Genomic DNA, 113,277 nt, shown 5'->3' on the forward strand with positions numbered 1-113,277 from the left:
ACCGGCAAAGGAAACTTTTTGCTGACTCTCTCCATGCTTCCCTCACCATAGCCGAAGTGCAAGACTATCTCGAGCAGTTGGGCTGGGGCGGAGATAATGGATCAAACTTTGCTCCCCGACTTTACCAATCTTCCGATCGCCATTGGACAGTGGAGAAGGCATTCCAAAATTAGACGGTGACACCACGGCGGGGATCTGACCAAGGGACCCAGGTTTCCACTGATTTGCGTTAAAATTCTCGTAAGTTTCTCCCACTGGGGATTTTTCTCTCGACCTGCATATGCTACTTTTTCTGGCCCATCTTTCGGCCCATCCGGCACCAACCTCCCACCAGTATTTCCCAAGACAGGCACCCTAAGGCTTTATTTCGCCCCGTTCTGTCCCCCCACTGCTATCTAGGAGCTTGCCCATGCTACACCGGAAAATCTATCAACTTTGTACCGATGGCCACGAGGTCAGTCTTTACCTAAGGGACCAACAAAGGTGGGTGGAAAATGCCAAAATTCTGACATTGGAGGGGGATTTAGTGACTTTCCGCTACGAGACGGAAGAGGAAGATGAGGTCTGTGCCTGGGAAGAAATGGTGCGCCTGGAAAGTATCGGCTCCGTTAACCGCAAGTTGGCTTCCGTTTCCCGCCTTGGTCATGAACTATTAATTTCCGAAGATTGTCCAGAAGCGGAACAGTTGCTGGCCCGATCGCCAAAGTTTCATCAGGAAGAGGAAGAGGAAGACTGCGACTAGACTGGAACAAGTTAAGATAAATTCCCCCACTTTTCCCGGCCCCACTATGACCGAAAATATTGTCCGCGAAACCACCAAAAAGAAGGAAAGCCCTCCGGAAAACACTTGGCTAGAATTGGGCAAAACCATGGTCACCGCGGTTATTCTGGCGATCGGTATTCGGACTTTTGTGGCCGAAGCTCGTTACATTCCCTCCTCCTCCATGGAGCCCACCCTCCAAATTAACGATCGCCTGATCATTGAAAAGATCAGTTACCGATTGCGGGACCCCGAGCGGGGGGAAATTGTAGTGTTTAACCCCACCGACGCCCTCAAGGAAAAAAATTTCCACGATGCCTTCATCAAGCGCATCATCGGCTTACCGGGGGACGAGGTTAGGGTTTCCCAGGGTAACGTTTACGTCAACGGAGAAATGCTGGACGAAGACTATATTGCCGCCCCCCCCAGCTACGAGTACGGCCCGGTGAAAGTGCCTGAAGATCAATATTTAGTGCTAGGGGATAACCGCAACAACAGCTACGATTCCCATTACTGGGGTTTTGTCCCTCGGGAAAAATTACTCGGCCGTGCCTTTGTCCGTTTTTGGCCCGTACCCCGTGTGGGTCTGCTCACGGATGATCCAGGACAGGAGCCATTGGAGATTAGCCCCCAAGCATCGGAGAGTCCGGCTGTTGCTCCCCAGGCCGTGCCCCAGGGCCGTTAGATTAGGATTAACCACCACCGTGCGGAGAGAATCAGATAATTATGACTATCCCCACCGTTGTCAAAACCGTTCAAACCTCTGCTCCCCAAACCTTTGACCAATTTTTGAAGCAGTGCCCCGAGGAAGGCCGCTTTGAATGGGTCAATGGAGAGATTATTGCAATGGTAAACACCCGCGAACACATCGACATTGCTGCCTTTCTCACCAAAATGCTTGATCGGGAAGTGGATCGGCTGGATCTCAATTACGTTGTCCGTCAAGAGGTTTATATTCGCACTCCGGTGACAAAGAAGAAAACCACAACCTACGGCCGCATACCCGATATTAGTGTAATTGATCGGGACCAATGGCGATCAAATCGTGGCACTTTGGGTGCTTTAACCGAGCCGATTCAGTTGGCAGTGGAAGTGGTTTCCAGTAATTGGGAAACGGATTATTTCGATAAATTGGACGAATATCAACGCCTTGGGATCAAAGAATACTGGATTGTTGACTATCTGGCGATCGGCAGTCGGGATATTTTGGGGGAACCCAAGCAACCCACCGTTTCCATTTATACCCTCAATGCCGAAGGGGTTTACGATTGCCAAGCTTTTCAGGGGCAAGAAACTCTAATATCCCCTACGTTTTCGGAACTGGCGCTAACCCCGGAGCAGATTTTCAACCCTTGATATAGACAATAGTGATTCGAAGAAGAAAAGGGGAATGTAGCTGATAATACAGAGACTTTCCCATTGGTTTCTGCTAGTTTTGGACAGGGGATAGAATGGGCAAAAACCTCTGTTTTTTTTAACTCTAACTATCAGGAAACCATTTAGGAGCATTCTTTGACAATGCAAGATTTTTTGAGTAATACGGTGGCATTGTCGCGGCTACAATTTGCCGTTACTGCCATTTTTCATATGCTCTGGCCGGTATTAACCACCGGTATGGGTATTTATTTAGTAATTATCGAAGGATTATGGCTCAAAACTCGTAATTTAGACTATTATCACCATGCTCGATTTTGGGCTCGGCTCTACGTTTTGAATTTTGGTATTGGGGTAGCCACCGGTTTACCCATGGCATTTCAATTTGGTCTCAACTGGGCCCCTTTTTCGGAATCCGTAGGGGATTTTTTCGGCACAGTGCTTGGGTTTGAGAGCACCATGGCCTTTATGCTCGAAGCTAGCTTTTTGGGCATTATGCTATTTGGTTGGGACCGAGTTCCCCCATTAATTCATTACCTTGCCACTATTTTGGTGGCCATTGGAGCCAATCTTTCCACCTTTTGGATTCTCTCAGCCAATTCCTGGTTACAAACCCCCGCCGGAGGCATTTTTGTTGACGGAAAATTTGTGGTGCAGGACTATTTTGCGGCGATCGCTAATCCGTTTATGGTCAACAGTTTCTTGCATATGTTTTTTGCCACCCTAGAAACCTCTATGTTTGTTATTGGGGGTATCAGTGCTTGGTGTATTCTCACCGGTCGTCAACCGCAATTTTTTGCCCGCTCTTTGCAGGTAATTTTAGTGGTGGTGATGGCGGTGGCCCCTCTGCAAATTTTCATTGGTCACCTAAGCGCAGAGCAGGTATCTGTCCACCAACCGGCTAAATTAGCGGCCATGGAAGCTCTGTGGGAAACGGTACCAGCCCAAACCCCAGCGGCTTGGAGTGTGGTAGCTCTACCCAATGATCAGGCCGAAAAAAATGATTGGGAACTGAGCATTCCCGGAGCATTGAGCTATATTTTGGAACTCAAACCCCAACTGGATAAACCCATTCAGGGCCTGAAGCAATGGGCCCCGGTTGATCGCCCCCGCATGGTGGGTTTAATTTACTATTCTTTCCGGATTATGGTGGCCATTGGACTATTCTTTGCGGCCTTGATGGCTATAACAGTAGTGCAATGGATACGGGGTAAACTGAGCCCAGAAACCATCAGCCAACAAAAATGGTTATTGCGGGCCTGGGTCTTCGCCGCCCCGTTGGGTTATTTAGCGGTGGAAACAGGTTGGATTGTCCGTTGCGTAGGCCGGCAACCCTGGATCGTTTATGGAGAAATGCGTACAGCGGAATCCGCTTCCAATTTGCCCCCCGGTGAAATTCTCTTTTCCTTAACGGGGCTGAGCGCAATGTACATTGTCTTTTTAATTGCCACTCTTTACTTTGGCAGTCGCATTATCCGCAACGGCCCCGACCTGAATTTGCCTGCTCCCCGGGGTTCGGAAGCTTCCCTTTGGGGCAATGTTACCAAGCACGCCACTGACCGCCGCCCCGCTGACATTGCTGAAGTTGTCGAAATTAAGGAGTAGGAACCATGGGGCCTTTAGAACCGCTACAACATTTTTTACCCCAGGTGTGGTTTTTCATTTTGGGGCTTTTCCTTTTTCTTTATGTCCTACTGGACGGCTTTGATCTGGGGGTGGGTATTTTATCCCTCACCGCTTCCACGGAGGAACGCCGCAGTATTCTCATGACCAGTTTGGGTAACGTTTGGGATGCCAACGAAACCTGGCTGGTTTTGATGGGGGGATCATTATTTGGCGCTTTTCCCCTGGCCTACGCCACCATTTTGAATGCCCTTTATTTACCCGCTGTAGTTATGGTGGTGGGTTTAATTCTCCGGGCTGTCTCGTTTGAGTTTCGGGAAAATGCCCATCGCAAATTGGTTTGGAATATTGCCTTTGGAGTAGGTAGTTTCCTGGCCGCATTGGGTCAAGGTTTTGCCCTCGGCAGTGTGTTTGAAGGCATTACCGTCGATGCCCAGGGACATTTTGCAGGCACCATGTGGGATTGGTTCACCTGGCGATCGGTCATTGTTGCCCTCACCCTCATCCAGGGCTATGTGCTGATCGGCTCCACCTATCTAATTTTGAAAACCGAAGGGGAATTGCAAAAAACCTACTTCAAAACGGCGACGATCGCCACTTGGACCACGTTAGCGGGGGCAGTGTTCATTACCGTTAGCACCCCAGCTTTTTCGGAAGAGGCCAGGGCCCAATTGTTTACCGCTCCGTTGGTGTATGTTTTTGCCGCCATTCCTTTACTGGGATTAGGGCTAATTGGGTTATTGTTGCGGAGTCTGTACCTGTGGGAAGAAAATACCCCTATTATCTGGACGTTTTTAGTCTTTTCCCTTTCCTTCATCGGTTTGGGCTTCATTATTTTTCCCAATATCATTCCCCCCAGTGTCACCATCTATGAAGCGGCGGCGGCCCCCAGTTCCCTGGTGTTTATGCTGACCTTCATCGGTTTTCTGATCCCCATTTTGCTGTTCTACAACATCTACAATTACCTGGTTTTTCGGGGAAAAATTGTCACCGACTAAGGAATTCGTTGCAATAAACAGCGGTATACCGGACGTTGCAAGTTAAAACAGGCAATTTCCCTTTCCGTGGGCACCCCCAGGGGATTTTCCTCCAGCCAGGGGGTTGCATGGGTGAACACAAAACTGCCATTTTCAGCAAAACGATCTTTCAGATCTTGGGCTACGGGTTCCACATCGGATTGGAGCAAAACTTCCCCTCCCGGAGGCAAAGCGTTGGCGATCGCCATGACCAGTTCCGGTTGCGCCACCCGGCGTTTATTGTGCCGTTGCTTAAACCAGGGGTCGGGAAATTGGATGCTGACCCGTTGCAGGGTGGGGGGCAAAGCGCAGAAGAATTTTTCTGGCTCCACGTTGATGTTGCCAAAGAGATAATGGAGATTTTTAAACCCCAGGCGATCGCCGGTTTCGTTGGCTTCCAACACCAGGGGTTGACGGATTTCCACCCCCAAAAAATTCCAATCGGGGTATTGCTGGGCCATTTTGAGGGGAAAGCGACCCCGGGCACAGCCAATGTCTAAATGTAATGGTCGGTAAACATTGTCGTAAACGGTGACCCAATCGGGACAGGCCAGCACCTGCCGATATTTTTCACTGAGGGGATTAACGTGTTGGCGGATGCGGACTCTAGCCAAGGAAATTTAGCCCAATACAACTGTGAGATCTAGTTTATTTTCTAATATTTTCCTCGGTTTTGAGATCTATTTCCTGCCGGTGCCACCAGTGCCAACAGTCCTGGGCGATCGCCCAATCTTCTTCCGTATGGATAATCACCACATTCACCGGGGAGTCGGGGGTAGAAATGACAGTATCCCTTGGCGATCGGTCGTTTAACTCTGGATCAAGTTTTAAACCTAAAAATTCAAACCCTTGGCAAACATCCGCCCGCACAGTGGTAGCATTTTCCCCCACCCCAGCGGTAAAAACTAACGTATCCAAACCTTCGAGGGAAGCGACCATTGCCCCCAAACAACGACGAAAACGATGGATATACATGGCATAGGCTAATTGGGCCTGGGCATTACCTTGGGCTTTGGCTTGCAAAATGGCGCGTAAATCCGCCGATCGCCCGGAAACTCCCAATAAACCGGATTTTTTATTTAAGGTGGTGTTGATTTCCGCTGGGGTTAAACCCTGGGTTTCTTGCAGAAATAGCACAATGGCTGGGTCAATGGAACCGCTGCGGGCCCCCATCATCAGTCCTTCTAGGGGAGTGAATCCCATGGTGGTATCGATGCTGACCCCATTTTTAATCGCCGTTAGGGAAGCTCCGTTGCCGATGTGACAGGTAATTAGTTTTAAATCCGCCAAGGGTTTACCTAAAATCTCCGCTGTTTTTTGGGCGCAATATTTATGGCTAGTGCCGTGGAATCCGTAGCGACGGATGCCCAAATTAGTCCAGGCTTGGGGAATGGCATATTCGGCGGCGGGGGCGGGAATGGTGCGGTGAAAAGCGGTGTCAAACACAGCAATCTGAGGCACTTCCCCCAACAGTGCGCTGATTGCTTCAATGCCCTCTAGGTGAGCAGGATTATGGGCTGGAGCCAGGGGAATTAAGTCTGCAATGGCCTGTTGCACTGCCGGAGTAATCAAAGTGGCTTCGGCATGATCCGTTCCTCCATGGACCACTCGATGGCCCACCAGGTCAATCTCTGCCAAACTTTTCAACACTGCATCATCCCCCGTTACCAGGGTGTCCAACATTCGGGCTATACCTTGTTGGCGATCGCCAGTTTCCAGAATGATCACTTGTTTTTGGCCAGCAGTTTCCACCGTTAACCGCCCCTGATTTGCCAACACCGTCCAATCAATGAAAGCCTCCCATAAGGGCTCCGGTATCGTCTCCGGTAGGTGATCGCCAGGAAGGTCATAGAGACAACTTTTTTGGCTACTGGAACCGGCGTTGAGAATCAGAAATTTCACGGCAATGCAGTTTGAAAGAGTTGTTTCACCTTTTGCCAAGCATCGGCGGCCGCTTCCGCGTTATAGCTGGCCCTTTGGTCACAGAAAAAGCCATGGTCCGCACCGGGGTAACGGAAGATTTTATGGTTCACCTGATACTTAGTCAGAGCTTGTTCGATCTGCTCCGTATCCGCCATGGGAATGCTGGCATCTTCCAAACCAAAGAAGGCGTATAAAGTACCCTGGATTTTATCGGTATAGGCAATGGGCGGTTCCGCTGACCCTGGGGCCCAATGGGGAATGCCCGCACCATAAAAGGATGCTGTGGCTTTGACTGTGGGTAAACTAGCCCCTAAATAGACGATCCAGCCGCCAAAACAAAAGCCAATTAATCCGACTCCGCCGGGTTTAGCACTGGGTAAACTCAACCCATAGGCAATGGTGGCTTCCAGGTCACTGAAAATTTCTGCGCTATTGGTTTGATCTTTGAGTTTTTTGCCCGCTTCAATGCTCTCTGGGGTGTAACCAGTTTCAAAGCCTGGAGCTTGGCGTTGGTAAATGGCCGGGGCGATCGCCACGTAACCTTCTTTAGCAATGCGTTCTGTCACGTCCCGGATATGGCTATTAACCCCGAAAATTTCTTGAAGCACAATCACTACAGGATATTGACCCACGGCCACTGGCTCGGCCAAATAGCCCGCAATTTGTAAATCTTGGTTAGGGATGGTGACCAGGGTGGTCTTGATATCAACAGTCATACACTACCCGGAAATAATAACTTCTAGCCTATCTCAGAATTTGTTTGGCCATCCCTATTTTTTCTCTTGACTCTTCTGACTTTGAAAAATTTTGTGGGTTTATCACCATAGACAGAGGTGTAAATGGGAATTTAAATTTCCTTGTCCGATGGACCTTTGCGTCTATTGCAGGGGGGACAAAGTAATTGTAAATTCTTCTCATCCACTGCTAAATGGGGATGGGTTTTAATTGGTTTAATATGATCTACTTCAAAATATTCTGGTTCTTGGTGGACAAAATCACAATTAGGATTGGCACACCGATATTTTTGCTTTTTGTGTTGTTCTCTCTTCCAAGTTTTACCGTCTTGGGAACTTCTCCATAAATTGAACTGATGGCGTGGAGAATAGTATTGATTAATACGTGCCACCCTGTCGTCAAGATTTGCTAAACCAGCCATGACTCTAGATTTAGCCATTCTGTATTGATAGTATAATTCCCGAAAATCATTTTTTTCCATAACGACCTTTTATTTCCTGGGATCTTCTTTCTAACTTAGCTATTTTTCTATTTATCTGGCTTGATTTGGCCATGATTTTTTGTGCTAAATTACCAATTTCTGAAATGTCATCACTTCCAAATTCCCCTTGGACTAAATTATCTAGGGTTGGCACCAAGATGTTTTTGACCTTTTTAAGGGAGTCTATTGTATTTTGTTTGATTCTCTTTTTGTTGAGGTAGTTATCTATGGACACAATAATTTCTTGGACGTTATAAGCATTGGCTCTTTTGATTTTTGTGATAGGGGTAAGTTGAGTAACAATTTGTTTGGTTACATATCTAGTTAACCCGAGATCAACCAACTGCTTTTGTGTTATTAATTCCATTTTTATCATCCTCATATGCTGAAATCATTGCTTCAACCCAGGGCTCAGGCTTTAAGCCTATATTTCTAGCAATACCATATAGTTTGACAATGAACTCCATCAGTAAACCTTCTTGGGCTTTAACTTCTTCTTTAAGATTAGAGATTTCTTCCACATGGTTTTGCTGGATTTCTTGAATTTCTTTTTTCCTTTTCGTCACCTCAGCTTTCTGGACCGCTTGTTTTCTTTGTCTATCCAATAAAACTTCCCCAGCAAAATCAGCTAATACAAGGGAAATAATGGCAATATCTTTATCTGTAATATCTTCTATGCCGTACTCGTGTCTGTAGTATTCTAAAGTGGATTGAAGATTGGAAAAATCAACATTTAGCTCCTGGTAGGCTCTTTTCGCGTCAGCCTTCGTCCATCCAAGCTTAGTGGCAAATTCAATTGCCTCATTTTTGTTCATAATCCCTCTCCCCTGAGTAATAGTTGTGACCTACAAGTTTACCCATTCCCTAGTTTAAACTAAAGTCGTTCCTTTTTCATAATCCCTCTGCCGACAATGGACGTAACATAAGAAACAATTGAACGATCTTTCCCACTGCTCAATCCGAGGTTAAAAGCATCAACCGCCGGGGATCTAGATGTACCAACCAAGGCTGGGGACAATGACGCAGGATTTCCCATTTTTCTTTGAAGACCTCCGCCTGCACATGGTAGTCGTCGGCATCAATGGCGGGAGTCCCCAACTTCAAATAGACCGTCATGCGATGGGGAGTTTCACTGGTCCAGGCCACCCAACCGGGAAAGACGTTAGTGGGGGATGGGTGTTGAGCAGAAGAATTCAAGAACTTAATTTGATGGGCCCGAATACCAATGTGGGTTTGCTGGGGATAAACGGGTTCCGTTGTTTGAAGAGTGCAATTCCATTCTAGGGCCCGGACTGTATGGCGATCGATGACTTGAATGGGAGAATAATTTTTGCAACCCGTTAGTTGGGCAATGCTTAGGGTACCAGGGCGATCGAAAATGGCTTGTTTGTTGCCCGCTGCCACCACTTGCCCTTGGCTGAGTACCAGTAATTGCTGGCAGAGTCGATAGGTTTCTTCCAAATTATGGCTAACGAACAGGGTGAATCCTTGATAACCGGAGAGGATTTTGAGCAATTGTTTTTCTAATTCATGGCGCAGATGGGTATCTAGGGCAGAAAAGGGCTCATCTAGTAACAAAATATTTGGTTCAGAAGCTAAGGCCCGGGCCAAAGCGACCCGCTGTTGTTGGCCACCGGATAGTTGATGGGGATAACGATCGCCCATGGCCTCCATTTGCACTAACCTCAGTTGTTCCTGGACCCGGGGTGATCGCCGTTGGGGAGGCAGGTGTCCCAGGGCAAAGGCAATATTCTCGGCCACTGTGAGATGGGGGAATAAGGCATAGTTTTGTGATACTAGGCCGACTTTACGCTCACGACTGGGTACATTAATACCCTGGTCAGAGTCAAATAAGGTGCGGCCGTTGAGGATAATCTTGCCCTGGGTGGGGGTTTCCAAGCCAGCAATACAACGGAGCGTCATACTTTTCCCGGAACCCGATGCCCCCAACAATCCCACCGTTTCCCCTTGGGCCATGAACGTTACATCTAAATTGAATTGTCCTAACTGTTTCTGAATATTTACCTGAATAGCCGGCTCGGCTTTGTCTGCATCTGACCAGGGAAGGGGATGACTTTTCCATCCAGTGCTTTGGGGGGCGATCGTTAAATACCCCGCCGATGGATTTCCTTGGGGCAGTTGACTCCGGGTTTTGCTCCCGTGCTGGCCCTGGACCACATTGACAGCCATGATGGCAGACAGGGAAATGACTAAAATAATGCCAACCCATAGCCAGGCCTGATCCATAGCCCCCGCTTCCACGGCAAAGTAGATGGCCATGGGGATGGTTTGGGTTTGTCCGGGAATATTGCCCGCCAGCATCAAAGTAGCGCCAAATTCCCCCAGGGAACGCGCAAAGGCTAGGGTTGTACCCGCTAAAAGGCCGGGCATGGAAAGGGGCAGTAAAACCCGCCAAAAAATGTATTTTTTAGAAGCTCCTAGGGTTTGGGCCACCTGTAGAAGATGGGGGTCCACCTGCTCAAATGCCCCCAATGCGGTTTTGTACATCAAGGGAAAGGAAACAACAGTGGCGGTAATTACAGCGGCGTACCAGGTGAAGACGATGGTGACATCGAACTGGGCCATAATTTTTCCCAGCGGGGAATTTTTACCCAACAATAACAACAGCAAAAAGCCAACTACGGTGGGGGGAAGAATTAAAGGGGCGATGAAAATGCTATCTATTACCGATTTCCACGGACTCCGATCGCCTAACATCCAATGGGCCGCCGCAATGCCAAGCAGGAAGGTGACCATGGTGGCCAAGCTTGCAGTTTTGAGGGAAATCCAAAGGGGAGTTAGGTCGGTGACCATGATGGGAGGATATAGGGCAATTTCACGGATGGCCTTATTCGCTTGGACTAAAACCATATTGACTAAAAACGTTCTGGGCCGCCTTACTAGTAAGAAATTTGCTATAGATCTGGGCCGCTTCTGGGTGGACGCTGGCAGCCATGACGGCGATCGGATAAACGATGGGAGTGTGTAAATCAGCCGGGGCCGTGGTCACCGTGGTTACCTGAGCAGAAATTTGGGCATCGGTGGCGTAAACAATCCCAGCATCGGCATTGCCACTCTCAACGGTGCTTAAAACATTCCTCACTGAGTTGCCATAGACAAATTTGGGCTTTAACTGGGGCAAAATACCTAGATTGGTGAACACTTCCACCCCATACTGTCCGGCGGGAACACTGCGGGGTTCTCCCAGGGAAATGCGCTTAACGGCAGGATCGGTTAGTTGCCGAAATTCTCTGATTTTTAAGGTGGAGTCCTGGGGCACAACCAACACCAGGCTATTGCTGAGTAAATTACGACGGGTATCCTTGAGGATTAAATTTTTGCCCTGCAAAGCATCCATATGTTTAGGGGCGGCGGAAATAAACAGGTCAACGGTGGCCCCCTGCTCAATTTGCCGTTGCAGTGTGCCAGAAGCGGCAAAGTTATAGTTCACCTCAATGGTGGGGTGGGCTGATGCAAAAGTGGGATCTAAGGCTTCCATGGCAGTTTGCAAACTGGCCGCCGCTGAAACGGTCAGCCTAATTGTTTCCGTCGTTGCTGGGGCAGAAGTTTCCAGATCAGGAGATGAGGAATTTAGTTGGTAAAGCGCTCCAAGCATTAATAGGACCACCGGGGCCAGTAGCCAAAACGAAGCCAGTTTCCTCGGTTGCATACTTAAAATAATTAAACTTTGGCGATCGCCTGCCAGAGTTCTTGTCGCAAAGGCTGGAGGTTATTGTCCAAGGCTGGGGCGAGGATGGGGGAGGGAAACATAAACGGAAACCAGGTTACGAGGGGGAGATTCTCCGTCACTTGGTAAAAGTCGCTGGGGTTGGGGCCGTCAATGTGGCGCAGATTAACCCCAAAGCCTAATCTTTGGCGACGGTACTGGAGTATGGGAGCGTAATCCCTGAGCCAAGTGTAAAAGTCCGGTGCTTCCCGCAGGGAACCTAGGGTTTGTTGCAGTAACGGTTCCGGCATGGGCGTTTCACTGACCTGGAACCAAGCTTGATTAATCAATTCCTGGGCTTGGGCTGGATTTTGCCAAGCCTGTACCACTTTGGCCGCCGGCTCGGACAACAGGGGAAAATATTCTTCAATGCGCTCTGGATTTTTGCTCAATGCCAGTAAAGCCTGACTCTGGCGATCGCCAACTTGGGTTAACTCCCCCTCCGCCTGGGGAAATTGTCCTAACCACCAATAAATTCCTCCCTGAATTTTTCGCAGTAGGGTTTGAAAATCAGCATCAGCTTGGTTTTCCTGCCGTAGTTGGTGCAGGGTTGACTGTATTTTTTCAATTAACGGAGGGTAGAGTCGAGCAAAATTGGGACCTCGCCAAAGGGGATTCGTGATAAAGAGGGGGTCCCGCAAACACTCCAAACTAAAGGCCGTGATGGCTAAGTCCAACTTTTGTTGCACCAACAGGCTCAGCCCTAAGCCAAAAAATACGCCCCGTTTAGCCGGCACCAGCTGACTTGCGGTGGCAAAGGCTTGACTTGCTTGGCTGGGATTTTGCCCCAGTGCCAACCAGCCCAAATTGTTATGGGTAAATTCCTGGTGGGGAGAAACTTCCCCACTCCGTTCAAAGGCGGCGATCGCCTTAGTGACCAATTCCTGGCGTTGTTGGGGATCTGCCGTGGTCAAAGCAATATTGCCCAAATTCCAGCCCAACTGGGTGGGGTAATAGGCTTCCCAGGGGGCCAGATTTTCCGCTTGGGAAAGGTAATCGGTGAAAGCCGGTATGTTCTTTGCGGCTAAAGCTCGGAAGGCTGTTTCCGATAATTGCCAAGCCCGCAAAATGGGAAATAACCAAATGGCGATCGCCAACAGTAAAGCAATGCCAGCAAAGAACAATGGCCGGGCAAAACGATGGGGTTTGGGAATTTCCTGTTGAGGCGGCCAAAGTTGCAGTAAACAGGCGAGATAAATAACAATAACGCCGCTGATGCAAATATTATCTAGTTGATAGTCCGTTAAACTGGTTACTCCGTAGGCTAATAGGGCACTGGTGAGGGTCCAAATTAGAATTTTTCTTAACTGATTATCCTTATCGACACTTTTAACTTGGATATCCCCAACGGTTTTGCTTATTTTTAAACTACAAATCAATTGCCAAATTAAACCAGTGGTTAACAGTGAAGGAATTAAGATGCCCCAAATTCCCAATTCCGCAAATAGTTGGGCTGGGGTGGAGTGCAATTGGTAAATAAATTCCGATTCCCGTCCCGCCCATGCTGGCCGATAAAGTTGGTATTGCAGAGGTACATTCCCCAAACCAATGCCAGTCCAAGGATGGGCTGAACCCATGCGCCAACCAATCTCAAAATTGATTAAACGATAGGCAAACTGCCCCGACCCTTGCCCCTCCATAATGCCAGTAAAACTGCTGAGCAAACGGTCATTGGTGCCAATGAAAAATCCCACCATGGCGATCGCCACACCGCCTAGGCCCAAACACCATGGCCAGGGTAATTGACGGAGCAGAGCAATGCCGATAATAGCAAGGAATAATAAAGTGGCTAGACCCAACAATCCTCCCCGGGAACTGGTGGTGTAAAAATCAATTAAGCCCAGTAATAAACCAGTGGCCCAAAACCAACGTTTTTTGCCTTCATTCAACCAGGTTAAAACACTCAACAAAGGCAAAATTAAGACCAAATAGCCCGCCACATAATTTTGGTGACCAATGGGAGCCCAATTCTGCAATTCCAACACCCCAAAGCTAAAGGTTTTGCTAACGCCCATTTCCCTGGCGATCGCCGCCGTTTGCCAGAAAGGAATTAGGGTTTGGGTCAACCACAGCAAGAGGCTAATAATGATAAAGGTAAAGCCTAAATAGCCTTGAAAAGTCAATACTTTGTTAATGGTTACCAGGGGTTTGGGTTGAACTTTTAGCCAGCTTCTTAGGCCATATAAACCGGCCAGAAAAGCCAAAAATATCCAGCCATACCAACGGGACTGTTGGGGAAAATCCGCCGCCAAAACATTGATAATTACGGTGATCGCCGCCCCCAATCCTAACCAATCAGCCCCCATGCCCAGGGGAACTAGACGTTTGTTTTGCCCCATTTGCCACAGGTACCAGAGAACTATCAACCCCAGCCAAGTCTGCCAAATAAATACCCATGGCCAACCCACCATCAAGCTATTGCCGTTGGGCAACAGGGTAAACAAGGCATACAGTAGGGCGGTCAGTAACCCTAGCAATCGTCCTGGATTACTAACGGGGGCCGCTGGGGAAGGAGAACTAACAACAGGGGAAGGAGCATCGGCGGCCATGGAAAGCAAAACTCAGAGGAAAACACCTTTCCCATTTTGCCCTCTTCTTAGAAAAAAACCGCCCCGGAGGACGGTAATCAGATTTTCGTGTGTGAGGAGGAAATCGCGTCGAGTTCTGCTTATTTCTTGACCTCACTGTATCTACGATTCTAAACCAAAATTTAGGGCCCTCAACTCACCCGATTGAGTGAATCGTGGCGATCGCCTGGGGGCCATGGCCACTGCCGGATCGATGGTTCAACCGAGATCAGCAAGTTGTGGGAAGCCTGTTTCAAAAGTGTTCAACCTCCATCTTAACCCTTAATTTTTTCTTTTCTTGGGCTTCGGATATCGCCGTCTGCACCGCATCGAGGAGTCCTGTTTGGGGGGAGCGCTCCCCAATGCCTATGTCCACCGTAATCTTGCCTTGCTCAAAGCCTAAGGCTAACCTTTCCCGAATAAAATCCGCCTGGCTGATATGGCACTCAATGCAAAGGATGGCAAATTCCCTTTCCCCAATGCGGGCACAGAAGTCGTCTTGGCGACAAATGGTTTTGATAATTTTGGCAGACCGTTGCACAATCAAGTCATTAATGGGCTCTTTTGCCTGGGGCTTCGCCGCTTCCACATTAACGATAATTACACTCACTGGGAAGCCAAATTTCTGGCAACGAATCTCCTCGCTGCCCAACAACTTTTCCCAACCGGAGCGGCTATAAAACCCAGTGGTTCCATCCTGTTCCCTCAGAAGTTGTTGATACTCTTCCCGTCGGGAAGTTATTTCTGCTTTGAGGAAAAAATCTAGGATGGTACTCAGCAATTGGGCGATGAGCTCCACCAAAGGCAACTCGTCCACCAGGCTGTCGGGCTGAACTTCGGGATCAATGGCACAGAGGGTACCAAACAGGGAACCGTTGCCATAGGTAATGGGCACCCCCACATAGGCGCCAATGTCCACCTGTTGACCAATGGGGGCATCGCGATAGGCCTCGATCAAATTTGATTGGGGGGCAATGTTGGGCCCTTCTCCCCTCACCATGCGGGAGCAAAACGAATCGGCCCAATGGAACACATCCCCCTGTTTGACTCCGTAGCCATTATCCTTAGCCTGGAGCACGATCCAATCGTCCATTTCTGTACGGGTAATCATCCACAGGGACAATCCCATCCGTTGGTGGAGATAGGTCAATGCCGCCTGGGCCGCACTATCAAAATCAGCAAAGGAGTTGGTGGTGAACATTGGTTGGTCAGCGCCCTAGGATTGGTCAGCGTGTTCTGATGATCTGGGAAGTTTGAATATTTAAATATTCGTTTAAAATAGTCCGCAATATTTATCCCCGACCTCTATTCTATCCATGGGGGCCAAAAAAAACCTCCCCACAGGAAGGTTGATCGCCCCAGCGGGCCAGGTTGGGATGGCCTACAGATCGCCGCCCCGAAAAGCCAAAACAAAAACAACTGCCGGGCCGGCAATGACGATGAGGCCAAGGAAAGTTAACTGAAAAATAGGTTCTAAATTGAGGGCGGCTAATAATTCCATAATTTCTCCTGTTAAAAATTGCTGGCTAGACTCAAGGCAAGCAAAGATAATAAAACCAATGTCTATAATAGCTGGGTTGGTTTCGTCCCCAGGACTTGCCGTTACAAAAATACATAAAGTTATGTAAAGAAAGGAGTCTGCCCATGGCAACTTGGTATTGTATGGAGGGGTGTGGCGCCTGTTGTAATCTCACCCCGGAAGATCGGCCGGATTTAGACCAATATCTCACCCCGGAGGAATTAAACCTTTACCTCAGTTTGGTGGGGGAAGATGGTTGGTGCATTAATTACAACCATGGCGATCGCCTCTGTGAAATTTATCCAGACCGACCTAGTTTTTGTCGGGTAAAACCAGATAATTTTGCCCGTATGTTTGCCGTTGCTCCGGCGGAGTTTGATGAGTTTGCTCACCATTGTTGCGAAGAACAAATAGAGGGGGTTTATGGTCCCCGGAGCCTAGAGCTAAAGCGCTATCAAAAAGGATTAGCTAAGGTGGCCAGTGCCCCGGCATAGATTGGAGTAGCAAGGAAAAACCAAGACTCACCCTGGTTGGGAACAGTTTTTTCTCAATATTTCAAACAATTGTGTTAATGCAAATATACCAAGCGATCATCAGCCGTCACCCTGGGGGGCTTGGAGGGTGGTTTTGCTGACCATGCGGGTCTTTTTCCGATCGCCTTCAGACAAATCTTCCCCGGATTGAAGTCTGGTGGCATTGGTTTGTAGAATAGTAGCTCCGTTTTTGTCCCCCATTTGCAGAGCGGTTTTGGCGGCGGTTTGGAGCATGGTGGCCGCCCCTTGGCGATCGCCGGCTTTGAGTTTGGTTTCGGCAATCTGGGTCTGACGATATTTAGCCAGGGTGAGAATGGATTCCTGGACCTGGGCATCGGTGCTGGGTTGGTACTGGGTTTGTACCTGAATGGTCAAGGGCAACGGGTCGGAAAGTAGATTAGTTTGTCCTGATGCAGGATCGTCGTAGCGGATTTTTACTTGGCCGATGACGTGGCGGCCCGGGGGCAATTGGTCTAGGTAAAGGTTGAGTAGTAAGACCCTTTCCTGGTCGGTCATCAAATCCCCCAGACGCACTTCCCAGGTTTGCCCTTGGCTTTGTACGGTTAAATCCATGGTTTCTGGGGAGACCTGGGCCACGGGTTTGACGGTGGCGAGATGGGCTTGGGGCGCTAATTCCAGCAGGAGATGGCCATTGGTTAGTCCCACACTGCTCATGCGTTGGAACAGTTGACGAAAGGTATGCAATGCTTCGTTGGGATTTTCGATATAGCTCAAACTGCCCTGGGCCGATGCGGCGATCGCTTCCAATACGTCCTGGTTCCAATGGTCGCCAAAACCAAGGGTATGGACTGTTAATTTATAGTCCGATGCGACGGTGCCCAATTTCAGACAACGGTCATTATCCCCATGCTCATTTTCCCCATCGGTAAGCAGAAAAATGTGGGAAACCCGGTCTTCCTTACCTTTAGCTGCTTCCTGAATACCCAGTTTTAGCCCCTCATCAATGGCGGTGCCCCCTTCCGCTTTTAACTTTTCAATTGCTTTGGCGATCGCCGCTCCGTTCCGCACCTGTTGATTTTCAATGACAATTTTGGCCCGATGGTCGAAGGCAATGACCGCAAGACGATCCTCTTCCCCCAGGCGATCGATTAACCCCAAGGCCGCACTTTTGACCGTTTCCAGGGGTTGGCCATCCATGGAACCGCTGTGGTCTAATACCAAGCACAAATTCAGGGGCAACCGGCGATCATGGTCGTCCGCTTTGGCCGCCACAGCTATCCGCAACTGCCGCTGACTGGTGGGGGCCCCAGCATCCAAATTCTGGTCACTTAACAGCAAGGAAAGGTCGATACGCATGGGGAGCAACTGAAACTTTTCCCTTTAGCTTACTGCAAGATTTTTGGCTCTGGGATGTTCTCCTGATGGGCAAACCGCCAGTCTAATCATCCATTTGCCAGGGTTCCCGGAGGTTGTTGGCATCGAAAATTTTCTTCGGTCGCAGTACCAACACCACCTGGGCTAAGATCTCCCTTTCCGGCTCCGTTTCGCACCATTGAATGCCCACACTTTCCCCTTGGCTGAGCAGAAAATAACTGCCATCATTCCAAGTTTTTTTGCTGCGATCCACCACCACTAAAACCTGTTCATCCTTACGGGCTAGGGATTCCGACACTTCCCCCGCTTGGCAGAAAATAGCCACCGGATCTTCGGCGGTCAAAATTGCTTGCCACTGAGGCACCGGCACCACCGCTCCATTTCCTTGGTAATGCACCATCCCAAAGGGTTCTTGTTGCTCCAAAGGCTGAACTATTTGCACTTCTTCGGGCTGGAGGGGAAAAGTTCCCGCCACTGGAATGAGTCGGGCCGCTTCCTGGTCTTCCTCAAGGCGAAACACCGGCACCAGGGGAGCTTTACGGCTGGGCTGGGCAGTTAAATCGCTGAGTAATTTTTCGATCGCCTGCCGGGCGCTGGGGGAATGGGCAAATTTCAATCCTTTAACAATTAAACGGGTTCTTTCTGGTAAGTTCTTTTTTTGCCGGGCCAATTTCCAACACTGATAGGCCAATGCGTCCCCGGGATGGTCAGTAAAACCTTCCGGCAGTTGAGACAGGTAACCAAATTCCTGAAATGCTTTGGCCAATTCCTTTGCTTCATCGGCGGCCAAGTTTTTCTGTTGGGCCTCCACTGCGGCGATCGCCCGTTGTTGGTGGTTAAGGATGCGTAGCTCGTAGAGCACATCGCTTTTGGGGCCACGGAAATAGGCCAATATCGCTTCATCGGTACCTTGTTTGACCAGACTTTCATAGACCTGGCTGGCCACAATGACCAAATTTTGTTGCACTTTTTGGAAGCCGGACTGCTCAAAAATTTCCTCGGCACCGTAACCGGACTTCTGCAATTGCTGACATTTTTTCCCCCAATCCACCCAGGTCCCCTCTTTATGCAACAGGGAACGGATCAGTTCAGCGGCTTCGGTGGCGCTCAAAGTCGGATTGGATTCAGGGGAATGGGTCATTTTTAGCTAAAAATCTGGGCAGTTAAATTAGTCTACTTTCATTATCCGGCGTACCAGGAACGTTAAACCTATACATAAAACTTAACATTGTGCTGGATGGAAACCCTGACCATAGCCGGGGAGAGAATCTCTCCAGACCTAAAAAATAAATTTATAATTTACAAATTTTTATAGTCTTTTTGAGTTACTATAATTTCTAAACTTATGAATACTCGTTTGAATTAGTTCGGGGCATGGATGTGCATGATTTTTCCCCTCAGCTTTCCTTGTAAATTACAAAAAACTATTTTTGATGCTAACAAGATCCCCAATCAACTAACCTTCACACTCAATTAGTACAATGTCCGATTCATCTCTTAAACAAGCTTTATCCAATCTTCCACCAATGGCCTACGAAGCTGACATAGTAGGGCGTCTGATTATTCCAGAAATGATGGCCAAGTGGAACTTTTCCTATTCAGATGGCGAAGTTGTACAACAATATAAAGTTGGTAATGGCTTACAATTTGTTGATGTTGCAGGCAGAAAAAATTACGGCGAAGATATTTTTTCTCACACATTGAACGAAGCGGAAATAATTGTTGAAATTAAACGTAACACAGTAGATTTAAGTTCAAACAGTAAAAGTTACCTAGCGGCTGTGGCCCAACTCAAGAGATATTTGGACCCCAGTGCAACCAACTGTAAAAAAGTAAAGTGGGGAATAATAACGAATGGTAGGCATATTCAACTTTTTCGTCGTCACGGTAGAACAGTTTATCCCTTCACAACTAACATCGAATTAACGCCGGACAATATTGATCAAACAGTTAACCTAATCGGTCAATATATGAAAACTAACCGTCGAGCTTTAACGGTTGCTTTATACAATAATAAAGGGGGAGTAGGGAAAACAACGACGGCTATTAATTTAGCAGGAACTCTTTGCATTCCTGAGCCTGAAGGTTATGCAAAAAGAGTTTTATTGGTTGACTTTGATCCAAATCAAAAAGATTTGACTGATTTGCTCAAAATAGAACCAAGTAAAATAAGACTATCTGAATATTTTGAAGATTTCAAGAATGACAAGATCAATAAACAAAACATTATTTCCAAATATAAAATTAAACTGAAAAACTCAAAGTTTTATAACTGTTTTGATGTTCTCCCTGCTGACGATAGTTTTTTAGGTAAAGCTTCCCATGAATTACTCAAGCAGAAAAAAGGCATCTTGAGAAGCATAATTTCTCAGTTTGTCGACGATTACGATTACATTATCATTGATGCTCCGCCAGGAGATAATTACTTTACTAGGGAAGCTATTGTCGCCGCTGATGTGATTTTAATGCCATCAAAACATAACAGCATTAGCTCTTTTAAAAATGCCGCAATGGCCATAAGACAAATTTTGCCCCAATTGGGCAGTGAAAGAAGAGCATTTAATCCAGAATTAGCCGATCCGACACCATTATCTATCTTTTTCAACGGTGAAAATATAACGGAGGCATCTAAAAAGCAAGCTCAACAAGCAATTCAGGAGATAATCGAAATGGTTAAATTGGAAGACCAAATTGATTTAACCAGTTTTTTCTTCCCTAAATTAACTGATGCCCAGGAAGATAAAACAATTTTTACGATTCCTAACTATGCTTATATTTCATCCATAGCATTTTCCTATCGCCCTGCTGTCTTTACCAGCAAAGTTGCTCGCAGTCATTACAAACAATTAATTGAGGAGTACTTTATCTAATGAAACAGGAAATTGGCGCCTTACTGCATCTTGATATTGACGAAATTGAACCACTTTTTCCAACGAAAGCCCATCAATTTTTAGTTGCAAAAGCGGCAGAATCAATTAATCTTTGTGGGGGAAGAAATTGGATTCCTTTAGTTGTTAAGCAAACGGGAGAAAGTAGCTTTGTCGCCGTTGCCAATATTTTTACTTTAGCGGCGGTGAGGGAAGCAGGGTTAAGAAAGATTTGGTGCATTGTTGCTAACAACAATGAGTTTGTACAGCAATCGTCTCAGCTTTTAACCAAGGAAATTGTCCCCAAAGTAAACTTAACAACAGCGAGTAGGGATGAAATTAAGCTTGCCCTTGACTATTTAGTTAATCGTCCTATCAATCCTTTATCTGGTGTAAAAGTTGCCCTTGCACTAGATAAAATAGCCAATGCTGACCGTCAATATTGGCAAGAAAATCTTAAGGATATCGTTGCCCTTAAATGCGGCATAACTAATGGCAAAAAATTGGATATTTTCAAAGAGGTTTTTTACACTATTCCTGAAATTCGTGTTATCTCTAATGAAGAAACAGAATCGCCAGATGATTTAAGAACATTAACTACAGCCCAACTCAAAAAAATCGCAAGGGAGAGAGGATATTCTGGTTACTCGAAGATGAAAAAAGCCGAGTTACTGATTTTATTAGCCGATATCAACGGGTCATAAATTATGAATTCTAATCTAATTCTTCTATCTTTACTCTTTCAGATAAATCGCAGTCTACTGTAGAGATTGAAGTTGCGATTTATTGTTGCGAATTAACTCCACTAAACCCGACCAAGTCATAAAGTCTGCTTCATCGTTCAAAATTCCGAGGGAAAATTGTTCATAGAATAGCTCCGATGACATTTGATATTTTCTTTCAAACTCATCTAGTTCAATTCTCAAATTCAAAATCACCCGTTGCATTTCTTGAATCTGGTAATTAATGATGCTTTGAGCAAATCTTTCATTGTCAATACCACTGCTGAGAATGGTCTTAAGCTTTTGCTCCGTATCCGGCTGTAACGAGAGTTTAATGTCCAGCATCGTCCTTTAATTTCTAGGAGTTAATTTAGTATTTTAAATTGTTAAATTGCGATATTCTGCCAATATTGCCAGGCGGCGTAGCTGAGGGTGACAACCCCCGTTAAAATTGCCGTTTCATCTGCTTCAAAGCGGGGATGGTGCAAAGGATGATTCACTTGGCGATCGCCAAAACCGGTGCCTAGGCGAAACATAGCTCCGGGGGCGTGTTCTAGGTACAAAGCAAAATCTTCTGCCCCTAGGGATGGTTCGGGGATAATTTGTAAGGCTTCGTCTCCCCAGGCATCCCGCACGGAATTTTCTAACAATTTATTTAGCTGGGCATCGTTCTGTACTGAAGGCACTCCTCGACGATAATTGACTTCGTACTTAGCACCATAGGTTTGACACACACTGCCTACAATACCTTCAATCCATTGGGGCAGTTGGGCGTGGGTATCGGGGTGGAGCGACCGCACTGTGCCGGCCATGCGGACTTGGTCGGCAATCACATTGGGGGCTCGGCCACCACTAATTTGCCCCAGGGAAAGCACCATGGGCCGCAGGGGATTTTGGGTACGACTAATGGCCTGTTGCAAGGCTGTGATTACTTGGGCCGCAATCCAAATGGCGTCGATCGCCTCGTGGGGCCTAGCGCCGTGCCCCGATTCCCCTTGGATAAAAATTTCCAGATCATCCGCCGCCGCGGTCAACGCACCGTAACGAATGCCTACCTGCTGGGCGGGAATGGAAGGAAAAACATGGACCCCCAAAATATGACTAACCCCCTTCATGGCCCCATCTTGAATCATCCAACTAGCCCCCTGGGCAATTTCCTCCGCCGGTTGAAACAAAAAACGGACATCCCCCGGTAACTTATCGGTCATTTGGGACAGCACCATGGCCGTACCTAAACCCAAAGTGGTGTGAATATCGTGGCCACAGGCGTGCATTACTCCCAGATGGCGAGAAGCAAAGGGGAGATTGACCATTTCCTGGATGGGTAAAGCGTCCATATCGGTGCGGATAGCCAACAGTCGGGAATCGATCCCTTGGCCTGGTAATTGTCCCAGCACCCCCGTTTTACCGATCGCCTCTTCGACGTGGAGGCCACAGGAGGACAGCACCCCCGCCACATAGGCTGCCGTTTGATATTCTTGGCCGCTTAACTCTGGATGGGCATGGAGATGGCGACGGATTTCCACCAGCCGGGGCAGTAGGGTTTGGGCTAAGTTTTTTAGCTCCGCCAGGGTAGCATCGGTTTGTTGGGGGGCAGAGGATAGCAAGGTAGGGAAGGAAAAATGTTAGTGGTGTTTTTTAGTGTAGAGCACAGCCTTGGGGGAAGTTAATCAAGCTAGCCGTTACCCAGGAAGTTCTTGGCCGCAGTAAGTAGGTAAATGGGATTAAGGGGATCAAGCCGGGTCAGTTCAGCGAATTTAACGCTCTGGCTAATTTGCACCTGTTGCAGTTTCACCTGCCATGATTGTTGTTTAAACCAGCCCAGGGCCAAGCCCAAATGTTCCAAACTGGCGATCGCCATCACCACTAAACCATCCTGTCCTAGACGTTCCCCACAGGTCTGCAGAATAGGCATTAATTGCCCACCGTTGCCACCAATGAAAATTCGGTCTGGGGTAGGTAAATCCGCTAAAACCTCCGGGGCTGGGCCGGCCATTAAAGTTACATTTTCCGCCTGGAATCGTTGGCAATTTTGTTCGATTAATTGTTGGCCCGCGCTGGTTTTTTCAATGGCAAAAACTTTTCCCTGGGGACAAAGCCGAGCGGACTCGATCGCCACTGACCCCGTACCGGCCCCAATGTCCCAAATAATGTGTTGGGGTTGCAGAGCTAAGGCGGCCAGAATTTGCACCCGGATCGCCTGTTTGGTAATCATGCCAGGGCGGTCTTTGAAGCTGGCAAAATAATGGTCCGCAATGCCAAAAATGGGTAATTTTTTTAGATCAATGGGGGCATTTTCCAGCTTTTGCTTAACTAGCACAACCACATTGAGGGAAGCAAAATCCGTTGCGGTTAGTGTCGCTAAAGATAGTAAATCAAAGGATTGAATCCGTTCATTTTCCGCCCCTAAATTTTCACAAACCCAAGCTTGGTAAGTTGCGGTTGACCCCAAGGATAAACATAAATCGGCGATCGCCCCCGGATGATTTTGACCATCGGTGAGAACGGCTAATTTTTCTGCCCCTTTTTGCAAAGCTTGCTTAAGCAAATCGTTGGATCGGCCGTGGGCACTGATGATGGTTGCATCTTGCCAAGGAATTTTTAAGCGGTTAAAGGCTAACTGAATGGAACTAACATGGGGATGGAATTTTAATTGTTCCGGGGCAAATTTTTCTAGTAGCAACCGTCCCAACCCAAAGTAAAGGGGATCACCGGAAGCTAAAACGACAATGATTTCCCCTGAATCTAAAGTCTGGTGAATTTGCTTGATTTTATTTAAATCCGCTGAAAAATCCTTAATTACTAAACTTTTTTTGTCATGCTGCGGGAAATAACTTAAATGGCGATCGCCGCCGGCCAATATTTTTGCTTGGTCGATTAATTCCAGCATTGAAGCAGTTAAACCGTTGGCACCATCCAGGCCAATGCCCACTACATGGATCATTTAACCAAAACTCCAGCTAATTTTGGCGACTTTAAATCTCGTTCCCCCAGATTTGGGGACAGGGGAACTCCTCAAACCGTAGCGGTTAATTCTTCCTTACGGGAAGCCCTTAACTGGCCACAGGCCGCATCCGCTTGTACTCCCCGGGAATAACGCACACTGACCGCAATGCGATGGTCACTCAAAACCTGGGCAAACTGATTTATTTGCGCTTCCGTCGGCCGCTGATAATCCACTTCAGAAATGGGATTGTAGGGAATTAAATTGACATGGGTTTGAAAGCCCCGCAACTTTTGGGCCAACTCTTCTGCATGGACTGGTTGGTCATTAACCCCCGCCAACAGAACATACTCAAACGTCACCCGTCGCCCCGTAGTTTCCACATAGGCTCGACAGTCCGCCAACAATTGTTCCAAAGGATAATGCTTTGCACTGGGGATTAACGATTGTCGCAAAGTTTGATTAGGAGCATGGAGACTAACCGCAAACGTCACCTGCAAATGGCGATCGGCTAGTTGGCGAATTTTCCCCGGCAACCCCACTGTGGAAATGGTCAACGCCCGCTGGCCAATGCCCACTACTTGATTAAGACACTCCACCGCCTTCACCACCTGGGGCAAATTTAACAGCGGTTCCCCCATGCCCATGAAAACCACATTGCTCACCCGTTCCTGAAATTCCTCCTGCACCGTCAGCACTTGGTCCACAATTTCATAACTCTGTAAATTACGGATGAAACCCCCCTTCCCCGTGGCACAGAAATTACAATCCATGGCACAGCCCACCTGGGATGAAACACACACAGTCAAACGCTTACTGCTGGGGATACCCACCGTTTCAATGATCAAACCGTCGGCTAAGCGGAGCAGATATTTTCTGGTCTGATCCGGGGCGACCGCACAGTGGTCAATGACCGATCGCCCGATGGGATAATGGACATTTTTTTCCCGCCACACCTTCGGCAAATCCGTCATGGCAGTTAAGGAACGGGCTCCTTTTTGGTACAGCCATTGGTGAATTTGCTTACCCCGATAGGCCGGTTGGCCAGTGGTTTGCACCCAGTCGGTTAATTCCGGCAGGGAAAGGGAAAGCAGGGGAGCAGGGGAAGGGGCCATGGCGATAAGCGAAAAGAAGCATCTACCGCCAGTCTAAGTCAGATTCCCCATCAACTACAAAAAAATTTGCCACGACTGTTGACAGAAAAATCTTTCTTTGGCATATTGATAAAAGTCTGAAATTTGCGGGTATAGCTCAGTGGTAGAGCGCAACCTTGCCAAGGTTGATGTCGCGCGTTCGAATCGCGTTACCCGCTTCGTAAATAAAAGTTGCTCAAACTGGCTAAAAAAACTAGCAGCGGTCAAATTTGAGTTGTCTGAGTAGGAACGGCCAGGCGGTGTTGTTACTACCTCCAGTTGCGCCATTGACCTCAAAGGTTTTGCCCCCAGCTTCCGCCCATTGCAAACTGTCCACGCACAATTTGGCGATCGCCCACCGACTCACTTGGCCCCGGAGATTATCCCCCTGGGCAAATTGCAAGATTTCTGGATTTTCTGACTCCGTTAAGGCGCAGGGCCGAACGATGGTGTAGGTTAAGCCACTACCTCGGATGGCATCTTCCCCCCGTAACTTCCAGGTCAAAATGCCTCCCAATTGTTCATTGAGGCGCACAGCCGGCGGTTCCTCTGCTAAATTGAGCCCCGGGCGACCGGGACGGGTTACCCCTGCGGAACTAACGTGGATAAACTGAGGTGTGAGGGGATTGGCATAGGTTTTGATGGATTCAATTTCCAAGCCAAATATGCCCGGAGAAAAGCTGGGATTTAGCCCACCATCGTACTCAAATTTGCTGTGCATTAACTGCAAAGCTGACACCTGGGCAGGGTTGAATGGGCCTTTTTCTGGCACTGTTTTGGCCCGAAAGACGGGAATTAATTGTCGGAAGGGAATACACACTGTTTGGGGACGATTATTAAATGTGTCGAAGGAGTAACAGTAGCTCAGCCCATCCCATTCGTTTTGACTGCGGATAATGAATTTATAGCGTTTGCCGTCCCCTTGGATGCGGAGTTGGATGCCCTCAGCGGAGGAAAGATCCAAAGCCGGTTCAAAATTTGCCGATCGCACCGAAGCAAAGCCCCCATTATTAGCGGTGGAAACTTCCCCGGTGAATAAAGCCCGATCGCCAGTGAGTCGCCATTGGCTAGCACTAACACCCCCCATCACTCCATCATCAACGGAATACCAAGCTAAACGGGGAGCATCGGTCTGACGAAAATCCATCAGGGTGTTTTCCTTGGGCTGAATATGCTCTTTGACCACCGCCAGTAAGTTTTTGATGCCTTCATACTCCACTTGCTCCGGCACGTCTACCACTTCCGGTAAGTAAAACTTCAGCCCTTGATAATACTTTTCCCGTTCGGGGGTGTCCCCTTCCACTGGTTGAACTTTGGTGCCACTACAACAGATCACCGCCGTTACCCGGCCCATCAACGCTGGAGTCAGACTTTCTTTGATGGTCAAATCACCGCCAAAAAATTCCAGGCGATCGGGCAATGGACCGTCAAACCAGGTTTGAAAAATTTTTTGGGCCCTGGGCACATCCCGCACCAACACCCTCACTTCTTGGCCCCCATCAACGAGCAATTTAACTACCCGTTTACCCACTCCACCAGTGGCTCCCACAACTAAAATCACAGTATTTTTCCTTGGTTAAGAGCAATGTTTCTAATCCAATTGTTGCCCGTCTTCCCATGCTAGGCAAAGGGCTGTGCTTAATTATGGTTTTTGCATCAGTCGGTCTAACCTTTCCTGGACTGCCAATTTAATTGGATATTGAGTAAAAAGAGACTAGTTGACATCCATCCCGTAGCTAAAGCCAGAGGATTCCTAGGAAGCAAACAGATTTAATTGGATAGCTTTTCGGTGGGTTGACACTTCACAGGATGCCGTTACCGAAGTAGTCTGATGCCTTCTTCCATGTCCGTTTATAGTTTTGCTTCATTGGCATTCTCCGTCAGCCTGGAGTATTGACAAAAAAAGGACCCACAGTCCACCACCGGGGGAACCATGGGCATAATCTTAAGGTGTTGAATCGAAAAACCGGAGAATTTTAGGAGTCCAACGGTCAGCATTGCCCAGTATTGATACCCGGTAGGGTCCAAAAACCAGTTTGCCAATGGAGATGGATTTAGATTGCTAGGAATGTTTGGGACCTAGGCCAATTTTGGGGGCATAGACGGCTCGATCGCCAAGTTCATCTTCAATGCGGAGTAAACGATTATATTTAGCAACCCGTTCAGAGCGGCAGAGGGAACCGGTTTTAATTTGTCCTACCCTGGTGGCCACGGCCAAGTCGGCGATCGTGGTATCTTCCGTTTCACCGGAGCGATGGGAAATGACAGAACGGTAACTATGGCGAGTGGCGAGGGAAATGGTTTCCAAAGTTTCGCTCAAAGTACCGATTTGATTGAGTTTAATCAAAATGGCGTTGGCTACCCCCAGGTCAATGGATTTTTGCAGACGCACCGGATTGGTCACCATCAAATCATCCCCCACCAATTGGGTTTGGGTACCAAGGGAAGCTGTTAACGCTTTCCAGCTTTCCCAGTCATCTTCATGCAAACCGTCTTCAATGGAAACAATGGGATATTGGCTCACCAGCTTGGCTTGGTAATCGATGAATTCCTGGGGCGAATGAACGCCACCGTCGTACTCATACTGGCCATTTTTGAAAAATTCACTGGCGGCAATGTCCATGGCTAAGGCAATTTGACTGCCGGGTTTGTAACCAGCTTGTTCGATCGCCTCGATGAGAATATCCAAAGCTTCCTGGTTAGATTTCAAATTGGGGGCATAACCCCCTTCATCCCCCACCCCACCGGAGAGTAGTTTCCGTTCCTTGAGCACTTTACCTAGGACAGCGAACACTTCCGCCCCCCAGCGCAGGGCTTCTTTAAAGGTTTCCGCCCCCACCGGCATAATCATGAATTCCTGAAAATCGACGTTATTGTCCGCATGGGCTCCACCGTTGATCACGTTCATCATTGGTACAGGTAAAACATTGGCCAATGGCCCCCCCAGATAGCGGTAGAGGGGAATGGCTAGCTCAACGGCAGCGGCTTTGGCATTGGCTAGGGAAACCGCGAGAATGGCATTGGCTCCCAATTCTTTTTTGTTGTCCGTGCCGTCCCGGTCAATCATGGCTTGATCCACTGCTAACTGATCGAAGGCATCTAGGCCTTCCACCACCGGAGCAATTTTTTCCATCACGTTACGCACTGCTTTTTCTACCCCTTTCCCGTCGTAGCGTTTGGGGTCACCGTCCCGCAATTCATGGGCTTCAAAACTGCCTGTGGAAGCACCACTGGGCACCTGGGCAATGCCGTGGGCCCCACTTTCCAACCGGACTTCCGCTTCAATGGTGGGGCGACCCCTGGAGTCTAAAATTTCCCGGGCGGCGATTTCTTCAATGGTGGCGGGGACTTTACTTAACATCGGTGTGTAATGCTCCAAACACAGTTGACAGCCCTAATTATAGGGGCATCCCCCTCCCCCTCTTTGGTATTTCTGGGATGGATACTTTGGGGAAAGTTGTGGTGCTCTGACCTGGGCTGGCAAAGTTATAGTCCTAATTCGCCCATTTGATCCAGGGCTTCGAGGTAACCAAGGCGATCGCCACGGTTGAGATAGGCCTGGGCCGCAAACAATAAATCCTGGCGAGAATTGTCCAGTTGCCCTGCCTGGAAATGGGCTAAACCCCTGTTGTAAATGGCATTGATGTAATCCGGTCGGAGTATTAACACCCGGTTATAGTCAGCGATCGCCTGGCCATACTGCTCCAGTTGGAAATAACTATTGGCCCGGTTGTAATAGGCTTTGTAACGGTTGGGGTCATAGGTGATGGCCTGGGTGAAGTCCCGAATTGCTTCTTGGTGTTCCTGCCGTTGGCTATAGAGATTACCCCGGTTGATGTAGGGGGGGATATAGTACCGATCCAGGGCAATACTGCGGCCGTAGTCGGCGATCGCCTGGTCCACATTGCCAAGTCGCTCCCAAGCTAACCCCCGATTATAGTGGGTTTCCGGTGAGTCAGGACTGAGGGCCAACACCGCCGAAAATAATTCCACTGCTTTGGCATAATTACCCGCTTCTCCCGCTTTCACCCCCTGGGCAAAAATGGCCTCCGGTGCCTGGGTCGATTCCAAAACCACTATTTCCTGGGTTACCCCAGGCCGGTCTAAGGCTAAATTGATTCCTAGGGCGATCGCCAAAGCTAAAAGAGTATTGAACAATACAGCCCCAGGAATGATCGAAAAATTTCTTCTAAGATTGGGAAAAATATCCTTAGCTGAATAGCACCGAAAAGTAGTTCCCATAATCGCCATGAAAATCGCTTTCTTTAGTAGTAAAGCCTACGATCGCCAGTTTTTTGAGCGGGCTAACCACCACCATGGGCGGGAAATGCTCTTTTTCGATGCCCAGCTCAACCTCGACACCGCCATTCTAGCGGAGGATTGTCCCGTTGTTTGTCTCTTTGTCAATGACCAAGCCCCGGCCCCAGTGTTGGAAAAATTAGCCGCCCAGGGCACCACCTTAATCGCCCTCCGTAGTGCCGGTTATAACAATGTGGACCTGAAAACAGCGGCGGCTTTGGGTTTAAAAGTGGTCCATGTCCCGTCCTATTCTCCCCATGCGGTGGCGGAACATACGGTGGGATTAATTCTTGCTCTGAACAGAAAGTTATACCGAGCATATAACCGAGTTAGGGACGATAACTTTTCCCTAGAAGGCTTATTAGGGTTTGATCTCCATGGTTCCACCGTGGGCATAATTGGCACGGGAAAAATTGGTTTAGCCTTTGCCAAGATTATGAATGGTTTTGGCTGTCATTTATTGGGCTATGATGCTTTCCCCAATGAAAATTTTACTGCCATTGGCCAGGCTATTTATGTGCCTTTGAATGAACTTTTAGCCCAATCGGATATTATTTCCCTCCACTGTCCCCTATTGCCGGAAACCCACTATTTAATTAATTCCAGTACCATTGCCCGAATGAAGCCAGGGGTGATGTTAATCAACACTAGCCGGGGTCATTTAATTGATACCCAAGCAGTTATTCAGGGCATTAAATCCCATCAAATTGGCTTTTTGGGCATTGATGTTTACGAAGAAGAGGAAGCACTTTTTTTCACTGACCACTCTGATACCATTATTCAAGATGATACGTTTCAGTTGCTGCAGTCTTTTCCTAATGTTATGATCACTGCCCACCAGGGATTTTTTACCCATAATGCCCTGGAGACCATCGCCGAAACTACGTTGGCAAATATCGCTGAGTTTGAGCAAAATCAACCTTTAACCTATGAAGTTATCTGTCCTCATTAGAATTGTAACTACCTTTTTAACTTCCCAAGGCAAATTTGTGAGCGTTGGACTGGACTGAATTTTACACTAGTGCTAGACAAATTTGAGAAACTTGCTTGAAGGATTTAATTTAAGAAGGAAAAAGTTGATATTTTTACATTCTCTCAACTAGATAAAAAAGAAGGATTTTTGATATTGTGGAACAAGAAATACCTTTTAAAGTTGAAAGTGACGCAGGACAGATATTAATCTATAATAACAACAGCTAACGGAAGACCGGTCACAAAAACCTATGATCTGGTGGCCATGCCGTTCGCCTTCAATGTACATCTCCCCCAGCTTTATTGTCCATGGCATCAATTCTGACCCAACTTAATGATCGCTTTGCCCAAGCTTTGAAGGGTCAGTTTGCACCGGAAATCTCCCTACCAACCCCTTTGGTGGTGACTGCTTCCAACCCCAAATTTGGCGATTTTCAATGTAACATTGCCCTGCCCTTGGCCAAACAATTGAGTCAACAGCCCATGGCGATCGCCATGGAGATTGTAGATAAAGTTGATTTAACTGGGATATGTGCACCGCCTACCATTGCTGGCCCCGGTTTTATTAATCTCCACCTACTTCCTGATTATTTGTCGGAGCAATTAATTAAATTGCAACAGGATGAACAGTTGGGGGTGCCCCAGGTTCAAACCCAAGGGCGGGTAGTGGTGGATTTCTCTAGCCCTAATATTGCCAAAGAAATGCATGTGGGTCATCTCCGCTCCACCATTATTGGTGACTGTTTAGCCAGGGTATTAGAATTCCGTGGCTATGATGTTCTCCGCCTCAACCATGTGGGGGATTGGGGCACCCAGTTTGGTATGTTAATTACCTATTTAAAAGAGGTTTATCCAGAAGCGTTGGTGACCGCTGATGCCTTAGATATTGGCGATTTGGTTACTTTCTATAAGCAAGCTAAACAGCGCTTTGATCAAGATGATCAGTTTCGGGAAACTTCTCGTCAGGCGGTGGTAAGTCTCCAGGCTGGAGAAGAAGAAAGTATTAAGGCTTGGCAACTGCTTTGTGAACAATCCCGGCGAGAGTTTCAACAGATTTATGATTGGTTAGATATTGCTATTGAGGAGAGGGGAGAATCTTTTTATAATTCCTTTTTGCCTGGAGTAGTGACCCTATTGCAAGAAAAAGGTTTGCTAGTGGAAGACAATGGGGCCCAGTGTGTTTTCCTTGATGGCTTTACCAATAAAGACGGCGATCGCCTGCCATTAATTGTGCAAAAATCCGATGGAGGTTATAACTATGCCACCACTGATTTAGCAGCTTTGAATTATCGCTTAAACACCGATGGTGCGGAGAAAATTATTTATGTTACTGATGCGGGACAAGCTAATCATTTTGCTCAATTTTTCCAAGTAGCCAAAAAGGCCGGTATCCTCACCGATCCAAGTCAAGTGGTCCATGTGCCGTTTGGTTTGGTGAAAGGAGAAGATGGAAAAAAACTGAAAACTAGGGCTGGGGACACCATTCGTTTAAAGGATCTGTTGAAGGAAGCAGTGGCCAGGGCAAGGCAAGACCTCGAAACCCGTCTAACAGCGGAGGAACGTCAAGAAACATTTGAATTTAAGGAAGAAGTGGCCCAAAGGGTTGGTATTGGAGCGGTGAAATATGCCGACCTTAGCCAAAATCGCACCAGTGACTATGTTTTTAGTTTTGATAAAATGCTAGCTCTCCAAGGCAATACGGCCCCCTATATGCTCTACGCCTACGCCCGTATTCAAAGTATTAGCCGGGAAGGGAACATTGATTTTGCCCAGATGGACAGCGGTGAAATTATGTTAACCGAACCAACGGAGTTAGTTTTAGCTAAAAGCCTTTTACAATTTGCCGACGTAATTGAAACGGTAGAAACCAGTTTATTGCCCAATCGTCTTTGTGATTATCTTTATGAACTGAGTAAGGTTTTTAACCGCTTTTATGAAAATTGCCCCGTATTAAAAGCAGGTGAACCCCAACGTAGCTCCCGTTTATTGCTCTGTGATCTCACTGCCAGAACTTTAAAACTAGGTCTGTCTTTATTGGGCATTCCAGTTTTAGATAGGATGTAAATATAAGCAAATATGATTCGCATTTATTTCCCACGATAATTTTGTTAGAATGAATTGTGTAGGTAAAAATATTTTAATCATTTTGGCTTAATAATTATGAATATCAATTATCCTTTTGCCCAAGAATTAATTAAAGACTCCCAAGGAAAGATTGAAAAAGTTGTAATTGATTTTGATGATTATCAAAAAATACTGGAAAACTTTGAAGATAATCAATTGCTAGCTTTAATGAATAAAGTTAAAGATGAAATTCCTTTAAGCCATTCTGAGGCTTTAGAAGCATTAGAACATTAATTTTGATGGATGTTCAGTATTTACCCAGTTTTATCAAAGACTTAAAAAAGCTAAAAAGTTCTCCCCAATATGAACTAATTAAAAGCTTGGTCTTGGAAAAAATCCCTCAGCTTGAGCAAATTCAGGGTATTTCTAATGTCAAAAAACTCAAAGGAGAAGAAAATGCTTATCCAATACGCCTAGGTGACTACAGAATTGGCTTTTATATTCAAAGTGAAACTATCGTTTTGGCAAGGGTTGTCCATCGTCGGGAATTTTATCTTTACTTTCCATGAATAATAATTCTTTGACTGATTTAGACCAAACCTTAGATGTTATTGGGGCCATTCAAGAAGATTTAAACTATCAACAAGCTCAAGCTAGTTTGACAGCGATCGTTGAGCAAATTGATCTCAATACCAATGAAAAACAGGGATTAGAGCAGGAAATTAACCATCTCTGTGCCATGCTAGAAAATTTGAATCAAGGGGTGGTGCAAATTGCAGCCTTTGGTTTAGTTGGTCGTGGCAAATCATCCCTTCTTAATGCTCTGCTGGGCGAAGAGGTTTTTACCACCGGGCCAGTCCATGGCATTACCCAAACCCAACAATCAGCTCCTTGGCAATTAACCCAAGCCGACGGATTATCTACAGTTACTATTGCTGGCTGGGGCAACGTCCAACTGCAATTAATCGATACACCAGGCATTGATGAAGTGAAAGGACAGGAGCGGGAACAATTGGCGATCGCCGTGGCGCAACAGGTAGATTTAATTTTATTTGTTATTGCGGGGGACCTGTCCCAGGTGGAGTTCCAAGCTTTATCCCAACTGCGGGCGGTGGGTAAACCGATGGTGTTGGTATTTAATAAAATTGACCAGTATCCGGCGGTTGATCGTCAATTAATTTATGAAAAAATCCGTGATGAACGGGTTAGAGAGTTACTATCTCCAGAAGAAATTGTTTTAGTCTCCGCCAGTCCTTTAATCACAGAGCTAAGACCAAACTCTGAAGGAAAATTACAACGGTATCAATATCGGGGAAGGGCTGATGTTGATGATTTACGCCTAAAAATTGTGGATGTACTCCAACGGGAGGGGAAATCTTTAGTTGCCCTTAATACCTTGCTTTGCGCGGACAATTTAAACGATAAATTAGTGCAACAGAAAATGCGTTTACGGGATGCCGAAGCTAATAGCGTGATTCAAAAAGCAGTGCTGGTGAAGGCAGCGGCCATTGCCCTCAATCCTGTAACGGTGTTGGACCTGTTCAGTGGTGCGGTGGTGGATGTGGCCCTGATTATTTCCCTCTCCAAACTGTATGGTTTACCCATGACCCAAACGGCGGCGATCGCCTTGTTACAGAAAATTGGCGTGAGTATGGGGGGGATCACCGCCAGCGAATTTTTAGCGGGATTGGGTCTAAGTTCCCTCAAGGGCCTACTGGGTTTAACAGTGCCCTTAACCGGCGGTTTGGCCCTGGCTCCCTACATTTCTGTGGCCCTTACCCAAGCTAGCGTGGCTGGAGTTTCTACTTTGGCGATCGGCCAAGTGACCAAAACCTATCTGGCCAACGGCGCTGCCTGGGGTGAAAATGGTCCCCGCACTGTGGTCCGGGATATTCTTAACTCTTTGGATCACAATTCCATCATGGCCCGTATTAAACAGGAACTCCAAGGAAAATTAACCCCCGAAAATATTGTCTCTTCCTCACCATAGCCGTAGTCAGAGAAGGAAAACGGAGAAAATAATCACCCCGAACCTTGATAGACTGGGGTGTTAGGAGGGTTATGAATGCTTTTAGGGTTTTGCTTTGCCCGCGGTTGTTGTTGCTTCACAATCCAACTGCCTGACTAAAAACTTTAGTTCTAACATTTTCATTTTCACCACAATTTCCCCTGCGTATGATTTCCACTGAAATGTCTCGCCCTGCCACCGGAAGCACATTGATCAAAACCCCGGCTTCCTCCTCCCCCAACCAGAATCTTTTGCCTTTGACCGCCGTGGTAAATGATAGTGGCGAACTAGAAATTGGCGGTTGCAGTGTGCCAGCCCTAGTGGAACAGTTTGGTTCTCCCCTCTACATTTTGGATGAAACGACTCTGCGACAAGCGGCCCAGCAATATCGTCAATCTTTCCGAACCCATTACCCCGGCCCTAGCCAGGTCATCTATGCCTCCAAAGCCTGGAGTTGTTTGGCCGTAGTGGCGATCGCCGCCCAGGAAGGGTTAGGATTTGACGTGGTATCCGGCGGAGAATTATTCACCACGGTGGAAGCCCTTAAGCAATTGGGGTGGAATGACTCTGATATTGCCGACAAAATTTATTTCCATGGCAATAATAAATCGGTGCAGGAACTCCAAGAGGCGATCGCCGTTAATTGCACCATCATTGTGGATAACTGGCTGGAACTGCAAACCTTGACCAAATTGGCCGCCAATTCAGGGGCGCCAGTACGGATCATGTTGCGCCTCACCCCCGGCATCGAATGCCATACCCATGAGTACATTAAAACGGGTCACCTGGACAGTAAATTTGGCTTCGACCCCAATCAACTAGAAGCGGTTTTCACCTACATAGCCCAACAGCCCCAACTCCATTGTCTGGGGCTCCATGCCCACATCGGCTCCCAAATTTTTGAGCGGCAACCCCACCAGGATTTAGGAGAGGTATTGGTACAATGGTTCGGCAAAGGTTTGACCTATGGCTTGCCCTTGACGGAACTGAATATTGGCGGTGGCTTGGGCATTTGCTACACCGAAAGTGACGATCCCCCCAGCATTGAAGAATGGGCTAAAGCAGCGGCACTCTCTGTGGCCAAAGCCTGTGATAGTCACAATCTGCCCTATCCGAAATTAATTGCTGAGCCGGGACGCTCCCTAGTGGGTTCCGCCTGCGTAACCGCCTATCGAGTGGGGGGGCGCAAAGTGGTGCCGGATATCCGCACCTATATTGCCGTTGATGGCGGTATGTCCGACAATCCCCGTCCCATTACCTACCAGTCGGTGTATCGGGTCGCCCTAGCCAACCGCATGAACGACCAATTAACTGAAACTGTCACCGTTGCTGGGAAACATTGTGAGTCCGGCGATATTCTCGTTAGGGATGTGGCCCTGCCCGCCGTAGAGCCAGGGGATGTGCTAGTAGTTGCCGCCACCGGTGCCTACAACTACAGTATGGCCTCTAACTACAATCGCCTAGGTCGCCCCGCCGCCGTACTTGTCCACCAAGGGCAAGCAAACTTGATTCTGCAACGGGAAACCTACACTGACTTGCTACGCCAGGATTGTCTGCCCAGCCGATTACTGTCCTAAAACTCCATCTTTCCCCACCTTAACGACCATCTCCCCTTACCCATGTCGGGCTTTCCCCCGGATTTTGCCTCCCTGCTTCCCCTATTCCATGGCGCCATTGATCTCGGTTTAGTCATCGGTTTGTTTTACCTACTAAGCCGGGTCTTTGGTGAAAATCAAACCCTATGGATTATGCGGGGGATGTTGGTGTTGATGGTGGCCCAAGTGGTGAGCGATCGCCTCAACTTGGAGCTGTTGAAATTTGTGCTGGAAAAATTTGTTCTCGGCACAGCGGTGGCCCTAGCGGTGATCTTCCAGGCGGAAATAAGACGATTTTTAGAACTTCTGGGGCAGGGAAGATTTTTAGAATTATTGCGGCGGCGTAGTTCTAGCCCCCCCAGCACCGATGCCATTGATGAAATTGTTGATGCGGTCAAAGAACTGTCTCAAAATCGCATTGGCGCTCTAATGGTAATGGAGGCCCAGGGCATTTTGGACAGCCGTATTTTTCTCAACCGAGGAGTGGCCATTGACAGTAAATTGTCCAAGGAACTATTGCAAACTATTTTTCAGCCCAAAACCTTGCTTCATGACGGCGCCATTTTCATTCGGGGCTCTCGATTAGTATCCGCCGGGGTAATTTTGCCCCTCTCAGAGCGCAGTGCTTCCAGGCAATTGGGCACTAGGCACAGGGCTGCCATGGGCATCACCGAAAAAAGTGAAAACTGTCTTTGCATTGTGGTTTCTGAGGAAACTGGCTCCATTACCCTGGCCCGGGGGGGAAATCTCAACCGTCCCCTCACTAGCAGTAAACTAAAGGAATTGCTGGAAACTGAATACGCTCCCCCTACGGAGAGGGAGTCCGTTACCCCCCAACTCAGCCGCCTGAGCCGTAGCCTGAGTAACCAAAGTTGGGGAATACTCAAACGTTTACTTTGGCTGCCTTCCTCAACTGCCCAAAACGACAAAAAATGACTATTAAACCTGTCATCTTAGAAACATTACCGCCGGACTTAGACCGGCAACGGTTACCCCAACATGTGGCGGTCATCATGGATGGGAATGGCCGCTGGGCAAAGCAGAGGGGTATGCCACGGATTATGGGGCATCAACGGGGGGTGGACTCCTTAAAGAATTTGTTGCGTTGCTGTGATGACTGGGGAATCTCCGCTCTGACGGCCTATGCGTTTTCCACTGAAAATTGGGGGCGCCCTTTGGAAGAAGTGGAATTTTTAATGACCCTGTTTGAACGGGTGCTACGGCGGGAATTGAAAGAAATGATGGCGGAAAATGTCCGCATTCGTTTTGTAGGCAATCTCACCTCTTTGCCCCATTCCCTCCAGGACGAAATTGCCCGCTCCATGGAGGACACAAAAAACAATACTGGTATTCGCTTCACCGTGGCCACTAACTATGGCGGCCGCCAGGAAATTGTCCATGTCTGTCAGGCGATCGCCAGGGAAGTACAAGCGGGGGACTTAGACCCAGAGGCCATCGACGAAGGAATGGTGGAAAAATATCTCTACACAGAAGGTTTATCCCATCCCGATCTGCTTATCCGCACCAGTGGGGAGTTAAGGATCAGTAACTTTTTGCTCTGGCAAATGGCCTACGCAGAAATTTATGTTACCTCGACCCTCTGGCCAGACTTTGATCGCCAGGCCTTTCATTTAGCATTGCGGGACTATCAACAACGCCATCGCCGCTTTGGCAAGGTTTAGAATTACTACGTAGAAATTGAATTTGTCTTGGTTTACCTTTCAATTAGCACGATTAAAGTCCCCGAGTTTAAACAAATTTTAAACAGCCTGCGATAAAATCAACTAGTTTTCTTGAGCCTTTGCTATGCCCCAAACCCAACCCGGCATTGAGGATTTTCTCCTGCGCCAACTGCGTCATCCCCAAGAAGAAGAGGAAGAAGAAGATTATTTTGACTACTTTTATGACGAGCCGGGTAGTGAACCGGGTACCCTCAGCATTGAACCCGATGCTCCCCCTTCCCGCATTGTGTTGGTGGACTATAGTCCCAGCCACGCTGTGCGTAAATCCGATATTAGTCCCAATGCCCTGAGGCCTTATTTGGGAACAAACACCGTTTCCTGGATGGATATTGAAGGTCTAGGCAGTGAAGAAGTTCTCAAAGAAGTGGGGGAAATTTTCAAATTACACCCCCTACTTTTAGAAGATATTGTTAACGTCCCTCAGCGGGCCAAGGTTGAAGATTATAACGATCATGTGATGGTTATTGCCCATCGGGTACGGCCTAATCGAGAAGAAGATGGTTTTGAAAGCGAACAGGTAAGTTTTGTGTTGGGCAAGCGCTACCTTTTAACTTTTCAAGAAGGACACATTATTGACTGTTTTAATCCTTTACGGGAGCGAATTCGCACCAACCAAGGCAAAGTCTGCCAACAAGGAGCAGATTACCTTTGCTACCTGTTAATTGATATGTTAATTGACGAATACTTTCCTCTGTTGGAAGACTATGAGGAACGCATTGAAGCCCTAGAAGACACCATTATTCGTAATCCCAACAGTTCATTAATGGAAGAAATTTACCATATTCGCCGGGAGTTATTAGCCCTGAGACGGCTAATTTGGCCCCTGCGCCATGTGATGAATGTACTTCTACGGGATACCACCAATTCCATCGTTACAGCGGACGTGAGAATTTATTTTCGAGACTGCTACGACCACATTATTCAGGTATTAGATATTATCGAAGCTTATCGGGAATTGGCCTCTAGCTTGATGGAGGTTTATATGACTGCTATGAGCAATAAAATGAACGAAGTAATGAAGTTTTTAACTGTGATTTCGACTATTTTTATTCCCCTGACTTTTATCGCCGGGGTTTATGGCATGAACTTCAAAGAAATGCCAGAATTAGAAAGTCCCTGGGGTTATTACATTACCTGGATGATAATGATTTTAATTGCCGGTGGTTCCCTTTATTTCTTCTGGCGCAAAGGCTGGCTTAGCCCATCTTATGACTTGGGGGAAAAGTAGCTTGGTAACTATCGACCATACCTTGATTATTTAAGGAAATTTTGGAGTATTGTCAAAAGGTATTTAAGCGGGTCGTTGCTCAATAATATCTTTTGCTTAATCCTTCGTCTAATTGTTGTTATGGTCATTTCTAGTAAGACTGAGGCGATCAAATTCACCGAAAAGCCTGTCAATAAAGACCTTAGAGGCTATTTATAAAGTTTTGTGAAAGATGGAAGGAGTAAAAAGAGTGAAAATTAGAGGTAAGAGCAGAAATAGGAAAAGAGTATGAGTAACAAAAGAAGCTACGAAAAAGACCTGAATGACAGAGAATGGGAAATCCTGGAACCAATGATTCCGCCAGCCAAACCTGGAGGACATCCGAGAACAACGGATATGCGGGCGGTGTGCAACGGCATTTACCACCAGCTCAAAATGGGTTGCCAATGGGCAATGTTACCCAGAGAGTTTCCTCCCAGCAGCACAGTCTACAGCTATAGCTACTAAAGCAATGCCGTACCCAGAGGGGCAAGAGTATGGAACCAACAGCCCTAGCAGCAGATAGCCAATCGGTGAAAACCACCGAAAAAGGGGGAGGTGTACGGTTTTGATGGAGGAAAAAAGGTGAAGGGAAGAAAGCGCCACTTAATCGTTGATAGCCTAGGCTTAGTCTTAAAGGTCATAGTGACTGAAGCCAACGCTAGTGAACGCATTGTCGCCGCTTATGCTCTGATGAGTTTGCTCGAAGAGGGAAGCCAATTACTTCGGTCCGTCAAGACTTTGTTAGTAGACCAAGGATATAGAGGTGAAACTTTTGCCTTGGCCATTTGACTGTTGATTCAGGCCAAAGTTGAGGTCATTAGTCGTTCAGGGAAATCCTTTTTAGTTTTACCTAGACGCTGGGTTGTGGAGAGGACCTTTGGTTGATTGAACTGGTATCGACGTTTGAGTAAGGATTATGAGCATTTGGTAGAAATGAGCGAAGCCGCCATTTATGCTGTTATGACTCGCATTATGCTTCGTCGTCTTTCTTCCTCTTCTCCTTCTTTCACTTTATAAATGGACTCTTAGTCGAATCCGGTAAGTTTACGGAACTTGATATTGAAAATTTGGTGAAAGAAGTGCGGGATTTGTCGAAGCGATAAAGAGATCGCCTTTTAAGTAGCTTGCGGTTGATTGTCCATCATTTACTGAAGTGAGATTATCAGCCCGATCGCCGATCCCGTAGTTGGCAAGGAACAATAGAGCGAGAAAGGGCAAATATTAATTTTATCCCCAGTCTGGAAAGTCAGTCGGTCTAGGGTAACGGTTTGTTACGGGTGTTAGGGGTTGGGAGTTTGTTGGGTAAGCTGGTGGATGTCGGTTCTCGATTGGGATTCCTATGTCGGACATGATGATCCGGGTGGAAAATTTAGGCAAAAAGTACATGATCGGTCACCAAAAGGAAAGTGGCTCGAATTATGTGGCGTTGCGGGATGTGCTAGCAGATGGGGCCAAGTCCCTGGTGAAGCAGTTTACGGGCCAAGGCAAAGGCGATCGCCGCCCAATCCAAGAAGAGTTTTGGGCATTGAAGGATGTGTCGTTTGAGGTGAAGCGGGGGGAATGCGTTGGCATTATTGGCCGCAATGGGGCAGGGAAATCGACGTTATTAAAAATCTTGAGTCGGATTACAGAGCCTACTACCGGCAGGATTGAACTCCATGGCCGGGTGGCGAGTTTGTTGGAGGTGGGGACGGGGTTCCATCCTGAACTAACGGGGAGGGAAAATATTTATTTGAATGGAGCAATCTTGGGAATGAGTCGGCGGGAAATCAAAGCGAAATTTGATGAGATTGTGGATTTTGCAGAGGTAGAAAAGTTCCTTGATACACCAGTAAAGCGTTATTCTTCGGGGATGTATGTGCGGTTGGCGTTTGCGGTGGCGGCCCATTTGGAACCGGAGATTTTGGTGGTGGATGAGGTGTTGGCGGTGGGAGATGCGGCATTCCAAAAAAAGTGTTTGGGGAAGATAGGGGAGGTGAGTGAGAAAGAGGGAAGGACTGTTTTATTTGTTAGTCATAATATGACGGCTGTTGATCAGCTAACTGCTAAATGCTTGCTTTTGGAACAAGGGCAAAAAATAAATTTCGCTAAAAGTAATGATACTATTTTCCAATACTTAAATCTTTCTCATGACCTGAAACAGAAGAATAATATTTATGAGAAAAAATCAAGCGACTTTGATAAAAAAAAAGAAATTGAATTTTCCCGCATAATAATCAATTATGGTGAACAATATTTGAGAGGAGAAATTACATACTTCGTGTACAGGAAAGTAGAGAGCGTAGTTGCAGTGCAGCTGTCAAATTCTCATGGAGCAAATATTCTAACTATTAGAGATACTGATAGTGATCCTATGTTATTCAAAAAAAACAAAGGAATCTATAAAGCTGAGTTTTCAGTTTCTTTAGATTCTTTAATCATTGACACATATTATTTAACTTTTTCATTAGCTAACATGGTAGATAGAAGATATGAGTTTTTGGAAAATTTATTGTCGTTTGAGATTAGTTTGAGTAAAGATCCAGCTTCAGGTTGGTCTCGTAGTGGAATTATTTTTAAAGAGTCCCAATGGAAAGTAAGCCTACTACAAGATCAATTAGCTTGTGCATAATCAATTTTAAATTTTAAATTCGAAAAATGAAGATAAAAAAAGTATATTTATTATTCCTATTGATTATTAATGATTTGAAAAATAAATTTTTTGGAGAGATTTTTCCAAAAAAACCAATAACCTTGAACCTATTGGTAAATGATGTTTGCAATTCTCGCTGCCAAATGTGTCTAATTTGGCAAAATAAAAAAGATGTTGAAATTAGTCCAGAAGATTTAAATCAAATTTTGCAAGACGATTTGTTCAGTCAAATTAAATACATAGGGGTAAGTGGAGGAGAGCCTACTCTTAGGAGTGATTTGCCTGAGTTATTTAGGATAATTTGCTCGAAAAAACCTAAGGTTTTAGGAGTGGGGATTATCACTAACGGAATTATCGAGAACACCGTTAAACAAAGAGTTTTAGACTGTGCGGAAATATGTAAACTTCATGGGGTATCTTTCAACGTAATGATATCTCTGGATGGTTTAGATAAAGTTCATGATAATGTTAGAGGTAGAGAAAACAACTTTCAATCGAGTATATCCTTATTAAAATTTTTTCGTGAAAAAACCGATATCCCGGTTTCATTTGGATGTACTATTACGGCAACTAATTCTCTATTTGTCGATGAGCTACTTGACTATGCAAAATCAGAGGGAATATATGGTAGATTCAGAGTCGCGGAATTTATAGATCGTTTATATAATAAAAATCAAATTGAATATATTAAATCTTTTGATGATAAAACCAAATATAATTTGGGGCTACTTTTTTTTCGTTTAGAACATGATTTTGAAACAGTTGCTACTTATCAGAAAACTTATAGAAATATTAGGGGAATGTTAGTTGAAGGTAAGTCCAGAAGCATTGGATGCCCTTATCAACTTGATTCAATTGTTTTGAGCTCTCGCGGTGATTTACTCTACTGCTCTCCTAAATCTCCAATTTTAGGTAATACTATGCAAGTATCAGCAAAAAGTATTTATTACTCTAATTTAAAAATTAGAAAAGAAATTGCTAAAAATCATTGCCAATCTTGTATTCATGATTATCATGAGCCTGTCACTTTTGAAGAAAAACTATCTTCATTTTTAAAACATATAAAGTATAAGATTACTTATGATTGCCAAAATTTACTTAATCAATCTTCTGGGATAATTAAGGAACAGCAGATCATTCAAGACATACCACTATTGACATCAAAAACAATTCTAATTGTTGGTTGGTACGGCACCGAAACTGTTGGTGATAAGGCAATTTTATGGAGCATTATAGAGCAATTAAAATCTAGATCTAATCCACCTCAAATAATTTATCTTTCTAGTTTGTTTACTTTTGTTTCTCACTGGACAATCAAAGAGTTAGAACTTGATCAAATAAAGGTGATTGAAACTTATTCATCACAATTTGAAAAAATTTGTTCAGAAGCCGATGAAATTATTATGGGAGGCGGTCCATTAATGGATATTGAACCCCTTAATCATATATTATATGCTTTTATTCAAGGCTCAAAGACTAAGGCAATTAATCGAATTGAAGGATGTGGAATAGGCCCTTTAGTTTCTCCTATTTATACTCAGGTTGTTTCTGAAATATTCAGATTAGCTGATCATATTACTTTGAGAGATAATGCTTCAACCCGAAGATGCAAGAAAGAATTTAAAATTTCCCATGTTAAAACTGTTCCCGATCCTGCCACCAACTATGTTTTAGAAATTAAACAGAAATTAGATAGAAATTTTAATGGTAGCCCACCATTAGGCTCAAAGCCTAATATTTCCTGTTTTTTAAGAGAATGGGGAACAGACTATGCAAATGGACTAAATGAGTCAAAATACAACTGTTTAAAGGAAAAATTTGAGACTCAATTAGAGCAATTTATTTTATTTATTGCACAAAATAAAAAAACAGATATCCATCTTTTACCTATGCACTCTTTTTATGTTGGGGGTGATGATCGTATATTCAACCGATATTTAGCCAAGTCAATGCAATTACATTTGAATGGTTGTTTAGATAATATTCAAGTAAAATTTACAAGAGAATCGATTTCTCCTTTGGAAATTATAACAACAATGCATCATGCTAAACTTAATATTTGTATGAGATTTCATTCTGTTCTATTTGCTGAGACATTAAATGTTCCTTATCTAGCTATAGATTATACTCAAGGTGGAAAAATTAAAGCATTTTTGGAAGATAGAGGAAAACTAGAAAAATTAATACCTCTTCAGGAAATTGCTGAAGGTAGATGGAAAGAAAAAATTAAGCAGTTACTATAAAAAAATATGCGGCGCAAAAATAAATGAAAATTATTTATATCAATTGCTCTGATGTTATAAGCGCACTGCCAATAGAATAGAATTAAATGAGCTAATTAATTTAACTTGATTAAATTTTAAATGCCCCAAAAAATACGTGAACTGAAAGCAATGCTCCTAAAGGTTGTATTCACCGAGCGTGCAGGCAAAGGCAGTCATTCAATCTGGATTCATGAAAAATTGCCAGAACTGCTCATTACTATTGCAGGGAAAGATCGGGAAGATGCTAAAATTTATCTAGAAAAATATATTAAATAGAGATTAAAAACTGAAGTTATTACAATAATCTTGCATTACAGTATGGTAATTATCTGGTCAGAAGAAGATAAATGTTTTTTAGTTCATCTTCCCCTCTTTAGATTTCAATAATTTCATACCCATGGTGATACTTATGAAGAAGCCCCAAGATGAGGGCAGGAGGTCATTGATAGCTACCTCGAAATTTGTCAAAAAGGGAATAAAACCTTGCCAATGCCTAAACTGTCATCACAACTTTTACAGACAATCTAACTCGTGAAAATTCTCCATATTAATCAATCTGATATTTCTGGTGGTGCGGCGATCGCCTCCTATCGTCTTCATCAAGGATTACTATCTCAAGGCATCGACTCAAAAATACTGGTTGATATTAAAAAAACTAAGAATGATCATATTAAGCAAATTAACCGTAAACGCAACTTAGAAAACTTAATTTCTCGCTTTAATTATCGTCTTGGATTAAATTATATTAGTCATTTTAACACTTTTCAATTAACCCAAGATAATTTTTACCAGCAAAGTGATATTCTTAATCTTCATAACCTACATGGTGATTATTTTAACTATCTCGCACTAGCCAAATTAACCCAAGAAAAACCTGCCGTTTGGACACTCCATGATATGTGGAGCTTTACAGGCCATTGTGCCTATAGCTATGATTGTAAAAAATGGAAAACAGGTTGTGGAAAGTGCCCCTATCTCAACGTTGTGCCTACTGTTCCCAGAGACAACACAGCGATAGAATGGAAATTGAAAAGCTGGGTCTATCAGCGTTCTGATCTAAACATTGTTACCCTTAGCAATTGGTTAACAGAACTAACGAAAAAAAGTATGCTTAACCGCCTTTCAATCCATCATATTCCCAATGGTGTAAATACCCAAGATTACCAGCCACTAGATCCGTTACTATGTCGCTCTGTTTTGGGCATTGCTCCCAAAAAAAAAGTTTTAATGTTTGTTGCTTTTGGACTCAGCGATCCTCGTAAAGGTAGCGATTTATTAATAGAAGCATTACAAAATTTACCTGAATCTCTTAAAAAAGAGACTATTTTATTAACACTAGGGGAGGGAGGTGAAAATCTCAGGGAAATAGTGAGTGTTCCTATTATAAGCTTAGGCTACGTCAGTGGTGATAGGCTTAAAAGCATTGCCTATTCTGCGGCAGACCTGTTTGTTTTTCCTACCCGGGCAGATAATTTACCTCTTGTATTGCAGGAAAGTATGGCTTGCGGCACACCAATGGTTTCCTTTGCTGTTGGTGGCGTTCCTGATTTAGTACGTCCTGGAATTACCGGCGAACTCGCCCAGCCAGAAAATCCCCAAGATTTTGCCCGAAAAATTGTTGAGTTACTTGAAGACAATAAGAAGAGGGCTAAACTCGGCCAAAACTGCCGCCATATTGCCGAAACAGAATATCCCATCGAACTGCAAGCCCAGCGCTATATTCAGCTTTATCAACAAATTCTTGGCAAAAAGAACATCGCGTAAAATAAATTGTACAAGACCGACCAAAAGCTTAACTAGACTGATTTAAAATTAAATCTAAAGCATCAACCATAAGACAATCATAATCAATCATTTTGGCTAACTCTTCACTAGAATAACGACCCTCAAACGCCTCGGTCGCGGCTCTTGCTAAAGCAATGCGATAACTATCTGCCAAAGCCTCCCTTAATTCATCTTGAGATAAATAAGTCCCACCTGCCTTACGTCGTCGATTTGTTTTCTGAATTTCATCAACTGAATTAGCGATAAATAAATCCCAAGAGCGAGTACTGCGCTTTTCCGCTTGTTGCTTAATTAAATGTAGGAGAAGTATTTTGGCGTAACTACTAATTTTGTTGATTTTGTCATCTTTGCTCATCTCCGTCATCTCCTCCACCAACACCAGAGCCTCGGGTATATTACCCTGAGTTAACAACATTTTGAGTTCCAGTAACTCCTCCATAATTATTCTCTCAGAAACAATCAATAAAGGTCTCAGTCTTGATTCTAGCACTCCCCTACCACGCCAAAGTTAATTATCTAAAATAACGACCTTAGCAAACCAGCACTGCCATCATTAATTAGACAACCCATTGTAGAAAATAATTGGGTTAGAGAACGATTACGATTGATCACCATTGGAATGCAATTCAGATAAAAGATATTTTGTAGAGATAGTAGTTACGAAAGTAGACATTAGCAGTAAAAAATTAAGCAGCTTAGCAGCCAAAGCCATCAACAACTCCTCAGCAAAGAGCGTACCATCTAGAGAGGTCTTAACGGCGATCGCCTCGATTAAAAGCTCAATGCCGTGGGGGTCAGTTAGAATAAACGCCATATCGTTGGCGGACTAGACTCTAATCAATGACCATAGCACTAGATACAAGGATGATCTATCCTAAGTTACTATGTTTGACTGACCACAAGGCGCTCAGGAATAATACCGTCAATGGCAGGAGAGCAATGCTGAATAAATAAAGCTTTGTAACTTTTTCTTCTCCGGCGATCGTACTTGTATGGCGATCGGGAAGAATAACTCATAACTCTACCCTTGAAGCCAATAATCATAAGCGAAGTGAAAGAACCCGTTTACGTCATCATCCCTGTCCACAATCGCAAAGCGATCACGTTGCAATGCCTGGAAAACCTGAAAATTAATAATGATTTAGATAAATATCATGTAGTAGTAGTGGATGACGGATCTACCGATGGCACCAGTGAGGCTATTGGAATCCAGTATCCGGATGTCATTCTTCTACATGGCGATGGTAATCTCTGGTGGACAGGGGCAATCAAAATGGGAATGGAATATGCTTATGAACAAGGCGCAGAATACTTCATTTGGCTAAATGATGATTGTTATCCTGAAAAAGGTGCCATTGACTTATTGATTAATACCTGTCGATTTAGTTTAAAAACTATTGTAGGAGCACAGTCATTTGATTCTAAGACAGGTAGTCCAAGCTATGGGGGAATTAAAATTATTAGAAACAAAATTTTCCCAATTAATGCACTAGAAAAAGTTTTAACTTTATGTGATGGTTTGAATGGAAATTTAGTCTGTTTTCCCATTTCTGTTATCGATGATATTGGCTACCCACCGTCAGATATATTGCCTCAATACCATGGTGATTCTACATATACAAAGCTTGCGAAAAACGCAGGATATATACTATTCATCAATGGTAAAGCAATTTCACTTTGTGACAACCAACATCTTCGGGTATCTTGGCTTAATCCAAAAAAATCAATACTTGAGTATTGGCAAGATTATTTTGAAATTGGTTCTCCTTCCTACTGGAAAGCTGAAGTTTTCTATTATAGAACTATGTTGGGAAATAAAGGAATCATCACTTACTTTTATCAAAAAATAATACGATTTTGGTTGTTTTTTTTACTAAATCAGGTCACGTCTTCTTCATTTAGAAAATCACTGTCAAAAAGTATAAGGCAATGAAAATTACTTACGATATTTCGATCCTAGGACAGGGTCATGCTAATCCTAAAGCACGAACAGGTATCTATCGCATGGTGGAATCGTTGCTAACGGAAATAATTAAAGTAGAAAACCTTGACTTCAAACTGGTAGCCTTAAATAAAAATAGTAGTTACTGGGATTCATTAGCAGCAGAAATTTATTTGGAGAGTATTGATAGTTACGATTTTTTTTACTCATATTATCCTGCTAATTTCAGTGTTTTCTTTTATAAGAGTTTAATCAGAAACTATCGTCTTATTTTGCAGAGTAATATGGGCAAGAAAAATTTTGTTTATAAAATGGCCCAATTTATCAAAATTTTATCTGAATCAATAGACAAAAAATCTACAAAAATTGATCTAACTTACCAGGATTTTTCACTATATCATTCTACCTATTTCCCTCTTCCTTTGTTACCACAACAAACAACAAGACTGCTTACAATTTATGATTTAATTCCACAAATTTTTCCTGATTTTGTGACCCCGAAAGTTTTAAAAAGGGGACTCGAAATTTTAGATAGTGTTGACATTACAAAAGATTGGATTATTTGCATATCAGAACACACCAAGCAAGACTTTTGTCAATATACCGGCATGAACCCAGAACGAGTCTTTGTCACTCCCCTCGCTGCCAGTGATAACTTCTATCCCGTTACTGACTCCCCTCTCATCGCCCAAACCCAGAAAAAATATCACATTCCCCCCGAACCTTATTTATTAAGCCTCTGCACTCTTGAACCGCGCAAAAATCTAAAATTCCTACTCCAAAGCTATGCCCAACTGCTCGAACAAGACCAAACCATCGCAATTAACCTTGTCCTGGTTGGCGTTAGTGGTTGGAAAAACAATGACATTTTTCAAACAATCCAAAATCATCCTCTTCTCAAAAAACGAGTCATCGTCACCGGCTATATTCCTGATCAAGACCTTAGTGCCATTTATAGCGGTGCCTTAGCTTTTGTCTATCCCTCCCTTTATGAAGGTTTTGGTCTACCGCCCCTTGAGGCTATGCAGTGTGGCACTCCTGTGATTACTTCCAACACCAGTTCTTTGCCTGAAGTAGTTGGCGATGCCGGTATTATGATTGACCCCAACGATCAAGACCAACTTAGTCAAGCCATGCTAAATCTAATTAACAGTTCAACATTGAGATATGAACTAAGTCAAAAAGGACTGATAAGAGCTAAACAATTTAACTGGGAAAAATGTGCTGCCCAGACAGTCGAAATTTATCATCAAATTCATCACGCCTAAGATTAAACTCTCAATGCAATTGCTCTATACTCTCACTGCCTATCCTCCTGCGATCGGCGGGGCCCAACTTCATCAACATCTCATCGCCCAACACCTCAAAAATAGACATCAGATTCAAGTCGTTAGCCATTGGAATCAAAATCGTACCGACTGGTTGCGGGGCACCACTATCAACGCTCCTAATCAACCCTTCGACTACACGATTGACCAAATACCTGTCCATCGCTTAGGCCTAGACTCTACGGAAAAACTAAGATTACTACCCTATCTTCCCATTTATTATCCTTTGATGGGCCTTGCCCTTCCTCCGATTACCAAGGCGATCGCCGAACAACTCAATCCCTATGCCCAAAATGCCGACTTAGTTCATAATGTCCGTATTGGTCGAGAAGGACTTAGCTACGCCTCCCACCAAATTGCTAAAAAATACGATATTCCCTTTGTTTTTACCCCTGTTCATCATCCCCGCTGGATCGGATGGCGTTATCGAGCTTACATCGAATTATATAAAAAGGCTGATGCTATCGTTGCCCTTACCCAAACCGAAAAACAAATCCTTATTGGTCTTGGTGTCAGACCCGAACTTATCACTGTCACTGGCATGGGGCCAGTTCTTGCTGAAACCGCCAACCCCCAAGATTTTTACAACCGTTATCAAATCCAAGAACCGATCATATTATTCCTTGCCCAACATTATCCTTACAAAGGTTATCAACAACTATTAGCCTCCGCTCCCCTTGTCTGGCAAAAATACCCTAAAGCCCAATTTGTTTTTGTCGGCCCCGCCGTTGCTAACTCTGAAAAATACTTTAAAAATATTGATTCAAGAATTCATCGATTGGGGGCTTTAAAACTACAAGATAAAACTAATGCCCTCGCCGCTTGCACAATATTGTGCGTTCCTTCTAGTCAAGAAAGCTTTGGTGGCGTTTATACTGAAGCGTGGCACTTTGCCAAACCCGTCATCGGTTGTAATATTCCCGCCGTTGCTGAAGTTATTGACCAGGGCATCAACGGCTACCTGGTCAGTCAAACCCCCGAATCCATAGCGGAAGCAATTTTTAAACTATTAAAAAACCACCACCGAGCCCAAGCTATGGGTCAAGCTGGACAAAAAAAGCTACAAAACCAATATACCTGGGAAGCTATTGCTCATAAAACTCAAGCACTGTATTGTCAACTAATGAAATAAAAACTAATTCAAACGAGCCTCTATCATTTTTATTATTACCTCCGGCATATAAAACTTTGCTTGCCAATCTAACTTTTCTTTAGCCTTCTGAGGATTGCCTCGATTCACTGCCAGGTCCGTTGGTCGGAAAAAACTCGGATCACTCACCACATAATCCTGCCAGTTCAAATTGAAATAGGAAAAAGCAGTGGCTACTAACTCCTCCAAAGAGTAACTTTTTCCCGTTGCAATTACATAATCATCTGGTGTTGGTTGTTGCAACATCAAGTACATAGCCTCTACATACTCCGGCGCCCAGCCCCAATCTCGCTTAATACTCATATTTCCCAAGCATAATTGATCAATGTCACCCTGGTAAATCTGACACACAGAATCAACAATTTTTTGCGTTACAAACCGGATAGGTCGTAATGGAGATTCATGGTTAAACAAAATTCCTGAACAAGCAAATAAATCATAGGCTTCACGATAGTTCGCAACTTCCCAAAAAGCTGTTGCTTTGGCAACTCCGTAGGGACTCCGGGGCCGGAAAGGTGTCAATTCATCCGCCGCTCGATTTCCAATATCCCCAAATGACTCACTCGAACCGGCATTGTATAATTTAATCGGCTTTTCCATAAAGCGTATCGCCTCCAGTAAGTTGAGTGTACCTGTAGCAATACTTTCCAGGGTTTCCACTGGTTGGTCAAAAGACAAACCCACAGAACTTTGACCCGCCAGATTATAAATTTCATCAGGTTGGCTTTTTTTAATTATTTGCAATACACTCCGAAAGTCATTCAATGCCATTGATTCCAGTTTGACCTGTTCTTTGATTCCTAGAATGGTCAAATTACGAAAATTGGAAATCTGAGCATCCCGAGAAGTACCGTAAACAAGATAATTTTTTTGTAAAAGATACTTAGCCAAATAAGCGCCATCTTGACCAGAAACGCCACAAATCAAAGCCCGTTTCATACTCACGATTATTTTATAGATATCAATATCTTAGCCTTAAACTACAGCGCTCTCCTATCGTTTTAAGCCCATTCGCAAGCAAAATTGATAGTCACAAGCCAAAATGTAAATACTCATGTTCTTGCTGTGTTTAGAGCCATACTTGGCGGGTCGTTGTCCATAGGACCAGAGATGTTAAACAAAACTTGTCAGATTTGCAATTAGCCACAAATATTCGTTAAGTCTGGGAATTAAGAGGGAAAAGGGCTAGTTTGAATTGCCTAAGGGATAAGCAGATAAAATGGAAACTTAACCACACTGTTGTCTGAATCTGTGAAAACCTTAGCCTACGCTGACCCTGCTGACTTGTTTGCCTTTCCCTTGGATGACTTTCAAAAAGAGGCGATCGCCGCCCTGGACCAAGATCAATCAGTGGTTGTCTGTGCGCCTACGGGATCAGGAAAGACGGTGGTGGGGGAATATGCCATCTACAGGGCCATTGCCAGGGGCAAACGGGTTTTTTATACAACTCCTCTCAAGGCGTTGTCCAACCAAAAAATCCGGGATTTTCAGGAAAAATTAGAGAAGCTAGGTTTAGAAAATGCGGAACAATTGGTGGGTCTAATTACCGGCGATACAGTAATCAATGCCGATGCCCCAGTGGTGGTGATGACCACAGAAATTTTTCGCAATATGCTCTACGAAACCCCCATTGGTGAAGTGGGTACTTCTTTGGAAGATGTGGAAACTGTGGTGTTTGACGAGGTGCATTACATCAGTGACCGGGGACGGGGAACAGTGTGGGAAGAATCCATTATTTATTGCCCCAGTACTATTCAGCTAGTCGGCTTGTCCGCCACCATTGGCAATCCGGAACAATTGACGGAATGGATCAACCAGGTCCGCACTGGAGTTTCCCTCAAAGTATTACGCCAGGAGGGACAAGACAATGGCCCGCCCCCCTGTGTATTGGTCAATTCCGATTTTCGTCCAGTGCCCCTCACTTTTCACTACAGCACCCGCAAAGGTCTATTTCCTTTACTAAACGACCAAAAAACCGGGGTTAACGCCCGTTTACTGCCCAAAGCTGGCAATAAAAATACCCGTTCTGGTAAAAATCGCCGTATGCGCCGGGAAGATTGTCCCTATCCCCTGCTGGTGATGCAACAGTTGCAGGAAAGGAATTTGTTGCCGGTGATTTATGTCATCTTTAGTCGGCGGGGTTGCGAACAGGCGGCCCAATCTTTGGAAGATTTATCTTTGGTGGAACCGGCGGAACAGGAAAGCATCCAACTACAATTACTAGATTTTTTCTTTGATAAAAACCCCCCTCTACGGCAGAAGTTAAGCAAAGATTTGAGCCAGGCTTTGCCTGAGTTGGTAAGGGCGTTAATTGCCTATCTAGATGATCCAGTTAATAATGCCCAGGTCTTACTCACTGCCTTAGCCATTGACCCAGAAGGGATGTTTAAACTTTGGGGCTGGATTGCCCAATCATCCCCCATGACCCGTTTTGAGCAAATTGAACCCTTATTGCGGGGCATTGCGGTACACCATGCGGGTATTTTGCCGGAGATGAAAACCCTGGTGGAGAAGTTATTTGAACAGGGCTTGATCAAAGTGGTATTTGCCACCGCAACCCTCTCGGCGGGGATTAATATGCCGGCTCGCACCACGGTGATTTCTGCCCTGTCAAAACGGACCAATGAGGGCCACGCGATGCTCAGTCCTTCAGAATTTTTGCAGATTGCGGGGCGCGCAGGGCGGCGGGGGATGGATACGGAGGGCCATGTGATTACAGTGCAGACCCCCTTTGAAGGAGCTAAGGAGGCTTCTTATCTGGCCCTGGCGGAGGCGGAACCATTAAAAAGTTGGTTTACCCCTTCCTATGGCATGGTGCTGAACCTCCTGCAAAAACATGATTTGGAAGAAGTTAAAAGTTTGTTGGAACGGAGCTTTGCTGAATACCTGGCCCAGTTTGCCCTGGAACCCACTAAGGTGGCGATCGCCGAAACGGTGAAAAAGTTATCCCAATTGGACATCAAGCTAGCAGGCATTGCGGAAAAAGATCTGCATAGTTACGAAAAATTTCGAGGAAGATTACGGGAAGAACAAAGGTTACTCAAAATCCTGGAACAACAGGCGGAAAAGGAGCGTAAACAAAAGTTAAAAGACCAGCTCAAAGATTTAGCCACTGGTCAGCTTTTATATCTCAAGGGTCGGCACATTAAAACTCACCAACCACGCCTCGCAGTCATTGTTGCTCCCTTGGCCCCGGCCCACAATTTGCCCCAATGGTGTTGCCTGGCCAGTGACAATCGTTGGTACCACGTCACCGTGGGGGATATTTTTGCTGTTCCTGGGGGCAGTTTACTTCCTGGTCAATGGCAGAATTTGACCCCTCCCCCGGTGGAATTGTTAGCCCCTAGCAAACCTATTAAAGGAGATGAAGAGACGTTGGCGATCGCCAATGGTTTAGACCCCCAGGCTTATCCCCTGGTCCCCAGTGTGGAAATCATTGAACAACAAGGCCGGGTAGACCACGTGGAAAAATTATTGGCGGTGCATCCCCTGGGGAACCATAAACATCCCGGCAAACTGCTAGAACAATTCCACCAACGACAGGAGTTGCGTAAAACCTTGGGCAAAAGGCAACAGGAGTACGAGCGTCTACAATCCCGTCAATCCTATTATTGGCAGGAGTTTCTTGACCTGATTGACATTTTGCAGGAAATGGAAGCTTTGGAAGAATACACACCCACTTTGCTAGGGGAAGCCGCCGCCACCCTGCGGGGAGAAAATGAACTGTGGTTGGGTTTGGCCCTCATTTCCGGTAAATTCAACGATTTAGAGCCGGAGCAGTTGGCCGCCGCCGCCAGTGCATTGATCACCGAAACCCCCCGTTCCGATGCCTGGACTGACTTCAAACCCTCCCCGGCTGTGTTGGCCACCCTCCGCCCCAGCAATGATTTATTTAGTTTTCTGTTTTGCCTCAAGCACCCCCAGCCCCCCTTGGCCCTTTGGCAAGCCATGACGGTGGCGGATCATCTACAGCGCCTCAACCTTTGGGATCTGCGGCGCAAATTAATTAAAGCTCAAAATCAACGGGCGATCGCCATTCCCCTTTGGTTAGAGGTGGATTTTATGGGTTTGGTGGAACAGTGGGCATTGGGCATGGAGTGGGAGAATCTCTGCCGCCAGACCAGTTTAGATGAGGGGGATTTGGTCCGACTTTTCCGGCGCACGGTGGATTTACTGTGGCAAATTCCCCAGGTGCCCCATCTTTCCCCCCGACTGAAAAGAAATGCTCGCCTGGCAGTGCAAAAAATGAAGCGATTTCCCCTCTAAGCTATGAACCGACAACACTGGCCGTTCATGGGGGGAGTTTCAACTGTTAAAATCCTAAGCATCCAAAGGACGGGTTTTCAGACCCGATTTTCCGATGACATCAACCACTCCAGAAATTGAAGCCCTCGCCGCTGACATTGGCGAGCAAGTTGCCATTGACGTGGCCAAATGGAATCTATTTTTAGCAGAAGCCCATCTCCATATTCCCCTGGCGGAAAGGGTTTATCCCCTATTGGAAAAAGATGAACTAAGCCGATCAGCGGTGGAAGCGGTACTTAAGGATTTGTCCGTGGTGATCGGTGGGGGCAAAGTTAGCCTCTCTCTGCTGGATGTTCTGCCCAATGCCATGGTTGATCGTTTGATCACATTACTAGAGGACTATCGGAGCAAAAGTTTCTAACCTGTTGAATCCATTACTTGCTATCCCCACCGGACTTTGCCGAAACCCAATTTCTGCACCAATTTCCCCTATGGTCAATCCCTCCGTCCCTAGTCAACAAAGTCAGCCAGGTTGCACTGACCTCAAACCTAGTTTTGTCATTCCCCTGGCACTCCTCTTTGGCTCAATACCAGTTCTTTTCCTACAGATGTGGCTTGGCCTGGCGATCGCCGTATTTGGTGCCTTTTTAATGGTGCAGACGGCCATTATCAAACTCAGCTTTACCAACACCGCGTTGGAAGTGTATCGGGCGGGGAAATTAATCCGCACCTTCCCCTACACAGAGTGGCAAAACTGGCGAATCTTTTGGGAACCCGCTCCCATTTTGTTTTATTTTAAAGAGGTCAAGAGCATCCACTTTTTGCCGATTATCTTTGACTCCGGCACCCTTAAGGCTTGTCTTGAGCGCCATTGTCCCCTCCAGTCCCTACGTTCGGAATGACCCCAGAATTGAATCCTAATTTTTCTGAAGAAACTGCCTCCGATGCCTTGCTGACCACAGCGGATATCAGTGGGGATGATGGCACCAACGACCCAGAGCAAGGGGAAGAACTGGGGGAAAACCAACCTGTGGCAGAGGAACTTGTCCCCGCAGAGGAGTTACCCCCCATTACTGCCATGGTGGCGGAGGTGGAAGAGTTGGTTCTAGGGGAGCAAAACGAAGCTAACGAAGCTATGGTGTCACCGGAACCCGCTGTTGATGCTCCGGTTGTGACTGGCTTAAAGGAACAAAAAGCCGCTCTGGAACGGGAAATTGCTGCCCTCCAGCAGGAAAAAGCCCAATGGTATGGGCAACAGTTCCAGCAATTACAACGGGAAATGGAACGGTTAGTGGGGGAAGGCACCAGGGAGTTGATGCAAAAAAAAGCGGCCCTGGAAAAGGAAATTGAAAAGTTGGAACGCCGTCAAGAACGGATTCAGCAGGAAATGCGTACCACTTTTGCCGGGGCTTCCCAGGAATTGGCCATTCGGGTCCAGGGCTTTAAGGATTATTTGGTGGGCAGTTTGCAGGATTTGGTTTCCGCCGCTGACCAGTTGGAATTGGGGGTAGGAGATAGTTGGGAATCCTCCTCTACCCATGGGGATTCCATCATTGAAAATGCCGACACAGCCCCGGTGGTCAGTTTTGCAGAGCAGGGCTTTAGTAGCCAAAAACGGCAAATCCAAGCTTTGTTAGAGCAATACCGCACTCGCCCCGATTATTACGGGCCCCCTTGGCAACTCCGTCGCACCTTTGAACCAATCCACGCAGAGCGGATTGAAAACTGGTTTTTTAACCTAGGGGGAAGGGGCGCAATCCTGAGTCTTGATAGTCGTTTGCAAAATATTCTGGTTGGTTCGGCGGCGATCGCCATTTTGAATCAGCTCTACGGTGATCGTTGTCGGGCTTTAATCTTAGCGGCAACTCCAGAACGGTTGGGGGAATGGCGACGGGGTTTACAGGATTGTTTAGGCATTTCCCGCAGTGACTTTGGCCCAGACCGGGGCATTGTTTTGTTTGAATCGGGCAATGCGCTAATTCAGCGGGCAGAACGATTAGTCGGCGATCGCCAAATGCCGTTGGTGTTGGTGGATGAAACGGAAGAACAAATTGACTTAGCCCTGTTGCAGTTTCCTCTGTTGCTGGCATTTGCACCCAATTACCAGGCTGGGGGCAGTAACTATTTTTAGTTCCAGTTTGACTCAGTTAAATTCCTCAGAGAATGTCTGAGAAGTCTTTATTTTTCCTATTCCTACTCTTGGGAGACTGGGATTTAGAGCTAGAGCCCACCACAATTGGGGGCCTAGGAAAGCCGCTCAAACCATCCCCTCGGCCAATGGTCTAGCCTTGAATGCCCGTCAACTGGGGACAGAGCTGGGCAAAAACCTGCTTAATGGTCCGGGCCGTGGTTTCAATGTCAGCCATGGTGGTTTCTCGGCCAAAACTGAGACGCAGGCCAGCAAGGGCTTGTTCTTCTGCATAACCCATGGCCAACAGTACTGGACTGGGATTAAGCTTACCGGAATTGCAGGCGGCCCCGGCACTGATGGCAATGCCTTCCCGGTTCAAGGCCCGCACTAACTGTTTCCCTGTTATGCCAACGGTACATGGGCGATGGGATTGAATGACAAAACTAACGTGGTGGGGTAAGCGATAAAGGCGATCGCCAGTGGGGGCCAAAAATTCACAGTCGGCCAACAGATCGAAGCAACGGTCCCGTAGGGCTTGTAATCGGGTCATTTCCTCGGCTAATTCCTGTTGGGCTAAACTAGCGGCCACACCAAGGCCAACAATGGCCGGCAGGGGAGGAGTGCCGGAACGTAAACCCTGCTCTTGGCCTCCCCCCATGAGTAGAGGGCCAATGGCCAGGTCAGGATGGACGTATAGAGCCCCCGCTCCCTGAATGCCGTAGAGTTTGTGGCTGGAAAGGGATAGTAAGTCTACGGGTAAATGTTTCACGTCCACTGGAAAGCGCCCCGCCACCTGCACTGCATCGGTGTGGAAAGGAATATGTCGTTGCCTAGCTATGCGACCTAATTCTTCAATGGGTTGGAGGGTTCCCACTTCGCTTTGGCCGTAGATGATGGAAATCAGCACCGTATTGCTCTGAATTGCCCGCTCCAATTCCTCTGGATTAACCCGGCCCTGGGTATTTACTTCCAGGCGAGTTACTTGCCAGCCTTGGGTTTCTAGCCAGCGCACCGGGGCGGTGATCGCCGAGTGTTCTACGGTGGAAATAATTAAATGTTGGGGGCTGGGGTAATTCTGGGTAACCCCAAACAGGGCTAGATGATTAGCTTCGGTGCCGCCGGAAGTGAAAATAATGCTGTCGGGATGGCCCGCATTGAGCAACTCTGCCACTTGTAAACGGGCGGTTTCCAGCGCGAGGGCCGCTCGATTACCCCAATGGTGCAAACTAGCCGGATTGCCCCAACTTTGGTCTAAAAAACTCTGTACTGCCGCCTTTACCTCTTGCCTGGGCGGAGTGGTGGCACTGTAATCGAGGTAAATTTTCATGGCACATTGAGCAAGGGGCGGAGTGGGCTTTTCCTAATCAGCCCTGGTTTAACTTCATTGTAATCTTCCCCATCCCTTCAGTGATCGCCTGGGGGAGGAATTGCGGGGATAACGTCGACGAAATTTGGCTGATCAATGCCGATAAAATATGGCGAGATCCTTTGTTATTGTTCCTGGCTCCCCTATGAAACGAATCCGCAGATACATCAAACCAATACTGTCTAGGGATCAAGATATACTATTTTTGTCGCTACTGCGTACTTTTGAAAAGCTGGTTTCCAAGTTATTAGCCATTTGTTTAATAGTGGTGATCTTTGTGGCGGTATTTGATTTGTTTAAGGTGCTGATTGTGGAACTACGGGGGGAACCATTCGGTTTTTTCAATCGAACTTTGATTGAGATTTTTGGTTTATTTTTAAATGTGCTCATTGCCCTGGAGCTATTGGAAAATATCACTGTTTACCTGAAAGATAATGTCATTCAGGTGGAACTGGTTATTATTACGGCCATTATTGCAGTGGCTAGAAAAATCATTATTTTTGACTTTGGTAAGTATGAAGGCTTAGACTTATTAGCTTTGGGATTTGCTATTTTATGTTTAGCGGTTAGCTTTTGGATGGTTAAAAGATTGAATGTCAATATTAAGCATTAAAGTTAGTACGATACTTGACCATCTTCCCATGGGGGCAATGAACGCAATTCCGTCCAGGTTATCCCTTTGGCGATCGCCAGTTGCAGTAAAGTCATGCCTTCTCGGGCCCGTTGCCCAAACCAGTGGGCGCTAACAATGCGGTCTTGGCGATCGATGACTAATTTATACATTCCCCGCAGATTACAGTGGTCGGTGTAGGGTTCAAAGCCTCGGATAATTTGGCGGTGGGAATCGGAGTTAGCAAATGTGCCAATGCGACACCAGGGGGGATCGAGGTCAATGGTAAAGGACATTTGGCTGTAATCAATGGGGTTAGTCTGTTTGCCTAAAACCCGTTGCACCACATATTGAGCTTCCCGGTAAGCAATGGCATCGGCATGATAACCCTTTAACCAATTGCCACAGGCGTAAATTTGGCCCTGGGCGGTTTGCAAATGATGATTGACGCTGAGGTACGAACTCTCCTTCAATGCTTGGTTAAATTCTGGCAGGCGGGCTAATAAATTTTGACACTCTGGCGATCGCCATTGGTGAATTAAATTATCCACCTCTAAGCATTGTTGTAAGCATTGTTGGGGCGTATCATTACCCTGGTTAAATTGCAAAGTATAGGTTTGATTGCACTGGTCGTGATGAGAAACTAAATTACTGTAATTGCAGTAAAAAGCAATGCCTAAACTTGCTAAGTAACATTGCAATAGACTGGTCATTTCCCGGTCTTCCCCCGGCAACAAATGATTATTCCGGCTCAGGATAGTCACCCCGTGTCCCCGTTTAGTTAGCTCCTGGGCCAAGACTAGGTTTTCCGGCAACGCTCCGACAATGGCCCATCTTTGAGGCATTGCATTATCCGGAATCTGACCAGGAACGGCAAGAACATTTTTAACGCTAGTGAGTAGATAGTTTTCCCCCAGTAGGGTACGCTTCTCTGTTTGATAAACCAATCCCGATGATGGTTGCGAGAAAATTCCCTTTTCTATCACCACATCCGCTCCCTGGGCGGCCAGCAAACGCAGATTTTCCCAAAAGCTTTCCGCCGCTAGTCCATTATGGCGATCGCCGGAAAAAGCCTCTTCCCAACCATGGGTTACCAAAGCAATTCTCGCACTGGGATATTGCTCAACACAGCTCCGGGCAGTCTTTAATCCCTCCGGGCTAGCCCCGATGATCACTAATTGATACATAAATTAGCCGTTCCCGAACGACTGGCGATCGCCTCTAGGGATTAATCACAGTTTCTAATCCCAGGTTTTGTAGGCTTAGCGCAGCCTGCTGGGCATTGAGGGGATCGCTAAAACTGCCAATTTGCAGTAGCCGTTGGCCGTTGAAGTTGGTAAAAAAGGCACCGGGGTAGGCGGCTTTAACCTGTTGTTCTTGCACGGGGGAAGTAACCAAGGCCATCACACGGTAGGAAGTGGCATTGGGAGTGAAGCTCAACGCACTGGGATCGGGCACCGGATTGGGACTGGCGGGGGGCGGCGGTAGCAATTGCGTTTGACTAACCAGAACTGGTTCCTTAAAAGGAATGGCTTGAGCCGGGGCGATCGCCGAGAAGCACATGATGCTCCCCAAAGCGGCGATCGATAGGTGGGGATTAGGAGGGATAGCCATGGGCAAATTAGGAAAATTTAGGTAATTGACAGAATAATTGTCTTTCTTGGCAATTCTACCCTTACCCCTGCTCTGTCGCTGGTCTGGTGGGCTGGAACCTTTACTGTCTGGGGACAATCTTATATTGGGGACAATCTTATATTAAGGATGTGATAATGGATGTTTCCGCATCCTTCCAGATAAGCAACCGCCGGTAATTGTGACAGTCTTTTTTGATAGGAGATTTAAAAAATGAACAACATCGAATATGACCCAGAAGTTGATTCAGCCTATTTCCGAGTAGCGGATCAACCGGGCATCGACTCTGAAGAAATTACAGATGGCATTATTGTGGACTATGACCAGGACGATAACGTGGTCGCCATAGAACTTTTGGGAGTTCAGACAATCAACCCTAATGATTTTCAAAAACTAGAGTCTTTAATCCCACAGTCAGCCTTGGCTCAACTTCAAGAATGGTTGCCCAAATTGGCGATTGCCATTTCTTGCTGACCATGGCTACCCTACTTCCGCCCCCCCATCTCTTAAGCCTCGACCAGGATATTTTGGCAGCTCTCCTGCGGGATAAACGATCGCCTAATACCCGGAGAACCTATGCCAAAGCCTTAAAGGATTTTTTCCTCACCATGGCCGGAGAAGAACCGTCCCCGGATGTCATTGCCTGGTTTTTAAGCTTGGATCATTTTGAGGCGATCGCCATGGTTTTACGCTATCGAGCGGAATTACTATCCAGGGACTTAAAACCGGCTACCATTAATGTGCGATTGGCGGCGATTAAAAGCTTAGTGAACTACGCTCGACGGGTAGGGAAATGCCAATATACCCTCGAAGATGTGGAAGGTTTAAAAGCAGAAACCTATCGGGATACCACCGGGGTCAGTCCCCATTCTTTCAAGCAAATTACCGACCACATTGAACCCAATTCCCTTAAAGGTAAACGGGATTTAGCTATTCTCCGTCTGCTCTGGGACAATGCTCTGCGGCGAGCGGAAGTTTGTGGACTTAACGTGGGGGACTATCAACCAACGGAGCGGCAATTGCTAATTAAGGGCAAAGGAAAATCGGGCAAACAAGCTGTCACCCTCAGTGCCAAAGGTATTACGTTCATCAATCAATGGTTAACCGCCATTGGTTCCCGTCCTAAAAATGAGCCTCTTTTTTGTACCCTTGACCGGGCGACTTTTGGCCATCGCCTCAGCGGCAATGCCATTTACAACATTGTCCGCACCAGTGCAGAATCCGCCGGCCTAAATAAGCTTATGAGCCCCCACCGAGTCCGCCACAGCGCCATCACTGCCGCCCTGGAAGCCACCAATGGGGATACCCGCAAAGTGCAAAAACTGAGTCGCCACAGCAATTTAAATACCCTGATGATCTACGACGATAACCGTCACCAGCACCAAGCTCAAATTACCGATATTTTGGCAGATCTGCTCTGAGTTGAGGCAGGATATTGCGAATTTTTTTAGGTAATTAGGGTGGAAATTGCTCTGATTTTTCCTAGCCAAACTTTTCCATCATCGTTTTTGCCCGTTTATGGTTGGCGATCGCCTGGCGAAACTCTGCCTTTTGCTTGGCCTGCTCCAGAATTAAAGTCCAGGCCTCTTTATCTTCCAGATAGTGTTCAAACAAAGCTTCAAATAAAACCTCCCTGCTCAACCCTTCCTTGGCACAGACCTTGGTAAGGCGCTCCATGAGCTTACTCTCTAGGCGGATGGTGGTCTGCTTGGTGGAAAAATTTTTGCTGATTTTCCCCACGGAGTTTACATTGCTAGAATTTGACATTACTTTAATTTTAACTAAGTTGACAGCTAGACTTTTTAAATAAAGTACTTTAACAATCTTACTACCGAGTAATCTAGATACCTAGACTGCTGGATACTTAAACTTCGAAAAATTTGAGTTTCAAGAATTTTAGAATTTTAAAACCCTTTTGCAAAAATTATCGCCATCACCGGGGATAGAACGGCGGTTATTTACTGGGAGCCGGGGTGAAAGCCGTTTTGGACTGAGAGCAAAACTTTAAATTTTCCCCTATGATCAAATTTTCAGCATGGGCCAAGTTCACCAATGCCAAAAGTAGCCATTGTCGGGGCTGGGGTTGTGGGAGCTACCATAGCCTATGAACTCAGCTCCATACCGGGGTTAACCATCGATCTGTTTGATGCCCAGGAACCGGCCCAGGGATCAACGGGGGCAGCCCTCGGCATTTTAATGGCGGTTATTAGTCAGAAAACAAGGGGACGGGGCTGGCGTTTACGGGAACAAAGTTTGCAGAGATACCGAATCCTTTTACCAGAACTTGAGAAAATTACAGGCAAAGCTATTCCCGGCGATCGCCATGGTTTAGTGAAACTATTGCTAGAAGCAGATTGGCCCCGATGGCAAAAGTTACAAGCGATCCGCCATAGCCAGGGCTATCCGTTAGAACTCTGGACTGCGGCGGAAGTTGCAGAAAAATTATCGGACTGGTCTTTGCCTTACCAACAAATAGAAGGGGCGGTGTATTCTCCATGGGATTGGCAAATTCGGCCCCAAGCCCTGACCCAGAGTCTAATTGAAGTGGCCCAACAGCGGGGAGTGCGCTGTCATTTTCACCAATCTGTTCATCCTTTCCCTGTCACCGATTCCATCAACCATTGCCAGAACATTAAAACTGACCAAGCCAACTTTCCAGTGGATTATGTTGTAATTACCGCAGGGCTAGGCAGTAATTCCCTAATTCCCCCCAATAACGGAAACAATGATTCGTTGCGATTACAGCCGGTGATTGGCCAAGCTTTTCTATTGCAACTTGCCGATGGCGATAATCCCCTAAAAAACACTCCTTGGCGATCGGTTTTGACCACGGAAGATATTCACCTAGTCCCCCTTGCCAATGACCAATTCTGGTTGGGAGCCACCGTCGAGTTTCCCACTGACGGCCCCGATAATCAGCCCAATCCTCAGTTAAGAGATGAACTCTGGCACCAGGCGATCGCCTATTATCCTTTTTTACAACAGGCGGAAATTGTCAATTATTGGAGTGGCAAACGGCCCCGACCCATGGGGGAAAGTGCTCCAGTAATACGCTCTCTAAATGGTTACGACAATGTTTTGTTGGCCACCGGTCATTATCGCAATGGCGTTCTTCTCGCCCCAGGCACAGCCCAGGAAGTGAAAACCTGGTTAACCTCCAAGCTGTTCTAACAACTTTGATTGAAACAAACTGAAACAAATGGATATTGAGGAACGAGCAAATGATATGGATTCTAGTCCACCTACTTTACTTTTTCTCTGGACATAGACCCCTAAAGATAAGGCTTTTTTGTAACAATAATTAATGGAGAAATGTTTAGTTATTTTTTCGCTTTGACAAAGTTTTGTAACGAAGATTTCTTCCCTAGCCGAAACCTGTGCCAAGATTAGAAATGTTGGGAAATGAAAAACGGCGCAGAATTGTCTTTGTACTTATTACCTAGGCTCGAACTAGAGTAGGGGGAAATTATCCAGGTTTGCTTAGGAATTATCTAACTCCGTTAATTGCCAGAAATCTAGCATATCAGAGCAATGTAAGCAAGGGTTGATCGGTCGACGGTCCCGGTGGTTGGGATCTAAGACAGTACTTTAACTCTATCAATGGATTTATTTTAATATGGAGATAAATGCTTACCCAGCAAAGCTGAATCCTGCCCATCGTAGTCCAGTCATAATTTAAGGGGACATCGTCCATGGTTTTAACCTCTATTAGTACATCAAATACTCCGATCCGGGTTGACGGTTCCAACCTATTGGAACACAGTTTAAGAAAAGTTCACCCCAACAAACATCACCACTATCAAGTGGAAGATTTTTTTTGTTTTCAAATGAATTCTGGTTCCATTGTGGACTGGAATAATTGCCGCAATGTCCTCACCAGTGAAGACTTTATTGTGGGGCTAATCGATGGATTGCAAGAGGAAGTGGGTAATGCTTCCAGTGTGGTGATGTATAACATTGGCAAGGAGTGGGGCCATTACGACGCAGAGTTTTTCAACAAATGGTTTCTCTCAGAATTTGGTTATACGAGTTCCCTGAGTGAACTAAATCTTAATTATGTATTGGAAGGCTGGTGGTGGCCTTTTACCGCCCAGGGCTGGGGTAACTGGGCCATTGACCTGAGTGAACAGAAAAATGGCTTTTTGTTTGTGGATATTTTTGATTCCGCCGTAGCCCGGACTTTAGGCGATGTGGGTAAACCGGTCTGCCACATTTACGCTGGCCTGCTGGCGGGTTTCTTCAGTCGTTTGGTGAACAAATCCCTCAACTGCATTGAGATCCAGTGCTATGCCATGGGGGAAACCTATTGTAAGTTCCTCATCGGCAAACAGGACCGCATTGATGCCGCTACTTTCTGGCAAAACGAAGGGGCCAATGCCAACGATATTGCCACCAAACTCGTTAAAGGGGAATACCTCAAATGATGAACCAGGCCCAGTGGGGGCAAATGAAGGTAGGGGATTTTTTCCGGGGCTATAACTGGCAGGGAGCGCCGCCGGTGCTGGAATGTTCAGTGAAGGAGGAAAGTTTAGATAATTTACCTTCTTTGCTCTGTCTGTCGGTGACGGACTTCTTTACCCAGGCAAATTGGACTGGCCAGCCCCCCAATGCTCCAGAGGACAACTTACCGGCCCTACATCGTCCCAAAGCTCCCCCCCGTCCCCTTTCCCTCACTGCCTCAGTGGCGGAATTTTGTCGGGGCATTGATTGGCAGGGGCAAGGTTTATCGAGGGGAACCTTACTCCAGGCAAAGGTCCCAGTCCAATCCAGGGAACCGGTGGCCAAGCTGGAACCAACCATCGGCTTGGAAGATCTTTCCGATTTATTCTAAGGACCTATAAAACTATGCAAAAAGATTTTGAACGGCTCTTTCATCGGGCCGAGGACCACTATCTCCAACCTCCGGAAATCATTGCCTTCCGTAAGCAGCTGGGGTTGATGGGGGAACGGCTGAGTGCTTATCGTCTAGTCCGGGATAACGAAATTGTCATTTTCCAGGCGATCGCCGACCAGTTGGAAGAGGAATTTAGCAACGCCCCGGCAGCCCAATTGCAACAGGCCCTCCTGCACTGGATTAGCATTTTGCGCTATGGGTCCATGGCCATGCTCCTCAGTAATCCGGAATATCTCCAATACCGTTTACTGGAATGGCTCGAAGGTATGGTTCAAGCCCACGACCTATCGGCGATCGAAACCCGACTATCTGCATTGCTCAAGGAACAGTTGCAGTCCCTCTTGGGGGTTCCTCAATATCGTCTCCTAGAACCCTTTCTAGTCCAAGCCGACCAGACCGTCCTCGGCCAGGCCCCCGTCTCAGCCATGCAGGAAGAAGAAATGATAACCCTAGGAGAGTAACTATGATCGATGTTAAAGCTCTAATTTCAGCCCAACCTTCCAAAGGCAATTACTTTGCCCCCGACATTTACCTCCAAGGGGATAATGAGTTTGGTTTGCTGGAAAATCGCAGTGGGGCACGGCTTATTGCTTTGCCAGACACCTTAATTAGGGGTTTATTTACAGCCCTCGATTCGGAACTTGGCATTGGAGCGGGGGTGGCCCTCACCGCCTGTGGCAAAACCTGGGGCAGTGCTTTCTACAAACGCTTTGCCGATGAACTCCAGGAATATTACGGCAAACCCATCCAGGCCATGGAAATGGTGGAATTTTTGCAGACTTTCAAGCAATGCTGGAAAACCCACGGTTACGGGCTAGTGGAAATCGATTTGAAATATTACCAAAACGGTTTCATTGGAGCGGAAGTGGTCAATTCCCCCTTCATTGCCTGTGCTCCCCAGGGCAAGAACCCCATGGGATTCCTGGAAGCGGGAATTCTCGCTGCCTTTTTCTCCCAGTTAACGGGGGAAAATCTCCACTGTGAGCAAACCACCTGTGAATCCCTGGGGGCAGAAAAAAATCTTTTCATCCTCGGTCTGAAGGAACGGCTTAAACCGGTTTCTGCGTGGTTAACAGAAGGCCATGACCATGCCACCATTATGGAACTGCTCTGTCGCCAACAGGGTTAGTACCATCGTTTAGCTGTTGCCAGCACCAAGGAGGATTGTGTGGCTAAAACCATTAAGCTCGACCCCATTAATTTAAAAGTTGCCATCGAGACTAATGATAATCTGCTCTCGGGCTTGCTCAGTCAGGATCTACGGATCATGAAGGAGTGTGGCGGTCGGGGAATGTGTGCCACCTGCCACGTTTACATCACCGCTGGGATGGAAAGTCTTTCCCCCCTCAACCGTCGGGAACAGCGCACCCTGGAGGTGATTACTACCCATAATCGTTATTCCCGCTTGGCCTGCCAGGCTCGGGTATTAGATGAAGGGGTGGTGGTGGAGTTACCCGCTGGGATGTACGTCAGCGAAATCGAGGATATTGAGGAGCTGATCGGCCGTCGAGCGGAGGAAAATATCTTAAATCCTCGGGATGGGAGCATTCTGGTGGAAAAAGGGAAGTTAATCACCCGTTCCATGATCAGTCAACTGGATGATCAGTTACAGGCGGCCAAAATCCAAATTGCTAAGGATGCGGATGAATAGGTTCCCGGCCAACCTGTGGCGGTCTAATGTTTGTTTTTATGAGGACTATTATTTATGTTTAAGCCGTTGACCCGTCTTACCATTGATGCGGATGGGCGCTATGCCACCGATCAGGAGTTGCAATTCCTCCAGGATTTCCTGGATACGGCGGAAACCCGCGTCAGTGCCTACGAAAAAATCCGGGATAATGAGGAACAAATTATCCACCGCTGGGAAGCACAAAAACGAAGTCTGCCCCAGGATACCTTTCACATGGGCGATCGGGATGTGACGGAAATTTGTCGGCGGGACATGACTAATGTTTTCCGGTGTTCCATTACAGCCATTCTATTCGGAGATTTGGACCGTCTGCGGGAGGGGTTATTGATCTGGTATCAAACCATTGTGCGGGCCTACAACTATACTGAGTACGCCAAGATTAGCTATAAGGTGATTCAAGAAACCGTCAAGGATTTCCTCGAACCCGATGAGGTGGCCATGGTATTGCCAGCGCTGAAGTTGGACCACACTATCCTCAGCAGTTAGTCCACTGGTTTTAGTCCATTGTTTAGGTCATTCATGGGTGCAATTTATTCCGTTAATTTGGTTAATCCAGCTACGGGCAGTAATGTCACCATTGAGGTGGCGGAGGATGAGTTAATTCTCGAAGCGGCGGAAAATCAGGGGATAGATTTGCCCTATTCCTGTCGGGCTGCTTCCTGTGTGGCCTGTGCGGGTCTGTTGCTGGAGGGAACTATTGAGCATACGGATAAGGGGTCTGATTTCCTCAAACCGGAGGAATTGGCGGCGGGCTGTGTCTTGCTCTGTGCGGCCTATGCCACTTCCAACTGCAAAATTCTGACCCACCAAGAGGAAGCTTTGTTTGGTTAATCCCTTCCATTATCCATTGCACCCCGGCGGAATTCTTCTCCAGAATGCCCAAGCTGTTCAAACTAAGTGGATGAATTGTCGATGAGTTTTATTCGTTCTAGCAATCTCTGTTCTGCCCATTGTCGGCAAAGGAATGAGGATCATTATGGAAAATCAAGTTAATGAACAAGCGGTAACTACCCAACCCGATGCCGTCCCCACGGCGGGCTACAGTTCTGGGATCTGGGACGGTTTATCGGCCATAGCGTTAATTGGGGGGGCGATCGCCAGTGTTGTCACCAACAGTGCAGCGGCGGGGGTCATTCCAGTGGCGGCGGGGGTCGGACTCCATCTGTTTAACCGTAAGCAATTGGAACAGCATTTACTGGCGAGTCAACAGGCTTCAGCGGCCCAGATTGTCCAGTTAGTCAATCAAAATCAAGCTAGTCTACAGGAATATCTACAAAGATTCCATGGGGATATTCAAACTTCCCTGGGGCAACAGCAACGGGCGATCGCCGCGAACCAGGAGAATTTGACCGGAGCTTTAGCGGCTCTCCAGAGGGAATTGGAAGCTTTTCAAGCGGCCGCGGAGCAAACCCACACTGGTTTGGATAGTAAACATCAGGATTTGCTGACCGTAGTCGCCGAGCTACGCACCATGGAAAGTTGCACCCAAAGCATTGCCGCCTATGCCCACGCTGACGCTTATTACCAAAGGGGTCTCAGCCATTACCGTTTGGAGGATTGGAGTGAAGCGGTGCGGGATTGTACCGAAGCCATCCGCCTTAAAGGGGATTTGGCCGGTGCTTTTCATTACCGCGGCATGGCCTATGCCCGTCTGGATAACCGCAAGCAGGCCACCGATGATCTGCGCCAGGCCTACAAGCTTTATTTTGACCAGGGAGACCTGGATAATTATGAAGTTGCCCGGGCTTTGCATAAGCAATACTATGAGGGCCCACTAGAGGAGATAGAGTCGGAAACTCTCTCCGTGGCTGCCCACACCGACAGCGTTGGCCATGAAGCCTACATTGCCGAGCCGAGCCGAGAAATTAAGCCCCTATTGGTGGAGGAGAGTGAAACCACTGCGGCCAACTTATTTGGCTAAGGGTTGATATTTAGGCCCGTCCCCAAACACCTTTGACATTGCCTCCAAGACAACAACAACAGCAATAATCGCCTAGGACAAGGGTAAGATGGAGTTACTCTTTGTCCCGGGCGTGTTTTCTATGGTAAAGACTGCCGGTGTGGCGGTTATGCCGCTGTTTCCCCGCTCCCAATATAGAATTCTTGGACAAATTGGACAGGGGCAATTCGGGCGGGTTTATTGTGCCATCCATCGGGCCACGGGTAGAATGTGTGCTCTGAAGGATTTAGAACATCGGGTATTTCCCACCAATAAGTTTTTGCGGGAACTGTGCTACCTAGTCACCCTGCGCCATGCCAATATTGTGGCCTGCCACGGTCTGGAGTACCATCCCGGGGGGAGATATTTGGTGATGGATTATTGTGAGGGGGGCACCCTGCGGGACATCATTGATGGGGATGGAGATTTATGTTTAGTGGGCAAAATCGACCTAGTGCGACAGATTTTACTAGGTTTGGAACAGGCCCATCAGCGCAACATTGTCCACTGTGACCTCAAACCAGACAATATTCTTCTAATTCCCCGCACAGATGGTTGGCAAGTGAAGGTGTCGGATTTTGGCATTGCTCAGCTGACGGAAAATACGGGCAATCCCAATTTCGGCAAAGGTTACACTGGTTCACCGGCCTATATGGCCCCCGAACGTTTTTACGGCAAGTTTTCCATCGCCTCTGACATTTACTCGGTGGGAATTTTACTGTACGAACTAATTGTTGGCGATCGCCCCTTTTCCGGATTTCCCAAAGCGTTGCAGGTGGCCCATTTAAATGCACGCTTAACATTATCGGCGGACTTTCCCCCCCTAATTGCCCCCATTGTCCAAAGGGCTCTGGAAAAACTGCCCCAACGACGGTTCCCCAACGCAGCGGCCATGGCCCATGCCATAGAAACAGCTCAAAAAGAAACATTACAGAAAGATTTCCCCCCTGGCAAAGGCTATCTTTACCATTGCATTGCCCCACCTCCCGTAGCTTTTACAGTTACGTTCAAACACAGCACTCCTCTGTTATTTCCTGTCACCCATTTAAGGCAGGAAGGATTTTGGTTATACCTGGGCAATGGTGCTGAACTATACCTCTGGGAATATGGCGATGGCAATTTTAACCACCACCCTTCACCCCGATGGTCGTTGGGGCTACCGGGAACCATTACTAATTTTGAAGTAGAGGAAGACCAAATCAGTCTGATGCTCCAGGGGCCAGAATCAGCCCAGTGGCAGTTTTTCCAATGGCGTGAAACTCTGCTCAGTGCCATTTCCCTACCCAAACCCCACATTAATTTCCAAGCAAATCGTTTACTGGCCAACGTTAGTCCCGGCGGCAAAACCCTAGCTGTGGTGACGGCCGATCAGCAAGGGGAAAAAAGTTATTTGCAAATCTGGAGGACTGACCTGAGGGCACCAGTGGCGTCGGCAGTGACCATCCCTTGGGCTTCCGAGTTGCTAATTTTGGATCAAAACCATGGCTTATTGGTGCAATTAAAGCAAAGTTCCGGCAACCATCACAGTGTTTTTTTCCTATTTAATCGAAGAGGTTCTGTTTTTCCCGCCTTTAGGCTTTCCTTTTGGGTTTCCCGGTTGGCGGTTAATCGCTACTCCCGGAACCATCTTTTTGGTTTAACTCCTAACTCCAGTCAAACGGGAGTTCTGATTCGTCTGCAACCCCTCAAGGTCAATCGCATTGCCCTAAATCTTCAACCCCAATTTATCGAGCCCTTTCCCTGGGGTTATTTGCTGGCCGATCGCCGAGGGCGGGTGGCTCTTTTGGATTATGAAGGCTTTTTGTTTGGTAACTTTGACCTCGGAGAAACCATCACGGCGGTCACCCCCATAGACCGCTATCTTTGTTTAATCGCCACTTGGCAAGGGGGCCAGGGGAATTTACATCTACTGGATTTAGGTGCTGAGGTGGAGGGCGTTATCCGCCAACGTCAGGAAAGGCGCTAAGATGGCAGATTGTAACCATTGTTACCAAGAAAAGTTATCTTTGCCCTTTTGCGATTTATGAAAATGCCTAAAACGCTTAAACCTAGTTTGCTGTTGTCCATGGTGGTCATCGCTTGCTTGGTTAGTGTCACCGGTTGCGGTGGTACTGGTAATCGGGGGGAAGAAGGCCAACAAAACCAACAGAATACGCCGCCGCAGAACGTTAGAACGACAAATGATGGCAATAATACTAACTCTAACCAAAATGATGACGGTGACAATGAAGACAATGGGGATAACGAAGGTGACGACAACGATGATAATGACGGGGATAATCGGGATGATTAAAACAGCTTTGCCAACATTACCCCAGTGAATATTCTCTTCATCAGCAACGGCCACGGGGAAGACCTCAACGCTGGCTTGATTATCGATGCACTGCAACGGCGATCGCCGGAGTTTAATTTATTTGCCCTACCCTTAGTGGGGGAAGGTAAGGCATACCAACACAGAGGAATTCCTCTCATTGCTCCAACCCAGCCTCTGCCTTCCGGGGGGCTAATTTACACTGGCTGGCGGACCTGGTGGCGGGATATTGTTGGTGGTCTGGTGGCATTAACCATCAAACAAATACAGGCTCTAATCAAACAAAAAGAGCAGTTTGATTTAATTGTGGCGATCGGTGACATTGTCCCCCTGGCCTTTGCCCGTTTGAGTGGTAAACCCTACCTCAGTTTTTTGGTGGCTAATTCCAGTTATTACGAAGGTCGCTTACCTCTGCCATTCACCGTGGCCTGGTGCCTAAAATCCCCCCATTGTCTGGGGGCGATCGCCAAAGACCATTTAACCGCTGAGGATTTAGGTCAACGGGGGATCAACATCCGTTGTTTGGGTTACCCGATTATGGATGCTCTACAACCGACGGCCCATCAATTGGAACGGCAAAATAAAACCCTCATTGCCCTTTTACCCGGTAGTCGAGTGCCGGAAGCTTTAAATAATTTGAGCCAATTGTTGCCCCTATGCGTAGCCATTGCCCAGGAAAAAACGGTGGATTTTTGGGCCGCCCTAGTGCCGGCGATAACGGTGGGTCATTTGCAAATCCTAGCTGAGAATCAAGGTTGGCAATGCCACGGCGATCGCCTAGAACGGGGTAAATGTACGATCCATCTATCCTGGCATCAGTTTGCCGACATTTTGCATCAGGCGGATTTAGTGTTGGGCATGGCGGGGACAGCGGTGGAACAAGCAGTGGGTTTAGGTAAACCAGTATTGCAAATTCCCGGCCAAGGTCCTCAATTTACCTACGGTTTTGCCGAAGCCCAAATGCGACTACTGGGTTATTCGGTCACCACCGTTGGCAAAAGTCCCCAAGAACCAGGCTTAATCAATAAAGCCAGTCAAAAAGCCCTGGAAATTCTCGCAGATCCCCATTATCAACAGCAATGTTGGCATAACGGGCAAGAACGCATTGGCCCCCCCGGTGGCTCCCAGGCGATCGCCGATTATATTGCCACAACCGCCGCAACCATTGTCAGCAAAGGATAGTATGGCCTGGGAATGTCCAGCATCCGGAAGACCGATTCAGGAAAAGTCTCTCCTTTAACAACCGGAAAATACCTAGGAGGATTAGGATGAAAGCATCTAGGCCAATTTTCATCGTCCCCCCTACGTATGAGCATCTACGATCAGAATCCGGATCAATCCCTAGCCAGAATCGAAGCCCTAGAAAAAGAATTGGCCACCCTCAAAGCCAATCACAATACCCTGGATATCCAAAATAAAATTCTGAAGGGTTTTATTTCCCTCACCAACGTTTCGGCGGGGAGGATGTTAATCAAAGCCACGTTGCAAAAAACCCTGGAAGCCTCCATCCGACAAACCGGAGCCCAGCTAGGCAGTCTTTTTTTGCTCGATGAGGATGGAAGAGTAACAGAAAGCATTTTGGCCCGGGGAGCGACGGATCAAACCCAGAAAAAAACCATTGTTGGCCAAGTACTGGATAAAGGTTTAGCGGGTTGGGTCAGGGAAAATAAAAGAACGGGATTAATCACCGATACTACCAAGGATTACCGTTGGCTAAAACTGCCGGACGAACCCTACAATGCCCTTTCTGCCCTGGGGGTTCCCATTGTCTGGGGAGAAGAATTGTTGGGCATTTTAACCCTAATGCATTCCCAAGCGGATCATTTCACCCCCGCTAGCGCCACCGCGATGGAGAAAACAGCGGAGTTGATTGCCCTTGTGTTGAATAACGCCCGCATTCAAACAAAACACAAACAGAATGAGACATTAATCCAACAGGAAGATGATCTATTAAATCAAGTTATTCATTGGTTTCCCAGCATTATTTTTGTTTTAGATAATCAGGGAGTATTACTCAAATGTGGCGGTAAATATCTAGCTCAAATTGGTCTGGATGCCAAAGAAAGTGTTGGTAAATCAATTTATTATTTGTTACCTGAAGCCAACGAATTAAAAAATTTGATCAGCCATGCCCTAGCCAATAACGTCATCGAATCAGTTAGTGTACAACTAGAAAGAAAAGACTACGGCACTTGGTTTTACGATGCTTGGTTTTCCCCTATTACCGATGGCCAAGGCCAAGTTGTTCATGTTGTTTGCATCCTTTTACCCGCTTAGATTTTTCATAAATGAACATGATCGAAATAGATGTTGATAGGTTTTGCCAATAATGAAAATCATGAGAAATACTCGGTTATTAAAAAAGTTATTTACTCCCAGAAAAATCAGCAATAGATCTAGTCAAACTAACAAAAAAATAGGGGACACAAAAGGAAAAATATATCTTAGTGTTGCTGTTTTTCTCCTCTGTCCCCTCACTCTCTGGGGCACCACCCAAAATTTTAATTTAGCTATGATGGCCCTGACTACTTTTGCCATAGCCTATCTGGGCAAAGGAATGCGTCGACCCAAACCGGGGGCCAAGGGCAATTAACCGATCGCCTTTTGGCTAGGAAAAGCTGGCATTGATAAACCTCAAGCATTTATACATAAAAAGTTACTTCTACCGTTTTATCTGGTAGATCTCGGGGATCTTCCCCTTTGGCGATCGCCGTACGGATAGATTCCACAAAAATATGGATGGTATCGGCGGGGGTATGATTGAAGTTAGAGCCATATTTTGCGATTACTTGTTGTTGCATAGCTAAAATTTTCAAATCCTGGGCAATAATTCGTTTGGCAGTCCACCAAATAAAAGGAATAGCAAAGTAGTTCCAATTACCGTAATTAAAAGCGATATCCGTATAAACTAAGGTAGATTGTTCTGTTTCTGGCACCGATTGGCTAGTAATAAATAAATGGCGCTGGGGGGAGAATTTATATTCCACCGAAGTGACATTGGGCATAATAAACTGGTCAGTATGAGTAATTTCATTACCCCGGGGATTGAGGAATCTACTCCACCAGCCCAAATTATTTTTTTCGTTATGATATTCGGCTTTAACTTCCCCTTGATGGCGACTAACAGTCATCTGTATAGCCTGCCTTTGGGCTGTACGAAAAATACCAGGATGTACTGAAGCTGTATGGGGAATGTCAATGAAATTTTCCACACAATTGGTCACACCGTTGGCAAATTGATGGATTAGCCTGATTCTATGCCAACCTTTTTCACCGTATCGAGGTAAAGCAAAAGGAGATTTACTGGGTTGCCCTAAACAAACATAAATCAGACCTTCTTGTTCCAAAATTCGGTAGCATTTAGTCTGTAAATTTTCCCTTGGTTTAAATTGCTGACCCTCTGACGGCACCGCAATTACTTTACCCCGCTGATCATAAACCCAACCGTGGTAAGGACAATGAAGGTTTCCCTGTTCAACTGAACCGCAGGAAAGACGACCATGGCGATGAACACAACGGTCTTGAACGGCGATCGCCAAACGATTTTGGGTGCGAAAAATAGCTAACCATTGCCCCAGAATTTGCCTAGCAATGATCTGACCCGGTTTTAATTGTTCACTGTGGGCCACCACATACCAGAAATCTTCAAATTGCATCGGTTTGATAAGGGCTAATGGCAATGTCTCCCGTTAACTCAATCTGACAGGCAAGCCTTGCTTGGGAATCCTGGGGGGCTAGAATTGCTAATAATTCCCTTTCTTCCGCTTTAGGCGGGGGAATTTCACCAATAACTTTCACCAAACAAGTGCCGCATAACCCTGTGCGACAACCAAATAAAATCGGTGAGTTCTCCACAGTTAAATATTCTGCTAGACAAGCATGGGCTTTTAATGATAGGCAGGAAAAAGTAGTTTTGGGAAAAGAAATTACGCAATTATTCATAATTTTTTAAGCTTCTGAACTTTACTGTGGGGCGCGCTGTGAAAGACCTCTGGCATAGCGTCAACGGCTGGGGAGATCAGACCTCTAGGTTAAATATCCCAAGGTGTTTAGCTGTTGCGAGCGATAATCTCCATACCCTACCAATGGTTGGACATTGGGGGAAAACCGCATATTTCTGTGGTGCTTCCTTCTACCCAAAGCCAACTAAATTCGCTAACATGAATGAGCCTTACTCTATGTAGATAATTGCAGGCGGTTAAACTTTATGAGCAATATTCAAGAAAAAATCGAACAGGAGCTAGCCAACGCTAGACAGGTTTGCAGCACTGATGAAGCTTCCCCGGCGGAGTGCGCCGCGGCCTGGGATGCGGTGGAAGAGCTAGAAGCGGAGGCCGCCCACCAACGCCAACAACACCCAACCCAAACCCCCCTAGAAAAATTCTGTGACGAAAACCCCGACGCCGCTGAGTGCCGCATTTACGACGACTAAGGGTTAATCTGGTTAACGGTTTGATCGTCATTGATGAGACTGACGATCGCCATCACTTCTGAAGCAGTGTTTTTGTTCAAAGCAGTGACAATTTCCTGGGGGTTGTTGCTGCTTTTTGCTGGGCCACTAGCATTGCCCTAGGGTCCTTCCAGCACTGCTGCTTCCACGTCTTGACGGCTGAGGGAATATTTGAAGCTTCGCACCACTTTCCGTTGCTGTTGGTGGGGAAAGTAGCAGACCACCAATTCTTCGGTATCCAAACTCAGTTCCGCATCCCAATCTCCTTGCTTGAGAAACCAACAATGGCGATCGCCACGATTCTGTTGACAGCCCAGGGTCATGAGCCAGCGTTCCAGTTGCGGTAGGGGATGATTGTAGAGGGGCGTTTCCGGAGCAGGGAGACTCATGGGCGATGGAAAAATAGAAAGATAATGGGAATAATTTTGATCGGTTGTTGGCTAAACTCGCCCAGTGTGAACTATCTAGGCCCGTTGGCAAGCAACAGAGTGCAGGCCTCCGGCTTCACTGAGAATCAGTTCTAATCTTTAATATGGTAGAGCATTGGCTAGGGTTGAAGAAACCAGTTGAAAACAGAGAGTAACGGTCATTACTTTATCCCGAGGGGAAAGCGCAAAAATCCAATAATTGCCGGTTGTGGTGGCTGGGGATCTCGATTTTGTTGGATACTATTGCCATGGCGGGAATTGACTTGCCAGTTTTGCAACGGTATTTGACTTAAATGCTTCCTAAAATTTCTTTGGCCGCGGTGGGATTAACAGTGGGGGGGATTCTCACCATCACAGGCTTTGTAGCCTACGCCCTGGATTATGCCACCCTCAATTTGGCTGGCTTTTTCTATGGTATTCCCCTGGTGTTGGGCGGATTGGCCCTTAAGGCGGCGGAGTTGAAACCAATTCCCTTCAGTCAACCGACCCCGGAAAAAATTGTCACCCTACGGAATCAACTGGCTACCCCCACCCAAAACCAAATTCGTAAGGATGTGACCCGTTACCGTTACGGCCAGGAAGCCCACTTAGACGAATCCCTGGAGCGACTGGGGTTGAGCCCCACCGATGAGGAACGGCCTGTGCTTACTAGCCTCTTGGAACAGCAGTGGGAAGGAAAATATGTGCTGACCCTAAGTTTTGATTCTCCCTTTATCAGCCTCGAAACCTGGCAAGGAAAACAGGAAAAAATTGCCAAGTTTTTTGGACCAGATCTGGAGGTTACTGTCAGTCAGCCCCAGGAAAAAGTGGTGCTAGTCAACCTAATTTCCCAATTAGCCCTCCCGTAATTTGTCCAGTACCGAACGATCTTTGAGGGTGGAAGTATCCCCAGAAATTTCCTGCCCCGATGCCAAACTCCGCAACAAACGACGCATTATTTTGCCTGAACGGGTTTTGGGTAACACATCGGTGAAACGGATCTCCGCTGGCCTGGCGATCGCCCCAATTTCTGCGGCAACGTGCTTGACCAAATCCTGTTTCAACTCTTCACTTAGTTCGGCATTACCTTCCAGGAACACAAAGGCGAAACTACTTAAAAGTCCTTCACTTCAATATTGCCGGAGATTCAGGGAGCAGAGCAGAACTTTGCCGACAGATTATTAGGTGGATAGAAACCTATTCCTGCTGTAGAAGTAGCTCACTGCTTTGGGCTTGATCGCCCTGGGTGGCGGTCATTCTTACCTGATACATGGTACCTGATTCCCCATTAACCTGGGGAATATAAACAATAAATTGTCCATTTTGATCTGCCCGCACAGTGGCTTGAAAAACATTCTGGGAAATATTCAGCATCCCCATCACGGTACGGAGGGCTTCCATTTTTACTTCCACATTGGCCCCGGGAAGGGTTTGACCGATCAAATTATCCGGCAAACGAATTACGTCGTTGTTGATAAAGTTGGTGATTTCCGGTCGCAAAGTGTAACCGATGTTACCAGAATTGCCGGAATTGTTTGGATCACCTGAGTTGTCAGGATTGATGGCGATCGCCCGGTTGAATTGGCGACTGACGGAATTTTGCCCGGAACGGCTGAAAGTAATCACCGGCCTAGCATTGATTTGGCGATCACCCCGACCAATGCGGTAAGTAGTTTCATAAATACCCGATTGAACCTCCTGCATTGTCAAAGAGCGATTCTGATTGAGCCCGTCTAATTCAAAACTGGCCGTGGCTCCTGGGGTGCCATAAACTCGAATCATCAAATCGTCCCCTTCCCGTAAAGGCTGGCGAGGATTACTGTTGGTTTCCATCCGGTCGATTACTAAACCACTTAGGGGCGGTGGAGTTGGGGCAGGGGTGACAGAGTTATTAAGACCAATATTAATGGGAGCAAAATTACCGTCCCCTAGCTTGACTAAGGTTTGGTAAACTAACCCCGCCACTTCTCCCCTAGTGGCCAAGTTATTGGGATTAATCTGGTTAGTATTGGGAAAATTAACAATGATCCCCGCATTGGCCGCCCTCGCCACACTATCCATGGCCCATTCCGGTACCGCTTGGCGATCGCCATAGGCATTTAAACCATCGGGGTTGGCATTGGTGTTATTCCCCAAAGCTTTGGACAAAATCACTAAAGCTTGGGCCCTGGTAATCCTTTCTTCTGGGCGAAAACTACCGTCGGGAAATCCCGTTACTAAGCCGGAATTACTAACCGCTAAAATTGCCGGGGCGGCCCAATAATTAGCCGGAACATCCCGAAAATTACGGGCACTATTGCCGGAAGGTAAATTAAAGGCCTTAACGGCGATCGCCGCAAACTGGGCCCTAGTAATTTCCCCATTGGGCTGGAAGGAGCCATCGGGAAAACCGCCGATGATACCCCGTTCCGCTAGATTTGTAACGTATTGACTACCCCAGTAACCCTGTAAATCCCCAAAGCTAGAAGACTGGGCCAAAACCCTAGGCATTATAGATATAAAGGTAAAAGCAATCAGACTAGGGCTAACCAAAGTGCGATTTAAGAAACTCATAATAGCCTATAAAAAAATTGAATTAGATATTTGAAAGACAAATTAGTCGTAACTTCCCATTAATCAATGATTAATTTAGCCAAAATTTACCCAATTTGAGTTCGGGTTAAGGACTCTTTGTAAACCGACTGAACAAGCGAATAGAAATTGAAGCACCTCCGACTGAGGCTACCTAGAAAAAATCAACACACTATAAGGGCCAATGGATACCAATCCATGCCAAGGAAAACCGTCGTACTCTCCAGGTTCTCCCCTAGTATCTGTGCTTAAAAAATCACCAAAGGCATCACTATATCCCTGCCAATCACTGTTAAAACGTAACGGCCAAAATCCTTCGGCCGGTAAGCCTAGGGTGTAGTTATAGTGGGGCTGATTGGAAAAATTAGCCACCACCACCACATCGTCATTGATACCCCCTTGCTCCCAACGGTGAAAAGCAATCATATTCTTGGCTTCATTGAGGTGATAAACCTGGGTAAATTGCCCACAAAGGCCTTTGCTAAAACCGCCTAAATTACGCCGCAAACTAATTAAATCTCGATCAAGTCGCACAATGCCATGGAATTCATCCCGTTGCTCCCAATCCACCGGCACTGTATCCCGAAACCAACCCGCTTCCAAAAATTCCTGGCCCTGGAACAACATGGGAATCCCTGGGGCCGTAAAGATCATTGCCGCCGCTAGGGTAGAACGCTTTTGGGCATACCAATCTTTTGGATCTTCGGGACTAATTTCCTGGGGAACTCGGGATTGGCCATTGGCAACTTCATCGTGGGATTCGCTGTAAATCACTCGACCAAACGCATCATCGTTATAACGGTAGTTGATGGCATCCCGAACAGCGGCCAAGGAACGATCTTCATCCGCCGTAGTGATTACAGCCCGTCGAATGGGATGAACAAACATAGCGTCCCATTGACAACTAAATCCTGCTCCCCCAGCTCCAATATCTTTAGTTATCCATTCATTACTTTGCAAGTCTTCAGCAATGGTGATTTTACCGGGAAACTGTCGGCTAACTTCCTCATTAACCCATTGTAAAAGAGTCCAGCCATCGGATAAATTTTGGTCTTCAAAACCATTGACGGTGCGAATAAATTGGGTGCAATCAAAACGTAAGCCATCAATGTGGTACTCATCCAACCACATCAACACGTTGTCAATAATATATTGCCGCACTTCCCCCCGGCCATAATCCGGTCTGGTGTCCCCCCAAGGAGTACTGGCCCGGTCATCATTGTAAAAATAGATCCCCCCCCGATCGCCTTCGGACCAACCATCAAATTGCCAAAGGTCTAAATCACTTGGGCCGAGGTGATTGTAAACCACATCTAAAATAACGGCGATGCCATGGCCATGGGCTTGCTTAATAAATTGCTTAAAAGCTAAAGGGCCGCCATAGCTACTTTCCACAGAAAAAATATGGGAAGGATTATAGCCCCAGGAAATCTCCCCAGCAAACTCACCAATGGGCATGATCTGAATGGCATTAACACCAAGTTTTTTCAAGTAATTAAGTCGAGCAGAAATAGAGGAAAATTCCCCTGCAGAATCCCCTTTATTGTCATCATTAAAAGTACCCACATGTAACTCATAAATGACCAAGTCATTCCAGGAAGCTATGGCAAAATCATCCCCCTGCCAATCAAAGCTAGGATCATGGACAATGGCATTACCCACGGAATTGGTTACTTCCCTGGCATAGGGGTCAATGCGTTTGAGTATTCCGTTAGGAGTTGCAATTAAATATTTATACTCATCCCCCGCTTTAGCTTTGGGCACATCAAGATACCAAAAACCATTTTCCTCCGCCGTCATAGGCTGTCCCTGGTCATCCCAATTGTTAAAGGAACCAGTAACGGTAACGGAATCAGCGTGGGGAGCCCAGAGCCGAAAAGCAACACCATTGGGATGTAAAATTGATCCCATTCCTTTGATTTTTTTGGTCGTATTCATGGTCTAATGCTCAACATTCAAGATTCATAATTGATTAATCAACAATTATGAATAATCAACTAACTTCAGATACAATCCACATCAAACTAAAGAAAATAGCGATCGCCCCTAAACCTAAGAGAATTAAAATCTCCGGGGTTGGCTGATGAACGGGACTTATGGCGGGTTCTACGGCGTAGTTATCGAGAACACCTTGCTCGTCTTGGACATAGCCAGAGGGTAAATTAGGATCAACGGTTACTGCCAATGGTGTTTCGGCGGGAATTAACTCCTTGTCGCCGCTGTGGTGGGATACTTTGCTCGTAAGGGACATATTCAACGCTCCTGATTAATTTTAAGATTTTAAACTAAAGAAAATATGAAAATATAAGGAAAATTGATTTTATCATTTATCAGCCAAGTCTTTTTTTGATGAATAAATTATAAATAATGCCGATCAAGACTAGGATCAGAAGTAAATGAATTAAACTTCCGCCAATGTTGATGGAGAATCCCAACAACCAAAGAATAAAGAGAATAATAACAGCCGTCCAAACCATGTCTAACATATTAGCCTCTAAAGATGATCAGTGAAAATAAAATCTATTTTGTTTATGACGTAAGGCATTGTAGATGATTTCTTGTTTATAGCCGCTAAATACACCAAGGGTTGATTTTTTGTCAATTAAGGTTTGACAGTATCGTTTAGGAGAAAATGTCATAAAAGTTATGGCTTAAGATGATTAATCAAGGGAATTCAATCAATACTTAGGATTTCATGAAAGATATTAATTAAGATTCCCTTAGTTGGTGGCGACATTTCCTAAATCAAGATTTGCCTATTTAGCAAAGATTAGCGGAACATATCTTTGACATCTTCAACTAAATTGCGAGCTTGGCTTTCCGTTTGTTTAGCTTGGCCCATAATTTTGTCTTGGGAGTTATCGGTTATATTGCCCTTCATTTCCTGGGCTTTACCCTCAAGATTTTTGGCAATAGCTTTAGCTCGGCCTTTTAATTCCGTACTTTCTTTGACATCCTCAGCGGCATTCATTGCTTGGCTTTGCACCTGTTTGGCCTTACCCATCATTTGATTTTTCGGATCGCCAGTGAGATTACCGATCGCCTCCTGGGTTTTGCCTTCCACATCTTTGGACATGGCATTGATGCGATTCATAGTGGCAATCTGGGGTTGGGTAGAGTTGATTAATTCGGTAATGGGCATGGTAGCCCAAGATTTTTCGGCACCAAAACTAAAGGTAACAGTAACTAACAAAATGACGGTCAAGGTTAACCGATAGTAAAAGCGACGTAATTGTTGCAAAGAAAACATGGAAAACTCCAAAATAATATTGAAATAATTGATCGAGTCTTAAAATTCGTTAGACTTTAGCCAAAATGGCTAAAATTGACCGTTAAAACTGGCAATGGGGCGATTACTAGTGGTGGTGATGACTGTTGTTACAGTACGGCTGGGGGCGTTGTAAATGTACCAATTATTAATGCCATGTTTATTGAAGATAGATTCAGCAAAAACAATGTCAGAACTGGTACCTTCTACCATGACCAAATAGTTGCCTTCGCTAATTTGATTACTATAAATTTCGGCCCGGTCTTCAGGAATACCAACCCCCACCAAGGCTCCCGCTAATCCCCCCGCAATGGTACCCAGTACTCCCCCAGAAACCATGCCGGCGATCGCCATTGCTGAAGTTCCCGCTAGTATCAGCGGCCCTACACCAGGGATAATCAAACCCCCCAAACCCACCAGCAAACCAGCAAATCCCCCCACCGTCACTCCGGCGATCGCCCCATCCATTGCTTTTTCTCCCGCTTGATTATTTTGGGGATCCAAACTACCAATACTGCCCAAACGATTACTGGTATTGGCTCCAGCCATTTCAGTTTGTTGATGGATATCCAAACCAACCACCGAAACCTGCCCCATGGCAAAATTGTTTAGTCGTAATTCCTGCAAAGCGGCTTCGGTAATTTCGTAACTAGAAAAAGTACCAATTGCATGCTGTACTGACATAATTATTTCTCTCTGATATAAGGGAAAAACAATCATCAAGAAATAGGCTTCTCGATGATTAACCATACTTATTTATGGCATTCTTAAATGACAATCAACTTAGGACTTTAAGGGGTGTGAAAAGCAGTTAATTAATCAATGGCCTTTTTGACTGCATCTTTAGTGTCTTCAACGGCATGGCGAACACTAGCTTCTGCTTGTTTAGCCTTACCTTCTATTTGATCTTTTTTATCTCCAGTTAAATTACCAAGGCCTTCTTGGACTTTACCTTCAATATTTTTAGCAGTGGCTTTAGCTTTATCTTCTAAACTCATGGTGCGCTCCTGAAATTGAGTAAAAATGGTTGAAAAAATGCCTTACCTGGATTTGGCTAGCATTTTCTTCTAATATCCTGACTTTAAACCGCATATGGTTGATTTTCAGATTGATTTGATTGAATACGATAAAAATGTCAAATCAAACAATCTGTCTGTCAAAGTTGGTTTAATTAAAGTTTGCCCATAGCTTTGCTTAATCTTTTAAATGGCAAACTAATTAGCAGACATTTTCGAGTTAACTTTTACGTCAATGGTTTTAACCCCTTCCATGGAGCGCAGTAAGGGCTGGATTTGGGATAGCTGTTCTGGATTAGCTACCGTGCCGCTTACTTTGACATTGCCTTGGCTAACATTAACTGACAACTGATTACCAGAAAATTGTTGATTAAATTCCAGGACAATTTCATCTTTTAGTTGACTGTCGGTTTTAGCCAGGTTGGCCGCCTGGGCATTGGATGGTGGTTGTACCGGAGCCATGGGGGCAATGGCTGGCGACTGGGGAGGGATCGGGGCGATCGCCGGGGCTGGAGTTGGTTGAACCGGAGCTTTAACGGGAGCAGCGGTGATTTTAGTGGGTTGGGCTACTGCCGCTTTTGGCGGGGCTTTGGCCGGGGCGGCGGAGGTAGGGGCTGGAGCTTCGGTTTTAACCGTAATATTGACATCCCGGGGTTTAGATTCCACAGACTGGGCAGGATTAATATTAGTAATGGGGTTTTCTTCCACCACAGTTGGAGAATTATTTGGCTCTAGACCTGGGTTAGTTTTATCGGTATCGGTTTGATAAATGGGGGTAGTTATCACCGTTACAGGATCGGGACTATTGGCTTGGAATAGATAGTAAGCCATGGCACCGGATATACCCACAACCCCAGCAATAATTAAACCTACTAATAGGCTCCTAGAGACCTGTCTGTCCGCAACTTCTTCCCGCTTTAACTGCTCATTTTGACTGTTCTCCGCCACCAAAACCCCATTGGCATAACCACTTTCATAGGAGCTGGTTTGGGCATTGGAATTTTTAGCTTCAATGTGAATATTGCCTGAGGAGTCTCGATATTCCATTTGTGTAATGCCCTGGGCATCTCGATATTCCCGCTGAACAACCCAGCTAGACCTATCATTGGATTTAGAGTTAACCATTTTGTTTACTATTGACTATATTTGACTCCGTTAATCATGACACCCGCCTGTGTGAAATCATGTTTCTTAAAGAGGTTGATTTGTTTGAATAGCTAAATTGTTAATAAAATTCACATAACTATTAATTATATTAAGTATCCAGTAATTCGCGATCTTCCATTTCTTTTTCCGATACCACCATCGTCGCTTCAATTTCTTCTCGAATGGCAGGGGTTACTTCACCGTCACTGTTTAAGCAATCAATCAATAGTTGATTGGCTTCATAATATTTCTCTAAAATTATTTCCTGTTCCGGGGTAAAGTGCCATTGTTGGTTAACATTGCGGAAGTCGGCGATCGCCTTTTTCAATTGTTCTAGCCATTCCACATAATGGGTTTCCCACCATTTATCTAAATGTTCTCGACTATGGGTATCTGGGGGAATTTGCTCCCGTAACTGTTGCAAGGATTTATAAAAGCCTGCGTCCAAAACCATTAACAACACATTACTCAGGGCTAAATGACAAACCTGAGTTTGGGCAATTTTTTGGCTTTTATCAGTGGTACATTCTAAAACTAAATTTTCCAATGCTGCATCCAAGAACAGTTCCTGGTCTAAAGTGCAAGCCAAAGTAAAATGGGCTGTGGCCTGGGGGGATTTTGCTAGGGCTAAATAAAAATCTCTTTTGGTAACAAGTTTAGGTTCATCAGCAGTTTCTGGAGATTTTTGATCACCCCATTTTAAAAAATCCTGTAAATATGGATCTTCCGCCACCAAATCATCAATCTCCTGTTTCATTAACTGCACCAAAGAGTCGGCACTCCTCAACATATCCATAGTCAACAAAAATACTTCCCGCCAATGGCGATCGGTCACATGGCTAACTAAACCTTCTAAGGATTTTTCTAAGGCCCGCAAATTATAATCCGCCACAATTGTTCGAGCCGTTAAATATTCCTGAAAAGCCAACGAGGAAAAAGAAAAAATTCCCCTAGCCCGTTCGATTAATAGACCATGCTGGGCTTCAATGGCTTTTAACATGGCTTCGCTTTCCACCTCTAATTCCTCTGGTTCCAGATTATTTCCCGGTAAAGCTCGTAAATAATCACTAATGTAATGCTCGACTACAGTTTGTTCAAAGAAATATTTCTCTTGCTCAAAGGTAACGGAAGCCAATTTACCCAATAATTTGATTTTATGGGGCAATGAAAAACCTTGATAAATTTCATCCCTAGCTACACCTTTGGTTTTATCCCATTTTCCTAAAAGTAAATCTATGCCTTGTTTATAAAACTCCGTCCGCTTCAGAGGAAATTTACCTTGACTTTGGAAAACCCAACAGGCTAGATGTAAAAATAAAGGGCTAACTACTAATTGCCGAAACTGCCAGTTTTCCGGTAAGTTTAGTTTTTTAATAAATTCGTCCGCTTGATTTTTTCCCGTCCTTGAGTCATTTTCCGTAAGGGCCATAAACCATTTTTGAGCAAAAGTTGCTATTTGGGTTTGGGTGAAAGGGGTAATTTCTACATCGGTAAAACTGTGCAATTGCAACTCTTGGGCGGCGGTGCGACAGGACACCACAAAGCGATTCTTATAATATTGCTCACAAAACTTACGAATTTCTTTTAACACGTCGAAAATATCATCTTCCAACACTTCATCCAAACCATCGAATAACAGTAACAGCCTTCCTTCCTTCAACAGTTTTTTTAGAATTGAGCTATTAGTTATGCCTCCCCTATGGAATTTGTGGCCAATGTAATAGGTTAGACTAAATTTATCTCTCTCCCTAGAATTCTCTGCAAATTCCTTTAGAAAAATAAATACGGGTATCAAGTGGGGCGCAAATTCTCCTTGATTACATTGGATGGCTAAATGTTTTAAAAAAGTTGTTTTCCCCACCCCTGGACGACCCAATACCTTAAGTTTAGTTTGGGTTTTCGCCAATTCCATGCCAGAAATGGATTGTTGCTCTCCATTCCCTAATCCCACTTGATCAAAGTTTTTACGATCAAGATTTTTCAGGTCAGCGATCGCCAAATATTGTTGACTAGTAATTTTCTTTAAAATATTGACATCAATATAAATGTCATTAATATTGACAGGGTGACTAATATCTAAAAGTTGTAAAATTCCACATTGATTGGCAACGGTTTCCCGCAATTGGGCACGGGTTTGTTCCACCAAGATTTCAATATCAAGGGTAACAGGTGAACTTTTTTCCCCGGGTATAGGAAATTCCGCTGGGGGATTATGGGCAATTTCCCGCCATTCCAAACCTAAAATTGAACAGAGTTCCATAAATATTTGGCGATCAACCGGTTGCCCAGTGAAAAAACGCCATACTGGCTGACGGGTTTTCAGATTAACTTCGGCCGCTAAATTCTCTTGGGTCCAACCTTTGAGCGCAAAAGATCTTTTCGCCTGTTGAATGCCAGAAGGGGAAGCCTGGAGTGATCGTTTGACCATAGGTCGAAAAAGCCCCGCGAGAACCAAGCGTTATGGTTTATTTAGTTGCACAAAATTAACAAAACCTGGAAGAATCAACCTAATATTTTTGCTAAAAATATTTCCTAGGAGAAAAGCCATTTTTTGTCAAAAAGTCCGACTATTCTAAGTTCGCTTGTCTAATATACTCAAGAATTATCAAACTGTCTAGCCGCAATCGTACATAACTTGACGGATTCGTAAAAAGTTATTAATTTCCTGAATAAATCCCTTGGCAATTAGGTTTTCTAGGATGGGATAGACGAGCCAAAATGGATATGAACGCTAATTTTAATTTCCACTTTTTGTAACCCGTTCCCCTCGGTAAGCCCCCACAGCGGTTTCGACCCGTTCATTGGCCTCATCTAATCCCTGGAGCGACTGGGCCCCTGAGCCCCACCGATGAGGAACGGCCTGTGCTTACTAGCCTCTTGGAACAGCAGTGGGAAGGAAAATATGTGCTGACCTTAAGTTTTGATTCTCCCTTTATTAGCCTCGAAACCTGGCAAGAAAAACAGGAAAAAATTGCCAAGTTTTTCGGCCCAGACCTGGAGGTTAACATCAGTCAGCCCCAGGAAAAAGTGGTGCTGATCAACCTAATTTCCCAATTAGCCCTCCCGTAATTTATCCAGTACCGAACGATCTTCCAGGGTAGAAGTATCCCCAGAAATTTCCTGCCCCGATGCTAAACTCCGCAACAAACGACGCATTATTTTGCCCGAACGGGTTTTGGGTAACACATCGGTGAAACGGATCTCCGCTGGCCTGGCGATCGCCCCAATTTCTGCGGTGACGTGCTTGATCAAATCTTGTTTCAACTCTTCACTGGGTTCGGCGTTACCTTCTAGGGACACAAAGGCGAAAATTGCCTCTCCGGTCAATTCATCGGGGCGACCCACCACCGCCGCTTCCGCCACTAGAGGATGGGAAACCAAAGCGGATTCGATTTCCATGGTGCCTAAACGGTGACCGGAAACGTTAATCACATCATCCACCCGACCCATCACCCAAAAATAACCATCCTTATCCCGGCGGGCCCCATCTCCGGCAAAGTAGAAATACTGCTTTCCCTTTGGTTGAATATGTTCCCAATAGGTATGGCGGAAACGATTGGTGTCGCCGTACACGTCCCGGATCATGCTAGGCCAAGGTTGTTTAATGACTAAAAAGCCCCCCTGGTCTGACCCGACGGGGTTCCCCTCCAGGTCTACAATATCGGCCACAATGCCTGGGAAGGGTCGAGTGCAAGAACCCGGTTTGGTGGGGATAGCTCCTGGTAAGGGGGTGAGCATAATGCCGCCGGTTTCCGTTTGCCACCAGGTGTCGACAATGGGACATTTACCGCCGCCAATGACCCGCTGATACCACATCCAAGCTTCGGGATTGATCGGTTCCCCCACAGTGCCCAGTAAACGGAGAGATGATAAATCCCTAGCGTTGGGGATTGCTTCCCCCATGCGAATAAATGCTCGGATAGCAGTGGGAGCAGTGTAGAAAATATTCACCCCATATTTTTCAATTACGTCCCAAAAACAACCGGGATTGGAGGGACGGGGCACTCCTTCATACATTACCGTGGTGGCCCCGTTGGAGAGGGGCCCATAGACAATGTAGCTATGGCCGGTAATCCAACCCACATCGGCAGTACACCAATAAACGTCCGTATCTTTGAGGTCAAAGATCCATTTGGTGGTCATGTGGGTGTAAAGGTTGTAGCCCCCCGTGGTGTGGACTACCCCTTTCGGCTTTCCCGTACTGCCGGAAGTATAGAGAATGAACAGCATATCTTCACTTTCCATCGGCTCCGCTGGGCAATGGGCTGATTGTTGCGGCTTTAGCTCATGCCACCAATGGTCCCGCCCGCCTGTCATGGTCACATCGGCCTTTGTCCTTTGCACCACAATCACGTTTTCTACGCTGGGGGCACCGTGTTCCAGGGCCTTATCCACTTCTTGTTTGAGGGCGATCGCCTTATCTTTTCGGAAACCACCGTCGGCAGTGATGACCAATTTAGCTTCCGCATCCACTAACCGATCCCGCAGAGCTTCCGCACTAAATCCACCAAAGACCACGCTATGGGGCGCACCGATACGAGCACAGGCCAACATGGCGATCGCCGCTTCGGGAATCATGGGTAGATAAATGGCCACCCGATCGCCTTTTTGCACCCCCAAACTTTTCAGAGCATTGGCAAACTGACAAACTTCCCGATGTAGTTCCCCATAGGTAATTACCCGGGAATCCCCCGGTTCCCCCTCCCAAATAATGGCTGCCTTATTACGCCGCCAGGTAGTTAAGTGCCGATCCAAACAGTTATGGGAAATATTTAACTGACCCCCCACAAACCATTTCGCAAAGGGAGGTTGCCAATCCAAAACCCGGTCCCATTTTTTAAACCAATGTAATTCCTGCTCCGCTAGCTCGCCCCAAAACTTCTCCGGATTGCTTGCCGCCCGGCTGTAAAGTTGCTCATACTCCCGCCCACTACGCACATAGGCCCGTTCACTAAACTCGGTGGGGGGATTAAAGAGTCGTTCTTCCTGCAGGATGGATTCAATGGTATCTGACATGGTTCTCCGTCAAAGTCTTTAATGGCTTGGGCCCAACGTTGATGATTGTCGCAAAAATTTTTGCCCTTTCTCCGGATTTGTAACTTTTTGTATTTCTTTGCCTCTGCTGTTTACCCTGGGGGCGGCCTAGGATAGAAGAAGGAAACCAGTATTGATCAGAGGTGGTTGGACAGTGGGGAAGAAAGATTAAGAAAACATCAGACCGTTCATACACGGCCCATCAGTCCATAGCTCATCTACTCGGAGGATTAACCCATGGAACGGAAACACCTACTCACAGCGATCGCCATCCTTGGTCTTGTGGCCAGTTTTACCCCCGGCGCCAACGCCCAATTTCGTAACTACAATCGCTACAGCAATTACAACAACTACAATAACCCTGGCGATCGGATTGGTACCCCAGGCTTTAGCCAGCCGATTTTTATGCCCAATCGCAAGAATAGCTATCCTAGCGGTTACTACAAAGACTACAACCGCAATTACCGGGGCAACGACGAATTAACCATCATCAATGGAGGCAACAACTGCATTAACTGTCGGGTGGACGGTTGGGGTCGCCGGGGCAATAATAGCAATAATAATTGGCACCATCAACGCCATGGCCAGGATTATTTCTACTACTAATATTCCCGTTGGTTATTGGCAAAAAAAACCCTGCCCAACTTCAATGAAGTCAACAGGGAAATGAATACTTCTGAAAAAGTTTAAAGGTTAGAGCCCGTTTTACAAGCTACGATCCACCTCCCAAATACCCTCACTAAAGCTCTAGCAAGTTGGGGGCATTTCAAACAAGTTCCTACGGGCAGTTTGTTCAAAGTGTTACTCAGGCCTTGTTGGGCAACGCCGTCTCCGGTGGTAACTTGATGTCTTTAGCTAAGCCTAGGAATGACAAGGCCTTGATGGTCATCCAAGTTAAATCCACTTCCCACCATTGCAAACCATGGCGAGCGGAGTACTGATAAGCATGGTGATTATTGTGCCAACCTTCACCGAAAGTTAACAATGCTACCCACCAACAATTGCGGGAATAATCATTGGACTCGTGGCTGACGTAACCAAATTTGTGCGTTGCACTGTTGACAAACCAAGTGAAGTGGAAAACAAACACGAGGCGGACAAAAATGCCCCAAATAACGAAGGGCCAGCCCCCCAAAGCAAATAAGATCAAGCCTAGGGCGACCTGGATAAGAATTAGATTATTCTGGCAAAACTGATAAAACCTATCGTCTTGGATATCCTTTGTGTAGCGGGGAATATCTTGCTTAGCGGGAATTTCAAACATCATCCAGCCGATGTGACTCCACCAAAAACCTTTGTTGGAATCGTGGGGATCCGGGGCAGTGTCAGAAAACTTGTGGTGCATACGGTGTAAACCAACCCACTCAAATACTCCCCCCTGACAGGCTAGGGTGCCACAGAGAACTAGCACGTACTCCAGCCATTTTGGAGTGGTAAAACTGCGGTGGGAAATGCAACGGTGAAAACCCAAGGTGATGCCAACGCCACCGGTAATGACATAGAGCAAGAAAGCTACCCCCACTGCTTTCCAGCTAAAAAATTGGGGCAGGAAAGCCAACAGGGCCACCAGGTGAATAGAGGTGAAGAAAAAGATCACAGTCCAAGCTGGAGTCAACTTGGGATTGGAATCGTTGGGAAGAGCAGCAGTCATGAAAAAAACCTAACGAAAAAACGGAATAATTGGCGCTTGCTAGAAACGATTAAACTATTGTAAAAAAGTTTGCTTAAATATAGTTATTCAATGTTTAATGGGTTTAACATCGCCGGGGTTCCCCAATCTTTAGAAGATAATCACGTTGATAATTATCCTTAGGGATTGGAAGATAGTTTAAGGGGAATTCCCAAACAAAATCAAAACTTAAATAATGTCTTAATGAAATATTCGAGCTTCCTTAAACAAGCAGAAGAAAACCTAGTCCCAATCTTTTCGGAAATCGACGCAAAGGTCAAGCAAAATCTGTACAAGGTCATAGAGGCCTTTCGCCACCATCGGGTAGGAGTACAACACTTTGCTGGGGTGAGTGGTTATGGCCACGATGACCTAGGTAGAGATACCCTCGATGGGGTTTTCGCCCAGGTAATGGGGGCAGAGTCGTCCGCTGTACGGGTACAGTTTGTGTCTGGAACCCACGCGATCGCCTGTGCGTTGTACGGCATTTTGCGACCGGGGGATGAACTACTGTCGGCGGTGGGCTCTCCCTACGACACCCTCGAAGAAGTGATTGGTCTTAGGGGAAGTTGTCAAGGCTCCCTCGCTGACTTTAACATTTCTTATCGTCAATTGCCCCTCACGGCGGCCAACACGGTGGACTGGCAGGGGCTGGAAACAGCAGTGCGTCCGGAAACTCGCTTAGTTCTAATCCAACGTTCCTGTGGTTACAGTTGGCGCCCCAGTTTGGCGATCGCCGACATCGCCAGAATTATCGAAATTGTTAAAGCCCAAAATCCCCACACCCTTTGTTTTGTGGACAATTGCTATGGGGAATTCATCGAGACAGTGGAACCAACGGCGATCGGAGCGGATTTGATGGCCGGGTCTTTGATCAAAAATCCTGGGGGCACCATTGTCACCGCGGGGGGTTACCTAGCCGGCAAAGAAGAATGGGTGGAAGCGGGGGCCTACAGATTGACCGCCCCAGGCATTGGCCGGGAAGGGGGAGCCACCTTTGACCAAAATCGCTTGTTATTCCAAGGCCTCTTCCTTGCGCCCCAAATGGTGGGGGAAGCGATGAAATGTAACCATCTACTGGCCTACGTGTTTGCCCAATTAGGTTACCCGGTTAACCCGGCCCCTTTGGCTCCCCGCCGGGACGTAATCCAAGCGATTCAGTTGGGCAGTCCAGAAAAATTATTGGCTTTTTGCCGAGCGTTACAAGGGGCTTCCCCCATTAGTTCCTACCTCCAACCGGTACCGGCCGCCATGCCCGGTTACGCCAGTGAGGTGGTGATGGCCGGGGGCACATTTATTGATGGCAGTACTTCGGAGTTGTCCGCCGACGGCCCACTGCGGGAACCCTACACTGTTTTTTGCCAGGGAGGCACCCACTGGACCCACATGGCGATCGCCTTGGAGGAAATTTTGGCCGCCTTCGAAGCCCTGGAAGATGGAGAAAAAGCCTAAATTACCGACACATCAGCCGTTTAGGGAAGTGGTCCGTAGCAGGGTTAGGAATACCATTGCCGGTCATAGAATTGGGGTGACTGGTTAAAGTATTGGGAGGCGTAATAGACGTCGTTGATTATGAAAAATTACCGTTCAACCCTACTCGGCCGCCCTGGCAAAATTGCCCTAGTTGCCTTAATCCTCGGCAGCTTGGGCCTAGGGATGCCTAGCCATGGCCAGGAAGCCCAAACCTACCACTGCTCCCCTACCGAAACATTGGTGATTAGAATGGTGGAAGGATCTGCCATTGAGGTCACCCTGCCGGATGGTCGTACAGTAGTTTTACCCAAAGCGGAGTCGGCTTCCGGGGCTAAATACAGCAATGGTTCCCTCACTGTTTGGTCTAAGGGCAACACTGCTTTGGTGGAAGAAGGCGGCACTGTCAAATGGCAGGATTGCGTCAAAATCTAGTCACTTTTATCGCTTCAGAGGACATTAATGCCATGGTTACCACTTCCACCGATCAACCCCGGCGATCGCCTACTTTTTTGTTCGTAACTTTGCTGGGTTTTTTAACTGCGGCCTTGGTGTTCTGCCCCATCCCAGCCCAGGCAGGAGAAAGGGAAAATTCCAATAATCCCATGGGTTACGAAGATGCAGACCGGATGGATTACGAGAATATGAACGAGGAAGATTATCAGGATTTAACTGACGAAAAATCCGTTGACGACGACAGCTTAGATTACGAACAAGAAAATCAAGCTGGCTACGAGGATGATAATAAGTACGAGTATGAAAACCAAGACGACTTTAACTATCGCAATCTGAATTGATCTCGCATCTATTGCCCAACATTGGCGATCGCCTGTTGACCCTGGGGACTGGTGGCAAAGCCTAAAAATGCTTCCACCGCTGGGGAAGGGGGCGTCTTGTAAAAGTAAAACAATTGGCGACGCAGAGGATAGTCCACCTCATTTGGACTGAAGCCATCAATGGGAACAACCCTTACGGTTTGTTGGTTCTGCAACTGTACATAGGTGGCGTAACTGACGCCTTGGCTGCCCAACGCTCGAATGATGGGCGTGGTGGCATCCCTGGGCATGGTTTGGAAATTTGTCCCTTGGCCAAAAGCTTGCCCCTGCAAAACCTGGGCGGCAAAGGTTTGTTGGGTGCCACTTTCAGAAGGCCGATTGATTACTTGGATGGCTCCGTTGGGTCCCCCCACCTCAGACCAATTAGTGATTTTTCCTGTAAAAATATCCCGCAGTTGGGCCGAGGTTAACCCCCCAGTAAAGGGATTTTGCACACCTACCATAACGGCGATCGTGTCATTGGCCACCGGCACCGCCGCCAAGCCTTGGTTCTGTTCTTGGGAAGTGAGGGGACGGGAACTGGCAGATAGATCAACTTTGCCCAAAATTAGGTTAACAACGCCCCTATCTGTGCCCTGGGCATCGGTTTGCACCACTGTGCCGGGGAAGGTTTGCTGAAATTGAGCCTTTAGGGTCTCATTGATGTTGACCATACTAGTGGAGCCATCAATACTAATTTTAGTACCTGCCGGAACCTGGGTTGGCGCCACAAAAGCATCGGAAACTTGCAATTCTGGGGGAGGAGGTAACTGCCCCGGTTCGCTAACCATTTGCCCTGGGTTTTCACCGCCAGTTTGGAAGCGTTGCCATAACCACCAACCACCTCCCGCTAGCAGGGCTCCGGTAATCGCTAAAGCACCGATTAAGATAACTGCTTCGTTTTTTTGCCCCATAGGGTTTTGCTCCCAATGCTATGCCACTGATGTGGAGAGATCGTAGCCCATTGAGAGCTTTTATCTAGGATTGCTCCGCTACATTTTCCCCCTCCAAGGTAACTAGTAAGGGCATAATGTTTTCCTCCAAACGACCCATGCGAATCAACTCTGCGTAGGTTTCCGCTTCAATATCCAGCACGGCTTGGTCAAATTTCTTGTTGGCCACTTCCTGCAATAGGGGATATTCCCGTAGTAATAGGGTGAGTTTATCGGTGACGCTCTGCAACTGCCCCTGCACCAATTCTTGCTTGTAACGTAGTCGTTCCGGGTTAATGTCCGGAAATTCATCGGTTTTTTGTAATTCCGCTAGTACCCGCCGCAGGGCAATTTGTCGGGATACCAATTCAGCATACTCCAGCCGTTGGGGTTGATCGCCAATTAAATCCAAACCTTTAAGCACAAATTGGGTGGTCAGCCCCTGCACCAAGAGGGTGAACAGCACCACACCAAAGACAATGTCGATGATGGCCTGCCGTTCGGCGATCGCCTGGGGCACACTCAGGGCCACGGCAATGGCAACGGACCCCCGTAGACCTCCCCACCAAAGCACTGTTTGTTCCTGGATTGTAATGTAGGTACTGCTAATCTGATCGCTGATTTTATTGTTAAGGAAACTAAGGGCAAAAATACTCACAAAACGGGTGGCCACCACAGCGGCAATGGCAATGAGAATCAGGTTAAGGTGGTCCGAAAGACTGCTCAGCCCGATCTGATCGCCGATCAAGAGGAAAATAATCGAGTTGACAAAGAAGGCAACAAATTCCCAAAAAATACTGACAATGATGCGAGTGCGGGGATTCATGCCAATGCGGGAGCCGTAGTTACCCAAAACTAAGCCCACCACCACCACACCAATAACTCCTGATCCCCCCAGATTTTCTGCCAAAATATAGGCGCCATAGGCCGATACTAGGGTGAGGGACTGTTCCACAAAGGGGAGGTCAAACCGTTGGGTTAACAGGGACAGACTAAAACCAATCACTAGCCCACAACCAACCCCAATGCCGATCACGGTGGTAAATCGAGCTAGGGTAACGGACAGGTCAAAGGTGCTAGTGCCCAGGGGAATACCTACTAAAATGAGGAAGACCACCACTGCTACCCCGTCGTTAAACAGACTCTCCCCTTCCATTAAGGTATTCAGTTTTTTGCTGGCCCCCAACTCTTTAAACAGGGCAATTACGGATACCGGATCCGTGGCCGAAAGGGCCGCCGCCGCTAAAAAGGCGATCGCCAATTCCATGCCTCCCCAATGGGAAAGGGGTAGGGCAATGCCCACCACACAAATGACGACCCCAAAGGTGGCAAAGAGCACAATGGGAAACCAATTTTCTTTGAGATTACGCCACTGTAAATTCCATGCCGCTTCAAATAAGAGGGGGGGCAGGAAAATTTCCATGATCAATTCCGGGGAAAGGTTGATCAACTTCACATCCACAAAGGCTAAGCACATGCCCACAATCACCAAGAGCAAGGTGTAGGGAATTTTCCGCAGAATTGGCACTGTTTTGGACAGGGTGGCAATGCTCAAAGAAACCGAGAGCACAATCAAAAATTGCTCTAGGTTATAGGAAATCGAGAGGGATTCGTTGACCGCTGTATCCACGGTTTAGGCTCCTTTCTGGCTAAAATCTCCCCCATTATGGGCCCACTCCGCTGTTGGGGCAAAGCTAGGCCGATGCTTTGCTGTGGCGCCAGAATAATCTGTCCGCTTAAAAATACGATAGTTCTGCAAACCGAAAGAATAGATTTTGGTAAAGACCTCCAGCAAATTGGTTGAAATGGGTTCACTATCTGATACAATCCTGTCCTAGGCATACATAAGAATTTTTAATTGACATTTATTACTGCTTCTCACACTCACAACTAGGGTTGTAAACAATGGTTAGTCAATCTTTTCAAGAGCCATCGGACGAATCAAGCAATGAGATAGATCTCTTTTCCAATCTAGATTTGCCTAAAGAGCCTCTGCGAGGGCAAAAGTTTAAGCAAGATACTGGTTTGTACATCAACTGGTTAGATAAACTAACTGACGAGGAGAAATGGCAAGCATATACATTTTTCACTCGGACAAGCTCCGGTAAAAAACTGGCTAAGAATGCACTGGAGAAATATAAAGAGCGCATTTCGGTTAACCAAGGTCTTGGTAGAGAGTTATCAGAAGCAAGGGAAAACTTACTGAAACTAGAAAATTCTGAAATATTGGCGGCGGGCAAATGGTTATGGAGCGCCCTGTCAAAAAGAGGCCATGAAAGACAACAACACTTACTTGAAAGAGATCTAGTTCATAGAGATGATTACAATGGATCTGTAACTGGCTTACAACGGGCAATTCATGATATAGAAGAAGAAATAGAGAAACTGACAAATACTTCTGGTGAAAAGGTAAAGAAACTAGGAAAAAGAGTTAATACTCTTAGAAGTATTCTAAAAGCACAACAAAAGACTTTGGAAGACATTATTAGGGAAAGGTATGGTGACGATGACTGGAATTTTATTCAAAGTCAATTAAGAAAATAATAGGAAATAAAAATGAATACAATTGATGGATTAACTTATCGGCAATGGCAGACTAGAAATACTGAGTTTTTGAAAAAACTTAGCCCTAGTCAGGTGAAAGATGTACGAGCAAAAGGTTATAAAAATGTTGGTTGGGAAAATGTCAAAAAATCTTGGAAGATTATAAGCAACATCGACAATGTTATCAGTCTAATTGATAAAAGAATGAAACGAGGTGATATACCGGGAGTTATTCGCCATTCAATATTAACTTTAGATAAAGCAATTGAGTATGCAGACGAGTCAATTCAATTTGCCCAGGATACTGAAAAGGAAATAGAAGCATCTCTCGATAAGTCTAAGAAAATTGCCAAAAAAGCATTGTCAAAATACAAAATTCTCTAGAGGTATCTATGGACAAAAATTTCTTGAATAATCTTAAATATCTTTATGATCCCGTGGAAATTGCCTTTGCTTGGTCAGAGATGCAGAGTCAGGCAATTATTAACCACCCTGAATTTGGCAAAATTAGTCCCAATGATTATCGAGCTAGATTTAATGGTAAAGTTTGTCCGTTTTGTGCCCAAAGAATGGTTCATGGTCAGGATTTACACATGACAAGATCAAGGGACGAAGCCATTTCTCGAAAGTATCAATATGCGGACAAAAATGGAAATAAGAAGATTAACAATGCTGGTGGAATATATTATCATCCCCATTATGTGACTTTAGATCATGTGGTAAATAAAGCACGGTGTCCAGAGTTGATGTTTAAAGCTGACAACCTTCAGATCATGTGCTGGAAATGTAATGTAGAAAAAGGGGATAATAATAGTTATGAAATTGAGTTAATCTTAGATTTTACAAGAGATATTGCCAGAGAAGCTCTAGAAAGATATAAACCACTTTAAACAAGTAGTATATTCAGTGATTTTTTAATCGCAGAAAAGCTTAACTAACCATTGATTTATCTCAATCGCACAAAGGGGGAATGCAGAAGGCGATCGCCTGGGGATAATATGGGGAGTGGTAATTTTGGGAGTTGCAGTTGAAAATCCCTGCCCATCTATTGAAAAAGGAACAGTTAGCAATCTGTGTGGGGTTGACCCTACTGCCCTTCAACGCCGTAGCGGGGTTACTGCCACTGCTGTTTGCCAGCCTGAGACCGTGGTTTTTCCATGGCAAAAAATTAGCCAGCCTACCCCTAGCCAAAGTGTGGGCCGCCCTGACCCTGTGGTTTTTGTTGACCACCATCACCGCCCATAACCGAGGGGAAGCACTGCTGGGGTTAGCGAACTTTGTGCCCTACTTCATTGTTTTTCTTGCCTTTAGCCAGGTAATTTGCCAATTCAAGCAACTTAACAATTTAGCCTGGCTATTGACCGCCAACACCGTAGTGTTGTGTGTGATCGGCTTTGGCCAAATTTATGGTGGCTGGGCCACCCCCGATTGGTTAGCGGCGATCGGTACCAACCTAGTGGCCGGGGGTAGACCTGAAGGTAGGATGTCCTCCTTATTAATGTATGCCAACCTATTTTCCGCCTGGTTGTTGATGGTGTTTCCCCTCAGCTTGGGGTTACTGATTCAATCTGTCCGCCGTTGGCATTTCACTGCCTCTGGTTTTGCCCTCAACCCTCCCCCCCTAGTCTGGGCTTTGTTGGGAGCTTGCATCCTAGAGGCGATCGCCTTGGTGCTGACTGGCTCCCGTAGTGCTTGGGGCATAGGGCTATTAATTGCAGTGGCCTACGCCATTTATCTGGGTTGGTACTGGTTAGTGGCCCTGGCGGCCGGTGCCACAGCCATGGTTTTGTGGGCATCCTTTGGCCCCTTTGGTAAAGAACCATTGCGGCAGATAGTGCCCCGCTACTTTTGGGGCAGGCTGTCCGACGAGCTTTATCCCGACCGCTACACCACCGCTCTACGTAGCACACAGTGGAAATTTAGCTGGGATATGTTCCTGGACCAACCCATTTTTGGCCAGGGCCTGCGAAATTTTACCCCCCTGTACCAAGCCGCCATGAACGTCTGGATCGGCCATCCCCATAACCTTGTGCTGATGCTGTTGGGGGAAACGGGGCTGATCGGAACTTTATTGATGCTGGGGGCAGTGGGCTTAATTTTGGCCCAGGGGGCAATCTTGCTGACTAATTTGGCCCATTGCACTGGTTTTCTGCGGCGCTCCCAACATTTACTTTTGTTCTCCTACGGTTTAGCCTTTGCTGCCCTTTGTTTGTACAACCTATTTGATGTCACCATTTTTGACATGCGGAATAACGTGCTGGGCTGGACTTTCCTAGCGGCGATCGCCGGGGTGAGCCAACGCTATGGCCCCAAATTAGCCCAGGGAAGTTTGGCAAAACTATCGGTGTCGGGATAGGCAGAGATTGCCCCGGTTTCCTGATGTTGTAAGTTCTGGTCTAAATTTCCCGGTAAACCTGTTGAATATCAGCAATGGTAAACAGGGCTTGAAAGGTCAACCCCTGACTTTGGTAGAATTCCCTTCCTCCCTGTTGGCGATCGACTAGGGAAATAACCGTATCCACCTGGTAACCAGCATCTCGTAACCTTTCCACTGCCAACATGGCAGATTTGCCCGTGGTGACCACATCTTCCAACACCACCACTTTAGCCCCTGGAGCTAACTCCGGCCCTTCAATGTAAGCTTTAGTGCCGTGGCCTTTGGCCTCCTTGCGAATAATTAATGCCGCCACCGGCTGTTCTTCGTAGGCAGATACGGTGCTGACAGCGCTAACAATCGGATCCGCCCCCAGGGTTAACCCCGCCACTGCTTCCACCTGCCCTGGTAATTGCGCCAACAACAACCGTCCGATCGCCAGGGCTCCTTCGGCCCGGAGAGTGACCAGTTTGCCGTTGATGTAGTAGGTGCTGGGTTGGCCAGAAGACAGGACAAAATCTCCTTCTTGATAGGCGTAGGTTGCCAATAAAGAGAGCAAATATTGGCGCACTTGTTCTAGGGAAGCCGTCTTGAGAGAGGCTAGGGTCAAATCGGTCATCGAAAAACTGGGTCTTAAACTCCGCCCTTCAGGGCGGCTTTGCATTTAGACTCTAACACCAAAAACAACATCAACAACAAGATGATAATAATCCAGGATTGGGGTGGAGAAAAATTCTATTACTACAGGTTTTCTCCCCACTAGAACAAAAAAATCTTGCACCCTACGCTGGCGTGTGAATAATAATTCAACCAAGAAAAAAGCTGACTAAAATTGCCCTTTGTTCTAGCAAAATTTCCCCTAAAAAAATCAGTCCCACCAGGGTAAACAAAATTCCCATACCCTTTTCCCATATGGCCTGGGGTAGTTTCCTGGCTACCCAAGACCCCAATTGACCGCCAATGACAACTCCAGGGGCGGTAAACACGACAATACTGAGCACCAAAGACCAGGAATCATCCCCGGCTTGGATAAATTTGACAGCATGGCCAACGGAAGCGGCTAGGGCGGTGATAGCAACGGTGAAGACACTGGTGGCCACCGCCACAGCATTGGGAATACGACAACGTTGGATCAGAAAATAGCCGTTCATTTCTCCCAAACCGGTGGATACCATGCCTAAAAATAAAGCTCCGATCGCCGCTAACAATTGGCCCTGGGAGGGATCGGGGATGTGATAGTGAAAGATTTCGCCGGATTTAGCCGTTAGGGTAAAGGAATTTTCATTCAAGCTGACCATCTCGTTTTCCAGCCCTTTGGGTTCCCCACCATGGACTGGCCAGAGAAAACCAATGGCGATCGCCAATAGACCCAGAGCTAAAATGCCCCGTAGAAAAATATCCGGTATAAATTGTCCCACCCAAGTGCCGAACAGGGCCAAGGGAATGGTAACCATTAACAACATACGACCCAGACGGTAATCGATTAATCCCCGCCGAAAATAGGCATAAACCCCACTGCTAAACCCAAACACCTCCGTAATTAAACCCGTAGCGACCGCCACATCCACCGGTAACCGTAGGCCAATTATCAACAGAGGCGTAAAAAATGTTGCACCCTCTACCCCAGAAGCCATGGCAACGGTAGCAATGGTAATGGCAACGGGAAACATGAACCAATAATCGAAATCCATCAGACTTAAGGAAAAAATTCTACAAATTCATCCAGCCTTCGGTCACTAGTACTGATCGTCCGGCCACTCTGACAGTGGTAATGCTTTGATTTTCTTTGATCACCGTTAACTGCAATTGACTGGGACGACCCAATTCAACGCCTTGCTCAATCTGCCAACGGAAAGTACCGCATTCTCTCAGGCGATCGCCAAGGTAACCCCCCAGGGCCGCCACTGCCGAGCCGGTGGCCGGATCCTCTGTAATGCCTAAACCGGGGGCAAACATCCGCCCGTAGATTAACCGGTTATCCAATAAAGCTAGCGGAGGTTCCGCCGGAGCCAAGCAGTAGACACAGTGGGCCCAATGATTCGCCAATAGATCTTGCCAAACCAACTGATTAAACTTAATCGCTGCCAACGCTTCCCGGTTTATTAGGGGCACAAACAAAAATGGCAAGCCACAGGAATAGGCCTGTGCTCCATAATCCCCCTTTTGTAGCTGATCAACCGATAACCCCAAAAGAGTAGCCAAAGCCTCGCAGGATGGAACGGAACTTTGGCTATGGGGTAATTGGGCCACAGTCAATTCCGTTTGCCCTAACTTTTCCTGGTGGTAGTAGAGAGTAACCGGCACCAAACCCACCGGCTCCTCCAACTGCCAAGACACCCTGGGCAATAAAGGGCTGGGGGGATGCAGCAAGCCCAATAGATAAGCAGCGCCAATGGTGGGATGTCCCGCAAAATCTAACTCTGTTTTGGGGGTAAAAATCCGCAGGCGAAATTTTCCTTGGTCTGTGACCGGCGGCAGAACGAACACCGTTTCTGAATAGTTGATTTCCGCCGCAATGTTCTGCATCTGCTCCGGAGTTAAACCTTGGGCATCGGGAAAAACCGCCAGGGGATTACCGCCAAAAATCCGGTCGGTGAATACGTCCAGAGTGAAAAAACCGTAGCGCATAGAACTAGTGGGGATGGAAGAAAGGAGTAGATGAGGATGTAAACTTTTATTTCTGTATAAAATGTTACAAAATTTTGTGTTATAAATATTGAAGAGGGTAATTAACCAAAACTTTTTTCAGCAATCACCAGAGGTATTAACTATGTCTACCCAACAACAAGCCCGCGCTCTCATGATGCGCCACCACCAGTTCATCAAAAACCGTCAGCAATCCCTATTGTCCCGGGCGGCCGCCGAAATCGGTGTGCAAGCGGAAAAAGATTTTTGGACCACTGTACAGGGTAAACCCCAATCCAGTTTCCGTGAGACCTATGATCGCAGCAGTGCTTCCCTAAGCTAGTCCAAGCTATTATTGCGACCTTTGAAATATACCGTAGGGCAGACAGGAGTGGACCTCCGTGGTGGAGTAAACATCTGGGCAGACAAAACATCATTCCCCAGTAATGGCTAATCCTTCCACCCAAACCCGGGGACACACTCCCCCTGGGGTAACCTCCGCCTCCGGTTCCAAATAAACAATGCTTTTTAGAACTTCTAGAAAGTCCCCCGCCACTGTGGCCGCATCAATACTCTGCTTTTCCCCTTGATTGACTAACCAACCATCAAAGGGTAGAGAAAATGAGCCTTGGAGGGAATTGACCCCGGCGTGGAGCGCTTGGAGTTTGTCTATATAAACCACGTTTTCTGCTTGATCTAGGCTGTAGCTTTTTTCGGCAGTTTTCTCGCTGTACAAATGGTAAAAGTGGGCCCCAACGGTAATTTTGGCGCCGATGTTGGCATGGCCGGTGGGCTTGGTATTAAACCGCTTTGCCGTACCGGCACTATGCAGTAAGCCGGTCAAAATCCCGTTTCTGACAATGTCCACTCTCCGGGTGGGGGTTCCTTCGCCGTCAAAGCGTTCCGCAGAAATATTGCCTGGGTGCAGAGCATCATCACTGATACAGAGCAGTTCGCTGGCGATCGCCGTGCCGAGGGTTTCCTTGGTGGCCAGGGATTGCTTATCGAGAATGCTTTGGGCATTGTAAAGATTAGAAAAAGCACCGAGCAAACTTAAAAAAGCCCGGGGGGAAAAGACGACGGTGTATTTACCGGTGGGAATGGGGTAATAATCCAGATGGCTGAGGGTTTTCTCTTTAACTGTTTGTAAGCAACCGTCAATGTCGAGGCTGGCCAAATCCCGGCTGATTTTCATTTCTCCGGCACTGCGGGGCTTTTTGCCTTCCTGTTCTGCCCGACTGTAGAGGTATATGGAAGCGTAGGAACGGGCCTCATAACGTTTAGCCCCAGCACTGTTGAGGTAAAATCGCTCCGTGGTCTGTTCCGATAAACCGTTGTAGGGCACCCCGATGATGGCAGGATGGCTGGCCAATAAATCCTGCTCAGCTTTAACTAGAGTGGCAATCAAATCCCCCATGGAAGCTGGTTCCGCCACTTCATTTTCGGGTCCGGCAATGGGTACTTGGGCTTCGGGGCTAAAATCGGGAATATTGTCTATAACGCCAAAGGCACTGGCTTCGGCGGCGGTTTCCAGGGCTAAACTAATGCCAGCTTGATCTAAATCCGTGGTGCTGGTTACCCCCACCAAACCCTTTTCGTTCCAGACCCGCACAATCACACTGGCTCGGTTTGACGCTTCCACCTGCTTCGGTTCCCCAGAATCCACCTCCACTCCGGCATCATCCACAGAAGAACCGTAGATATCGTATTGTTTAATTCCCAGTGCAGCGGCGCCCTGGTGGGCATGGTCGGCGATCGCCTGAATATCGAGCATAATCTTGTCAATGGTGGACGGAACAATTCCAATTTAGCGAATGCACGGGGTCGAAAGCTATCAATCCTCGGCGAGAAAGGGTTTTTAGCTCAGGCTCAAAAATTTATCCAGGGCACTGATCACACTGGGGGGCCAACGGCGAATCTGTTTAACCCAGTCCAGATCTTGGTAGCGGCTATCTACCCCCACAGCGGCCACCCAATTACTTTCCGCTTCCCCCTGTTGTCCCTCCACCCAGAGCACAGCGGTGAGGGCGGCTCGCATATCGGCAAACATGGGATATTTTTTCACCAGACGACGCATGGTTTGAATGGCTTCTTCCTTTTGCCCCAATTCGTACAACGCTAGGGCAGTATTAGCTTGGGCAAAGGCAAAATTAGGGGCGATCGCCGTTGCTTGCTGGAAATCTTCCAGGGCACTGGCCCAATTCCCCAGACCACCTTCCGCATTACCCCGATTGTTATAGGCAAAGGCATCTTCCGGGTTAACGGCCAAAACCCGGTTATAGTCGGCGATGGCGGCTTTGAATTCCCCTTTGGCTTCCAATGCAGTGCCCCGGTTGAGGTAAGGATCCGCTTGTTCCGGTGCCAACTCAATGGCCTGATTAAAATCGGCGATCGCCTCGTCCAATTTGTTTTGGCTGACCCGAGAATTGCCTCGATTGCTCCATACCGCAGCATTCTGGGGAAACTTTTCGATCAATTCCGTCCAATATTTCTCGGCGGTGACAAAATCCCCCACTTCAGTGGCGGCAAAGGCTTGCTCGGTCAGCCTATCTCCCACTTCTAACTGTTCATCGGTGATGGGAATGGGACCTTCCGTTGCCCAGACTGGGGAAGGAAAAAATAACAACAAACCTACCAGCACCATCCCCCATAGGGAAGGGATAAGCAAAGGAAAATATTTTCGTAGAAGGGAAAGCATTAAGAAATCTGGGATTGGGAATGGGATCAAAGGGATGCAACCCATTGTAAATTTTCTGCGTGGAAATCTTCAAATTATCGTTCCCAGTGAACTTGACGTCCGACCAACCAGACGGTATCTTTAGAATGTCCAACCAACCGGACGGTTTAACTACGCCCAAATCCACCGTTATCTCAGGTGCTGGGAGTTACATTATCTTCAGGTTTCGAGAAATGGTCGCCATCAAAAGAACTCGTTCTAAGTCCATCCAACCCAGCCAATTACTAGCCGCGGCTAATAAAGTCATCGTTAGTCAAGGGGTGGACGCACTCACCTTGGATGCGGTTGCTAGCGAAGCAGGGGTGAGCAAAGGCGGACTATTACACTACTTTCCCACCAAGGAGGCTTTAATTGCCGGCATGGTTCAGCAGGCCCTAGACAAGTTTGTTGAAACATTGCATCGGGAACTTGCCAACGATCTAGCACCCAATACCCCAGGACATTGGGTTAGGGCCTATATTCGAGCCTCAGCGCTAGACGACCAAGAAAATTATGAGATCCATTTCAACTTGCTAGCCGCAAACTTTACCAATCCCGAATTGTTAGAGCCAATGCGGCATTTTTGGCAAGAGTGCCATGGCCAGATCATGGCTAGCGGCCTCGATCCGGCTGTCGCTACCGTGATTCGATTAGCCATGGATGGTCTGTGGTTAACCCATTTGCATAGCTTTGCGCCCCTGGAAGAACCTCTACGATCCCAAGTCATTGCAACCGCTCTAAAACTGGCCCAACCATAGTCCCCTCGTTTTTCATCTTTTTTCGACGTTTGTCGAATGGCTTTTACTGTTTGTTCATTGCTCTAGAGGATGCCTTTAGAGAAAATTTGTTTTGTCATATTTAATAACTATCTTGGTTCTTTGGGTCAATGCTATGACAGGTATTTCAGTGCGATTTGGCATGCAAGCAGAAGCCCGTGAATTTCTCAAATTAGCAGTGCCCCTGGCCGGTGCCCAAATAGCTCAGGCGGCAACGGGATTTGTCGATACCGTCATGATGGGTTGGATGGGGCAGGATGTACTTGCGGCAGGGGGGTTGGCCACCATGATCTTTATGGCATTTATGATGACTGGGGTGGGATTAATCTCCGGGGTCAGTCCCCTAGTAGCAGAGGCCTATGGAGCTGGCCAAACCCGACGCATTGGTCAATTAACTCGTCAAGGCCTATGGATTGTACTACTGTTATCAATTCCAGGAATGCTGTTTATAACCCATCTTAACGGACTGATGCACTGGTCTGGCCAGGCTGAAAAAACCATCCTTCTTTCAGATTCCTACTTGAATGTGATGGCGTGGGGTTTGTTTCCGGCGATCGCCTTTGCTACGCTCAGAGGCTGTATTATTGCCCTTTCCCAAGCGCGGCCGATAATGCTGATTGTAATCGCGGCGACTTTGTTTAATATCCTTGGCAACTATGTTTTGGGATTTGGCAAATTGGGGTTTCCTGCACTAGGAATTACCGGTTTAGCCATTGCAAGTATCAGTGCCCATTGGATTATGTTTCTGTCATTGCTGGTTTATCTGCTTTGGCACAAACCACTCTATCAATATTCCCTGTTTCACTCTCTCCACCATTTAAAGCCAAGCATTCTTCGACAGCTACTTTGGGTCGGAGGTCCCATTGGTATCGCCGCCGTTTTGGAGTATGGGCTGTACCTAACGGCTAGCTTTTTTATGGGGGCCCTAGGAACACCGATTTTAGCGGCTCATCAAGTAGTGTCTCAAACTGTCCTTGTTCTATTTATGGTTCCTTTGGCCATGTCCTATGCGGCCACTGTTAGGGTCGGGCAATGGTTTGGTCAACAGGATTGGCCACAAATTCGACAGGCGGCCTTGGTGAGCATTGGCTTGGCGGTGTTATTTATGCTGACCGCTGGCATCGCTCTATTTGCTTATCCCCATCAAATTATTGGACTATATCTTGATCTCGATAACCCCGCCAATGCGGAGGCTTTAGACATCAGTATTTCAATTATGAAGATTGCAGCTTTTGGACTGGTCTTGGACGGGTTACAAAGAACAGCCAACGGTGTTTTACAAGGACTGCAAGATACCCGTATTCCAATGGTGCTTGGCACAATCGCCTATTGGGGCATTGGTTTAACCACAAGTTATCTGTTGGGATTTCATACCCCTTTATCGGGCACAGGGGTTTGGATTGGAACATACATCGGCCTAGCGGCGGCATCAATTGCCTATTTGTGGCGATTCCAGAAGGTCGTGGGGAGGAAAAAGTTTCTTCCCATTGCCCACCGCTGACCGGTGATTTTAAGCCGGATCGGAAAAAATTAATTGCTCGTTGCTTCGGCTAACTCCGCCAATCGTTCCTGTTGATCCTGGGAAATACAGGATTCGATAATGGTGTGAATTTCCCCTTCCAGGGCCGTATTTAAATCAAAGTTACGTCCTAGACGGTGGTCGGTCACCCGGTTGTCCTTGTAATTATAAGTACGAATTTTCTCGGAACGGGAACCAGTCCCCACCTGCGATCGCCGATTGGAACTGATGGCATCATTTTGTTCTTGGAGCATCATGTCATAGAGCTTGGCTCGGAGAATTTGCATTGCCCGTTCACGGTTTTGGAGCTGGGAACGTTCTTCAGTACAAAAAATGCGAATACCCGTGGGTTTATGGAACAAATCCACCGCCGTTTCCACCTTGTTAACGTTTTGTCCACCGGCCCCACCGGAGCGGGCCGTGCTCATTTCAATATCTTTGGGATCAATTTTTACTTCCACTTCATCCACTTCTGGCATGATAGCCACTGTGGCCGTGGAAGTGTGCACCCGACCCCCAGCCTCCGTCACCGGTACCCGTTGCACCCGATGTACCCCAGCTTCGAATTTCAATTGGCTGTAAACCCGGTCTCCTTTAACTTCCAGAATAGCTTCCTTAAAGCCCCCCATATCCGCCAAAGACTCACTCAACAGGCTAACTTTCCAGCCCTGACTCTCCGCATACCTGGTATACATGCGTACCAAATCTCCCGCCCAAATACTAGCTTCGTCCCCTCCGGTACCAGCGCGGATTTCCAACATAATATTTTTTTCATCGTTGGGATCCTTGGGCAAAAGTAAGATGGTGAGGCGTTTTTCTAGCTCCAGAATGGAATTTTCCAACTCTCCCACTTCCAGTTGGGCCATTTCTCGCATTTCCGGGTCATTGGCCGACTCCTTGAGTATTTGACGGGCCCCTTTTAAATCTTCTTGGCTTCTTTTCCAAGCTTCAAAAGTATCAACGGTTTCTTCCAAAGATGAACGAGCCTTGGCCACCCTCTGCAATTCATCGGGGTTGGTGGCAATGTCCGGATCCGCCAGCATCCTAGTCAATTCTTGATAGGTCTGCTCCACAGACGCGAGTTTATCTAAGAGGTACGTTTCCGCCATGGTCTGCCTTGGGTCAAAATGCTCAGTCTTCTATTCTAACTCCCCTAAGACCCCCCTGGTTTTTACCACTGGATTGACTCTAAAGTGATTAGTCCGCGTCTTCAAACAAAAGCTCTTCTAAAATGTGCTTTAGCTCGTCATTGTCGGGATGTACTAACTCAATTTGAGTTTCACTCACAGCTTTGGCAAGAAACAATAAAGGAGCCAGGGGGGTATAAATGCTATAGCGTTCCTCCTCATGGTAGAAACTAGCAAGAAACTGTAATTCTTCTTCTTCAATGTCCCCGTTGGGATCGTTTCCTTCAATTTCTAGGGTGAGAATATCTTCATCTTCAATGGGAGGTAACTCGCCACTAACAGTAAGGGTATAGGCGGTATATTTTAAAGACAAGTCCAATTCTGCTAGTACAGCCTTAGCATCGGCAAAAATGCCACTAATCTCTTCTTGGTCTTCTAGTAAGATTGCTTCAACATCATCATTTTCGTCCTCATCTTCTTCCCAAGCAATAATGACTACTGGTATATCAACGGGCATCAATAATAAGTATTGTGCATCCTCTTCTTCAAGAGAATTCTCCACGTAGCAATCCAAGGCCCGCCCTGCTTCGTCGTAGAGCGTTATGCTATCGCTTTCATCCGGTTCATTTTCTTGATTAAATAAATAAGCAGACATATAACTTAATAATATTATTGAGTATTAAGAGTATCACGGAAGAAGCGGATATTTAAGCGGGGAGCTTAGTTGAAGTTTAAATGCTCTAACCAGTTGTTTTTTTCGATGGTGTTAACTCCGTTGATATCCGTAAGATTATATTGCAATGGGGTAATGGTGATGAAGTTATCTTGGCTAGCTTGCACATCGGTGGGAATGCGGCGGTTAAGACGAAGATAATCTGGTTGGGGAATTTCTTTGACCCTTTCCCCCGCAAGCCAGTAGTAGCGTTTTCCCCGGGGATCGTAGCGTTCTTCAAAGGTTTCGCTATAGCGTTGTAGTCCCTGGCGGGTGAGCTTGACCCCAGCAATCTGATCCGCTGGCACCGCCGGAATATTAATGCTAAATAAAGTTGGTTCCCCCAACGGAGATCGCCAGAGATGTTGAACAAAGCAATTGGCAAAATCCGCGGCGGGTTGGAAATCGGTGGCGGTAAAGCTGACTAAACTCAAAGCAACGCTGGGGATACCTTCGATCAACCCCTCCATGGCGGCGGAAACTGTACCGGAATATAAAACATCCGTGCCGAGGTTAGCACCGTGGTTAACCCCGGAAAGAACAAAATCCGGATAGTGGGGCATCACCGCGTGGAGGGCAAACTTCACACAGTCAGCGGGGGTGCCAGAACAGGACCAGGCCGTAATACGGGGGTCAAAGACATCCTCCACAATGCCCGCTCGAATTGGTCGATGGAGGGTCAGGCCATGGCCTGTGGCGGATCTTTCCCGGTCAGGACAGACCACTGTTACCCGGTGCCCTGCGGCGGCTAGGGTATTGGCCAGGGTACGTACCCCTTGGGAAAAAATACCATCGTCGTTACTAACGAGCAGATTGAGGACCGGGGATGGGGTCATAGGACACCAAAGAATCGAGATTGTGCCTTTCAGCCTTAACGATATCAGGCTATGTCCCCCTCTTTACCCTCCGGTTGATGGGGAAGGCCTCGGTCTAGATGGGAAAAATAAACTAATAAAAAGTAATTCTACTCCGGCGAAGTTGGGTGCCCGCACAGGGGAAAAACCCAGAGTGGATTTGATAATTTTTGATTTTTGGCCAACAATTTTCAGAAGCTTCTATTTTGGTTTTATTGACATATGTGGATTAGTGCCACCGTTGCGTATATTCATTACCTCAGTTTTATGGTTGCCTTCGGTGCTTTGGTCACAGAGGGTCTGACTCTGAAAAAAGAACCAACCCTAGAGGAGTCTTGGCGGCTAGTCATTGCGGATGGCATTTATGGCCTGTCCGCCACCGCAGTTTTGGTTACGGGTATTTTACGGGTGATGTATTTCGGCAAGGGCACTGATTATTACCTGAGCCATCATATTTTCTTTGTTAAAGTGGGGCTTTTCATCGTAGTAGGATTATTATCCCTGTACCCCACTTTCTCTTTTCTCACTTGGATCAAAACCCTGCGCGATCGCCAGGCCCCGGTGCTGGAAGAAGGAAAAGTATCTGTATTGCAATGGCTAATTCGGGGGGAATTGGTAGGTTTGGCCCTCATTCCCTTCACCGCCGCCCTACTGGCCCGGGGTTTATAGACCCAAGCTTCTGAATAACAAGCCTACGCTCCGTTAAGGGTGTAATGGGCGTGGGCAATGCACCACCCAAGTTTCAGTGCAGGCGACTGGCCATGGTAATCAATCCCTGCTGACCAATGAGAATTTCCCGCAGAAAGGTGCAGATGAAAACCCAGAGGATGGGGGCTAGATCCACGCCACCAATGGGGGGCACCAGTTTACGGAGGGGAATCAACAATGGTTCGGTGGGCAGAGCGATGAGTTTCCAGGGCAATTTGGTCAACTCCACCTGGGGATACCAAGTGAGGATAATCCGAAAAATAAATAGTACCGTCATCAGCGCCAGCAAAATTCCTAAGCCCTGGCCGGCGATCGCCGCATAGTTCATATCTGTATTTGTGCTTTACACAAGCTAGAATTTCAGCAAAGAATCTAACTCCGATTGTAGGCAAATTGGCGATCGAAGTTCAAATCCAGTCCCAGCGACTAAAGACCAACTAGGGGCAGTAAATATTTAAACGCCATGGAAGCTACCCCCCGCACAATGGCATCCAATTGGGGATTGCCTGCCCCCTGGCGCCGTGCTTCCTGCATATTGGCCAAATCTTCCAAAAATTGCTCCGACGTTTTAACTCCCACCTCGTCTTGATTTTCCTCGAACAACAACTGGGCATATTCCACATTTTGCTTGGCGGAAGACTCATTGCCAATTTTCAGCAGGGTTAAACCCCGCCCTAAATACCCCGGGGCAAATTCCGGATCCAATGCCAGGGCCCGGTCATAGTGATTTAGGGCCGATTGGTAATTGCCCTTACTTGTTTCCAAAAGACCCCAGCCATAGAACAGTTGGGGGGTGCCCGCTGTGTCGGGCAGAGCCTTAGCCCCCTGCATATAGGCCGTTTCTAGGTTGGTGTTGATAAACGTAGCCCGGTCAAAATAGGCTTCACGGAAATCTGTGCCCTCAATAATTGCCCCGTTTAAATTAGCTCCGGATAAATTGGCTCCGTTCAAAGAAGCAGAAGTCAAATTGGCTCCCGATAGGTTTGCCCCAGTTAAGTCTGCCCCCGATAGATTTGCCCCGGTTAAATCCGCCCCCGTTAGGTCTGCCCGGGTTAAATTGACCATCACCAAGCCGGCTCCCCGCAGGTCACAGAGGGGACATTTTTTGGTGGACAGAAGTTGGGTTAAATCTTCAAAGTTGGCTCCATGGGCGGCGCCAGCCAAGGTGGTTAGGCCTAGGGCCACAAGAAAGGGACGAATCTTCATTGGTTGATGCCTAGGGTACTCGCTCGAAGTTGTTTTCCATTTTAGCCAGCGCAAGGCGATCGCCCCATCCCCAGGCATAAACTAGCCATGGCCAGGACATTTCGCCCCATTGGTCAAAAATTCCTAGAAAGATTTGACCGTCTCCAGTTCCGAAAGCCGAAAAGTTACCAATTTATCCCAGTTACCATTTTCAAACAAGACTGCCGCCTTGCCATCGCTAACCCGTTGGACTAAGCCTTCAAAGCGATAGTAAGTATCGTCGACATTGGTAACCCGCACCGTTGCACCGGGAAAAATCATACTCACTCCTGATTCTGGACTGGACAATTCTAGCAAAGGAGAACGTATTCTTTCCGTCCTGGCCAATGTGTTTGCCAGAGTGGGACGCCTCAACCTTGCATTGGTCCTAGGGGTTAGTGAAGGGCGGGGATCCATGCAAGACTGGAGACAGTCCGACTAACTTCCATTGTTGGCAATTCACTTTTCTCCTCTCCCTACCATGGCTGCCAAAGACGTTCAAATTTGTCCCATTGCCGTTGACACCACTGTGTTTCGCTCCCGCACCTGGGACAGGCTGAAATTTGAAATTGAGTATGGCTTGCAACGGGGCACCACCGCTAATAGTTATTTGATCACTGCGGACAAGGTGGCCCTATTTGATCCGCCGGGGGAATCTTTCACCGACAATTTTGTGGGCACATTAATCCAACGGCTAGACCTTAACACCCTGGACTACGTCATTTTGGGCCATGTCAATGCTAACCGGGCCCATACCCTCAAGCTTTTGTTAAGCCTAGCTCCCCAGGCGACGATTATTTGTTCTAATCCCGCCGCCCAAAATTTAGAAAAGTTACTGGCGGATGCTGAGGTCAATAATCCCATCCAGGTAATGAAGGGCAACGATCGCCTGGATTTAGGCCAGGGCCACGAGTTGAGTTTTATTCCCACCCCCAGCCCCCGTTATCCCGGACAACTTTGCACCTACGATCCCCGCACCCAGATTTTGTTCACCGATAAACTGTTTGGGGCCCATGTGTGTGGTGACCAAGTATTCGATGAAGGCTGGACTATTTACCAGGAAGACCGCCGTTATTACTTTGATTGTCTGTTGGCCCCCGCCGCAGTGCAGGTGAGTGCCGCTCTAGCCAAATTAGAAACCTATCCTGCCCAAACCTATGCCCCAGGCCATGGCCCCCTAGTGCGCTACGGTTTGCGGGAGTTGACCCTTAACTATCAACGGTGGCTCAGTGAACAACAGGCCCAAGCTTTGAACGTGGCTTTAATTTACGCTTCTGCCTACGGTAATACCAGCACCCTCGCCCAGGCGATCGCCAGGGGTATTACTAAGGCCGGAGTAGCGGTGACGGCCATCAATGCGGAAACCAGTAACGCCGAGGAAATTAAAGCGGCCATTGGTCAATCCGCCGGCTTTATTTTTGGTTCCCCCACCCTGGGGGGCCATGCTCCTACTCCGATTCAAACGGCCCTGGGCATCACCCTGGCCAATGCATCCAAAACCCAACTGTGCGGTGTGTTTGGTTCCTTCGGTTGGAGTGGAGAGGCGATCGATATGTTGGAAGGTAAATTCCGGGATGCGGGCTTTAGCTTTGGTTTTGATACTATCCGGGTGAAATTTAAGCCCACTGATCAAACTTTGAAAATGTGTGAGGAGGCGGGGACGGATTTTGCTCAAGCCCTGAAAAAAGCGGAAAAACGTCGTCAACCTAAATCTGCTCTGCCGGAGTCGGAGTCCGCCCGCACGGATCAAGCCTTGGGTCGTTTAGTGGGTTCCCTCTGTGTGGTTACCGCCCAGCAAGGGGAATTGAGTAGTGCCATGTTGGCTTCCTGGGTTTCCCAAGCTACCTTTTCCCCCCCCGGTTTAACCATTGCGGTGGCCAAGGAAAGGGCGATCGAGTCCTTGTTACACAAAAACAGTTGCTTTGTGTTGAATATTTTGCAGGAGGGCAACCACCTGGGGCTGATGAAACATTTCCTTAAACCCTTTGCCCCCGGCGGCGATCGGTTTGCGGGGGTGGCGACGGAAACGGCGGAAAATGGCGCTCCGATTTTGACCGACTCCCTAGCTTACTTAGAATGTCGGGTACAGCAACGGTTGGAGTGCGGCGACCATTGGGTACTTTATGCGGTGACTGACCGAGGCGCTCTGCTCAAGGATGGGGTAACGGCGGTGCATCACCGGAAATCCGGAGATCATTATTAGTTCGACGCGC

General features: G+C 46.6%; 115 protein-coding genes, 1 tRNA gene and 4 pseudogenes (1 of these 120 cut by a window edge). 64 read left to right on the forward strand and 56 right to left on the reverse strand.

The genetic code is table 11. The features are described 5' to 3' along the window. From D082_RS06955 to cydB, 6 genes are all read left to right on the forward strand, one after another. A protein-coding gene (locus D082_RS06955) for a class I SAM-dependent methyltransferase (protein ID WP_028948521.1) crosses the window boundary here: on the forward strand, positions 1 to 173 show its 3' portion. Its footprint begins 511 nt before the window's first position; only the last 173 of its 684 coding nucleotides appear in the window; its start codon lies off the left edge, out of view; it ends in the stop codon at positions 171 to 173. A 236-nt stretch (positions 174 to 409) separates the two neighbouring features. Then, positions 410 to 742 (forward strand): DUF6679 family protein, encoded by a 333-nt coding sequence (locus D082_RS06960; RefSeq protein WP_028948522.1) that lies wholly within the window; start codon positions 410 to 412, stop codon positions 740 to 742. A 46-nt stretch (positions 743 to 788) separates the two neighbouring features. Next, a complete protein-coding gene (gene lepB / locus D082_RS06965) occupies positions 789 to 1,445 on the forward strand; it encodes a signal peptidase I (protein WP_028948523.1) in 657 nt (218 codons plus the stop codon). Between the two features lie 41 nt (positions 1,446 to 1,486). Continuing rightward, positions 1,487 to 2,116: a Uma2 family endonuclease gene (locus D082_RS06970; protein WP_038530452.1), complete on the forward strand. Its 630-nt coding sequence runs from the start codon at positions 1,487 to 1,489 to the stop codon at positions 2,114 to 2,116. A gap of 162 nt (positions 2,117 to 2,278) precedes the next feature. After that, on the forward strand, positions 2,279 to 3,739 hold the full coding sequence (locus D082_RS06975; RefSeq protein WP_028948524.1) for a cytochrome ubiquinol oxidase subunit I: 1,461 nt from the start codon (positions 2,279 to 2,281) through the stop codon (positions 3,737 to 3,739). A 5-nt stretch (positions 3,740 to 3,744) separates the two neighbouring features. Further along, positions 3,745 to 4,755 (forward strand): cytochrome d ubiquinol oxidase subunit II, encoded by a 1,011-nt coding sequence (gene cydB, locus D082_RS06980; protein ID WP_028948525.1) that lies wholly within the window; start codon positions 3,745 to 3,747, stop codon positions 4,753 to 4,755. Here the strand turns inward: cydB and trmB are convergent. The 11 genes from trmB to psb30 all read right to left on the reverse strand — a co-directional run bounded on the left by trmB (position 4,752) and on the right by psb30 (position 15,707). Beyond that, positions 4,752 to 5,387: a tRNA (guanosine(46)-N7)-methyltransferase TrmB gene (trmB, locus tag D082_RS06985; protein ID WP_028948526.1), complete on the reverse strand. Its 636-nt coding sequence runs from the start codon at positions 5,385 to 5,387 to the stop codon at positions 4,752 to 4,754. The genes cydB and trmB overlap by 4 nt on opposite strands. Before the next feature lie 34 nt (positions 5,388 to 5,421). After that, positions 5,422 to 6,675, reverse strand: coding sequence for an acetate kinase (locus tag D082_RS06990; protein ID WP_051738736.1), 1,254 nt, complete (start codon positions 6,673 to 6,675; stop codon positions 5,422 to 5,424). Then, complete coding sequence (locus D082_RS06995) at positions 6,672 to 7,412, reverse strand: dienelactone hydrolase family protein (RefSeq protein WP_028948527.1); 741 nt, start codon at positions 7,410 to 7,412, stop codon at positions 6,672 to 6,674. The genes D082_RS06990 and D082_RS06995 overlap by 4 nt, the downstream gene beginning before the upstream one ends. A 131-nt stretch (positions 7,413 to 7,543) precedes the next feature. Beyond that, on the reverse strand, positions 7,544 to 7,912 hold the full coding sequence (locus D082_RS07000) for an HNH endonuclease signature motif containing protein (RefSeq protein WP_028948528.1): 369 nt from the start codon (positions 7,910 to 7,912) through the stop codon (positions 7,544 to 7,546). Next, a complete protein-coding gene (locus D082_RS07005; RefSeq protein WP_193386681.1) occupies positions 7,899 to 8,279 on the reverse strand; it encodes a hypothetical protein in 381 nt (126 codons plus the stop codon). Before D082_RS07005 ends, D082_RS07000 begins: the two co-directional genes overlap by 14 nt. Further along, positions 8,248 to 8,727: a hypothetical protein gene (locus D082_RS07010; protein WP_028948530.1), complete on the reverse strand. Its 480-nt coding sequence runs from the start codon at positions 8,725 to 8,727 to the stop codon at positions 8,248 to 8,250. The genes D082_RS07005 and D082_RS07010 overlap by 32 nt, the downstream gene beginning before the upstream one ends. A 139-nt stretch (positions 8,728 to 8,866) precedes the next feature. Beyond that, positions 8,867 to 10,726 carry a molybdate ABC transporter permease subunit gene (modB, locus tag D082_RS07015; protein WP_028948531.1) on the reverse strand — a complete coding sequence of 620 codons (1,860 nt, stop codon included), beginning with the start codon at positions 10,724 to 10,726 and terminating at the stop codon, positions 8,867 to 8,869. A 34-nt stretch (positions 10,727 to 10,760) separates the two neighbouring features. Continuing rightward, positions 10,761 to 11,411 carry a molybdate ABC transporter substrate-binding protein gene (gene modA, locus D082_RS07020; RefSeq protein WP_238546875.1) on the reverse strand — a complete coding sequence of 217 codons (651 nt, stop codon included), beginning with the start codon at positions 11,409 to 11,411 and terminating at the stop codon, positions 10,761 to 10,763. Between the two features lie 182 nt (positions 11,412 to 11,593). Further along, on the reverse strand, positions 11,594 to 14,188 hold the full coding sequence (locus D082_RS07025) for an O-antigen ligase family protein (protein ID WP_028948533.1): 2,595 nt from the start codon (positions 14,186 to 14,188) through the stop codon (positions 11,594 to 11,596). A 271-nt stretch (positions 14,189 to 14,459) separates the two neighbouring features. Then, positions 14,460 to 15,407 carry a diguanylate cyclase domain-containing protein gene (locus D082_RS07030; RefSeq protein ID WP_028948534.1) on the reverse strand — a complete coding sequence of 316 codons (948 nt, stop codon included), beginning with the start codon at positions 15,405 to 15,407 and terminating at the stop codon, positions 14,460 to 14,462. Positions 15,408 to 15,587: 180 nt separating this feature from the next. Continuing rightward, positions 15,588 to 15,707, reverse strand: coding sequence for a photosystem II reaction center protein Ycf12/Psb30 (gene psb30, locus D082_RS17700; RefSeq protein ID WP_071880785.1), 120 nt, complete (start codon positions 15,705 to 15,707; stop codon positions 15,588 to 15,590). Between the two features lie 143 nt (positions 15,708 to 15,850). Here psb30 and D082_RS07035 point away from each other — a divergent pair, with 143 nt between their 5' ends. Continuing rightward, the gene (locus D082_RS07035; protein ID WP_028948535.1) at positions 15,851 to 16,219 is read left to right on the forward strand and encodes a YkgJ family cysteine cluster protein; all 369 of its coding nucleotides are present in this window, start codon (positions 15,851 to 15,853) and stop codon (positions 16,217 to 16,219) included. Positions 16,220 to 16,318: 99 nt separating this feature from the next. On the opposite strand, the gene D082_RS07040 is transcribed toward D082_RS07035, so the two are convergent. Together D082_RS07040 and D082_RS07045 are read right to left on the reverse strand one after the other, a co-directional pair. Further along, complete coding sequence (locus tag D082_RS07040) at positions 16,319 to 17,575, reverse strand: VWA domain-containing protein (RefSeq protein ID WP_028948536.1); 1,257 nt, start codon at positions 17,573 to 17,575, stop codon at positions 16,319 to 16,321. Between the two features lie 82 nt (positions 17,576 to 17,657). Continuing rightward, positions 17,658 to 18,734: a RuBisCO accumulation factor 1 gene (locus D082_RS07045; RefSeq protein WP_028948537.1), complete on the reverse strand. Its 1,077-nt coding sequence runs from the start codon at positions 18,732 to 18,734 to the stop codon at positions 17,658 to 17,660. Positions 18,735 to 19,074: 340 nt separating this feature from the next. On the opposite strand from D082_RS07045, the gene D082_RS07050 reads away from it, so the two are divergent. Continuing rightward, the gene (locus tag D082_RS07050) at positions 19,075 to 20,463 is read left to right on the forward strand and encodes a ParA family protein (RefSeq protein WP_028948538.1); all 1,389 of its coding nucleotides are present in this window, start codon (positions 19,075 to 19,077) and stop codon (positions 20,461 to 20,463) included. Beyond that, a complete protein-coding gene (locus D082_RS07055; protein ID WP_028948539.1) occupies positions 20,463 to 21,164 on the forward strand; it encodes a Rho termination factor N-terminal domain-containing protein in 702 nt (233 codons plus the stop codon). Before D082_RS07050 ends, D082_RS07055 begins: the two co-directional genes overlap by 1 nt. A 54-nt stretch (positions 21,165 to 21,218) precedes the next feature. Here D082_RS07055 and D082_RS07060 read toward each other — a convergent pair whose 3' ends face one another. The 4 genes from D082_RS07060 to rlmN all read right to left on the reverse strand — a co-directional run bounded on the left by D082_RS07060 (position 21,219) and on the right by rlmN (position 25,241). Further along, positions 21,219 to 21,527, reverse strand: coding sequence for a hypothetical protein (locus D082_RS07060; RefSeq protein ID WP_028948540.1), 309 nt, complete (start codon positions 21,525 to 21,527; stop codon positions 21,219 to 21,221). 41 nt (positions 21,528 to 21,568) lie between these two features. Beyond that, positions 21,569 to 22,753 carry a M20 family metallopeptidase gene (locus tag D082_RS07065; protein WP_028948541.1) on the reverse strand — a complete coding sequence of 395 codons (1,185 nt, stop codon included), beginning with the start codon at positions 22,751 to 22,753 and terminating at the stop codon, positions 21,569 to 21,571. A 104-nt stretch (positions 22,754 to 22,857) separates the two neighbouring features. Beyond that, the gene (locus D082_RS07070; RefSeq protein ID WP_028948542.1) at positions 22,858 to 24,126 is read right to left on the reverse strand and encodes a bifunctional cobalt-precorrin-7 (C(5))-methyltransferase/cobalt-precorrin-6B (C(15))-methyltransferase; all 1,269 of its coding nucleotides are present in this window, start codon (positions 24,124 to 24,126) and stop codon (positions 22,858 to 22,860) included. A 71-nt stretch (positions 24,127 to 24,197) separates the two neighbouring features. After that, positions 24,198 to 25,241, reverse strand: a complete 1,044-nt coding sequence (gene rlmN / locus D082_RS07075; protein ID WP_028948543.1) for a 23S rRNA (adenine(2503)-C(2))-methyltransferase RlmN — start codon at positions 25,239 to 25,241, stop codon at positions 24,198 to 24,200. 125 nt (positions 25,242 to 25,366) lie between these two features. On the opposite strand from rlmN, the gene D082_RS07080 reads away from it, so the two are divergent. Next, positions 25,367 to 25,438 (forward strand) — tRNA-Gly (locus D082_RS07080). A gap of 35 nt (positions 25,439 to 25,473) precedes the next feature. Here the strand turns inward: D082_RS07080 and D082_RS07085 are convergent. From D082_RS07085 to D082_RS07095, 3 genes are all read right to left on the reverse strand, one after another. Then, complete coding sequence (locus D082_RS07085; protein WP_028948544.1) at positions 25,474 to 26,820, reverse strand: CIA30 family protein; 1,347 nt, start codon at positions 26,818 to 26,820, stop codon at positions 25,474 to 25,476. A 501-nt stretch (positions 26,821 to 27,321) separates the two neighbouring features. Then, the gene (eno, locus tag D082_RS07090; RefSeq protein WP_028948545.1) at positions 27,322 to 28,620 is read right to left on the reverse strand and encodes a phosphopyruvate hydratase; all 1,299 of its coding nucleotides are present in this window, start codon (positions 28,618 to 28,620) and stop codon (positions 27,322 to 27,324) included. A gap of 125 nt (positions 28,621 to 28,745) precedes the next feature. Then, complete coding sequence (locus tag D082_RS07095; RefSeq protein WP_051738927.1) at positions 28,746 to 29,501, reverse strand: tetratricopeptide repeat protein; 756 nt, start codon at positions 29,499 to 29,501, stop codon at positions 28,746 to 28,748. 7 nt (positions 29,502 to 29,508) lie between these two features. On the opposite strand from D082_RS07095, the gene D082_RS07100 reads away from it, so the two are divergent. From D082_RS07100 to D082_RS07165, 14 genes and pseudogenes are all read left to right on the forward strand, one after another. Next, complete coding sequence (locus D082_RS07100; RefSeq protein WP_028948547.1) at positions 29,509 to 30,510, forward strand: 2-hydroxyacid dehydrogenase; 1,002 nt, start codon at positions 29,509 to 29,511, stop codon at positions 30,508 to 30,510. A 329-nt stretch (positions 30,511 to 30,839) separates the two neighbouring features. Next, complete coding sequence (argS, locus tag D082_RS07105) at positions 30,840 to 32,594, forward strand: arginine--tRNA ligase (protein WP_028948548.1); 1,755 nt, start codon at positions 30,840 to 30,842, stop codon at positions 32,592 to 32,594. Positions 32,595 to 32,690: 96 nt separating this feature from the next. Then, positions 32,691 to 32,888: a hypothetical protein gene (locus D082_RS07110; RefSeq protein WP_028948549.1), complete on the forward strand. Its 198-nt coding sequence runs from the start codon at positions 32,691 to 32,693 to the stop codon at positions 32,886 to 32,888. A gap of 5 nt (positions 32,889 to 32,893) precedes the next feature. Next, positions 32,894 to 33,163, forward strand: coding sequence for a type II toxin-antitoxin system RelE/ParE family toxin (locus D082_RS07115; RefSeq protein ID WP_028948550.1), 270 nt, complete (start codon positions 32,894 to 32,896; stop codon positions 33,161 to 33,163). Next, on the forward strand, positions 33,160 to 34,584 hold the full coding sequence (locus D082_RS07120) for a DUF697 domain-containing protein (protein ID WP_028948551.1): 1,425 nt from the start codon (positions 33,160 to 33,162) through the stop codon (positions 34,582 to 34,584). Before D082_RS07115 ends, D082_RS07120 begins: the two co-directional genes overlap by 4 nt. Before the next feature lie 185 nt (positions 34,585 to 34,769). Continuing rightward, positions 34,770 to 36,179, forward strand: a complete 1,410-nt coding sequence (gene lysA / locus D082_RS07125) for a diaminopimelate decarboxylase (RefSeq protein ID WP_028948552.1) — start codon at positions 34,770 to 34,772, stop codon at positions 36,177 to 36,179. Between the two features lie 42 nt (positions 36,180 to 36,221). Continuing rightward, positions 36,222 to 37,133, forward strand: coding sequence for a diadenylate cyclase CdaA (gene cdaA, locus D082_RS07130; protein ID WP_028948553.1), 912 nt, complete (start codon positions 36,222 to 36,224; stop codon positions 37,131 to 37,133). Beyond that, on the forward strand, positions 37,130 to 37,879 hold the full coding sequence (uppS, locus tag D082_RS07135; RefSeq protein ID WP_028948554.1) for a polyprenyl diphosphate synthase: 750 nt from the start codon (positions 37,130 to 37,132) through the stop codon (positions 37,877 to 37,879). Before cdaA ends, uppS begins: the two co-directional genes overlap by 4 nt. Before the next feature lie 124 nt (positions 37,880 to 38,003). Beyond that, positions 38,004 to 39,167, forward strand: coding sequence for a magnesium/cobalt transporter CorA (corA, locus tag D082_RS07140; RefSeq protein WP_028948555.1), 1,164 nt, complete (start codon positions 38,004 to 38,006; stop codon positions 39,165 to 39,167). A 267-nt stretch (positions 39,168 to 39,434) separates the two neighbouring features. Beyond that, positions 39,435 to 40,205 (forward strand): annotated as a pseudogene (locus D082_RS18060) (IS5 family transposase). A 322-nt stretch (positions 40,206 to 40,527) separates the two neighbouring features. Beyond that, positions 40,528 to 41,799, forward strand: coding sequence for an ABC transporter ATP-binding protein (locus tag D082_RS07155; RefSeq protein ID WP_028948556.1), 1,272 nt, complete (start codon positions 40,528 to 40,530; stop codon positions 41,797 to 41,799). A gap of 26 nt (positions 41,800 to 41,825) precedes the next feature. After that, a complete protein-coding gene (locus D082_RS07160; protein WP_051738752.1) occupies positions 41,826 to 44,063 on the forward strand; it encodes a polysaccharide pyruvyl transferase family protein in 2,238 nt (745 codons plus the stop codon). A 120-nt stretch (positions 44,064 to 44,183) separates the two neighbouring features. Further along, positions 44,184 to 44,360, forward strand: coding sequence for a type II toxin-antitoxin system HicA family toxin (locus D082_RS18695; RefSeq protein ID WP_144428722.1), 177 nt, complete (start codon positions 44,184 to 44,186; stop codon positions 44,358 to 44,360). Positions 44,361 to 44,615: 255 nt separating this feature from the next. Next, a complete protein-coding gene (locus tag D082_RS07165) occupies positions 44,616 to 45,848 on the forward strand; it encodes a glycosyltransferase family 4 protein (RefSeq protein ID WP_028948557.1) in 1,233 nt (410 codons plus the stop codon). 28 nt (positions 45,849 to 45,876) lie between these two features. On the opposite strand, the gene D082_RS07170 is transcribed toward D082_RS07165, so the two are convergent. From D082_RS07170 to D082_RS19305, 3 genes are all read right to left on the reverse strand, one after another. Beyond that, a complete protein-coding gene (locus D082_RS07170; protein WP_028948558.1) occupies positions 45,877 to 46,308 on the reverse strand; it encodes a DUF29 family protein in 432 nt (143 codons plus the stop codon). Positions 46,309 to 46,467: 159 nt separating this feature from the next. Then, a complete protein-coding gene (locus D082_RS07175) occupies positions 46,468 to 46,683 on the reverse strand; it encodes a hypothetical protein (RefSeq protein ID WP_028948559.1) in 216 nt (71 codons plus the stop codon). 68 nt (positions 46,684 to 46,751) lie between these two features. Continuing rightward, a complete protein-coding gene (locus tag D082_RS19305) occupies positions 46,752 to 46,886 on the reverse strand; it encodes a hypothetical protein (RefSeq protein ID WP_255356941.1) in 135 nt (44 codons plus the stop codon). Between the two features lie 34 nt (positions 46,887 to 46,920). Here D082_RS19305 and D082_RS07180 point away from each other — a divergent pair, with 34 nt between their 5' ends. Genes D082_RS07180 through D082_RS07190 form a run of 3 tightly spaced genes read left to right on the forward strand, consistent with a single transcriptional unit; the run spans position 46,921 to position 50,271 of the window. Further along, positions 46,921 to 47,802, forward strand: a complete 882-nt coding sequence (locus D082_RS07180; RefSeq protein ID WP_202963103.1) for a glycosyltransferase family 2 protein — start codon at positions 46,921 to 46,923, stop codon at positions 47,800 to 47,802. Next, on the forward strand, positions 47,799 to 49,079 hold the full coding sequence (locus D082_RS07185; RefSeq protein ID WP_028948561.1) for a glycosyltransferase family 1 protein: 1,281 nt from the start codon (positions 47,799 to 47,801) through the stop codon (positions 49,077 to 49,079). Before D082_RS07180 ends, D082_RS07185 begins: the two co-directional genes overlap by 4 nt. A 13-nt stretch (positions 49,080 to 49,092) precedes the next feature. Continuing rightward, on the forward strand, positions 49,093 to 50,271 hold the full coding sequence (locus D082_RS07190; protein WP_028948562.1) for a glycosyltransferase family 4 protein: 1,179 nt from the start codon (positions 49,093 to 49,095) through the stop codon (positions 50,269 to 50,271). Between the two features lie 3 nt (positions 50,272 to 50,274). On the opposite strand, the gene D082_RS07195 is transcribed toward D082_RS07190, so the two are convergent. Continuing rightward, entirely contained in the window at positions 50,275 to 51,228 is a 954-nt protein-coding gene (locus D082_RS07195; protein WP_028948563.1) for a GDP-mannose 4,6-dehydratase, read from the reverse strand. 312 nt (positions 51,229 to 51,540) lie between these two features. Here D082_RS07195 and D082_RS07200 point away from each other — a divergent pair, with 312 nt between their 5' ends. The 4 genes from D082_RS07200 (at position 51,541) to D082_RS07215 (ending at position 56,665) form a co-directional block, all read left to right on the forward strand. After that, on the forward strand, positions 51,541 to 54,555 hold the full coding sequence (locus tag D082_RS07200; protein WP_028948564.1) for an RNA helicase: 3,015 nt from the start codon (positions 51,541 to 51,543) through the stop codon (positions 54,553 to 54,555). 94 nt (positions 54,556 to 54,649) lie between these two features. Continuing rightward, positions 54,650 to 54,955 (forward strand): DUF3181 family protein, encoded by a 306-nt coding sequence (locus D082_RS07205; protein WP_028948565.1) that lies wholly within the window; start codon positions 54,650 to 54,652, stop codon positions 54,953 to 54,955. A gap of 70 nt (positions 54,956 to 55,025) precedes the next feature. Next, on the forward strand, positions 55,026 to 55,436 hold the full coding sequence (locus D082_RS07210) for a DUF3119 family protein (RefSeq protein ID WP_028948566.1): 411 nt from the start codon (positions 55,026 to 55,028) through the stop codon (positions 55,434 to 55,436). Continuing rightward, the gene (locus D082_RS07215) at positions 55,433 to 56,665 is read left to right on the forward strand and encodes a DUF3086 domain-containing protein (protein ID WP_028948567.1); all 1,233 of its coding nucleotides are present in this window, start codon (positions 55,433 to 55,435) and stop codon (positions 56,663 to 56,665) included. Before D082_RS07210 ends, D082_RS07215 begins: the two co-directional genes overlap by 4 nt. Positions 56,666 to 56,816: 151 nt before the next feature. Here the strand turns inward: D082_RS07215 and D082_RS07220 are convergent, their stop codons facing one another. Then, complete coding sequence (locus tag D082_RS07220) at positions 56,817 to 57,992, reverse strand: cysteine desulfurase family protein (protein WP_028948568.1); 1,176 nt, start codon at positions 57,990 to 57,992, stop codon at positions 56,817 to 56,819. Positions 57,993 to 58,176: 184 nt separating this feature from the next. Between D082_RS07220 and D082_RS07225 the strand changes: the two genes are divergently transcribed. Beyond that, complete coding sequence (locus D082_RS07225) at positions 58,177 to 58,644, forward strand: phosphate-starvation-inducible PsiE family protein (protein ID WP_028948569.1); 468 nt, start codon at positions 58,177 to 58,179, stop codon at positions 58,642 to 58,644. Between the two features lie 2 nt (positions 58,645 to 58,646). Here the strand turns inward: D082_RS07225 and D082_RS07230 are convergent, their stop codons facing one another. Together D082_RS07230 and D082_RS07235 are read right to left on the reverse strand one after the other, a co-directional pair. After that, positions 58,647 to 59,828, reverse strand: coding sequence for an FAD-dependent oxidoreductase (locus D082_RS07230; RefSeq protein ID WP_028948570.1), 1,182 nt, complete (start codon positions 59,826 to 59,828; stop codon positions 58,647 to 58,649). Between the two features lie 34 nt (positions 59,829 to 59,862). Continuing rightward, entirely contained in the window at positions 59,863 to 60,255 is a 393-nt protein-coding gene (locus D082_RS07235; RefSeq protein WP_028948571.1) for a hypothetical protein, read from the reverse strand. A gap of 231 nt (positions 60,256 to 60,486) precedes the next feature. Here D082_RS07235 and D082_RS07240 point away from each other — a divergent pair, with 231 nt between their 5' ends. Continuing rightward, positions 60,487 to 60,747: a DUF2283 domain-containing protein gene (locus tag D082_RS07240; RefSeq protein WP_028948572.1), complete on the forward strand. Its 261-nt coding sequence runs from the start codon at positions 60,487 to 60,489 to the stop codon at positions 60,745 to 60,747. Positions 60,748 to 60,749: 2 nt separating this feature from the next. Beyond that, positions 60,750 to 61,694: a tyrosine-type recombinase/integrase gene (locus D082_RS07245; protein ID WP_038530465.1), complete on the forward strand. Its 945-nt coding sequence runs from the start codon at positions 60,750 to 60,752 to the stop codon at positions 61,692 to 61,694. Between the two features lie 61 nt (positions 61,695 to 61,755). On the opposite strand, the gene D082_RS07250 is transcribed toward D082_RS07245, so the two are convergent. Further along, positions 61,756 to 62,040, reverse strand: coding sequence for a ribbon-helix-helix protein, CopG family (locus D082_RS07250; RefSeq protein WP_028948574.1), 285 nt, complete (start codon positions 62,038 to 62,040; stop codon positions 61,756 to 61,758). A 285-nt stretch (positions 62,041 to 62,325) separates the two neighbouring features. Between D082_RS07250 and D082_RS07255 the strand changes: the two genes are divergently transcribed. The 14 genes from D082_RS07255 (at position 62,326) to D082_RS07320 (ending at position 73,700) form a co-directional block, all read left to right on the forward strand. After that, positions 62,326 to 63,444 (forward strand): FAD-binding oxidoreductase, encoded by a 1,119-nt coding sequence (locus D082_RS07255; protein ID WP_028948575.1) that lies wholly within the window; start codon positions 62,326 to 62,328, stop codon positions 63,442 to 63,444. A 521-nt stretch (positions 63,445 to 63,965) separates the two neighbouring features. After that, entirely contained in the window at positions 63,966 to 64,697 is a 732-nt protein-coding gene (locus tag D082_RS07260; RefSeq protein WP_051738756.1) for a V4R domain-containing protein, read from the forward strand. Beyond that, positions 64,694 to 65,104, forward strand: coding sequence for a hypothetical protein (locus D082_RS07265; protein WP_028948577.1), 411 nt, complete (start codon positions 64,694 to 64,696; stop codon positions 65,102 to 65,104). Before D082_RS07260 ends, D082_RS07265 begins: the two co-directional genes overlap by 4 nt. Positions 65,105 to 65,118: 14 nt before the next feature. Next, positions 65,119 to 65,628, forward strand: coding sequence for a phycobilisome protein (locus tag D082_RS18995; protein WP_028948578.1), 510 nt, complete (start codon positions 65,119 to 65,121; stop codon positions 65,626 to 65,628). A 2-nt stretch (positions 65,629 to 65,630) separates the two neighbouring features. After that, the gene (locus D082_RS07275) at positions 65,631 to 66,296 is read left to right on the forward strand and encodes a V4R domain-containing protein (protein WP_028948579.1); all 666 of its coding nucleotides are present in this window, start codon (positions 65,631 to 65,633) and stop codon (positions 66,294 to 66,296) included. Positions 66,297 to 66,335: 39 nt separating this feature from the next. Continuing rightward, on the forward strand, positions 66,336 to 66,818 hold the full coding sequence (locus D082_RS07280; protein ID WP_028948580.1) for a 2Fe-2S iron-sulfur cluster-binding protein: 483 nt from the start codon (positions 66,336 to 66,338) through the stop codon (positions 66,816 to 66,818). Positions 66,819 to 66,872: 54 nt separating this feature from the next. Next, complete coding sequence (locus D082_RS07285) at positions 66,873 to 67,343, forward strand: allophycocyanin (protein ID WP_028948581.1); 471 nt, start codon at positions 66,873 to 66,875, stop codon at positions 67,341 to 67,343. Between the two features lie 33 nt (positions 67,344 to 67,376). After that, entirely contained in the window at positions 67,377 to 67,688 is a 312-nt protein-coding gene (locus D082_RS07290) for a 2Fe-2S iron-sulfur cluster-binding protein (RefSeq protein ID WP_028948582.1), read from the forward strand. Positions 67,689 to 67,833: 145 nt separating this feature from the next. Continuing rightward, positions 67,834 to 68,778: a tetratricopeptide repeat protein gene (locus D082_RS07295; RefSeq protein WP_238546876.1), complete on the forward strand. Its 945-nt coding sequence runs from the start codon at positions 67,834 to 67,836 to the stop codon at positions 68,776 to 68,778. Between the two features lie 121 nt (positions 68,779 to 68,899). Continuing rightward, positions 68,900 to 70,762: a serine/threonine-protein kinase gene (locus tag D082_RS07300; protein WP_238546877.1), complete on the forward strand. Its 1,863-nt coding sequence runs from the start codon at positions 68,900 to 68,902 to the stop codon at positions 70,760 to 70,762. Positions 70,763 to 70,825: 63 nt separating this feature from the next. Further along, the gene (locus D082_RS07305; protein ID WP_038531461.1) at positions 70,826 to 71,089 is read left to right on the forward strand and encodes a hypothetical protein; all 264 of its coding nucleotides are present in this window, start codon (positions 70,826 to 70,828) and stop codon (positions 71,087 to 71,089) included. 24 nt (positions 71,090 to 71,113) lie between these two features. Continuing rightward, positions 71,114 to 72,289, forward strand: coding sequence for a lipid-A-disaccharide synthase-related protein (locus D082_RS07310; RefSeq protein ID WP_028948586.1), 1,176 nt, complete (start codon positions 71,114 to 71,116; stop codon positions 72,287 to 72,289). A 126-nt stretch (positions 72,290 to 72,415) separates the two neighbouring features. Further along, positions 72,416 to 73,384 carry a GAF domain-containing protein gene (locus D082_RS07315; protein ID WP_028948587.1) on the forward strand — a complete coding sequence of 323 codons (969 nt, stop codon included), beginning with the start codon at positions 72,416 to 72,418 and terminating at the stop codon, positions 73,382 to 73,384. Between the two features lie 52 nt (positions 73,385 to 73,436). Then, entirely contained in the window at positions 73,437 to 73,700 is a 264-nt protein-coding gene (locus D082_RS07320) for a hypothetical protein (RefSeq protein ID WP_238546878.1), read from the forward strand. 49 nt (positions 73,701 to 73,749) lie between these two features. On the opposite strand, the gene D082_RS07325 is transcribed toward D082_RS07320, so the two are convergent. After that, positions 73,750 to 74,763 (reverse strand): aromatic ring-hydroxylating dioxygenase subunit alpha, encoded by a 1,014-nt coding sequence (locus tag D082_RS07325; RefSeq protein WP_028948589.1) that lies wholly within the window; start codon positions 74,761 to 74,763, stop codon positions 73,750 to 73,752. Continuing rightward, entirely contained in the window at positions 74,753 to 75,049 is a 297-nt protein-coding gene (locus D082_RS07330; protein ID WP_028948590.1) for a 2Fe-2S iron-sulfur cluster-binding protein, read from the reverse strand. Before D082_RS07330 ends, D082_RS07325 begins: the two co-directional genes overlap by 11 nt. A 265-nt stretch (positions 75,050 to 75,314) precedes the next feature. Between D082_RS07330 and D082_RS07335 the strand changes: the two genes are divergently transcribed. Beyond that, entirely contained in the window at positions 75,315 to 75,539 is a 225-nt protein-coding gene (locus D082_RS07335) for a Calvin cycle protein CP12 (protein ID WP_028948591.1), read from the forward strand. Positions 75,540 to 75,676: 137 nt separating this feature from the next. On the opposite strand, the gene D082_RS07340 is transcribed toward D082_RS07335, so the two are convergent. After that, positions 75,677 to 75,946: a DUF3143 domain-containing protein gene (locus D082_RS07340; RefSeq protein WP_028948592.1), complete on the reverse strand. Its 270-nt coding sequence runs from the start codon at positions 75,944 to 75,946 to the stop codon at positions 75,677 to 75,679. 332 nt (positions 75,947 to 76,278) lie between these two features. On the opposite strand from D082_RS07340, the gene D082_RS07345 reads away from it, so the two are divergent. After that, positions 76,279 to 76,833 carry a DUF2854 domain-containing protein gene (locus tag D082_RS07345; RefSeq protein WP_028948593.1) on the forward strand — a complete coding sequence of 185 codons (555 nt, stop codon included), beginning with the start codon at positions 76,279 to 76,281 and terminating at the stop codon, positions 76,831 to 76,833. Here D082_RS07345 and D082_RS07350 read toward each other — a convergent pair. The 10 genes and pseudogenes from D082_RS07350 to D082_RS07390 all read right to left on the reverse strand — a co-directional run. Beyond that, positions 76,819 to 77,073 (reverse strand): annotated as a pseudogene (locus tag D082_RS07350) (acetyl-coenzyme A synthetase); the annotation flags it as partial. The gene D082_RS07345 and the pseudogene D082_RS07350 sit on opposite strands and share 15 nt — an antisense overlap. An 88-nt stretch (positions 77,074 to 77,161) precedes the next feature. Beyond that, positions 77,162 to 78,454, reverse strand: coding sequence for an S-layer homology domain-containing protein (locus tag D082_RS17350; protein WP_158506500.1), 1,293 nt, complete (start codon positions 78,452 to 78,454; stop codon positions 77,162 to 77,164). Positions 78,455 to 78,685: 231 nt separating this feature from the next. Beyond that, positions 78,686 to 80,473 (reverse strand): alpha-amylase family glycosyl hydrolase, encoded by a 1,788-nt coding sequence (locus D082_RS07360; protein ID WP_028948595.1) that lies wholly within the window; start codon positions 80,471 to 80,473, stop codon positions 78,686 to 78,688. A 55-nt stretch (positions 80,474 to 80,528) separates the two neighbouring features. Further along, positions 80,529 to 80,786, reverse strand: coding sequence for a hypothetical protein (locus D082_RS07365; RefSeq protein WP_051738760.1), 258 nt, complete (start codon positions 80,784 to 80,786; stop codon positions 80,529 to 80,531). A gap of 79 nt (positions 80,787 to 80,865) precedes the next feature. Further along, complete coding sequence (locus tag D082_RS18305; protein WP_144428723.1) at positions 80,866 to 81,021, reverse strand: lmo0937 family membrane protein; 156 nt, start codon at positions 81,019 to 81,021, stop codon at positions 80,866 to 80,868. Between the two features lie 284 nt (positions 81,022 to 81,305). After that, the gene (locus D082_RS07370; protein ID WP_028948597.1) at positions 81,306 to 81,785 is read right to left on the reverse strand and encodes a CsbD family protein; all 480 of its coding nucleotides are present in this window, start codon (positions 81,783 to 81,785) and stop codon (positions 81,306 to 81,308) included. A 69-nt stretch (positions 81,786 to 81,854) separates the two neighbouring features. Further along, positions 81,855 to 82,487 (reverse strand): hypothetical protein, encoded by a 633-nt coding sequence (locus D082_RS07375; RefSeq protein WP_028948598.1) that lies wholly within the window; start codon positions 82,485 to 82,487, stop codon positions 81,855 to 81,857. Between the two features lie 131 nt (positions 82,488 to 82,618). Next, complete coding sequence (locus tag D082_RS07380) at positions 82,619 to 82,801, reverse strand: CsbD family protein (RefSeq protein WP_028948599.1); 183 nt, start codon at positions 82,799 to 82,801, stop codon at positions 82,619 to 82,621. A 216-nt stretch (positions 82,802 to 83,017) separates the two neighbouring features. After that, positions 83,018 to 83,944 (reverse strand): BON domain-containing protein, encoded by a 927-nt coding sequence (locus D082_RS07385; protein WP_028948600.1) that lies wholly within the window; start codon positions 83,942 to 83,944, stop codon positions 83,018 to 83,020. 130 nt (positions 83,945 to 84,074) lie between these two features. Next, positions 84,075 to 86,393 (reverse strand): NACHT domain-containing NTPase, encoded by a 2,319-nt coding sequence (locus D082_RS07390; RefSeq protein WP_028948601.1) that lies wholly within the window; start codon positions 86,391 to 86,393, stop codon positions 84,075 to 84,077. A 387-nt stretch (positions 86,394 to 86,780) separates the two neighbouring features. Here D082_RS07390 and D082_RS07395 point away from each other — a divergent pair. Then, a pseudogene (locus tag D082_RS07395) lies at positions 86,781 to 87,034 on the forward strand (DUF2854 domain-containing protein); the annotation flags it as partial. Here D082_RS07395 and acs read toward each other — a convergent pair. After that, positions 87,020 to 88,981, reverse strand: a complete 1,962-nt coding sequence (gene acs / locus D082_RS07400) for an acetate--CoA ligase (RefSeq protein WP_028948603.1) — start codon at positions 88,979 to 88,981, stop codon at positions 87,020 to 87,022. The pseudogene D082_RS07395 and the gene acs sit on opposite strands and share 15 nt — an antisense overlap. A gap of 255 nt (positions 88,982 to 89,236) precedes the next feature. Here acs and D082_RS07405 point away from each other — a divergent pair, with 255 nt between their 5' ends. Continuing rightward, entirely contained in the window at positions 89,237 to 89,605 is a 369-nt protein-coding gene (locus D082_RS07405; RefSeq protein WP_028948604.1) for a hypothetical protein, read from the forward strand. A gap of 199 nt (positions 89,606 to 89,804) precedes the next feature. Here D082_RS07405 and D082_RS07410 read toward each other — a convergent pair whose 3' ends face one another. Then, positions 89,805 to 90,650, reverse strand: coding sequence for an acyl-CoA desaturase (locus tag D082_RS07410; protein WP_028948605.1), 846 nt, complete (start codon positions 90,648 to 90,650; stop codon positions 89,805 to 89,807). A 222-nt stretch (positions 90,651 to 90,872) separates the two neighbouring features. On the opposite strand from D082_RS07410, the gene D082_RS07415 reads away from it, so the two are divergent. The 3 genes from D082_RS07415 (at position 90,873) to D082_RS07425 (ending at position 92,935) form a co-directional block, all read left to right on the forward strand. Beyond that, positions 90,873 to 92,120: a methionine gamma-lyase family protein gene (locus D082_RS07415; RefSeq protein WP_028948606.1), complete on the forward strand. Its 1,248-nt coding sequence runs from the start codon at positions 90,873 to 90,875 to the stop codon at positions 92,118 to 92,120. A gap of 120 nt (positions 92,121 to 92,240) precedes the next feature. Continuing rightward, positions 92,241 to 92,573, forward strand: a complete 333-nt coding sequence (locus D082_RS07420; RefSeq protein WP_028948607.1) for an MliC family protein — start codon at positions 92,241 to 92,243, stop codon at positions 92,571 to 92,573. A 32-nt stretch (positions 92,574 to 92,605) separates the two neighbouring features. Next, positions 92,606 to 92,935 (forward strand): hypothetical protein, encoded by a 330-nt coding sequence (locus D082_RS07425; protein WP_238546880.1) that lies wholly within the window; start codon positions 92,606 to 92,608, stop codon positions 92,933 to 92,935. Positions 92,936 to 92,943: 8 nt separating this feature from the next. Here D082_RS07425 and D082_RS07430 read toward each other — a convergent pair whose 3' ends face one another. Both D082_RS07430 and D082_RS07435 read right to left on the reverse strand, forming a co-directional pair. Continuing rightward, positions 92,944 to 93,867 (reverse strand): PstS family phosphate ABC transporter substrate-binding protein, encoded by a 924-nt coding sequence (locus D082_RS07430; protein ID WP_028948609.1) that lies wholly within the window; start codon positions 93,865 to 93,867, stop codon positions 92,944 to 92,946. Positions 93,868 to 93,931: 64 nt separating this feature from the next. Continuing rightward, on the reverse strand, positions 93,932 to 95,515 hold the full coding sequence (locus tag D082_RS07435) for a Na+/H+ antiporter (protein WP_028948610.1): 1,584 nt from the start codon (positions 95,513 to 95,515) through the stop codon (positions 93,932 to 93,934). Positions 95,516 to 95,790: 275 nt separating this feature from the next. On the opposite strand from D082_RS07435, the gene D082_RS17355 reads away from it, so the two are divergent. From D082_RS17355 to D082_RS07455, 4 genes are all read left to right on the forward strand, one after another. Then, entirely contained in the window at positions 95,791 to 96,429 is a 639-nt protein-coding gene (locus D082_RS17355; RefSeq protein ID WP_028948611.1) for a hypothetical protein, read from the forward strand. Positions 96,430 to 96,441: 12 nt separating this feature from the next. Next, a complete protein-coding gene (locus D082_RS07445; RefSeq protein WP_038530471.1) occupies positions 96,442 to 96,813 on the forward strand; it encodes a hypothetical protein in 372 nt (123 codons plus the stop codon). 53 nt (positions 96,814 to 96,866) lie between these two features. After that, entirely contained in the window at positions 96,867 to 97,319 is a 453-nt protein-coding gene (locus D082_RS07450; protein WP_202963104.1) for a hypothetical protein, read from the forward strand. A gap of 137 nt (positions 97,320 to 97,456) precedes the next feature. Beyond that, a complete protein-coding gene (locus D082_RS07455) occupies positions 97,457 to 98,785 on the forward strand; it encodes an O-antigen ligase (RefSeq protein WP_238546881.1) in 1,329 nt (442 codons plus the stop codon). 40 nt (positions 98,786 to 98,825) lie between these two features. Here the strand turns inward: D082_RS07455 and pyrE are convergent, their stop codons facing one another. The 3 genes from pyrE to D082_RS07470 all read right to left on the reverse strand — a co-directional run bounded on the left by pyrE (position 98,826) and on the right by D082_RS07470 (position 101,431). Beyond that, complete coding sequence (gene pyrE / locus D082_RS07460; protein WP_028948614.1) at positions 98,826 to 99,422, reverse strand: orotate phosphoribosyltransferase; 597 nt, start codon at positions 99,420 to 99,422, stop codon at positions 98,826 to 98,828. Between the two features lie 187 nt (positions 99,423 to 99,609). Next, on the reverse strand, positions 99,610 to 100,494 hold the full coding sequence (locus D082_RS07465; protein ID WP_028948615.1) for a sulfite exporter TauE/SafE family protein: 885 nt from the start codon (positions 100,492 to 100,494) through the stop codon (positions 99,610 to 99,612). 19 nt (positions 100,495 to 100,513) lie between these two features. Next, positions 100,514 to 101,431 carry a PhzF family phenazine biosynthesis isomerase gene (locus D082_RS07470; RefSeq protein WP_038530474.1) on the reverse strand — a complete coding sequence of 306 codons (918 nt, stop codon included), beginning with the start codon at positions 101,429 to 101,431 and terminating at the stop codon, positions 100,514 to 100,516. 142 nt (positions 101,432 to 101,573) lie between these two features. Between D082_RS07470 and D082_RS07475 the strand changes: the two genes are divergently transcribed. After that, positions 101,574 to 101,771 carry a hypothetical protein gene (locus D082_RS07475; RefSeq protein WP_028948617.1) on the forward strand — a complete coding sequence of 66 codons (198 nt, stop codon included), beginning with the start codon at positions 101,574 to 101,576 and terminating at the stop codon, positions 101,769 to 101,771. A gap of 90 nt (positions 101,772 to 101,861) precedes the next feature. On the opposite strand, the gene D082_RS07480 is transcribed toward D082_RS07475, so the two are convergent. Further along, positions 101,862 to 103,202, reverse strand: coding sequence for a TldD/PmbA family protein (locus D082_RS07480; protein ID WP_028948618.1), 1,341 nt, complete (start codon positions 103,200 to 103,202; stop codon positions 101,862 to 101,864). An 84-nt stretch (positions 103,203 to 103,286) separates the two neighbouring features. Further along, on the reverse strand, positions 103,287 to 104,126 hold the full coding sequence (locus D082_RS07485; protein ID WP_038530478.1) for a tetratricopeptide repeat protein: 840 nt from the start codon (positions 104,124 to 104,126) through the stop codon (positions 103,287 to 103,289). Positions 104,127 to 104,338: 212 nt separating this feature from the next. Here D082_RS07485 and D082_RS07490 point away from each other — a divergent pair, with 212 nt between their 5' ends. Both D082_RS07490 and D082_RS07495 read left to right on the forward strand, forming a co-directional pair. After that, positions 104,339 to 104,902 carry a TetR/AcrR family transcriptional regulator gene (locus D082_RS07490; protein ID WP_028948620.1) on the forward strand — a complete coding sequence of 188 codons (564 nt, stop codon included), beginning with the start codon at positions 104,339 to 104,341 and terminating at the stop codon, positions 104,900 to 104,902. Between the two features lie 133 nt (positions 104,903 to 105,035). Then, on the forward strand, positions 105,036 to 106,421 hold the full coding sequence (locus D082_RS07495) for an MATE family efflux transporter (protein ID WP_028948621.1): 1,386 nt from the start codon (positions 105,036 to 105,038) through the stop codon (positions 106,419 to 106,421). Between the two features lie 29 nt (positions 106,422 to 106,450). On the opposite strand, the gene prfA is transcribed toward D082_RS07495, so the two are convergent. From prfA to surE, 3 genes are all read right to left on the reverse strand, one after another. Beyond that, positions 106,451 to 107,548, reverse strand: a complete 1,098-nt coding sequence (gene prfA / locus D082_RS07500; RefSeq protein ID WP_028948622.1) for a peptide chain release factor 1 — start codon at positions 107,546 to 107,548, stop codon at positions 106,451 to 106,453. Positions 107,549 to 107,636: 88 nt separating this feature from the next. Then, positions 107,637 to 108,221: a DUF3727 domain-containing protein gene (locus D082_RS07505; RefSeq protein ID WP_028948623.1), complete on the reverse strand. Its 585-nt coding sequence runs from the start codon at positions 108,219 to 108,221 to the stop codon at positions 107,637 to 107,639. Positions 108,222 to 108,286: 65 nt separating this feature from the next. Next, the gene (surE, locus tag D082_RS07510) at positions 108,287 to 109,114 is read right to left on the reverse strand and encodes a 5'/3'-nucleotidase SurE (RefSeq protein WP_028948624.1); all 828 of its coding nucleotides are present in this window, start codon (positions 109,112 to 109,114) and stop codon (positions 108,287 to 108,289) included. Between the two features lie 240 nt (positions 109,115 to 109,354). Between surE and D082_RS07515 the strand changes: the two genes are divergently transcribed. Next, positions 109,355 to 109,801, forward strand: a complete 447-nt coding sequence (locus tag D082_RS07515) for a DUF2214 family protein (RefSeq protein WP_028948625.1) — start codon at positions 109,355 to 109,357, stop codon at positions 109,799 to 109,801. Between the two features lie 73 nt (positions 109,802 to 109,874). On the opposite strand, the gene D082_RS07520 is transcribed toward D082_RS07515, so the two are convergent. From D082_RS07520 to D082_RS17710, 3 genes are all read right to left on the reverse strand, one after another. After that, complete coding sequence (locus D082_RS07520) at positions 109,875 to 110,168, reverse strand: YggT family protein (RefSeq protein ID WP_028948626.1); 294 nt, start codon at positions 110,166 to 110,168, stop codon at positions 109,875 to 109,877. Positions 110,169 to 110,266: 98 nt separating this feature from the next. Beyond that, positions 110,267 to 111,046, reverse strand: coding sequence for a pentapeptide repeat-containing protein (locus D082_RS07525; RefSeq protein ID WP_028948627.1), 780 nt, complete (start codon positions 111,044 to 111,046; stop codon positions 110,267 to 110,269). A 123-nt stretch (positions 111,047 to 111,169) separates the two neighbouring features. Next, complete coding sequence (locus D082_RS17710; RefSeq protein ID WP_071880786.1) at positions 111,170 to 111,346, reverse strand: NAD(P)H dehydrogenase subunit NdhS; 177 nt, start codon at positions 111,344 to 111,346, stop codon at positions 111,170 to 111,172. A gap of 129 nt (positions 111,347 to 111,475) precedes the next feature. On the opposite strand from D082_RS17710, the pseudogene D082_RS07530 reads away from it, so the two are divergent. After that, positions 111,476 to 113,267, forward strand: a pseudogene (locus D082_RS07530) (diflavin flavoprotein). The last annotated feature ends 10 nt before the right edge of the window (positions 113,268 to 113,277 follow it).

It is taken from the genome of Synechocystis sp. PCC 6714 (genome assembly GCF_000478825.2).
Classification (GTDB): Bacteria; Cyanobacteriota; Cyanobacteriia; order Cyanobacteriales; family Microcystaceae; genus Synechocystis.

What these genes read in the sequence shown, in the direction of transcription:
- D082_RS07265 (WP_028948577.1), top strand. Translation starts at nt 64,694, where the DNA reads ATGATGAACCAGGCCCAGTGGGGGCAAATGAAGGTAGGGGATTTTTTC.
- D082_RS07230 (WP_028948570.1), bottom strand. Translation starts at nt 59,828, where the DNA reads ATGTATCAATTAGTGATCATCGGGGCTAGCCCGGAGGGATTAAAGACT.
- acs (WP_028948603.1), bottom strand. Translation starts at nt 88,981, where the DNA reads ATGTCAGATACCATTGAATCCATCCTGCAGGAAGAACGACTCTTTAAT.
- D082_RS07260 (WP_051738756.1), top strand. Translation starts at nt 63,966, where the DNA reads ATGGTTTTAACCTCTATTAGTACATCAAATACTCCGATCCGGGTTGAC.
- D082_RS07300 (WP_238546877.1), top strand. Translation starts at nt 68,900, where the DNA reads ATGGTAAAGACTGCCGGTGTGGCGGTTATGCCGCTGTTTCCCCGCTCC.
- D082_RS07215 (WP_028948567.1), top strand. Translation starts at nt 55,433, where the DNA reads ATGACCCCAGAATTGAATCCTAATTTTTCTGAAGAAACTGCCTCCGAT.
- D082_RS07490 (WP_028948620.1), top strand. Translation starts at nt 104,339, where the DNA reads ATGGTCGCCATCAAAAGAACTCGTTCTAAGTCCATCCAACCCAGCCAA.
- D082_RS07470 (WP_038530474.1), bottom strand. Translation starts at nt 101,431, where the DNA reads ATGCGCTACGGTTTTTTCACTCTGGACGTATTCACCGACCGGATTTTT.
- D082_RS07335 (WP_028948591.1), top strand. Translation starts at nt 75,315, where the DNA reads ATGAGCAATATTCAAGAAAAAATCGAACAGGAGCTAGCCAACGCTAGA.
- D082_RS07110 (WP_028948549.1), top strand. Translation starts at nt 32,691, where the DNA reads ATGAATATCAATTATCCTTTTGCCCAAGAATTAATTAAAGACTCCCAA.
- D082_RS07055 (WP_028948539.1), top strand. Translation starts at nt 20,463, where the DNA reads ATGAAACAGGAAATTGGCGCCTTACTGCATCTTGATATTGACGAAATT.
- D082_RS07030 (WP_028948534.1), bottom strand. Translation starts at nt 15,407, where the DNA reads ATGTTCACCACCAACTCCTTTGCTGATTTTGATAGTGCGGCCCAGGCG.
- surE (WP_028948624.1), bottom strand. Translation starts at nt 109,114, where the DNA reads ATGACCCCATCCCCGGTCCTCAATCTGCTCGTTAGTAACGACGATGGT.
- eno (WP_028948545.1), bottom strand. Translation starts at nt 28,620, where the DNA reads ATGTTAAGTAAAGTCCCCGCCACCATTGAAGAAATCGCCGCCCGGGAA.
- D082_RS07060 (WP_028948540.1), bottom strand. Translation starts at nt 21,527, where the DNA reads ATGCTGGACATTAAACTCTCGTTACAGCCGGATACGGAGCAAAAGCTT.
- D082_RS07330 (WP_028948590.1), bottom strand. Translation starts at nt 75,049, where the DNA reads ATGAATAATTGCGTAATTTCTTTTCCCAAAACTACTTTTTCCTGCCTA.
- D082_RS07040 (WP_028948536.1), bottom strand. Translation starts at nt 17,575, where the DNA reads ATGCGTATCGACCTTTCCTTGCTGTTAAGTGACCAGAATTTGGATGCT.
- D082_RS07390 (WP_028948601.1), bottom strand. Translation starts at nt 86,393, where the DNA reads ATGGTCAAACGATCACTCCAGGCTTCCCCTTCTGGCATTCAACAGGCG.
- D082_RS07000 (WP_028948528.1), bottom strand. Translation starts at nt 7,912, where the DNA reads ATGGAAAAAAATGATTTTCGGGAATTATACTATCAATACAGAATGGCT.
- D082_RS07195 (WP_028948563.1), bottom strand. Translation starts at nt 51,228, where the DNA reads ATGAAACGGGCTTTGATTTGTGGCGTTTCTGGTCAAGATGGCGCTTAT.
- D082_RS07100 (WP_028948547.1), top strand. Translation starts at nt 29,509, where the DNA reads ATGAAAATCGCTTTCTTTAGTAGTAAAGCCTACGATCGCCAGTTTTTT.
- D082_RS07405 (WP_028948604.1), top strand. Translation starts at nt 89,237, where the DNA reads ATGGAACGGAAACACCTACTCACAGCGATCGCCATCCTTGGTCTTGTG.
- D082_RS07515 (WP_028948625.1), top strand. Translation starts at nt 109,355, where the DNA reads ATGTGGATTAGTGCCACCGTTGCGTATATTCATTACCTCAGTTTTATG.
- lysA (WP_028948552.1), top strand. Translation starts at nt 34,770, where the DNA reads ATGATTTCCACTGAAATGTCTCGCCCTGCCACCGGAAGCACATTGATC.
- D082_RS07190 (WP_028948562.1), top strand. Translation starts at nt 49,093, where the DNA reads ATGCAATTGCTCTATACTCTCACTGCCTATCCTCCTGCGATCGGCGGG.
- D082_RS07420 (WP_028948607.1), top strand. Translation starts at nt 92,241, where the DNA reads ATGAAAAATTACCGTTCAACCCTACTCGGCCGCCCTGGCAAAATTGCC.
- D082_RS07345 (WP_028948593.1), top strand. Translation starts at nt 76,279, where the DNA reads ATGCTTCCTAAAATTTCTTTGGCCGCGGTGGGATTAACAGTGGGGGGG.
- D082_RS17710 (WP_071880786.1), bottom strand. Translation starts at nt 111,346, where the DNA reads ATGATTTTTCCCGGTGCAACGGTGCGGGTTACCAATGTCGACGATACT.
- D082_RS07070 (WP_028948542.1), bottom strand. Translation starts at nt 24,126, where the DNA reads ATGATCCATGTAGTGGGCATTGGCCTGGATGGTGCCAACGGTTTAACT.
- D082_RS07250 (WP_028948574.1), bottom strand. Translation starts at nt 62,040, where the DNA reads ATGTCAAATTCTAGCAATGTAAACTCCGTGGGGAAAATCAGCAAAAAT.
- D082_RS07375 (WP_028948598.1), bottom strand. Translation starts at nt 82,487, where the DNA reads ATGTCAGTACAGCATGCAATTGGTACTTTTTCTAGTTACGAAATTACC.
- D082_RS07045 (WP_028948537.1), bottom strand. Translation starts at nt 18,734, where the DNA reads ATGACCCATTCCCCTGAATCCAATCCGACTTTGAGCGCCACCGAAGCC.
- D082_RS07365 (WP_051738760.1), bottom strand. Translation starts at nt 80,786, where the DNA reads ATGTCCCTTACGAGCAAAGTATCCCACCACAGCGGCGACAAGGAGTTA.
- D082_RS07315 (WP_028948587.1), top strand. Translation starts at nt 72,416, where the DNA reads ATGAGCATCTACGATCAGAATCCGGATCAATCCCTAGCCAGAATCGAA.
- D082_RS07005 (WP_193386681.1), bottom strand. Translation starts at nt 8,279, where the DNA reads ATGGAATTAATAACACAAAAGCAGTTGGTTGATCTCGGGTTAACTAGA.
- D082_RS07385 (WP_028948600.1), bottom strand. Translation starts at nt 83,944, where the DNA reads ATGGTTAACTCTAAATCCAATGATAGGTCTAGCTGGGTTGTTCAGCGG.
- D082_RS07170 (WP_028948558.1), bottom strand. Translation starts at nt 46,308, where the DNA reads ATGGAGGAGTTACTGGAACTCAAAATGTTGTTAACTCAGGGTAATATA.
- uppS (WP_028948554.1), top strand. Translation starts at nt 37,130, where the DNA reads ATGACTATTAAACCTGTCATCTTAGAAACATTACCGCCGGACTTAGAC.
- D082_RS07210 (WP_028948566.1), top strand. Translation starts at nt 55,026, where the DNA reads ATGGTCAATCCCTCCGTCCCTAGTCAACAAAGTCAGCCAGGTTGCACT.
- D082_RS07175 (WP_028948559.1), bottom strand. Translation starts at nt 46,683, where the DNA reads ATGGCGTTTATTCTAACTGACCCCCACGGCATTGAGCTTTTAATCGAG.
- D082_RS07185 (WP_028948561.1), top strand. Translation starts at nt 47,799, where the DNA reads ATGAAAATTACTTACGATATTTCGATCCTAGGACAGGGTCATGCTAAT.
- D082_RS06975 (WP_028948524.1), top strand. Translation starts at nt 2,279, where the DNA reads ATGCAAGATTTTTTGAGTAATACGGTGGCATTGTCGCGGCTACAATTT.
- D082_RS07275 (WP_028948579.1), top strand. Translation starts at nt 65,631, where the DNA reads ATGATCGATGTTAAAGCTCTAATTTCAGCCCAACCTTCCAAAGGCAAT.
- psb30 (WP_071880785.1), bottom strand. Translation starts at nt 15,707, where the DNA reads ATGGAATTATTAGCCGCCCTCAATTTAGAACCTATTTTTCAGTTAACT.
- D082_RS07445 (WP_038530471.1), top strand. Translation starts at nt 96,442, where the DNA reads ATGAATACAATTGATGGATTAACTTATCGGCAATGGCAGACTAGAAAT.
- D082_RS07520 (WP_028948626.1), bottom strand. Translation starts at nt 110,168, where the DNA reads ATGAACTATGCGGCGATCGCCGGCCAGGGCTTAGGAATTTTGCTGGCG.
- D082_RS07410 (WP_028948605.1), bottom strand. Translation starts at nt 90,650, where the DNA reads ATGACTGCTGCTCTTCCCAACGATTCCAATCCCAAGTTGACTCCAGCT.
- D082_RS07305 (WP_038531461.1), top strand. Translation starts at nt 70,826, where the DNA reads ATGCCTAAAACGCTTAAACCTAGTTTGCTGTTGTCCATGGTGGTCATC.
- D082_RS06970 (WP_038530452.1), top strand. Translation starts at nt 1,487, where the DNA reads ATGACTATCCCCACCGTTGTCAAAACCGTTCAAACCTCTGCTCCCCAA.
- argS (WP_028948548.1), top strand. Translation starts at nt 30,840, where the DNA reads ATGGCATCAATTCTGACCCAACTTAATGATCGCTTTGCCCAAGCTTTG.
- D082_RS19305 (WP_255356941.1), bottom strand. Translation starts at nt 46,886, where the DNA reads ATGAGTTATTCTTCCCGATCGCCATACAAGTACGATCGCCGGAGAAGA.
- D082_RS07285 (WP_028948581.1), top strand. Translation starts at nt 66,873, where the DNA reads ATGTTTAAGCCGTTGACCCGTCTTACCATTGATGCGGATGGGCGCTAT.
- D082_RS07415 (WP_028948606.1), top strand. Translation starts at nt 90,873, where the DNA reads ATGAAATATTCGAGCTTCCTTAAACAAGCAGAAGAAAACCTAGTCCCA.
- D082_RS07325 (WP_028948589.1), bottom strand. Translation starts at nt 74,763, where the DNA reads ATGCAATTTGAAGATTTCTGGTATGTGGTGGCCCACAGTGAACAATTA.
- D082_RS07290 (WP_028948582.1), top strand. Translation starts at nt 67,377, where the DNA reads ATGGGTGCAATTTATTCCGTTAATTTGGTTAATCCAGCTACGGGCAGT.
- D082_RS07160 (WP_051738752.1), top strand. Translation starts at nt 41,826, where the DNA reads ATGAAGATAAAAAAAGTATATTTATTATTCCTATTGATTATTAATGAT.
- D082_RS07255 (WP_028948575.1), top strand. Translation starts at nt 62,326, where the DNA reads ATGCCAAAAGTAGCCATTGTCGGGGCTGGGGTTGTGGGAGCTACCATA.
- D082_RS07485 (WP_038530478.1), bottom strand. Translation starts at nt 104,126, where the DNA reads ATGCTTTCCCTTCTACGAAAATATTTTCCTTTGCTTATCCCTTCCCTA.
- D082_RS07295 (WP_238546876.1), top strand. Translation starts at nt 67,834, where the DNA reads ATGGAAAATCAAGTTAATGAACAAGCGGTAACTACCCAACCCGATGCC.
- D082_RS07225 (WP_028948569.1), top strand. Translation starts at nt 58,177, where the DNA reads ATGAAACGAATCCGCAGATACATCAAACCAATACTGTCTAGGGATCAA.
- D082_RS18695 (WP_144428722.1), top strand. Translation starts at nt 44,184, where the DNA reads ATGCCCCAAAAAATACGTGAACTGAAAGCAATGCTCCTAAAGGTTGTA.
- D082_RS07245 (WP_038530465.1), top strand. Translation starts at nt 60,750, where the DNA reads ATGGCTACCCTACTTCCGCCCCCCCATCTCTTAAGCCTCGACCAGGAT.
- D082_RS07360 (WP_028948595.1), bottom strand. Translation starts at nt 80,473, where the DNA reads ATGAATACGACCAAAAAAATCAAAGGAATGGGATCAATTTTACATCCC.
- D082_RS07205 (WP_028948565.1), top strand. Translation starts at nt 54,650, where the DNA reads ATGACATCAACCACTCCAGAAATTGAAGCCCTCGCCGCTGACATTGGC.
- D082_RS07370 (WP_028948597.1), bottom strand. Translation starts at nt 81,785, where the DNA reads ATGTTTTCTTTGCAACAATTACGTCGCTTTTACTATCGGTTAACCTTG.
- D082_RS07025 (WP_028948533.1), bottom strand. Translation starts at nt 14,188, where the DNA reads ATGGCCGCCGATGCTCCTTCCCCTGTTGTTAGTTCTCCTTCCCCAGCG.
- D082_RS07010 (WP_028948530.1), bottom strand. Translation starts at nt 8,727, where the DNA reads ATGAACAAAAATGAGGCAATTGAATTTGCCACTAAGCTTGGATGGACG.
- D082_RS07320 (WP_238546878.1), top strand. Translation starts at nt 73,437, where the DNA reads ATGAAAATCATGAGAAATACTCGGTTATTAAAAAAGTTATTTACTCCC.
- rlmN (WP_028948543.1), bottom strand. Translation starts at nt 25,241, where the DNA reads ATGGCCCCTTCCCCTGCTCCCCTGCTTTCCCTTTCCCTGCCGGAATTA.
- D082_RS07380 (WP_028948599.1), bottom strand. Translation starts at nt 82,801, where the DNA reads ATGAGTTTAGAAGATAAAGCTAAAGCCACTGCTAAAAATATTGAAGGT.
- D082_RS07050 (WP_028948538.1), top strand. Translation starts at nt 19,075, where the DNA reads ATGTCCGATTCATCTCTTAAACAAGCTTTATCCAATCTTCCACCAATG.
- D082_RS07155 (WP_028948556.1), top strand. Translation starts at nt 40,528, where the DNA reads ATGTCGGACATGATGATCCGGGTGGAAAATTTAGGCAAAAAGTACATG.
- D082_RS18305 (WP_144428723.1), bottom strand. Translation starts at nt 81,021, where the DNA reads ATGTTAGACATGGTTTGGACGGCTGTTATTATTCTCTTTATTCTTTGG.
- D082_RS07220 (WP_028948568.1), bottom strand. Translation starts at nt 57,992, where the DNA reads ATGAAAATTTACCTCGATTACAGTGCCACCACTCCGCCCAGGCAAGAG.
- D082_RS06995 (WP_028948527.1), bottom strand. Translation starts at nt 7,412, where the DNA reads ATGACTGTTGATATCAAGACCACCCTGGTCACCATCCCTAACCAAGAT.
- cydB (WP_028948525.1), top strand. Translation starts at nt 3,745, where the DNA reads ATGGGGCCTTTAGAACCGCTACAACATTTTTTACCCCAGGTGTGGTTT.
- prfA (WP_028948622.1), bottom strand. Translation starts at nt 107,548, where the DNA reads ATGGCGGAAACGTACCTCTTAGATAAACTCGCGTCTGTGGAGCAGACC.
- modA (WP_238546875.1), bottom strand. Translation starts at nt 11,411, where the DNA reads ATGGAAGCCTTAGATCCCACTTTTGCATCAGCCCACCCCACCATTGAG.
- D082_RS07120 (WP_028948551.1), top strand. Translation starts at nt 33,160, where the DNA reads ATGAATAATAATTCTTTGACTGATTTAGACCAAACCTTAGATGTTATT.
- D082_RS07430 (WP_028948609.1), bottom strand. Translation starts at nt 93,867, where the DNA reads ATGGGGCAAAAAAACGAAGCAGTTATCTTAATCGGTGCTTTAGCGATT.
- D082_RS17350 (WP_158506500.1), bottom strand. Translation starts at nt 78,454, where the DNA reads ATGCCTAGGGTTTTGGCCCAGTCTTCTAGCTTTGGGGATTTACAGGGT.
- D082_RS07425 (WP_238546880.1), top strand. Translation starts at nt 92,606, where the DNA reads ATGGTTACCACTTCCACCGATCAACCCCGGCGATCGCCTACTTTTTTG.
- D082_RS17355 (WP_028948611.1), top strand. Translation starts at nt 95,791, where the DNA reads ATGGTTAGTCAATCTTTTCAAGAGCCATCGGACGAATCAAGCAATGAG.
- modB (WP_028948531.1), bottom strand. Translation starts at nt 10,726, where the DNA reads ATGGTCACCGACCTAACTCCCCTTTGGATTTCCCTCAAAACTGCAAGC.
- D082_RS07095 (WP_051738927.1), bottom strand. Translation starts at nt 29,501, where the DNA reads ATGGGAACTACTTTTCGGTGCTATTCAGCTAAGGATATTTTTCCCAAT.
- D082_RS07115 (WP_028948550.1), top strand. Translation starts at nt 32,894, where the DNA reads ATGGATGTTCAGTATTTACCCAGTTTTATCAAAGACTTAAAAAAGCTA.
- D082_RS07495 (WP_028948621.1), top strand. Translation starts at nt 105,036, where the DNA reads ATGACAGGTATTTCAGTGCGATTTGGCATGCAAGCAGAAGCCCGTGAA.
- D082_RS07475 (WP_028948617.1), top strand. Translation starts at nt 101,574, where the DNA reads ATGTCTACCCAACAACAAGCCCGCGCTCTCATGATGCGCCACCACCAG.
- D082_RS07525 (WP_028948627.1), bottom strand. Translation starts at nt 111,046, where the DNA reads ATGAAGATTCGTCCCTTTCTTGTGGCCCTAGGCCTAACCACCTTGGCT.
- lepB (WP_028948523.1), top strand. Translation starts at nt 789, where the DNA reads ATGACCGAAAATATTGTCCGCGAAACCACCAAAAAGAAGGAAAGCCCT.
- D082_RS07505 (WP_028948623.1), bottom strand. Translation starts at nt 108,221, where the DNA reads ATGTCTGCTTATTTATTTAATCAAGAAAATGAACCGGATGAAAGCGAT.
- D082_RS07340 (WP_028948592.1), bottom strand. Translation starts at nt 75,946, where the DNA reads ATGAGTCTCCCTGCTCCGGAAACGCCCCTCTACAATCATCCCCTACCG.
- pyrE (WP_028948614.1), bottom strand. Translation starts at nt 99,422, where the DNA reads ATGACCGATTTGACCCTAGCCTCTCTCAAGACGGCTTCCCTAGAACAA.
- D082_RS07240 (WP_028948572.1), top strand. Translation starts at nt 60,487, where the DNA reads ATGAACAACATCGAATATGACCCAGAAGTTGATTCAGCCTATTTCCGA.
- D082_RS07465 (WP_028948615.1), bottom strand. Translation starts at nt 100,494, where the DNA reads ATGGATTTCGATTATTGGTTCATGTTTCCCGTTGCCATTACCATTGCT.
- cdaA (WP_028948553.1), top strand. Translation starts at nt 36,222, where the DNA reads ATGTCGGGCTTTCCCCCGGATTTTGCCTCCCTGCTTCCCCTATTCCAT.
- D082_RS07235 (WP_028948571.1), bottom strand. Translation starts at nt 60,255, where the DNA reads ATGGCTATCCCTCCTAATCCCCACCTATCGATCGCCGCTTTGGGGAGC.
- corA (WP_028948555.1), top strand. Translation starts at nt 38,004, where the DNA reads ATGCCCCAAACCCAACCCGGCATTGAGGATTTTCTCCTGCGCCAACTG.
- D082_RS18995 (WP_028948578.1), top strand. Translation starts at nt 65,119, where the DNA reads ATGCAAAAAGATTTTGAACGGCTCTTTCATCGGGCCGAGGACCACTAT.
- D082_RS06960 (WP_028948522.1), top strand. Translation starts at nt 410, where the DNA reads ATGCTACACCGGAAAATCTATCAACTTTGTACCGATGGCCACGAGGTC.
- D082_RS07035 (WP_028948535.1), top strand. Translation starts at nt 15,851, where the DNA reads ATGGCAACTTGGTATTGTATGGAGGGGTGTGGCGCCTGTTGTAATCTC.
- D082_RS07480 (WP_028948618.1), bottom strand. Translation starts at nt 103,202, where the DNA reads ATGCTCGATATTCAGGCGATCGCCGACCATGCCCACCAGGGCGCCGCT.